The organism is Betaproteobacteria bacterium (assembly GCA_016713305.1).
Taxonomy (GTDB): Bacteria; Pseudomonadota; Gammaproteobacteria; order Burkholderiales.
In genome coordinates, this window is record JADJPK010000022.1 from 1 (window position 1) to 86,687 (window position 86,687).

Annotated in this window: 73 protein-coding genes, 1 tRNA gene and 13 pseudogenes; 68 read left to right on the forward strand and 19 right to left on the reverse strand. The window is 62.0% G+C overall.

Features of this window, described 5'->3' with window-relative positions; genetic code table 11:
- On the forward strand, window positions 1-413 hold a 413-nt coding region (locus tag IPK20_20750), incomplete at its 5' end, for a retroviral-like aspartic protease family protein (GenBank protein MBK8018891.1).
- A 62-nt stretch (window positions 414-475) separates the two neighbouring features.
- On the opposite strand, the gene IPK20_20755 is transcribed toward IPK20_20750, so the two are convergent.
- From IPK20_20755 to IPK20_20765, 3 genes are all read right to left on the reverse strand, one after another.
- On the reverse strand, window positions 476-2,554 hold the full coding sequence (locus tag IPK20_20755) for an acetate--CoA ligase family protein (protein ID MBK8018892.1): 2,079 nt from the start codon (window positions 2,552-2,554) through the stop codon (window positions 476-478).
- Between the two features lie 171 nt (window positions 2,555-2,725).
- Window positions 2,726-3,085, reverse strand: coding sequence for an OB-fold domain-containing protein (locus tag IPK20_20760; GenBank protein MBK8018893.1), 360 nt, complete (start codon window positions 3,083-3,085; stop codon window positions 2,726-2,728).
- Window positions 3,082-4,218, reverse strand: coding sequence for a thiolase family protein (locus tag IPK20_20765; GenBank protein MBK8018894.1), 1,137 nt, complete (start codon window positions 4,216-4,218; stop codon window positions 3,082-3,084). Before IPK20_20765 ends, IPK20_20760 begins: the two co-directional genes overlap by 4 nt.
- Window positions 4,219-4,510: 292 nt before the next feature.
- On the opposite strand from IPK20_20765, the pseudogene IPK20_20770 reads away from it, so the two are divergent.
- The 3 genes and pseudogenes from IPK20_20770 to IPK20_20780 all read left to right on the forward strand — a co-directional run bounded on the left by IPK20_20770 (window position 4,511) and on the right by IPK20_20780 (window position 7,521).
- A pseudogene (locus tag IPK20_20770) lies at window positions 4,511-6,182 on the forward strand (2-oxoacid:acceptor oxidoreductase subunit alpha).
- Window positions 6,167-7,009, forward strand: a complete 843-nt coding sequence (locus IPK20_20775) for a 2-oxoacid:ferredoxin oxidoreductase subunit beta (protein MBK8018895.1) — start codon at window positions 6,167-6,169, stop codon at window positions 7,007-7,009. Before IPK20_20770 ends, IPK20_20775 begins: the two are co-directional and overlap by 16 nt.
- Window positions 7,006-7,521 carry a ferritin family protein gene (locus IPK20_20780; protein MBK8018896.1) on the forward strand — a complete coding sequence of 172 codons (516 nt, stop codon included), beginning with the start codon at window positions 7,006-7,008 and terminating at the stop codon, window positions 7,519-7,521. Before IPK20_20775 ends, IPK20_20780 begins: the two co-directional genes overlap by 4 nt.
- Window positions 7,522-7,530: 9 nt before the next feature.
- Here the strand turns inward: IPK20_20780 and IPK20_20785 are convergent, their stop codons facing one another.
- The gene (locus tag IPK20_20785; protein ID MBK8018897.1) at window positions 7,531-7,980 is read right to left on the reverse strand and encodes a D-tyrosyl-tRNA(Tyr) deacylase; all 450 of its coding nucleotides are present in this window, start codon (window positions 7,978-7,980) and stop codon (window positions 7,531-7,533) included.
- A 233-nt stretch (window positions 7,981-8,213) separates the two neighbouring features.
- On the opposite strand from IPK20_20785, the gene msrA reads away from it, so the two are divergent.
- A complete protein-coding gene (gene msrA, locus IPK20_20790) occupies window positions 8,214-8,780 on the forward strand; it encodes a peptide-methionine (S)-S-oxide reductase MsrA (protein MBK8018898.1) in 567 nt (188 codons plus the stop codon).
- Between the two features lie 50 nt (window positions 8,781-8,830).
- Here the strand turns inward: msrA and IPK20_20795 are convergent, their stop codons facing one another.
- Complete coding sequence (locus IPK20_20795; GenBank protein MBK8018899.1) at window positions 8,831-9,304, reverse strand: hypothetical protein; 474 nt, start codon at window positions 9,302-9,304, stop codon at window positions 8,831-8,833.
- A gap of 258 nt (window positions 9,305-9,562) precedes the next feature.
- On the opposite strand from IPK20_20795, the gene IPK20_20800 reads away from it, so the two are divergent.
- Complete coding sequence (locus tag IPK20_20800) at window positions 9,563-10,006, forward strand: hypothetical protein (protein MBK8018900.1); 444 nt, start codon at window positions 9,563-9,565, stop codon at window positions 10,004-10,006.
- A gap of 205 nt (window positions 10,007-10,211) precedes the next feature.
- On the opposite strand, the gene IPK20_20805 is transcribed toward IPK20_20800, so the two are convergent.
- From IPK20_20805 to IPK20_20815, 3 genes are all read right to left on the reverse strand, one after another.
- Window positions 10,212-11,210, reverse strand: a complete 999-nt coding sequence (locus tag IPK20_20805) for a class 1 fructose-bisphosphatase (GenBank protein ID MBK8018901.1) — start codon at window positions 11,208-11,210, stop codon at window positions 10,212-10,214.
- Window positions 11,211-11,303: 93 nt separating this feature from the next.
- Window positions 11,304-12,080, reverse strand: coding sequence for a PD-(D/E)XK nuclease-like domain-containing protein (locus tag IPK20_20810; protein MBK8018902.1), 777 nt, complete (start codon window positions 12,078-12,080; stop codon window positions 11,304-11,306).
- 263 nt (window positions 12,081-12,343) lie between these two features.
- On the reverse strand, window positions 12,344-12,874 hold the full coding sequence (locus IPK20_20815) for a hypothetical protein (GenBank protein MBK8018903.1): 531 nt from the start codon (window positions 12,872-12,874) through the stop codon (window positions 12,344-12,346).
- A 197-nt stretch (window positions 12,875-13,071) separates the two neighbouring features.
- Here IPK20_20815 and IPK20_20820 point away from each other — a divergent pair, with 197 nt between their 5' ends.
- Window positions 13,072-13,575 (forward strand): DNA starvation/stationary phase protection protein, encoded by a 504-nt coding sequence (locus IPK20_20820; protein ID MBK8018904.1) that lies wholly within the window; start codon window positions 13,072-13,074, stop codon window positions 13,573-13,575.
- A 188-nt stretch (window positions 13,576-13,763) separates the two neighbouring features.
- Window positions 13,764-14,174: an energy transducer TonB gene (locus IPK20_20825; protein MBK8018905.1), complete on the forward strand. Its 411-nt coding sequence runs from the start codon at window positions 13,764-13,766 to the stop codon at window positions 14,172-14,174.
- 17 nt (window positions 14,175-14,191) lie between these two features.
- Here IPK20_20825 and IPK20_20830 read toward each other — a convergent pair whose 3' ends face one another.
- Complete coding sequence (locus IPK20_20830; protein ID MBK8018906.1) at window positions 14,192-14,689, reverse strand: DoxX family protein; 498 nt, start codon at window positions 14,687-14,689, stop codon at window positions 14,192-14,194.
- A 759-nt stretch (window positions 14,690-15,448) separates the two neighbouring features.
- On the opposite strand from IPK20_20830, the gene IPK20_20835 reads away from it, so the two are divergent.
- Window positions 15,449-16,096 carry a PEP-CTERM sorting domain-containing protein gene (locus IPK20_20835; GenBank protein MBK8018907.1) on the forward strand — a complete coding sequence of 216 codons (648 nt, stop codon included), beginning with the start codon at window positions 15,449-15,451 and terminating at the stop codon, window positions 16,094-16,096.
- Window positions 16,097-16,166: 70 nt separating this feature from the next.
- Here IPK20_20835 and IPK20_20840 read toward each other — a convergent pair whose 3' ends face one another.
- On the reverse strand, window positions 16,167-16,535 hold the full coding sequence (locus IPK20_20840; protein MBK8018908.1) for a cupin domain-containing protein: 369 nt from the start codon (window positions 16,533-16,535) through the stop codon (window positions 16,167-16,169).
- A gap of 147 nt (window positions 16,536-16,682) precedes the next feature.
- Between IPK20_20840 and plsY the strand changes: the two genes are divergently transcribed.
- Window positions 16,683-17,282: a glycerol-3-phosphate 1-O-acyltransferase PlsY gene (gene plsY / locus IPK20_20845; GenBank protein MBK8018909.1), complete on the forward strand. Its 600-nt coding sequence runs from the start codon at window positions 16,683-16,685 to the stop codon at window positions 17,280-17,282.
- 4 nt (window positions 17,283-17,286) lie between these two features.
- On the opposite strand, the gene tsaD is transcribed toward plsY, so the two are convergent.
- On the reverse strand, window positions 17,287-18,297 hold the full coding sequence (gene tsaD, locus IPK20_20850) for a tRNA (adenosine(37)-N6)-threonylcarbamoyltransferase complex transferase subunit TsaD (GenBank protein MBK8018910.1): 1,011 nt from the start codon (window positions 18,295-18,297) through the stop codon (window positions 17,287-17,289).
- Between the two features lie 243 nt (window positions 18,298-18,540).
- Here tsaD and IPK20_20855 point away from each other — a divergent pair, with 243 nt between their 5' ends.
- From IPK20_20855 to IPK20_20875, 5 genes are all read left to right on the forward strand, one after another.
- Window positions 18,541-18,753 (forward strand): 30S ribosomal protein S21, encoded by a 213-nt coding sequence (locus IPK20_20855; protein MBK8018911.1) that lies wholly within the window; start codon window positions 18,541-18,543, stop codon window positions 18,751-18,753.
- A 71-nt stretch (window positions 18,754-18,824) separates the two neighbouring features.
- Window positions 18,825-19,277, forward strand: a complete 453-nt coding sequence (locus IPK20_20860) for a GatB/YqeY domain-containing protein (protein MBK8018912.1) — start codon at window positions 18,825-18,827, stop codon at window positions 19,275-19,277.
- Between the two features lie 103 nt (window positions 19,278-19,380).
- On the forward strand, window positions 19,381-21,105 hold the full coding sequence (locus IPK20_20865) for a DNA primase (protein MBK8018913.1): 1,725 nt from the start codon (window positions 19,381-19,383) through the stop codon (window positions 21,103-21,105).
- 86 nt (window positions 21,106-21,191) lie between these two features.
- Window positions 21,192-23,111: an RNA polymerase sigma factor RpoD gene (gene rpoD / locus IPK20_20870; GenBank protein MBK8018914.1), complete on the forward strand. Its 1,920-nt coding sequence runs from the start codon at window positions 21,192-21,194 to the stop codon at window positions 23,109-23,111.
- Between the two features lie 129 nt (window positions 23,112-23,240).
- Window positions 23,241-23,317: transfer RNA gene (locus tag IPK20_20875), tRNA-Ile, on the forward strand.
- Window positions 23,318-23,559: 242 nt separating this feature from the next.
- On the opposite strand, the gene IPK20_20880 is transcribed toward IPK20_20875, so the two are convergent.
- The gene (locus IPK20_20880; protein ID MBK8018915.1) at window positions 23,560-26,322 is read right to left on the reverse strand and encodes a benzoate-CoA ligase family protein; all 2,763 of its coding nucleotides are present in this window, start codon (window positions 26,320-26,322) and stop codon (window positions 23,560-23,562) included.
- A gap of 272 nt (window positions 26,323-26,594) precedes the next feature.
- On the opposite strand from IPK20_20880, the gene IPK20_20885 reads away from it, so the two are divergent.
- The 5 genes from IPK20_20885 to IPK20_20905 are packed head-to-tail and all read left to right on the forward strand — an operon-like array spanning window position 26,595 to window position 29,549.
- Window positions 26,595-26,972 carry a helix-turn-helix transcriptional regulator gene (locus IPK20_20885; GenBank protein MBK8018916.1) on the forward strand — a complete coding sequence of 126 codons (378 nt, stop codon included), beginning with the start codon at window positions 26,595-26,597 and terminating at the stop codon, window positions 26,970-26,972.
- A complete protein-coding gene (locus tag IPK20_20890) occupies window positions 26,969-27,460 on the forward strand; it encodes a VOC family protein (GenBank protein ID MBK8018917.1) in 492 nt (163 codons plus the stop codon). Before IPK20_20885 ends, IPK20_20890 begins: the two co-directional genes overlap by 4 nt.
- Before the next feature lie 10 nt (window positions 27,461-27,470).
- Entirely contained in the window at window positions 27,471-27,968 is a 498-nt protein-coding gene (locus IPK20_20895; GenBank protein MBK8018918.1) for an arsenate reductase ArsC, read from the forward strand.
- A gap of 1 nt (window position 27,969) precedes the next feature.
- Entirely contained in the window at window positions 27,970-29,034 is a 1,065-nt protein-coding gene (arsB, locus tag IPK20_20900; protein ID MBK8018919.1) for an ACR3 family arsenite efflux transporter, read from the forward strand.
- Between the two features lie 44 nt (window positions 29,035-29,078).
- On the forward strand, window positions 29,079-29,549 hold the full coding sequence (locus IPK20_20905; GenBank protein MBK8018920.1) for a GNAT family N-acetyltransferase: 471 nt from the start codon (window positions 29,079-29,081) through the stop codon (window positions 29,547-29,549).
- Window positions 29,550-29,685: 136 nt separating this feature from the next.
- Here the strand turns inward: IPK20_20905 and IPK20_20910 are convergent, their stop codons facing one another.
- Both IPK20_20910 and IPK20_20915 read right to left on the reverse strand, forming a co-directional pair.
- A complete protein-coding gene (locus IPK20_20910; GenBank protein MBK8018921.1) occupies window positions 29,686-30,390 on the reverse strand; it encodes a choice-of-anchor E domain-containing protein in 705 nt (234 codons plus the stop codon).
- A 193-nt stretch (window positions 30,391-30,583) separates the two neighbouring features.
- A complete protein-coding gene (locus IPK20_20915) occupies window positions 30,584-32,746 on the reverse strand; it encodes a hypothetical protein (GenBank protein ID MBK8018922.1) in 2,163 nt (720 codons plus the stop codon).
- Window positions 32,747-32,792: 46 nt separating this feature from the next.
- Here IPK20_20915 and IPK20_20920 point away from each other — a divergent pair, with 46 nt between their 5' ends.
- A complete protein-coding gene (locus tag IPK20_20920; protein MBK8018923.1) occupies window positions 32,793-34,238 on the forward strand; it encodes a lipopolysaccharide biosynthesis protein in 1,446 nt (481 codons plus the stop codon).
- A gap of 30 nt (window positions 34,239-34,268) precedes the next feature.
- Here IPK20_20920 and IPK20_20925 read toward each other — a convergent pair whose 3' ends face one another.
- Both IPK20_20925 and IPK20_20930 read right to left on the reverse strand, forming a co-directional pair.
- The gene (locus IPK20_20925) at window positions 34,269-35,516 is read right to left on the reverse strand and encodes a hypothetical protein (GenBank protein ID MBK8018924.1); all 1,248 of its coding nucleotides are present in this window, start codon (window positions 35,514-35,516) and stop codon (window positions 34,269-34,271) included.
- A gap of 207 nt (window positions 35,517-35,723) precedes the next feature.
- Window positions 35,724-36,338: a PEP-CTERM sorting domain-containing protein gene (locus IPK20_20930; GenBank protein MBK8018925.1), complete on the reverse strand. Its 615-nt coding sequence runs from the start codon at window positions 36,336-36,338 to the stop codon at window positions 35,724-35,726.
- A gap of 351 nt (window positions 36,339-36,689) precedes the next feature.
- Between IPK20_20930 and IPK20_20935 the strand changes: the two genes are divergently transcribed.
- The 3 genes from IPK20_20935 to IPK20_20945 all read left to right on the forward strand — a co-directional run bounded on the left by IPK20_20935 (window position 36,690) and on the right by IPK20_20945 (window position 39,386).
- On the forward strand, window positions 36,690-37,913 hold the full coding sequence (locus tag IPK20_20935) for an ergothioneine biosynthesis protein EgtB (protein MBK8018926.1): 1,224 nt from the start codon (window positions 36,690-36,692) through the stop codon (window positions 37,911-37,913).
- Window positions 37,910-38,938, forward strand: coding sequence for an L-histidine N(alpha)-methyltransferase (egtD, locus tag IPK20_20940; GenBank protein ID MBK8018927.1), 1,029 nt, complete (start codon window positions 37,910-37,912; stop codon window positions 38,936-38,938). Before IPK20_20935 ends, egtD begins: the two co-directional genes overlap by 4 nt.
- Window positions 38,939-39,107: 169 nt before the next feature.
- Window positions 39,108-39,386, forward strand: coding sequence for an HU family DNA-binding protein (locus IPK20_20945; protein MBK8018928.1), 279 nt, complete (start codon window positions 39,108-39,110; stop codon window positions 39,384-39,386).
- Window positions 39,387-39,490: 104 nt separating this feature from the next.
- Here the strand turns inward: IPK20_20945 and IPK20_20950 are convergent, their stop codons facing one another.
- The gene (locus IPK20_20950) at window positions 39,491-40,930 is read right to left on the reverse strand and encodes an esterase-like activity of phytase family protein (protein ID MBK8018929.1); all 1,440 of its coding nucleotides are present in this window, start codon (window positions 40,928-40,930) and stop codon (window positions 39,491-39,493) included.
- Window positions 40,931-41,237: 307 nt separating this feature from the next.
- On the opposite strand from IPK20_20950, the pseudogene IPK20_20955 reads away from it, so the two are divergent.
- The 7 genes and pseudogenes from IPK20_20955 (at window position 41,238) to IPK20_20985 (ending at window position 50,008) form a co-directional block, all read left to right on the forward strand.
- Window positions 41,238-42,113, forward strand: a pseudogene (locus IPK20_20955) (CHASE domain-containing protein).
- Window positions 42,114-42,374: 261 nt separating this feature from the next.
- Window positions 42,375-42,803, forward strand: a pseudogene (locus IPK20_20960) (PAS domain S-box protein).
- 333 nt (window positions 42,804-43,136) lie between these two features.
- Window positions 43,137-43,538 (forward strand): annotated as a pseudogene (locus tag IPK20_20965) (PAS domain-containing protein).
- Window positions 43,515-44,033: pseudogene (locus tag IPK20_20970) on the forward strand (GAF domain-containing protein). The pseudogenes IPK20_20965 and IPK20_20970 overlap by 24 nt, the downstream one beginning before the upstream one ends.
- Before the next feature lie 1,067 nt (window positions 44,034-45,100).
- A complete protein-coding gene (locus IPK20_20975; protein ID MBK8018930.1) occupies window positions 45,101-45,886 on the forward strand; it encodes a HAMP domain-containing histidine kinase in 786 nt (261 codons plus the stop codon).
- Window positions 45,887-46,133: 247 nt separating this feature from the next.
- A complete protein-coding gene (locus IPK20_20980; GenBank protein ID MBK8018931.1) occupies window positions 46,134-46,967 on the forward strand; it encodes a transporter substrate-binding domain-containing protein in 834 nt (277 codons plus the stop codon).
- Window positions 46,967-50,008: an EAL domain-containing protein gene (locus tag IPK20_20985; GenBank protein ID MBK8018932.1), complete on the forward strand. Its 3,042-nt coding sequence runs from the start codon at window positions 46,967-46,969 to the stop codon at window positions 50,006-50,008. Before IPK20_20980 ends, IPK20_20985 begins: the two co-directional genes overlap by 1 nt.
- Window positions 50,009-50,059: 51 nt before the next feature.
- On the opposite strand, the gene IPK20_20990 is transcribed toward IPK20_20985, so the two are convergent.
- Window positions 50,060-50,707, reverse strand: a complete 648-nt coding sequence (locus tag IPK20_20990; protein MBK8018933.1) for an outer membrane beta-barrel protein — start codon at window positions 50,705-50,707, stop codon at window positions 50,060-50,062.
- Window positions 50,708-50,965: 258 nt separating this feature from the next.
- Window positions 50,966-53,857 carry an adenosylcobalamin-dependent ribonucleoside-diphosphate reductase gene (locus IPK20_20995; GenBank protein MBK8018934.1) on the reverse strand — a complete coding sequence of 964 codons (2,892 nt, stop codon included), beginning with the start codon at window positions 53,855-53,857 and terminating at the stop codon, window positions 50,966-50,968.
- Window positions 53,858-53,987: 130 nt separating this feature from the next.
- Between IPK20_20995 and IPK20_21000 the strand changes: the two genes are divergently transcribed.
- The 37 genes and pseudogenes from IPK20_21000 to rfbD all read left to right on the forward strand — a co-directional run.
- Window positions 53,988-54,161 (forward strand): hypothetical protein, encoded by a 174-nt coding sequence (locus IPK20_21000; GenBank protein MBK8018935.1) that lies wholly within the window; start codon window positions 53,988-53,990, stop codon window positions 54,159-54,161.
- A 33-nt stretch (window positions 54,162-54,194) separates the two neighbouring features.
- Complete coding sequence (locus IPK20_21005; protein ID MBK8018936.1) at window positions 54,195-55,283, forward strand: hypothetical protein; 1,089 nt, start codon at window positions 54,195-54,197, stop codon at window positions 55,281-55,283.
- Window positions 55,276-56,286, forward strand: a complete 1,011-nt coding sequence (locus IPK20_21010) for a trypsin-like serine protease (protein ID MBK8018937.1) — start codon at window positions 55,276-55,278, stop codon at window positions 56,284-56,286. The genes IPK20_21005 and IPK20_21010 overlap by 8 nt, the downstream gene beginning before the upstream one ends.
- A gap of 142 nt (window positions 56,287-56,428) precedes the next feature.
- Window positions 56,429-56,944: a peptidyl-prolyl cis-trans isomerase, EpsD family gene (gene epsD / locus IPK20_21015; GenBank protein ID MBK8018938.1), complete on the forward strand. Its 516-nt coding sequence runs from the start codon at window positions 56,429-56,431 to the stop codon at window positions 56,942-56,944.
- Window positions 56,941-57,426 carry a peptidyl-prolyl cis-trans isomerase gene (locus IPK20_21020; protein ID MBK8018939.1) on the forward strand — a complete coding sequence of 162 codons (486 nt, stop codon included), beginning with the start codon at window positions 56,941-56,943 and terminating at the stop codon, window positions 57,424-57,426. The genes epsD and IPK20_21020 overlap by 4 nt, the downstream gene beginning before the upstream one ends.
- Before the next feature lie 423 nt (window positions 57,427-57,849).
- Window positions 57,850-59,235: an undecaprenyl-phosphate glucose phosphotransferase gene (locus IPK20_21025; GenBank protein ID MBK8018940.1), complete on the forward strand. Its 1,386-nt coding sequence runs from the start codon at window positions 57,850-57,852 to the stop codon at window positions 59,233-59,235.
- Window positions 59,236-59,538: 303 nt separating this feature from the next.
- Entirely contained in the window at window positions 59,539-60,336 is a 798-nt protein-coding gene (gene epsE, locus IPK20_21030) for a polysaccharide export protein EpsE (GenBank protein ID MBK8018941.1), read from the forward strand.
- Between the two features lie 15 nt (window positions 60,337-60,351).
- Window positions 60,352-61,784, forward strand: a pseudogene (gene epsF / locus IPK20_21035) (chain length determinant protein EpsF).
- 20 nt (window positions 61,785-61,804) lie between these two features.
- A pseudogene (epsG, locus tag IPK20_21040) lies at window positions 61,805-62,692 on the forward strand (chain length determinant protein tyrosine kinase EpsG).
- 4 nt (window positions 62,693-62,696) lie between these two features.
- Window positions 62,697-63,619: pseudogene (gene xrtB, locus IPK20_21045) on the forward strand (exosortase B).
- Window positions 63,616-64,299: pseudogene (gene epsI, locus IPK20_21050) on the forward strand (EpsI family protein). The pseudogenes xrtB and epsI overlap by 4 nt, the downstream one beginning before the upstream one ends.
- Window positions 64,300-65,253: 954 nt before the next feature.
- Complete coding sequence (locus tag IPK20_21055) at window positions 65,254-65,481, forward strand: hypothetical protein (protein MBK8018942.1); 228 nt, start codon at window positions 65,254-65,256, stop codon at window positions 65,479-65,481.
- Window positions 65,478-66,173, forward strand: a complete 696-nt coding sequence (locus IPK20_21060) for a hypothetical protein (protein ID MBK8018943.1) — start codon at window positions 65,478-65,480, stop codon at window positions 66,171-66,173. The genes IPK20_21055 and IPK20_21060 overlap by 4 nt, the downstream gene beginning before the upstream one ends.
- Window positions 66,174-66,708: 535 nt before the next feature.
- A complete protein-coding gene (locus tag IPK20_21065) occupies window positions 66,709-67,623 on the forward strand; it encodes a hypothetical protein (GenBank protein MBK8018944.1) in 915 nt (304 codons plus the stop codon).
- A gap of 309 nt (window positions 67,624-67,932) precedes the next feature.
- A complete protein-coding gene (locus IPK20_21070; protein MBK8018945.1) occupies window positions 67,933-68,361 on the forward strand; it encodes a Coenzyme F420 hydrogenase/dehydrogenase, beta subunit C-terminal domain in 429 nt (142 codons plus the stop codon).
- 85 nt (window positions 68,362-68,446) lie between these two features.
- Window positions 68,447-68,860: a Coenzyme F420 hydrogenase/dehydrogenase, beta subunit C-terminal domain gene (locus IPK20_21075; protein ID MBK8018946.1), complete on the forward strand. Its 414-nt coding sequence runs from the start codon at window positions 68,447-68,449 to the stop codon at window positions 68,858-68,860.
- A gap of 219 nt (window positions 68,861-69,079) precedes the next feature.
- Window positions 69,080-69,886 carry a polysaccharide pyruvyl transferase family protein gene (locus tag IPK20_21080; protein ID MBK8018947.1) on the forward strand — a complete coding sequence of 269 codons (807 nt, stop codon included), beginning with the start codon at window positions 69,080-69,082 and terminating at the stop codon, window positions 69,884-69,886.
- Window positions 69,822-69,953, forward strand: a complete 132-nt coding sequence (locus IPK20_21085) for a hypothetical protein (protein ID MBK8018948.1) — start codon at window positions 69,822-69,824, stop codon at window positions 69,951-69,953. The genes IPK20_21080 and IPK20_21085 overlap by 65 nt, the downstream gene beginning before the upstream one ends.
- A gap of 160 nt (window positions 69,954-70,113) precedes the next feature.
- Window positions 70,114-71,324: pseudogene (locus IPK20_21090) on the forward strand (glycosyltransferase family 4 protein).
- Window positions 71,317-71,589 carry a glycosyltransferase family 2 protein gene (locus IPK20_21095; GenBank protein ID MBK8018949.1) on the forward strand — a complete coding sequence of 91 codons (273 nt, stop codon included), beginning with the start codon at window positions 71,317-71,319 and terminating at the stop codon, window positions 71,587-71,589. The pseudogene IPK20_21090 and the gene IPK20_21095 overlap by 8 nt, the downstream one beginning before the upstream one ends.
- Window positions 71,564-71,806, forward strand: a complete 243-nt coding sequence (locus tag IPK20_21100) for a glycosyltransferase (protein ID MBK8018950.1) — start codon at window positions 71,564-71,566, stop codon at window positions 71,804-71,806. Before IPK20_21095 ends, IPK20_21100 begins: the two co-directional genes overlap by 26 nt.
- Before the next feature lie 546 nt (window positions 71,807-72,352).
- A complete protein-coding gene (locus tag IPK20_21105; GenBank protein ID MBK8018951.1) occupies window positions 72,353-72,964 on the forward strand; it encodes a cellulase family glycosylhydrolase in 612 nt (203 codons plus the stop codon).
- A 683-nt stretch (window positions 72,965-73,647) separates the two neighbouring features.
- Window positions 73,648-74,751, forward strand: a pseudogene (locus IPK20_21110) (DUF1972 domain-containing protein).
- A 96-nt stretch (window positions 74,752-74,847) separates the two neighbouring features.
- Window positions 74,848-75,771, forward strand: coding sequence for a Gfo/Idh/MocA family oxidoreductase (locus IPK20_21115; GenBank protein ID MBK8018952.1), 924 nt, complete (start codon window positions 74,848-74,850; stop codon window positions 75,769-75,771).
- Between the two features lie 214 nt (window positions 75,772-75,985).
- Window positions 75,986-76,847 (forward strand): annotated as a pseudogene (locus tag IPK20_21120) (hypothetical protein).
- Window positions 76,848-77,053: 206 nt separating this feature from the next.
- The gene (locus tag IPK20_21125; GenBank protein MBK8018953.1) at window positions 77,054-77,569 is read left to right on the forward strand and encodes a DUF2796 domain-containing protein; all 516 of its coding nucleotides are present in this window, start codon (window positions 77,054-77,056) and stop codon (window positions 77,567-77,569) included.
- A 197-nt stretch (window positions 77,570-77,766) separates the two neighbouring features.
- Window positions 77,767-78,864, forward strand: a complete 1,098-nt coding sequence (gene wecB / locus IPK20_21130; protein MBK8018954.1) for a UDP-N-acetylglucosamine 2-epimerase (non-hydrolyzing) — start codon at window positions 77,767-77,769, stop codon at window positions 78,862-78,864.
- 117 nt (window positions 78,865-78,981) lie between these two features.
- Window positions 78,982-79,176, forward strand: coding sequence for a hypothetical protein (locus tag IPK20_21135; protein ID MBK8018955.1), 195 nt, complete (start codon window positions 78,982-78,984; stop codon window positions 79,174-79,176).
- A complete protein-coding gene (locus IPK20_21140) occupies window positions 79,173-79,571 on the forward strand; it encodes a type II toxin-antitoxin system death-on-curing family toxin (protein MBK8018956.1) in 399 nt (132 codons plus the stop codon). Before IPK20_21135 ends, IPK20_21140 begins: the two co-directional genes overlap by 4 nt.
- A 55-nt stretch (window positions 79,572-79,626) precedes the next feature.
- On the forward strand, window positions 79,627-80,712 hold the full coding sequence (gmd, locus tag IPK20_21145) for a GDP-mannose 4,6-dehydratase (GenBank protein MBK8018957.1): 1,086 nt from the start codon (window positions 79,627-79,629) through the stop codon (window positions 80,710-80,712).
- 137 nt (window positions 80,713-80,849) lie between these two features.
- A complete protein-coding gene (locus IPK20_21150; GenBank protein MBK8018958.1) occupies window positions 80,850-81,089 on the forward strand; it encodes a CopG family transcriptional regulator in 240 nt (79 codons plus the stop codon).
- Between the two features lie 35 nt (window positions 81,090-81,124).
- Window positions 81,125-81,508: a PIN domain-containing protein gene (locus IPK20_21155; GenBank protein ID MBK8018959.1), complete on the forward strand. Its 384-nt coding sequence runs from the start codon at window positions 81,125-81,127 to the stop codon at window positions 81,506-81,508.
- A gap of 34 nt (window positions 81,509-81,542) precedes the next feature.
- Window positions 81,543-82,511, forward strand: coding sequence for a GDP-L-fucose synthase (locus tag IPK20_21160; GenBank protein ID MBK8018960.1), 969 nt, complete (start codon window positions 81,543-81,545; stop codon window positions 82,509-82,511).
- Between the two features lie 132 nt (window positions 82,512-82,643).
- Window positions 82,644-83,708 carry a dTDP-glucose 4,6-dehydratase gene (rfbB, locus tag IPK20_21165; GenBank protein MBK8018961.1) on the forward strand — a complete coding sequence of 355 codons (1,065 nt, stop codon included), beginning with the start codon at window positions 82,644-82,646 and terminating at the stop codon, window positions 83,706-83,708.
- Window positions 83,709-83,896: 188 nt separating this feature from the next.
- Window positions 83,897-84,793: a glucose-1-phosphate thymidylyltransferase RfbA gene (rfbA, locus tag IPK20_21170; protein MBK8018962.1), complete on the forward strand. Its 897-nt coding sequence runs from the start codon at window positions 83,897-83,899 to the stop codon at window positions 84,791-84,793.
- Between the two features lie 469 nt (window positions 84,794-85,262).
- A pseudogene (rfbC, locus tag IPK20_21175) lies at window positions 85,263-85,807 on the forward strand (dTDP-4-dehydrorhamnose 3,5-epimerase).
- Window positions 85,789-86,687, forward strand: an 899-nt coding sequence (rfbD, locus tag IPK20_21180; protein MBK8018963.1) for a dTDP-4-dehydrorhamnose reductase, incomplete at its 3' end; no start/stop codon positions are given. The pseudogene rfbC and the gene rfbD, both read left to right, overlap by 19 nt.

The following is an 86,687-nucleotide window of genomic DNA, read 5'->3' on the forward strand; positions in this document are numbered from 1 at the left end:
ACTATTTCGGCAGGACGTCGGATGCGGTCATGGGGTGCGAGGGTGGGGACGGGGCGAAGGAACTGGTGCTGCCGGCCGCCAGGGACGGGCACTTCTACCTCGACGGCGAGGTGAATGGAGCCCGGGTGCGGTTTCTCGTGGATACCGGGGCGAGCTACGTCACGATCAACGACTCGGCGGCGCAGGCGGCGGGAATCCCGGGCGGCACGCCCGCCTCGTTCGAGACGGCGGCAGGCCGGGTGACGGGTCATATCGCCCGGGGGCAGCGTCTGAAGCTCGCCTGTCTGGAAGTCTCCGATGTGAGCGTCGCCGTCAACCCGGCCCTGGGGCCGGTGGCCCTGCTCGGGCAGAACGTGCTGCGCCGCTTCGAGGTCGTCCAGACGCGGCAGCAACTCACGCTGAGGATCCGCTGACACGGCGGAGCCGGCACGGTCCGCTTCTCCTCGCTGCCGGAAAGATTGTCCCGGCCGGAATGTCAGGTCCTTTCGAAGACCACCGCGTCCAGCGCCCGGCAACCTTCGCCCGCGGCGCCCACGGCGACAGGATTCACGTCCAGGCTTTCGATTCTCGAGTCCGGCGCCGTCATCAGGTTTCCGACCGCGACGACCGCCCGGCAGTACGCCTCCACATCCAGGGCCGGATCGCCCCTTACACCGGCAAGCAGCGGCGCCACACGCAGACGGGACAATGCCTTCCGGACGTCGTCGGAATCGAACGGCGGCAGCAGGAGCGTGGAATCCGGCATCGCTTCGACGTACTTCCCGCCGTCCCCGATCACGATCACGGGACCGAAGACGGGGTCGACGTGCGCACCCACCACCAGTTCGCGCCGCGCCTTTTCCATGGCCGCCACGATCACGCCGTCGAATGCCGCCCCTTGCGACTGGAGCGTCCGCTGCATCCGATCGAACGCGCTGCGCACCTCATCCTTGTTCACGAGGCTCAGCGCCACGAGCCCGAGTTCCGACTTGTGGGCCACATCGCGCGAGCAGCCCTTGACGACGACGGAACCGCCCATCGACTCGAATGCCGCGACGGCTTCCTCCGCCGTCCGGCAAAGGCGGTGCGTCATGACCGGAACGCCGGCGCGCTGCAGCAGGGCCAGACTGTCCGCCTCGTTCAGCATTCTCGAGGCACCGGCCTCGCGGCGCCCGACGGGCCGCGTCGGCTTCGCGTCGCGCATCCGTTCGTGGTGACCCACGAATTGCGCCAGCGCCGCCACCGCTTCCGCCTCGGTCTGGAATACGGGAACGCCGCGCGCCTTGAACGGTGCTGCGACCTCGTCCTGCGTGATCGCAGCGATGGTGGGCTTGCCGGTCGCCTCGGCGAATGTCGCGGTGTCGCGGGCGAAGGCCTCCACGTCGTAGGCGGCGCCAGCGACAGGAATGCCGATGACGAAGGCGTCCGCGGCAGGGTCGCGTGCGACGACCGGCAGGATGGCGCCGAACAGGCCGCTGTTGGTGAGCAGCGCCGCCGTGATGTCGATCGGATTGGTGCTGGTGGCGAAGGTGGGGAGGATCGAGGCCAGCTCGGCCTTGGTCTGCGTCGCGAGCTGGGCGATGGGCATGGAGGCCCGCGTGGCCGCGTCGGCCGCCATCACGCACACGGCGCCCGAGTTGCTGATGGCGACCAGCCGGCGTCCCGCCGGCTTCCATCCCTTCAGATACAGATCGGTGGCGTGGGAGAGCTCGCGCAGATCGTTCGCCCGCCAGATGCCGTGGCGCTCGAGAAACGCATCGACCACCCGATCCTCGTTGGCCAGTGCCCCGGTGTGCGATTTCGCGGCCTGCTGGCCGGCGCTCGTGCGTCCGGACTTGAGCGCCACGATAGGCACGCCGCGCTCACGGGCGATCCGCGCCGCTTCGGCGAGCGGGGCCGCGTCGGGGATGCTCTCCAGGTACATGAGGATGAGGCGCATCTCCGGATCGCGGGCCATTTCCGCGGCCAGCTCCGCCACCGTCACGTCGCAGTCGTTCCCCGTGGCGTTCGCGTAACGCACGCCGATGCCCTTCCGGCGCAGCATGCAATAAGGCACGACACTCATCGCACCGCTCTGGCTCACCACGCCGACGGGGCCGTCCAGGGGCGGAATCTCGAGGAACATGGACGAGAACGACAGGACGGCGCCGTTGCCGAAATTCGCCAGGCCTTGCGAGTTGGGTCCGACCACCCGCATTCCCGCGGCCCGCGCGGTCTCGCGCATCTTCTGCTCACCCAGCCGCCCTTCCTCGCTGGAGGTCTCCCCGAAGCCGGAGGTCATCACGACGCAGAGCTTGACCCCCGCCGCCGCGCAAGTGGCCACGGCCTCCACTGCCGCATTGCCGGGGACCGCGATGATGGCGGCGTCGGGCGCCTCGGGCAGTGCGTCCAGCGATGCGAAGGTCGGAAAACCCTGTGTCTCGGTCCGCTTCGGATTGATGCCGTACACCCGGCCGCGGTACCCGTGCTTGCCCAGATAGTAGAGCGGGCGTCCGCCGATCTTGTCGGGGTTCTCGGAGGCGCCGATGACGACGATGGATTCGGGGGCGACGGCGGCGCGGAGGGGCGTGCTCATGAGTGCGATACGGGCGGGCGATTGAACGAACCCCGGAGAGTAGCGGCATTCACCGGTGTTGCGAAGCTGCACCGGGCTGGCGCTGCCCGAGGTGCCGCCGCCTGGCCGGAGGCCGGGAAAACGCCGGCGGACCTGCGTATTGCGGGCACCCGGTTCCTGCTCTCCCCCCGGTCACTCCTTGCAGAAGGAAGGGATCCGCCGGTCGCCAAAGGTCACGTATTCCGCGCGGACGCGATCGCCGATCCGCGCATCGTCCCGCACGTGCGCCGCGACGCGCACGCCCTCGTCGAGATCCACGAGGCCTATGCTGTAGGGCGCATGGACCCGCAAGGCTTCGCTTGGCGCACGGAACACGCGGGTAAGCGCATGCAGCACACCCGTTCCGGTCGATTGCAGTCGCGGCGGCGAGGATTCGCCGCACGACGGACAGAACTCCCGCCGGAAGTACCACACATGAGCGCAGTGGCCGCATCGCTGGTAGGTGATGCCGTCGCCGCCCTCTGTCCAGTCGAGCAGGGTGGGTGCGTTCATGCCGGTCTCTCCAGGACGAGGCTCACGTGGGACGACAGTACGCCGCCGTCTCCGTGCAACAGTGCGAGGTGCCGTTCGCCGGCCTGCCGGGCGCCGGCCCGGCCAGTCATCTGCAAGTGGGCTTCGACGAGGTGGGCCATCGCTCCGCCCACGCCGCAATGGCCGTAGGAAAGCAGGCCGCCGTGGGTGTTGAGCGGCGTCGGGCCGGAGCGAGAGAAATGTCCTTCGCGAGCCAGCCGCCCGGCGGCCCCCCGCGGTGCAAGCCCGATCTCTTCCAGAAGAATGGTGATGGTGATGGTGAAACTGTCGTAGATGGCGGCGTAGTCGACATCCGCGAGGCGTCGCTTCGCGGAATCGAGTGCGGCTCGCGTGGAGGCAGCCGCCCCGAACTGCGTCAGACTGGGCGCGGCACTCACATGCTGGTGGGTGTGGGCCTGTGCCGTTCCGAGCACGCGCACCGAATGCGGCGAGGTGGCATCGCGGCTGACCACGAACGCCGCGCCGCCATCCGAGACGGGACAGCAGTCGAGCAGCTTGAGGGGTGAGGCCACCGCCTTGGAGGCCAGAACGTCGGCTTCGGTGATGGGTTCCCGGAACTGTGCGCCGGGGTGGAGGCAGGCGTGCGATCGCATCAGCACGGCCAGCGCGGCGAAGTCCTGTTCCGTCGTCCCGAAATCGTGCATGTACCGGGAGGCGACGAGTCCGTAATAGGCAGGGATGGTGGCGCCGAGGGGCACCTCGTAGACCGGATGGCCCACCTGGGCCAGCGTCTGCACGGCGCTGTCCCGGCTCTGGCCCGTGAGCCGGTTCTCGCCCGCGACCACCAGCACGTTGCGGGCGAGACCGGACTCGACCACGTGGTGCGCCAGCATCGCCATCGCGAAGCCGGTGGCGCCTCCGAGCTGTATGGCGTGCCCGTACGAGGGGACGATGCCGAAGTGCTCCGCGAACAGCGTCGACAGCATGAGATGCGGGAACGTTGTCGAGTATCCGGTCAGCAGGCCGTCGATCTGCCCGCGCTCCAGATGAGCATCCAGCAGTGCCGACGAGGCGGCGTCGCTCATGAGATCGAGCGTGCTTCGGCCCGGATGCTTGCCGAAAGGTGTGAGCCCAATGCCTGTGATCCAGCTCAAGTCGAGATCCTCGAGGTCGTAACGGTTGGCTGCGGAACAGATCGAGTTTACTTGCTGCGGAAGTCTCCGTCTGTGCCCATGGTCACAGAGCGTCGGGTTCCGTTTCGCGACCATGCGGTCGAACACGGCGCAGGCTGCGCGGGACCTCTCCGGCAGCCCTTGCTGCGTTGATGTGAGTCAATGTCGCTGGCGGCCGCCTGCGGCAAGGTGCGAATCCGATCAGACGAAAGCCGAGGTGAGCATGCGCGAAACAGTTTCTCTTGCCCTGGTCGGCAGCGGAGGAGCAGGGGTCATGACCATTGGCGCCATGCTCCTGGACGCGGCAGCACGGCAAGGGTACTACGGTCTCTTCAGCCGATTGTCCGGGCCGCAGGTGCGTGGCGGAGAGGCGGCTGCCTTGTTGAGGCTCGGTGTGGCGCCGATCGGCGGGCCGCCGGACCACTACGACCTCCTGGTGGCCATCGACTGGGGACACGTCGAACGCTTCGCGGCCGAGATTCCCATGCAGGCGGGCAGTCTCATTGTCGGTGACCCGAAGATGGGCGAGGCGCCGGAAGCGATGACGCGCTCCGGCGCCTCGCGCGTCGCCATGCCGTTCGCCGAAATCGCGGGAACGATACCCGGGGGCAGGCCGAACATGGTGGCCCTGGGGAGCGTGGCTGCGATGCTGGGTCTCGACGTGGACATCGTGCAAGGCGTTCTGGCCGCCCGCATAGGTTCGAAGGGCGGCGCGGCCGTGGAAAGCAGCACGGCGGCCATGCTTGCCGGGCATGCGCTGCCCTTGCCGGAGGGAGACGGCCTGGTGCTCGGTGCGGCGAATGCCTCGAGCGTCAACCGCTGGATCGTCAGTGGCAACGAGGCATCCGCGCTGGGCCAGCTCCGCGGAGGGTGTGCGATTCGTGGCCGGCTATCCGATCACGCCCGCCACGGAGGTCGTGGAATGGCTGGCCCCGGTCTTGCCCAAGCTGGGGGGCACCATGGTCCAGGCCGAAGACGAACTGTCCGCGATCGGCATGACGCTTGGAGCATCCTTCGGGGGAACGCCCTCCATGACGGTGACGTCCGGTCCGGGTCTGTCGCTGATGATCGAGACGCTGGGCCTGGCAACCGCGGCGGAAATTCCGGCGGTGGTGATCGACGTGATGCGGGGCGGCCCTTCCACGGGTATCCCCACGAAGAGCGAGCAGTCCGATCTCGATCTTGCCGTCCATGGGGCGCACGGCGATGCGCCCAGGGTCGTGCTGGCGCCCCTGTCTGTTGGCGACTGCCTGCCCACGGTGCAGTGGGCGGTGGAACTGGCCGAGGCGCTGCAGGTGCCCGTCATCGTCCTGTCCGACCAGTCGATCGGCCAGACCCGCAGCATCATCGACGCCCCTCCGACCCGGGACTCTGCGCCCACCCGCAGCATTGCCAGCGGATTGAAGCCCGGCGGATACAAGCGCTACGCACTGACCGATTCCGGCGTCTCCCCGATGGCGATTCCGGGCGAGCCGCATGGGCAGTGGATCGGGGAAGGCCTCACGCACAGCGAGGCGGGAACGCCTTCTTCTGCCGCCAGGGACCACCTCGCCCAGATGGAGAAGCGGCTGCGCAAGCTGCACGCGCACGAGTTCGGCGACCATTGGGCGGACATTTCCGGTGAGGGCGAATGGGCGGTCATCACCTGGGGATCGACAGCGGGAGCGATGACCGAAGCCCTGGGTCGTCTGGGTGCCGATGGCAGCAGGTTCCGGCACATCGCGCTGCGGCTGTTGTCGCCGATCCCCATGCTGCGCATGGAGACGGCATTGCAGGGAGTGCAGCGAATCCTGGTGGTGGAACTGAATCAAGGCGGACAACTCGCCCGCCAGCTGCGTGGTTCGGACGTCACGCGGATTGCGGTGGAGAGCCACGCGCGTCCGGGACCGCTGCCTCTGCGTCCTCGCGAGCTCGCGGATGTCCTGACGAAATGGAGTGCGACGTGAACGAACCCGTGACCAAGGCTTTTCTGGCGAAGGACTTCAAGTCGGATGTCAAACCCATCTGGTGTCCGGGCTGCGGCGACTTCGGGGTCGTGGCCGCGCTCGAGCGGGCATTCGTGCACCTCGGCCGCCCGCCGGAGCAGATCGCGGTCGTGTCCGGCATCGGGTGTTCCTCCCGGCTTCCCGCCTATACGGCTGCGTACGGCTTCCACGGTGTGCACGGCCGGGCCCTTCCCTTCGCCATCGGGTTGAAGACATCACGACCTGATCTCGAAGTGATCGCGGTGGGCGGCGACGGCGATGGCTATTCCATCGGAGGCAACCATTTTCTCCACGCCTGCCGCCGCAACGTGGACCTTCTGTATATCGTGATGGACAACCACGTATATGGCATGACGAAGGGGCAGCCATCACCCACCACGGAGCCGGACTGGGTGACCGACATCGCCCCCGAGGGAAGCGGCCTGCATCCCATCAATCCGCTCGCTCTTGCCGTGGCGGCAGGGGCGACTTACATCGGCCGCGGTTTCGCGGGCGACCCCAATGGTCTTGCCAAGCTCATTGTGGATGGCATCGCCTGGCCGGGCTTCTCGTTCATCGAGGTGCTCAGTCCCTGTCTCACCTTCCGTCCCGAGCAGAAGGAATGGAAACGTCTCGTGCACCCCGCGGGAGAGGGACCCTTCGAGGACCGGGCTCGCGCCGCGGCGGCGTTGCTTTCCGACGACGGATTCGGGCTCGGCCTGTTCTTCCGAGGGGAGCCGCTGGTCACGCCTGCCAGACCGGCCGCCACCACCACGCTGGACGAAATCGAGAGGAGATTCGCCCTGTGAGCAAGACCATCGACTCCCTCGAAGTCTTCTACGCCCATGCGCTTGCAATCGAAACGGAGGCGGCGGAAAGGTACTCGCAGCTCGCCGATGTGATGGATGCCCACAACAATCGCGACGTCGCGGACCTGTTTCGCTGGCTGTGCTCCCTTGAATCGCAGCACGCCGGCGAGATTGCACGGCGGTCGCAGACCTTGCAGCTGCCGAGCATCCCGGCCTGGGAATATCGCTGGCAGGACGCCGAATCCCCCGAGAGCGTGCCGCACGAGGATACGCACTACAGGATGACCGCGTACCAGGCGCTCAGGATGGCCCTGGCGGGCGAGCAGGGGGCAGTCCGCTTCTTCGAGCATGTCGCAGGCACCTCCCCAGTGGCGGAAGTGCGCTCTCTCGCGGCCACGTACGCGGCGGAAGAACAGGAACATGTCGGACACGTCCTGGCGGCGCTTTCGCGCCATCTGCCGCCGTCCGATGACTGGGACGAAGACCTCGATCCGCCGGTGTCCGTGGAATAGCCGCTCGGATCAGCCCCGCCGCCCGACCGACAGCCAGAACGTGACGGGACCGTCGTTCACGAGGGCGACCTTCATGTCCGCGCCGAAGATACCTGCGCCGGTGGAAGGAAGACGGGTTCTCGCGTAGCCAAGCGCGTGATCGAACATTCGACGGCCCAGATCGGGAGGTGCGGCACCCGAGAAACCCGGCCGGTTGCCTGAGCGCGTGTCGGCGGCGAGAGTGAATTGGGGGACGAGCAACAGGCCTCCTCGCATCTGCATCAGGCTGAGATTCATCTTGCCCGCATCGTCCGCGAAAACCCTGTACGACAGGATCCGCTCCACGAGACGTTCGGCCTCCTTTTCCGTATCCTCGGGTTCCGCACAGAGGAGCGTCAGAAGACCCTGGCCGATTTCTCCGGTCACGTTTCCCTGGACCGTGACGCGCGCCTCGGCCACTCGCTGCAACAGCGCAATCATCACGGTCCTCCCGTCGTGAACCGGAGCGGCATCGGGCACGGGTGCGGGTGACCGCAGGCACCGAGACGCGATGGCGAAATGGGCGCCGGAACTCCGCCTTCGCAGCGGAGAGGCTGGAACTTGTGCGGCATGCGCGCCCTCAGAACGGCAATCCCTGCCCGCCGCGGCAATCCGGAGCCACACGCGGACGGAAAACGGTTACGTTGTCTTGCCTGCAACCCTGGAGATCGATCATGCAGTCCATCACACCCAGCGAATCGCGCCGTACCGAGATCGCCACCCTGGCGGGGGGCTGCTTCTGGTGCCTGGAAGCCGTCTTCCTGGATCTGGAAGGCGTCCTGTCGGTGCAATCGGGTTATGCAGGGGGGCATGTGGCACACCCGACCTACCGGGACGTGTGCGATGGCGAGACGGGTCACGCCGAAGTGGTGAGGATCGAGTTCGACCCTGCGCAAGTGAGCTATCGCGATCTCCTCGAGGTCTTCTTCACCATCCACGATCCCACCACGCCGGACCGGCAGGGCAATGACGTCGGGACGCAGTACCGATCGGCCATCCATTTCCACTCGGCCGCACAGGAGCGCACGGCTCGTGACCTGGTCGCGGAACTGGAGAAGGATCGGGTGTTTCCATCCCGTATCGTCACCGAGATCGTGCCGGCGCCGGAGTTCTATCCGGCAGAGGACTACCACGACGACTACTTCGCGCGGAATTCGCAGCAGCCCTACTGCCAGTTCGTCGTCGCCCCGAAACTGGCAAAGTTCCGGGCGAAGTTCGCGGCCCGATCCCGCCGCCGCTGACGGTCCTCACGGCATCCCGATCGGCATTGCGGGCTGCCGTCCACCGTTGTTCAGGAACGCTGGATCTCCCAGACGCCTCCCTGAGCCTGGCAGGCTGTCCCAAGAATGCGCTTTCCCTTGTACTGCAGCACAAAAGGCCGGCAGGGCAGGCCGCCGACGACCATGTCCCGCCCGGTCGTGAGTGCTGCACTGCCCTTGTCTGTCTTCCATCGGATCGTTCGGTGGTTCCGGGCCAGTTCCAGCGCATGGGCCGCGCATGCGCGGTCCGCATCGGGCAGATCCAGACCGGAAAGCACGGCCACCCCGGATCCTCCGGGTCCGGTCGCGGATGCCTCGGCCAGCGCGGCGGCTGCTGCGCTGCGGTCGCACGTGCCTCTGGTCACGCCGAAATCGTGCGACCAATGGCTGCCGGTGTAACCCACGTAGCCCGCGACGGCGTCCTTGCCCGACGGCTCGGCATGTGAGGTCGTCGTGCATGACAGGATCAAGGAGAGGGCGACGATTCCCGTCAGGATCGATTTCATCGTTCACGACTCCGGCAGAGAAGTAATGGTGCAAGCGTAGCACCGCAGCGCACCAATGCGGCGCTCTCGACGGGCTGTCGTTTGGTTCTCTGTTGCGCAGAGGGGAAAAAGGCGCTTTCCCAGAGGGAAAAGTGGCTCGAAGCTCTTGTCATGCTGGGGCGAATTGTGCATTCTCGCAGCCGCGCTAGCGCTCCTGACGCAGAGCCACCTAGACAACGTCACCATCGCATACTCATTCTGAGATTGGAGGCATCACAAATGGCCGTGAGCAAGAAACCCGCTGCGAAGAAACCCGCCGCCAAGCCTGCAGCCAAGAAGGCCGCAGCTCCCGCGAAGAAGCCCGCAGCGAAGAAAGCTGCGCCAGCCAAGAAAACCGCCGCAGCTCCTGCCAAGAAGGCCGCTGCAGCTCCTGCCAAGAAGGCCGCTCCTGCGAAGAAGCCCGCTGCAAAGCGGACACCCAACGCCGCGTTCATGAAGCCCATGACCCCGAGCGCCACGCTCGCCGCTGTCATCGGCGACAAGGCGGTGCCCCGCACCGAAGTCACGAAGAAGGTCTGGGACTACATCAAGAAGAACAACCTTCAGGACGCCAAGAACAAGCGCATGATCAATGCGGACGACAAGCTGAAGGCCGTTTTTGCGGGCAAGAAGCAGGTGTCGATGTTCGAGATGACCAAGCTGGTGAGCGCGCACCTGAGCTGATTCACCGCGTCGCTGTCGTGCGTCGGTTAGGAGGCCGGCGCAGGATGAGAAAAGCCGGACTTCGAGGTCCGGCTTTTTTTTGGCTTCAGGTTGCCTTGTGCGAACCCTCCTCAGTCTGCGGGGACTGCCGGACCGCCGTCGCGCATTGATACGGCAGGAGCCGGGCCGGCTTGCCGCCGCGCACGGAAGGAGGAAGGCGGAGTGACTACCGGTGATACCCGGTGACGTGCTCCACCTCGTTGCGAGACCCCAGGAAGACGGCCACTCTCTGGTGCAGCTTCTCCGGCTGGATGTCGAGTATGCGAGTCGCGCCGTCGGTGGCGGCGCCGCCCGCCTGCTCCACGATGAAGGCCATCGGATTGGCTTCGTACATGAGCCGCAGCTTGCCCGGCTTGCCGGGTTCCCGGGCGTCGCGGGGATACATGAAGATTCCTCCCCGCGTGAGCGTCCGGTGAACGTCGGCGACCATCGACGCCACCCAGCGCATGTTGAAGTCCTTGCCCCGCGGACCGGTCTTGCCGGCGAGCAGTTCGTCCACGTAGCGGCGTACCGGCGGTTCCCAGTGCCGCATGTTGGACATGTTGATGGAGAACTCCTTCGTATCGGCCGGAATCTGCATGTCGCGCTGCGTCAGCACGAAGCTTCCCAGTTCGCGGTCGAGAGTGAAGCAGTTCACCCCATCTCCGAGCGTGAGTACCAGCATCGTGTTCGGACCGTAGACGGCGTAGCCTGCGCACACCTGACGCGTTCCCGGCTGAAGGAAGTGCTGTTCCTGCGGCGTGCCTGCACCCTCGGGGCAGCGCAGCACGGAGAAGATGGTTCCCACGGAAACGTTCACGTCGATGTTGGACGATCCGTCCAGCGGATCGAACAACAGAAGATATTCACCTTTCGGATAGCGGTTGGGAATCGCGTAAGGCAGGTCCATTTCCTCCGATGCCATCGCAGCAAGATGGCCGCCCCACTCGTTGGCCTCCAGCAGGATCTCGTTGGAAATGACGTCCAGCTTCTTCTGCACCTCGCCCTGGACGTTCTCCGATTCCGCGCTCCCCAGCACTCCGGCGAGACTGCCCTTGCCGATGGCGATGCTGATCGCCTTGCATGCGCGCGCCACGACCTCGATGAGCAGGCGCAGATCCGCCTGTATGAGCTGCTTCTCGCGCTGCCGCTCGATGAGGAACTGTGTGAGGGTGATTCTTCTCATTGTCTTCTCGTGGTTGGGTTGATCACGCCGCTTTCGTAACGGCGGCATGGCGTCCGACTGTAGTGGTCGTCGCACCGGGGCTCTTGATGTGCATCATGACCTTGTGGATGCTCCCGCATCCGCGAGACTCGTGCACGCGGGGTCGAATGCATCGACGAATCGATCTTTCAGCGCCTGCAGCGCGTCGCGCGCCCGGCTCAATTCATCCGTGGAGAGTTCGTATACCCACACCGTGTGGGGTTTGACCGATTCCACCGCCACGTACACGAAACGGGGCTGCCTGCCAGTGAGCTGAGCCACGGCTTCCACGTAGTGGGCGGCCTGAAGGTCATATCCATATCGCCGGCGCGACCGCGCGAACTGCGATATGCGGGGGTCCTGCGCGGTCTTCAATTCGAGGATGACGTCTGCCGAGAAGCAGTCTGGCCGGCCCTTCCAGCGGCCTCCGGAACGATCGGTCCAGTAGATCGACAGTTCCTTTTCGCCGTCCGCAAGCCATCGGGAAAGCGGCGCGCGCGAGTACTGCAGGATGCCGTTGCGCATCGCTTCGAGAGACGCGCAGGTATCGGCAGAAAGCCACGTACGCCCTGCAGGGTCGCTGCCGGTCGAGTCCCGGGGAGGCTCGCCGACGGTACCGGCCGCGAAATAGTGGTCGCCGAATCGGTCCGGTTCCAGCAGCAGGGCGTGCAAGGCATCGCCGATCGTCGCTTCCTTGGGTACCGGGGAAGGCGTCAGGACCGAGGGACTGGCGCCGGAACGCGCGAATCGCCGAAGCACGGAAGAAGAGACGTAGTCCAGCCGCTCCAGGTAGTTGGCCAGGGGTTCTCGCCTCGAGAAGCAGGCGGACTGGACTGCCGGAGCCGTGTTCACGTCTGCCGCAAGAGCAGATCGGGGGGGAAGGTCGCGGTCAAGGAACGGCTCCTGCAGAACGTGGTTGGCGGGCGGGTTGATCGCCCGGCGGGCTGCCCGCCGGTGGGCTCCATCGGAAGACATCCGGCCCGCGGGCGGCAACTGCCGGGCAGGTTCATCTGCCCGGGGGGACGAACATTCTATCCGTCTCCAGACGAACGGCGCGGCAGGCTTGTACGGCCTGGCGTGCCGGCTCGCGCGGGGAATCGCACGGGCATCCGTCGTCAATGCAGTTCCGCCAGACGTTGCCGGGCTTCGCCAAGATGGGGATGAATGCGCAGCGCGGTCTCAAAGGCGAAAGCCGCCGCCTCGCGCTCGCCCTGGGCCAGCAGAACTTCCGCTGCTGAGCACATGGCACCGAAGTGCCGCGGTTCGCGCAGCAGCACTTCGTACACGGTACGAAGGCACTCGTCGTCGCGCTCCTGCATGTAATAGAGCGTTGCCCGCTTGTTCCACGCTTCCGCGTACTCCGGTACTGCCCTGACCAGCAGTGACAGCCGCGTTTCGGCGATGTCGTGGCAGTGCGTCGCGATCTCGGTCACCGCACGGTCAAGATGTCTCGCTGCCCGGCAATGGGGGTGATGCATCCACAACGCCCAGATCTTCCGTTCCGCCTCATCCGCCCCGGCAGCCGAACTGCAGGCCGACAGCACGGTGAACAGCGGGTCGAGGGCGGAAGGAAGGCTTGATGCCGGTCTGCGTCTCCCGCTCGAGGCCACGAGTTCCAGGATGGACGATGCGCCGCCGTAGGACATGATTGCTCGCGCTCAACCGATGATGGCGGATGCCATGCAGGTCTCGGGCCAGGGCGGCACGCGCTCGAGGCGAGAATCCGCCCGAACGCGCAGCTGGAGAATCGCGCACGGGCGCGCGACTTGAACAATTCTTGCGGCGCCCCCATCGTTATGCCGGCCCGCACCCGATTCCAGGCCTCAACCCGAAGGAGAACATCATGGCCAAGAAAGACTCCCCCGCCTCAGCGCGGTCCATTGACATCGGCATCTCCACGAAGGATCGCGCCGCGATCGCGGAGGGACTCAGCAAAGTGCTGGCCGACACGTACACGCTCTATCTGACGACCCACAATTTTCACTGGAACGTGACGGGTCCCCAGTTCAACGCCCTGCACGCGATGTTCATGACCCAGTACACCGAGCTCTGGAATGCGGTCGACCCCATTGCCGAACGCATCCGGTCACTGGGTTTCGTTGCTCCGGGATCCTATGCAAGTTTCGGCAAACTGAGCGCGCTGCCCGATGCTCCTCAAACGCCTCCCAAGGCCACGAAGATGGTGGAGATCCTGGCAAAGGGACATGAAGCGGTGGCCAGAACCGCCCGGGAAGTCTTCGAGATTGCCGACAAGGCCAGTGATCAACCGACCGCAGACCTGCTGACCCAGCGCATGGACGTGCATGAGAAAACGGCCTGGATGCTGAGGGTGTTGCTGGAAGATTGACAGGCCCCGCGTACGAACCAGCGCCCATGATCCGCGCGGGATCCGCCCTTCCTTGCGCCGGGAGCGGACACGGGACGGGCGGTCGCAGCTCGTGATCGGAGCACCGGGATTGGAGTAAGCTCCGTTCGATCCGTGGGCCGCCGTACAGAGCGGAACAAAGCCCCACGCAGCCAGTCAAGGAGACCTCCATGATCCGGTTGCTCGTTGCTGTTGGTCTTGCGCTATGGGCCGTTTCCTCGGGCGCGACGCACGTGGGGCTGCTGGCCGGCACCATGCCCCGGCTCCTCTCCCCGGAGGAGTTCAACAAGCGCGAAGTTGAGGCCTACGCCGGGGCGGTCGCGCGAAGACTGGTCCAGGATCAGCGTTACCCCAGCGAAGCGCTCCGGCGCGCATTGCAGGGAACCGTCCGGATCGATCTCACCATCGGCAGGGACGGCCGCGTTCGTGCCGTTCGCGTGACGGGTTCCAGCGGTCACCCGGTCCTGGACGAGGCCGCCATCTACAGGGGGCGCACGGTCGAAGGATTGCCGCCGCCGCCCCCGTTGCTGAGGGGCCGGGAATTCCATCTCGCCCTCCCGGTCACATTCAGGCTCGAATAGCGGATCCCGCCCGCCGGTCACACGCCGGAGCGCGTTCGGCGCGCGCCCAGATGGTCGATGCTCCGCCTGCCCGCACCCCGGCGGATCAGCGGTATGAGCATGGCCACGTAGATCAGCGGCAGGTTCCAGCCGTTGTCGCATACGTTGTATCCGTGGCCCGCATGCACCGCGGACCAGGCGACAGCGGTGACGATGATCAGGCTCACGGCCCAGAATCGGGTTGCCAGGCCGATGGCGAGGCACAACGCCCCGAGGAGTTCGCTCCATGTGGCGAGCTGCCAACTCAGCTCCGAAGGAAGCAGCGAAAACGGTGGCGGGAAGTCCTCGCGAATCTCGTGAAACCAGTTTGAGCCGGTGAATTTTTCCACGCCGGACTCCCAGAACTCCCAGGCAAGCAGCAAGCGAAGACTCGAGTGTGCGATCCAGTCTCCAGCCTCGTTCAGACCTCGAAGCACCGGTTCGAACAGTCTCGACAAGGAAAGGAATACCGGGTGGTCGGCTGCGTTCGTGTTCATTGGTTGGCTCCTGGCTGCGATGGCGCGTTGTACGAAGCGGGTCGTCCGTTGGATGCGGTCCGGACCTTGCCGCGGGTTGCCACGACGTGTCGCCGCCTGGTCACGGCGACTGAGCCGATATCGATGACCTGACGGGATGAACCGGGGAGAGACAGGCGGGCCGTGGGCAAACGGTCTGTCCTGTGCAAGACGGAAAAAAACCCCGTCATCTTTCGATGGCGGGGTTCCTTGCGGCGGCTTGCGCGCTTACTGAGGTGCGCCTTGAGCCTTCCAGCGCTCCGCATTGACCCGCTCCTGCTCCTTGGAGAAGGAAAGGACCCAGTAGAGGCATCCGAGTACGACGGCCAGCGGCGCGCCGAGAAGAATGATCGGTGTCATGTTCAGGAAACTCCAGATGGTTTTGTTCGGAACAGCTGCTTCGGCCACGCGCGTTCAGGAGGGCATTCGAAGCGGGGTCGAGGGTAGCACAGCGGACGCCGCTTCCGGTGCTTCCGAACCATGCCTGCCTCGGAAAGCGGTCGATGGCGTGGGAGCCCGAAAAAGGAGAGGCCGGGAGAGGCTTTGACGGTGTCAAAAAACGAAACGAATCAAGGCCTCGCGATAGCGTCGAAAGGCCTTACACGAAGTTGCCGAGACTGCTGGCAATTGGTGTTTTATTAATACAAATCAATAAATTAACGCGTTGGCTCAAGAACTGCTTCTCGCTCGGAAAACTCGGCGCTGCGCTTGTGGCTGGCTGAGCAGACCCAGGAGTGATTCATGAAGAAGACGCTGTTTGCCGCTGCCCTCGCCGCGGCTCTGTCCGCGGGAACCGGTCTCGCGGGCGCAACGACGACGGTGGTTATCGACGACTTTTCTGTCGATCAGGGTCCGGTTCAGGACCTGTCCGTGGATGGTTTGGCGGTCGTCGACCTGATCCCCGGAGTGCGTTCGATCAGCACCAATCTGTCGGCACGGCAGGGGGGGGTGTTCAACGCAGTGGAAGTCGCGGAGGGACTGCTCGAGGTCGCCAACGGGGCAGGCGAGAACAGCGAAGTCCGGATCACCTACGATCTCACCTCCGACCTGGTTCCGGTCAACGCCACGAACATCGTCTTCACCTACGGCATCGCCCGCGCCGATGCCAATCTCATCACCATCCGGTTCCTCCTGAACGATCAGGAGATCGCCAAGTCGCTGGTCCCGGCAAATTCCGAGAACCTCGAACTGGACTTCGTGTCCACGGTGCCGGTGCTCAAGAACGACAGGTTCGAGATGGTGCTGGCGGGTGCGGCCGGCTGGGATGTGGCGCTGGACCGCGTTGCGGTCAGCTACGATCCTGCACCGGTACCCGAACCTGCGACGGTGGGTATGCTCGGCCTGGGTCTCGCTGCACTGGGGCTCTGGTCGAGACGCCGCGCGGTCTGAACCCAGAGAATCCGCGAAACGAAAATGCCCGGCTTGCCGGGCATTTTCGTTTCTGGCGACGGCGCGCTCTTCAGGCCGGTCTGGTCTCGAAATCCGCTGGCATCACGATCTCGATGAGTTCGAGATCGTCCGAATGACCCAGTTCGGTGTGCTTGATGCCGGGTGCCTGATGCACGCACGACCCGGCGGTGAGCGTGACCTCGCCGACGCCCTCGTAGTCGAACTTGATCCAGCCCTTCAAAACGTAAACCATCTGGAACTGCACCACGTGCATGTGCCGGCTCGGTTGTGCCTCGGTACCTGGCTTGGCCCGGATGACATGCGCAACCACCTTGCCGTCTGTCGATGCGCGAATGCCAAGGTCCCGGTACTGGAAGAAAGGCCGGAGCCCGTCGTCGCAGAATTCGCTCGTGTCGAGGTGGCTGACCGAGAATCGCATGCTTCCTCCGTGGGCTATCCTTTGAATGACCGAAGCAATGATAGACCGGGATCGCGCGAGGCTGCGGCGACAGCTGCGAGGCGCGCCTGCCGGCAATGACGGTCAGGTCTCGATGCGGATCGACTTCATCTTCCTTGACATAGACTCATGCAAATCCTCCTGCTGCTCGTCGCCGGCTATCTCGTCGGGTCTCTCTCGTTCGCGGTGATCGTCAGTCGCCTCATGGGGCTGCCTGATCCGCATACCTACGGATCAGGCAATCCGGGTGCGACGAACGTGCTTCGCTCAGGGAGCAAGAAGGCCGCGATCCTCACATTGCTGGGCGATGCCCTGAAGGGCCTGGCGGTGGTCCTCTTCGCGTCTGCCTGGGGCAAGGATTCCGGATCTCAGGAATGGGTGCCGGCTCTGGCGGGGCTCGCCGCCTTCATCGGGCATCTGTTCCCGGTCTACTTCGGCTTCAAGGGGGGGAAAGGGGTTGCGACGGCCGCCGGAGTGCTGTTTGGCGTGTCAGCATGGACCGGTCTGTCCGTGCTGGCAGTCTGGGGAATCACGTTTGCGGCCACACGGATTTCTTCGGTAGGCGCTCTCGCCGCAGCTGCCGCCGCCCCCGTGGCCACTTGGATCTTCGGCCGCTCGCCGGCCATCACCGCCTGCCCGTTGGTCATGGCGGTGCTGCTCATCTGGCGCCACCGCGAAAACATCATGCGGTTGCGGTCCGGCAACGAGCGGAAGACCGCGTCTCGCTGACACCTCATCCCGGGTTGCCGATGGACGAAAGGTCCCAGCGCGGCCGTACGCCGAAAGCGCCGGCCGGATGTCGTGCGGCGAGGCGCATGGCTCCGGCAAAGGCAATCATGGCCCCGTTGTCCGTGCAGAACTCGAGTTCGGGATAGAACACCTCGAGTCCCCGCGTTCTGCACGCTCCGTCCAGGCGTTCCCGCAGTCTCCGGTTGGCACCGACTCCGCCCGCGACGACGAGGCGCCGTGCTCCGCATCGCTCGAGTGCCGCCATGGACTTTGCGCAGAGCACATCCACCGCGGCCTCCTGGAATTCCGCCGCGAGGTCGGCACGGCCTTGATCATCCAGCGCCGCCTGGCGAGATGCGGTCAATACGGCCGTCTTGAGGCCGCTGAAGCTGAAATCGAGATCCTCGGACGTGAGCTTGGGCCGCGGCAAACGGAAGCGACCCGGGTGTCCCGATCCGGCGAGACGGCTCAGCGCCGGTCCTCCCGGGTATCCGAGTCCCAGGATCTTCGCGGACTTGTCGAACGCTTCTCCGGCCGCATCGTCCACCGTTTCGCCCAGCAGGCGATAGCGGCCCACGCCTTCGACCTCCATCAGCTGTGTGTGGCCACCCGACACGAGGAGGGCGACGAACGGAAACGCGGGCGCAGGAGTAGAAAGCAGCGGCGACAGCAGGTGGCCTTCGAGGTGGTGCACGCCGACTGTCGGAATGCCCAGCGCGAAGGCCAAGCCATGGGCGAGTCCGGTTCCGACGAGCAGGGCGCCGGCGAGGCCCGGACCCTCCGTGTAAGCGACGGCATTCAGTTCGGCGATCGGTGTTCCGGATCTGGCAAGAACCTCACGGGTGAGCGGGAGGATCCGGCGTATGTGGTCCCGCGAGGCGAGTTCGGGCACCACCCCGCCATAGGCGGCATGCATGTCGACCTGGGAGTGCAGCGCGTGAGAGAGGAGGCCTCGCGTTGTCGAATACAGGGCGACGCCCGTCTCGTCGCAACTGGATTCGATCCCCAGGACCAGGGATTCCGGGGCCGAAGAGGGAATCGGACTTGCGGGTGGCGAGACGAAGACGGACACGGTGCGGATCGTTCTGGTGGAGCGCGATTGTCGCCGTTCCCGCGCGAGAAGGCACGGGCCGGCACCCCCGAAGGCACAAAAAGTACGTGATCCAGGTTCATTGGCGAACTCTTTTCTGCTATCCTCCCGCCCCTTGTTTTCGGATATCTCCGCCACGACCTGCCGATCCAGAGGAACCTGAACCACATGCCGACCGTACGCGTCAAAGAGAACGAGCCCTTCGAGGTGGCGCTGCGCCGCTTCAAGCGCACCGTGGAAAAGACTGGGCTGCTCACCGAGCTGCGTGCCCGCGAGTTCTACGAGAAGCCCACCGCGGAGCGCAAGCGCAAGCTGGCTGCCGCCATCAAGCGCCATCACAAGCGTCTGCGCAGCCAGGTTCTGCCTCCGAAGCTCTATTGATTCGCGGATTCGTACCGGCCATACAGCCCCGCGCGCACCAGCCGCGGGGTTTTTCGTTTTCAGGAGATCCCATGTCCGAATTGAAGGCTCGCATCACTGAAGACATGAAGAACGCCATGCGCGCGAAGGAAGCCGCGCGCTTGTCGGCCATCCGGCTGCTGCTCGCAGCCATCAAGCAGAGGGAAGTGGACGAGCGAAAGGAACTCACGGACGCGGACATCGTCGCAGTCGTCGACAAGATGATGAAGCAGCGGCGCGACTCCATCGCGCAGTACGAGGTGGCGAAGCGGCAAGACCTCGTCGATGCCGAGCGGTTCGAGCTGACTCTGCTGCAGGACTACATGCCGCAAGGCCTGTCCGACGCCGAGATCGTGAAGGCGATTGCCGATGCGATCGCGGAAACCGGTGCGAGTGGCCCTCAGGACATGGGGAAGGTCATGGGCCTCTTGAAGCCCCGGCTTGCGGGCCGTGCCGACATGAGCGCGGTGTCGCAACAGGTGAAGGCAAAGCTGGCAGGCGCTTGAGCGGCAGGGGGCGCCGGGTGCGGCCCCCTATAATCGGTGCGCAAGGCGGCCATCGCAGCCGCCCCAGCCCTGAAACGAATGACCGGGGAGGCAGCGATCCGCAATGATTCCGCAGTCCTTCATTCAGGACCTGTTGGGTCGCGTCGACATCGTCGACGTCATTGGATCGTCCGTGCAACTCAAACGCGCCGGCGCCAATCTGGCCGCGTGCTGCCCGTTCCACTCCGAGAAATCACCTTCCTTCACGGTCAGTCCGACCAAGCAGTTCTATCACTGCTTCGGGTGCGGAGCGCACGGCACGGCGATCAGTTTCATGATGGAGTACCACGGCATGGGATTCATCGATGCCGTGAAGGACCTGGCTGCGCGTGCCGGCATGGAAGTCCCGGAACAGCAGCGCTCCGACGCCCAGCGCAAGGAAGAGCATCGCGCCGCGGATCTCACGGACGTGATGGCCAAGGCGGCCCGCTTCTACAAGGACCAGCTCAAACGCACGCCCCATGCAGTGGACTACCTCAAGGGGCGCGGACTCACGGGCGAAGTGGCTGCCCGGTACGGGATCGGTTATGCGCCTGATGGATGGCAAGGCCTTGGGGCTGTCTTTGGTGATTACAACGCGCCGGAACTCCTCGAAGGCGGCCTGGTCATCCAGAACGACGAAGGCCGCCGTTACGACCGGTTCCGCGACCGCATCATGTTCCCGATCGTGAACCCGCGTGGCGACATCATCGGTTTCGGCGGGAGGGTGCTGGGCCAGGGCGAACCCAAGTACCTGAACTCTCCGGAAACCCCCATTTTCGAGAAGGGGCGGGAGCTTTACGGGCTGTTCCAGGCCCGGAGGGCCATTCGCCAGGAGAACCTCGTCATCGTCGTAGAGGGTTACATGGACGTCGTCGCGCTTGCTCAGCACGGTGTGGAGAATGCCGTGGCGACGCTCGGTACCGCGACCACGCCGGTGCACGTGCAGAAGCTTCTTCGACAGGCTGACCGGATCGTCTTCTGTTTCGATGGCGATTCCGCAGGGAGAAGGGCCGCGTGGAGGGCGCTCGAGGTGTGTCTTCCTGTGCTGGCCGATGGCAAACAGGCCGGATTCCTGTTTCTTCCGGATCCGGAGGACCCCGACTCCTTTGTGCGGAAGTTCGGCAAACCGGCCTTCGATGCGTTGGTCGGCGACGCGGAGCCTCTCTCGCGCTATCTCATCCGCGAGCTGCGCGGCCGGGTGGACATGGAGACCGCGGAGGGGAAGGCGGCATTCCTCAAGGAGGCAGACGCGCTTGTCAGGCAGATCAGCGCGCCCAATCTCGGTCGGACGATGCGGATTGCCGTGGCCAAAGAAGCGGGCATGCCGATTCCCGAACAGGCGGCTGCTCCCGGCAGGCCGAGACCGTCCGGCAACGGCTCCGCCCCTGTTCCTCGCAGAACTGCCAGTGTCGGACTGGCAGACGGTGTTCTGCTTGCGATCGCCGGCAAGCCGGGGTTGCACGAGATGGCCCGCCAGGCCGGCGACCTGGCGCCTAGAAGCGGGCAGTGGCTCCTGGTGCATGAATTGACCGAGCGAATCGCGGCGGGCGAACTTCTGCCTTCATCCCAGGCGATCTTCCAGTATCTCGAGGACTCCGGGCGTGGAGACTTGGCTGCGTCCCTCCAGCGTACGCTCCTGGAACTGGGCGAAGAGCACGATTTCGAGGCGGAGCTCGCGGGAGTTCTGCAAAGGTTGGAGCAGAAGTTGCGGCGTTCGCGATGGGAGGAGATCGCAAAGACCGCCAAGTCGGTGGGAGAGCTCCCGCCGGAGGCCAGGGACCTCATTTCGGGTGCCGGCCGGTCGTGAAACGGGCTCGAAAGCGCTGAATTCGTCCCCAATTTGGTTATACTTCGAAGCTTTTTCCCCGAAGCACTTATTTTCGGAAGCAGGTCATGGCAAAAGACAAAGAGCGAGATCGGAAGGCTGCAGCGGCTGCCGCAATTGCGGCGACTGTGGAAGCCCAGATGCAGGGCAACGATGCCGAAGCCAGGCGCACCCGGCTCAAGAACCTCATCGTTCTTGGCAAGGAACGGGGGTTTCTGACCTACGCCGAGGTCAACGACCACCTGCCGGACGACATGCTGGACGCCGAACAGATCGAAGGCGTCATCAGCATGATCAACGACATGGGCATCCAGGTGTACGACGAGGCGCCGGACGCCGAGACGTTGCTCATGTCCGAAAGCACCCCGACGACTCCGGACGAAGACGTGGCGGAGGAAGCCGAAGCCGCGGTCTCCACGCTCGATTCGGAATTCGGACGTACCACCGACCCGGTCCGCATGTACATGCGCGAGATGGGTTCGGTCGAGCTGCTCACCCGTGAGGGCGAGATCGAGATCGCCAAGCGGATCGAGGACGGCCTCAAGCACATGATCCAGGCCATCTCGGCTTGTCCGACCACCATCGCGGAGATCCTCAATTTCGCCGAGAAGATCGAAAAGGACGAGCTGCGCGTCGACGAGGTGATCGACGGCCTGCACGATCCGACCGCGGAAGAGCCCATCGCCGAAGAGGCCATGAGCGACGAAGCGCTCGACGAAGAACTGGGCGATGGCGAGGAAGACGAAGAGGGCAGCGCCGTCCAGAGTGCCACCCTGCTGCATCTGCGTACCCAGGCGCTGGAACGTTTCGACCGCATTCGCACGCAGTACAAGAAGATGATGTCCACGCTGCAGCGCCAGGGCTCCAAGAGCAAGCCCTATCTCAAGGCGCAATCGGACATCTCGGCGGAGCTCATGAACATCCGCTTCTCGGCGAAGCAGATCGAAGCGCTCTGCGACAACGTCCGCAGGATGGTGGAAGACGTTCGCAGCTACGAGCGCTCCATCATGGATCTTTGCGTGGACAAGGTTGGCATGCCCCGGCAGTACTTCATCAAGACTTTCCCCGGAAACGAGGAAGACCTGGAATGGGTGCGACGGGAAACGACCGGCAAGAAGAGTTACAGCGAGTCGCTGATCCGTCACGCACCGGCCATCGTCGAGCAGCAGCAGAAGCTCATCGACCTCCAGCGCCGGGTGGGAATCCCGATCAAGGACCTCAAGGACATCGCCAAGCAGATGTCCACGGGCGAAGCCAAGGCACGCCGTGCGAAACGCGAGATGACCGAGGCGAACCTGCGTCTCGTGATCTCCATCGCCAAGAAGTACACGAACCGCGGCCTTCAATTCCTGGACCTCATCCAGGAAGGCAATATCGGTCTGATGAAGGCCGTGGACAAGTTCGAGTACCGCCGTGGCTACAAGTTTTCGACGTACGCCACCTGGTGGATCCGGCAGGCCATCACCCGTTCGATCGCCGATCAGGCGCGCACCATCCGCATCCCGGTGCACATGATCGAGACGATCAACAAGATGAACCGCATCTCGCGGCAGATTCTCCAGGAAACCGGTCTCGAGCCGGATCCGGCGACCTTGGCCGTGAAGATGGAGATGCCCGAGGACAAGATCCGCAAGATCCTGAAGATTTCCAAGGAGCCTATCTCCATGGAAACGCCCATCGGCGATGACGACGATTCGCATCTGGGCGATTTCATCGAAGACCAGGCGACCCTGGCTCCCGTGGAAGCGGCTGTCTATACGAGCCTGCAGGAAGCGACCAAGGAAGTCCTGGACACGCTCACGCCGCGCGAGGCCAAGGTTCTGCGCATGCGCTTCGGCATCGAAATGAACACCGACCACACGCTGGAAGAAGTCGGCAAGCAGTTCGATGTCACGCGGGAGCGCATCCGGCAAATAGAAGCCAAAGCGCTGCGCAAGCTGCGCCATCCCTCGCGATCCGAGCGTCTCCGCAGCTTCCTGGACGGCTGACACTCCCGGTGTGGGTTTCGTGAAGCGAAGCGGCCGGAATGTTCCGGCCGCTTGCTATCGAGTGCTGTGCCTGCGGCGGACTTCGCAAGATGCCCGCCGTCGATGTGTGTGCCGATTCGTCGGCAGGTAGGGCCTGTAGCTCAGTCGGTTAGAGCAGAGGACTCATAATCCTTTGGTCGTGGGTTCGAGTCCCACCGGGCCCACCAATGAAATCCGGAGGTTGTCGGATAGCCTCGGATGCGCTCTCCCCAAGACCTCTCCATCAGGTCCCGATTGCGGTCCCGATTTGTCCGTGGGTCGGTCGTGCCACGCCGCGCCATCGAGATCGTTCTCCTCTCATCTCATTCGGATCGTCAGGCCCTGCCTTCCGGTTCATCGCTTCAGTCCAGTGTCGGCATCGTGCGCTCGCGAACTCGATGGCCGACGATGCATTCACCGGAATCCTTGGTCAATCCGACCATCGCTTCTTCAGCGCCTGCCGGTCGATCTTGCCTGTCCCTGTCTTGGGCAGCTCCGGGAGATAGACGATGCTGCGGGGGTACTTGAACGGAACCAGCCGGGACTTCACGAACGCCTGCAGTTCCGATGTCGTGGTCTCGTCGCCGGGACGATCCCCGCCCAGCACCACCCACGCCGCGAGTGTCATGAGGCGGTTGCCGTCCTCGACTGCGAGCACGGCGCATTCGCGCACGTCGGGATGTTCGGCGAGGCAGCGTTCCACCTCCACGGGCGTGACCCATTGGCCGCTGACCTTCACGAAGTCGTCCGCGCGTCCTTCGAACGTATAGAAGCCGTCGCCATCGACGCTGAAACGATCGCCGGTCCAGATCCAGTCACCGCGCATCGTGTCGGCGGTCTTGTCCGGACGACGCCAGTAGCAGGGGGCCTGCGAGTCGCCACGAACCCAGAGGATCCCGGACTCGCCAGCCGGAACGGGATCTCCCGTCGTGTCGGTGAGTTTGAGCTCATAGCCGGGAACGCGAGCCCCGCTTGCGCCGAGGACCTGCCGCTCCTGCGTATTCGAAAGATAGATATGCAGCACCTCGGTCGAACCGAGCCCCTCGATGATCGCCAGCCCGGTTCGCCGCTGCCATTCGCGGAACATGTCCGCGGACAGCACTTCCGCGGCCGAGATGCACAGCCGCAGGGATCGAACATCACGCGCTTCTCCTCCCGGATGCCCGATCAGCGCGTTGTACAGCGTCGGCAGTCCGAACAGGATCGTCGGCCGGTGGCGCTCCATGACCTGGTATACCGATTCCGCATCCGGACGTCCGGGGTGCAGCACTGCGGTCGCCCCGACGGAGAACGGAAACGTGCATGAATTGCCGAAGCCGTACGCGAAGAAGATCTTCGGGGGAGAGAAGACGACGTCGTCTGCACGGATGCCCAGGACGTGACGCCCGTAGCTCCTATACGTGTACGGAAGATCGTGCTGCAGATGCACCACGCCCTTGGGGCGTCCGGTGGAGCCGGACGAATACATCCACAGAGCCATCTCGTCCCGGTGCGTGTCGCACGCCGCCAGCTCGTCCGGAAAACTGCCTGCCCAGCCGTCGAAGCGATGTACCGTGGTCAGGCCCGGCGCGGGGAGGGCACCATCGCCGACCACGACGACATGCCGCAAGCGTGTCGCGGCCAGGGACGGATCGGCCAGCAGTTCCGCATAGTCGGAATGGACCAGAACCACTTCGGCCTGGCTGTCTGCGACGAAGTAGGCGACCAGATCGGGCGTCGAGAGCGTATTGAGCAGCACCGGCACGAAGCCCGCGCGGATCGCGCCGAAAATGGCCGCCGGGTACTCCGGCGTGTCGGGCAGCAGGCAGATCACCCGGCCGCCCCGGGCGAGCCCGAAGGACGCCAGCCCATTGCCGATTCTCGAGGCGAGCGAGCACAACTGCGCGTACGAGACAGTGCGGTCACCACACAGGATGGCGGTCTTGTCGCCCCGGCCTGCCGCAAGGTTGTCAAAGAGGATCGCGGACGCGTTGTATCGTTCGCCCGTCGTGAATCCGATCTCGACGGCTCCTGCCGTGTCACGTGCCACCGGGTCGGTCACGCCGCGGGACAGCTCGGACGTCGTCAGGGAACGCTTCTCCTCCACGAACGCCATGAACTTCGGCGCCATCCGCGCGAGCCGTGCGTCGTCTATGCGGCCACTGCGGGTCATATAGCTGTACGCCAGTTGCCACGGTTCCCCACGCATCTCGTCCGCGAAACGCTCGTACCAGAACGAGCTTCTGTTCGCAGCCGCCTGCAGCTTTTCCACGACCGGACGCCGATTCCGCTCGTATTCGGCGAGCGCCGCAGGAACATCGTCGCCGGCCACGCCGAACGCCTGGTCGAGCGCGATGGCGTCTTCGAAGGCGAGGCGTGTCCCGGATCCGATGGAGAAGTGCATGGTTCGCAACGCGTCGCCGATGAGCACGGCGTTGCCCGCCGTCCAGCGATCGTTGCGCACGATCGGAAAGTTGCGCCATACCGACTTGTTCGAGACAAGTCGCTGTCCCCCCAGGTCGGCCGCGAACACCTGCGTACAGTAGGCGCGCGACTGCTCGTCGGTCATGCGGTCGAATCCCGCGGCGTGCCAGGTGGCCGCGTCGCACTCCACGAGGAATGTGCTCATTGAGGGGCTGTACCGGTAGTGATGGGCGACGAAGTGCCCATGATCGTTCTCGCGGAACGTCAGCGAGAGGCACTCGTAGGGGTGGCCCACGCCGTACCAGGCGAACTTGTTCGACAGCCAGTCGATCCTGGGTCCGAAGACGTCTGCGTACGTCCTGCGCACGAGCGAATTGAGCCCGTCCGCGCCCACCACGACGTCCGCCGGGCCAAGCTGGTCGAGCGATGCGATCGTGACTCCATACCGGATACGGACTCCGACGCGTTCTGCGAGCGTCTTGAGGAACGTGTTGAGTTCGAGCCGCGCGATGGCAGAAAAGCCGCTGCCGTCGATGTCCACCCGTTCACCCCGGTGGACGATACGCTGCATGGGCCAGCATTCCAGCCTGGGCAGCAGGGCTTCGTGAACCTGTGGCGCGTCGCGTTCGAGAAACGCCAGTCCACCCTCGGAGAACACCACGCCGAACCCGAAAGTCGCATCGGGAAGATTCTGCTCGAACACCTCCACCTGCCACCGGGGATTCCGCTTCTGCGCGAGGTAGGCGAACAACAGGCCGGCAGGACCGGCACCGAGAACGACGGTACGCATGCGGAGCGCTCCGGGAAAGTGGGGTAGCGCGCGAATGCTGCACAACCCTCGTGGGGACGTCCAGTCTCCCCGGTTTCGGTAGCGCCGGACCGTGCCGGGGCACGACCTCCCGATCGCTGTGGCGCTCCTGCCGCAAGCGACCTGCGACCGGCCATTTGCGTCTGACCGGATGGGCGCCGGCAATCGCGGGAGAGATGCCTCTGCGTCCGATTCGACGGTGGCCCTGCAAACGAACCGTTGACACATCCCTATATTTCGATAAATATGGAATCATGGAAACGACACAAGCCGTTGAGGCGCTAGCCGCCCTCGCTCAGGAAACCCGTCTGTCGGTCTTCCGGCTGCTCGTGCAGGCCGGACCCGAAGGAATCGCCGCGGGTGCGATCGGGGAAGCTCTGAGGGCTTCCCCGGCCACACTGTCCTTTCATCTCAAGGAACTTCTGCACGCCGGGCTCGTGGCTTCCCGGCAGGAAGGGCGGTTCGTCTTCTATAGCGCCAACTACGAGCAGATGGCAGCGCTGATGACCTACCTCACGCAGAACTGCTGCAAGGGAATGCCCGGCGAGTGTCTGTCCGTGATGGAAACGGCCATAGGCCAGTGTTGTGCCCCGTCGTCCCGAACCATGACCAAGTCGCGGAGAAAATCATGAAGCGCTTTCACGTTCACGTCGTCGTCGACGATCTCGCCTCCAACGTCCGCTTCTATTCGACCGTGTTCGGAATGCCGCCCACCGTCGAGAAGCCGGACTACGCGAAGTGGATGGTCGAAGACCCGCGCATCAACTTCGCCATCTCGAGCCGCGGCGGCAAGCCCGGTCTCGATCACCTCGGTTTGCAGGTGGACTCCGACGGTGAACTGAAGGAACTCCGCGACCAGGTGGCCCAGGCCGAGATCGCCGCCTTCGATCAGCCACAGGCCCAGTGCTGCTATGCGAGGTCGGACAAGTACTGGATCACGGATCCTCAAGGCATCGCGTGGGAGACCTATCACACGCTGGACCAGGTCGAAGTGTTCGGAAAGGACACGGAAAGGGCGGTGGAATCTGCCGAGTCGGCGGAAAGCCAGGCCTGCTGCGCTCCACGCCCTCAGGTGGTGGCGATGCCGTCGTCCAAGAAGAGCTCCAACTCCTGTTGCTGAGGACGGCGCCATGGCGGAACGCAGATACAACGTGCTCTTTCTCTGCACAGGGAACTCCGCTCGCAGCATTCTGGCGGAGGCCTATCTTCGGTCTGTAGGTGCGGCACGCTTCGAGAGCTTCAGCGCCGGAAGCATGCCCGCAGGACGCGTGAATCCGTTCGCATTGGAACTCCTGGAGAAGAAGGGGCTGCCTACCGGCGATCTTCGAAGCAAGTCGTGGGACGAATTCGCCGCTCCGGGAGCACCTGTGATGGATCTCATCATCACCGTCTGCGACAACGCTGCGGGCGAGGTCTGTCCGGTGTGGCCGGGGCAGCCGATCACGGCGCATTGGGGTGTGGCCGATCCCGCAGCGGTGGAAGGCGACGACCCGGCACGCCGGGCTGCCTTCCTGCAGGCGTATACCGTGTTGGCCCGCCGTATCGACATCCTGACGGGCCTGCGTCTGGAAGCCCTCGATCGCATGGCCGTCGAAAGAAGCGTCAGGCAGATCGCGTCCCAGGTCTGACATGAATTCCCTGGCTCGTCCCGCCGTTTCGGCTCCCGCTCCCATGAACCTGTTCGAGCGCTATCTTTCCGCGTGGGTGGCCCTCTGCATCGTCGCTGGCATTCTGCTCGGACAGGCTTTTCCCGCGATGTTCCAGCTGATCGGCCGCATCGAAGTCGCCCAGGTCAATCTGCCGGTGGGACTCCTCATCTGGGTGATGATCATCCCGATGCTGGCCAGAGTGGACTTCGGTGCGTTGAGTCAGGTCCGCAGGCAATGGCGCGGCATCGGCGTCACCTTGTTCGTGAACTGGGCCATCAAGCCCTTTTCCATGGCGTTGCTCGCGTGGCTGTTCGTTCGCCACGTATTCGCAGCTCAATTGCCGGCAGATCAGATGGACAGCTACGTCGCCGGTCTGATCCTCCTTGCGGCCGCGCCGTGCACGGCCATGGTCTTCGTGTGGAGCCGGCTCACCAACGGAGACCCCATCTTCACGTTGTCGCAGGTCGCTCTGAACGACACGATCATGGTGTTGGGCTTTGCTCCGCTCGTGGGCATGCTCCTGGGCCTTTCGTCCATCACCGTGCCTTGGGAGACGCTCATCGCCTCCGTGGTGCTCTACATCGTGATTCCGGTCGTGGTCGCGCAGATCTGGAGGTACTCCCTCTTGCGTACCGGTGCGGGAAGCTTCGATTCCGCCATGAAGAAGGCAGGGTCCGCATCGATCATGGCCTTGCTGGCCACGCTGGTGCTGCTCTTCGGATTCCAAGGCGAGGCACTGATCCGCCAGCCCGTGGTCATCGCCATCCTGGCCGTTCCCATTCTGCTGCAGGTGGCCTTCACGTCGACGATGGCCTACCTTCTGAATCGCCGGCTCGGCGAGGTCCACAGCATCGCGTGCCCGTCTGCGCTCATCGGGGCCAGCAACTTCTTCGAACTTGCGGTGGCCACGGCGATCAGCCTGTTCGGATTCGAATCCGGCGCGGCGTTGGCCACTGTGGTGGGCGTGCTCATCGAAGTCCCGGTGATGCTTCTTGTCGTGCGCATCGTGAATGCAACGAAGCCGTGGTACGAGGCACGCACTTGATGGGTGAATCGCAGACCTCTGCCATCGACTCGGAGATACATTCCATGAACGGGAACGGTTCGGTTCAACCGGTCGCGAGTCGTCCCGCGACTCCGGCGGACCTTCTCGAAATCCGGCGCCTTCTCTCAGACAGCGATCTGCCCGTGGAGGACATCGAGCAGCACATCGGGAATTTCATCGTCGCGACGCAGGGCGACGTCCTCGTCGGCTGCATCGCGATAGAACCGCTGGGTACCGTGGCGCTGCTGCGATCCCTGTGCGTGCGGCCGGAGTGCCGGAATCGCGGTGTGGCCGCGGAACTGGGAGCGAGGATCGCCGAGCGCGCGGCCCGGGCCGGTGTTCGCCGTCTCTACCTCATGACCACGACGGCCAGTGAGTACTTCGAGCGCGCGGGATTTTCCATCTGTTCCCGAGACGAGATGCCTGCCGAGATCCAAGGCACGCTGCAGTTCAGGGCGCTGTGTCCGGCCACGGCCGTCTGCATGAGAAGGGACCTTCCCGGGTCGAACTCGTAAGGGGGCCGTTGCACGCTGCCGCGGAATTCGCGGCAGCCGATGTCTATCCGGATCGGCCTCGAGCGCGAGTGTTCCGACGCCAACAACGAAAAAGGCACGCCGTGGCGTGCCTTTCGAGGATCTCGTCCCGACAGGTTCAGTGCGGCGTCTTGCGCTTGCGGCGCGCCGTCAATCCGAACGCGAGCGCTGCCACCGATCCCAGCAGGAGCACTCCGGGTTCCGGGATCTGGCCAGTCACGGGCCGGTCGTAGACGTACTCGACCGTCAGCCGGCCCAGGTTCGTCGATTGGCCCCAATTGGCGTGCATCGTGGAAGAGTTGTTGTCGGGCGTGTTGAACACGGACAGGGTAAGCAGAGTGTCGAACGTTCCTGTTCCGATGAAGTGCGCGAGATCGCCCGAAGCGGAGTACACACGGCTGCCGTCGACCGCCTGCGAAACGCTGGCCGTCAGATTTCCGGGGGGGGATGCCGATGCCGAGAACGGACTGCTGAAGAGGTCTCCCAATCCCACCAGGTCGGCCTCCGCTGTACCGTTGATGGTCGCAGTCTCATCGTCGAACTCGCCCGTGTTGCTGGCCAACAAGGTGGATCGCCACCGGAAGATGACCTGCTGGAGAGTCCCGAGTCCGGCGTCGAACTCGTTGAAGGAGTGCAAGGTGGTCGCGGTGTAAGGCTGGACGGCGAACGGATCGACCTGGTTCGTCTGGGCGAGGGAGAAATCGAAGACCTGAGGCGTCGTGGTGATAGGCGCTGCGGTGGCCGACGTGGCCGCGCCGAGAGCGATCAGGACAGTGGCCAGGACCTTGGCCTGCCATTGCATCGAACGGGCTGCATTCAACATGAATACTCCTTCCTTGTTCTCGTTGTTGCTTCGGCGGGACCTGGAATCAGGCCGTTCAAGTCGATCGCGTCGAGACTGCAAGAATCGCACGCACGCGGCCAAGTCATGGATGTGTCGGGGGTTTTTTCATCGACGTTCGAGGACACCGGGCGCGGTGTAAGTGGCCTCGACACTTTGGGGACTGTCGAACCGGCTATTCGGTGGTGGCGCCGGGCAAACGCCGGTACACACGCAGCGTCGGCACCTCCTGATAGACCTCCTCGAACAGCGTGTGGTCGTACTCGCCGAGGAGGAACATCCGGTTGAGGTTGGATTCGTACAACTCGGACGGAAGGACGAATACCCGGATCTTCCGGTCAGATCCGATCACGACCTCCAGCACGAGATCGGAATCGTGAGGAAAGTCGACCCGTTTGACCACGGCTCCATCGTCGATCACGTCGAGCCGACGTATCGTTCGGCCCTGGCTGAACCGGCCGGCGTCCAGATCCACGTTCCCGCCGTCGCAGTCCAGCTGGTGGTTCCTGAAAGCGGAACAGAGCATCGGGAGATACGCCTGCGGGATGCCGGCGCGATTCCGGAGGGAGCGTCCGGCCACGTGGCGGATCGCGTCGGCGGAGCGGAGCATGTCGGAGGAGAACACGACGAACTGATCGGCGCGCGCAGGCTGACCGGGATCGGGTGTCGCCAACGCGTCCAGCAGGTCTTCCCTCGTGGAGAATCGGGTGGCCCGCGCAACGATGCCCTTGTTCCCGATCTTGTCCACCGTCGCCATGACCCTATGCAGCCTGTCCTGGCGGGGCGCTGTCAGAGAGTCCGCAATGAAGTGGGTCTGCGGCGTGTACTGCGCCGAGCCGTCGTGATAGACCGTCCAGCCCGCCACGTGGGAGTAGGCGAATCCTCTGTCCCACCACGTCCAGACACGGGCGCCGGGCGGCATGCGCCCCGCCGCCCGTTTGATCGCGAGAAGGTCCTGGGCCGGTATTGCCGGCACGCTCTGCGGTGTGGCGCGTGCCATCGAGGGCTGCAGCCACAGGAAGAACGCGAGGATTCCCAAGGCCAGGGAAGCCAGGAATTCGGCTGTACCGGGGGTGGCGCTGCCACGCACGCTGGACGCCGAGCCAGTTCCCTTCGCCAGGCGACCGACGAGCGGGCGGACGGCGACCGTGATCAGGTGGCCGAGCCCGAACCCGGCCAGTGGCGCCAGATACATCGAAAAGCGCGCACCGCTCACGAACGTGAAGGCACCCATGGCGAGGATGGGCAACAGTGGAACGCTGTCGCGCCATCGCCTCGTTGCCCACACGGCGAAACCCACAAGGCCGAGGGTTCCCGGGAACCCATGGCCCAGGACCATTTCCATCGCCGCCAAGCCCCGTGCACCACGCTGCTCGCCGACGGTCTCCATTACGTTGGGGAAAAGGGCATCCACCATGGATGCGCCGTCGGGTGTGGCACTTCGGCTGAAGTACCGGCCGAGCAGGTTGGCAGCGTTGTCAACGCACAGGGCCAGCTGCACCGGATGGCTGAATGCCACGCACAAGAGCACCGCCAAGGCAGTTTCCCGCCAGCCCCGGCGCTGCAACAGCAGCCACGAAACCAGCGCGGTCCAGTACAAGGCCGATATCGCGGCCTTCTCGTACCAGCGGAAATACAGATAGAGGACAAGGCCCAGTACGGCAGAAGTGAGCCATACCCGCGAAGAGCGCGCAGACCGGTCGATGCTCAGGATCGCGAGTGAGGCAAGCCACGGAAAGAAGAGATTGAGGCAGTCCGTATCGACGAACCCCAGCTGCGTGCGGGACAGATAGACCGGGGCGAAAGCACCCGTGAGTGCGGCCAGCAGGCCGGCGGCGGGCTCTCCGATCTTCCACGCGTAGACAAACAGCGGAAGCACGAACAGGCTCGCAAGCACCGGTGTGAGCAGAAGACCGGCCCGTTCGGTGCTGCCCGCGAACGGAATGGCTGCGACGATCAGGCCCGCCAGCAAGGGCATTTGTCGTGGAGTTCTCTGCGGTTCCCAGTCCAACGGGGCGGCGGCCGGAAGATACTCCGATGCGTCGCGCGGCCGTTGCAGTCTCTGGTAGTGCCGAAGCGGATCATCGGCATGCGGCACGAACGTCCCGTCGTGCGTGCTCCTGGCAAGACGCAAGGAGTAGTACGCGTCCGGTGTCGTCATCACGGGGACGCCGTGCGCGAAGTACGCTTCGGGCTCCGCCCGCCAGCGGTCGAGCGATTCGAAGCGTTCATGAACGGCGTAGCCGGCGGCCAGTATTGCCAGCGCGAGACCGAAAAGGAATAGTAGAGACCACGGGCGCTCGCTCCCCGCCGTTGCCTTGCGGTCGTCTCGTGTCATCACTGCGTCCTCGTCAGCCGTACTTTGATCAGACCTTTCCTGGCTCATGCCGAACGGAATTCCCCACGAACCCCGGTTCTTCCGCCACGTCGGTCTGCTCGCCGGCGCATCGGCCATCGGTCCGCTGGTAGCGTTCGCGGCCTATCCCTTTCTCACCCGTATCTTCGACCCGGGCCAGTTCGGTGTCCTCGGCCTCTTCGAGGCCGTGTTGGCCATCTCGCTTTCTTTCTGCACCTTGCGCTATCACCTTGCGATTCCGGTTGCCGACGACGATCTCGATGCCGCATCCCTGGTGGCGGTGTCGATTGCTTCCTCCGGAGCAGTCGCGGTGCTGCTCGCGATCGTACTGCACTGGACGCAGGACTTCGCGGTTTCGAATCTTCGGCTCTCGTCCATCCGCCATCTGACCTGGCTCCTGCCCGTCGCCACGTTCGCCAGCGGCTCTGCGCTCGCGCTTGCCGGGTGGCACACGCGCCGCCGCGCATTTGCACGCATTGCCGCGAGCCGGATCTGCCAGGGCCTGGTCCAGGTGTCGGTTCAGACGGCAGTGGGCCTGATGGGCATGTTGCAGTCGGGCCTCGCACTTGGGTTGGTGGCTGCACGCGTGGCCGCAGGACTGGTTCTTTGCGGGCGAACGGATCTCGGACCGCCGATGCGCCGGGTGTCGTGGCCGAATCTCGTCGCTGCGACGAAGAGACACCGGCGGCTGCCGCTGATCTCTTCCTGGTCGGCCATCATCAACATCCTCGGTCAGCAACTGTCCGTGCTTATCGTCGGCGCGTCGTTCGGGGTCGATGCCGTCGGCTTCTACAGTCTTGCCTTCCTCGTGACCGTGGGCCCGGCGCATCTCGTGTCGCAGGCCATCGAGCAGTCGTTCGTCGCACGAATGCGCGATGCAGAGCGTGAGGGCCGCACTGCCGCCCTGGCGTATTCCGTGTACCGATCGCTCGTGCGCATGGGGACGGTTCCTGCCATCGTGTTCGCCGCCCTTGCCCCCGACTTGTTTTCAGTGGCATTCGGTCAAACGTGGTCCCTCGCAGGCGAGTTCGCACGCTGGCTCGTTCCCTCCGTCCTCGCGGCGATCGTCGGATCGCATCTCCCGTCGCTTGTCGTGCTTCGGCACTGGCAGCGTGCCGAGCTTGTCTTCAACGTGGCGCTGGCCTCCTCGCGGTGTGTCGCGCTTCTATGGGCGGGAAACGCGGTCGGCCCGTTCGCGGGCGTGCTCGCCTACGGCGTTACGGGAGCCATCCTGACATTGGGTTACTCGGCATCGCTGATCGTCGCCGAAGGGGCACGCATTCGAGACGTCGCGGTTCCGCTCTTGAAGGAGACCGTCTCGGGTCTGGCGATCGGGGGGGGTTTGCTGGGCGTCCGTGCGGTGCTGGGAGACGCGGGCTCATCGACGGCATGCGCCATCGGTCTCGTCGTGGTCGCGCTGCATCTTGCGCTGGCCATTCCGAGAAGGGCCTCCGTGGCAGCGATGCCTGGTTGAGGCCGAGTTCCGTCCGCCGCAACCCTCCCTTCAGTCCACCGCGAACAGATCGTCCCACTTGCCGGTCGCCAGCTCGGCGTCGACGCTCTCCCCGATCTTCCGCAGCGAATCCTGGCACCGCACCCATGGCGGCGTCTTGGGTTGTGGAGAGAACAGACCCACGTGATCCCCCTGCACCGAGAGCGCGATGACGTGATCGCACCCGGGCAAGGTGAACGTGTCTCCGCTGGTCTTCCGCGGATCTATCCAGTCGGGTGCGACCTTCGCGCCCATCCTTTCCATCAGGTGATTCCGCAGCGCTTCGCCCAGTTCGGGGCGGCTTTGCGGCACGCGGTACTCGATCCGGTCGCCAAAGTTCACGAAGCGGCCTTTCCAGGGCAGCTGTTTCACCGCCTTTCTCGGCACGAGCTTCTCGTGTCCGTCGGACTCCCGGCGCCATTCGAAATAGTGGGCGATCCACGCGGCATCGATGTCCTGGTGGTCCGCGTAGCGGCTCGTCCGTCGATGGATGGGCACCGCGTAGGCATTGCCCGTCGGAATGTCCACCACCACGAGCGCGTCGTAGGGGGCGCCGGCACCATCATCGTCGCGGCCCGTGGCCGGTGCCACGAACTGGGTCTGGCCCGGCGAGAACGCGCGAGCCTGGATGCCCCCGGCGTTGAGTTCCGCCGGCCGGTTCGGATTGTCCGAGACCCAGGGCCGGACCGGATATGCGGTGAGCGTCTTGATGTCCAGAACGGTATGGTAGGAAAGCCTGAGCCACCGTCCCCCCTGAAGCACCGTGCCATCGTCAGCCCCCACCTTCTCGATCCCATAGGCGCGGACCGGTCCCGGCTGCCCGCCCGCGGCATCGAGCCACTGCATCTCCGCCATGTTGGTGCTGGGAGTGCCGAACGAGCGCACCGAAAGATCGTTGCCCGTGGCGGTCAGCAGATGAAAGTCGGTGGTGGAAACGATCAGGGACGGCTCCGGTGCGTCCATCACCCGCAGCACGCGCCAGAACCTCGATCCCACGCCCGGTACCGAAACTTCCTTGCCACCGAAGCGCACGCCGAACGCAGTGACTTCCATGGTGGTGAAGGGATTGCCGCTGTTGTTGGGGAACGCACCGGAAGAAATGCGTTTTCCGGTGGCGACGATCTCGAAGGGACCGTGCGCGAACGTCTCGGTGGTGAGCGGCTCGGACCGCTGTCCGACACCGCATCCGGAGACGAGGGCAACGACTGCTGACAGTGCCCAGCGCAGAAGGGAGGGCACGCGGTGCCGGAGGCTGGTCATGGCTGGCGGCATTGGAACGAGTTTTGGGAAGCGCAGCCCGCATCGTAGTGCAAGCTCCGCTTCACGCCACTTGTCGGACTCCTGCCTGACTCCCGGTTGTCGCGGCACGAGTGACCGCCCGGGTGGACCCGGGCAGGGAAGTCAGATGCTCTTGCAGCGACTGCCGGTCTCGCGCCCCGGGGGCGCTGCCGGCAGCGGAACTGGAACTCAGCGGCGGGCGGAGCGCTTCGACACGCCGAAGCCTGCAAGCACGGCGGCAGCAAGAAGCGCGAGGGGACCTGGCTCGGGCACGCGCTGTGGCACGTCGCCGGTGATCGTCAGCAGCAGCCGGGAAGGTGCGTTCAATGTGAGGTCCGTGCTGTACCCCGCGCTGGCGAAGTTGGTGAAGGCGCCGATGCTCACCGTCAGCGAACCGTCCATCAGCCAGCCTCGGACCGACTGCGAATCCGGCAGACCGAGGTTGAGCGCGAGGTCGGGCGCGGCCGCGTTGATCGATGCGAGCGCGAGCCTTCCGGGACCGTCTTCACGTATCACCCCGATTTCCAGTCCGGGAATTCCGCCGCCGTCGTTGGTGGGAAACAGGGCCGCGTTGGTGAAGTCTTCGTCGTCTGTCGAGAAAGTGAACTTGATGCCGGTGATCTGACTTGCATTCGTGAAGGGAAACGCGGGTGCCCAGGCCGGTGCCGTGTACGTCCCCTGGCTGAACGTGCCGAACGGCTGCACCGACTGGAAGTCGAGGGTTTGCGTGACGGTGACGGGAACTGCGGCGGCAGGCAGGGCGATTGCAAGACCGAGAAGGGCGGTGAAGGCGATGGATCGCATGAAGGCTCCTGGATTCTTCTTTTCCGATCAGAGCGGCCGTCCTTGGGCGGCGGCCGTGGGCGCGTCAAGTCCCTGCAAGATCCGGGCGAATTCCGCGATGCACTGATTCGTCGAGCTTTTTGTACATTGAGCCGATCGGATGTAAACCCGCTCGACGGTTTCGAGTGCTTTTGAGCCCAGGCCGACGAACCCTCGACCGCCGGCAGCGTCACAGCATTCGGGTTGTGTTCCCCGCATGCAGATCGGACGCAGCCGCCCATTGGCCGGCCGCAGACGCAGTCCCGGCGCCATGCCGGCACACCGACTGCCCCTGGCCGACCTCCACCGCGCCAAGACCGAAAGGGTTGGGTCATGAACGCACCACATTTTCGTCGTCCGTCCCTTCTCGAGCGTTACCGCACCGTGCGCAAACGCACCGAGTCGCTCTGCGCACCGCTAGCGACGGAAGATCATGTCCCGCAGCCTGTGCCCGACGTCAGTCCGCCCAAATGGCATCTGGGCCACGTCACCTGGTTCTTCGAGACGTTCGTGCTCTGTCCCCATCTACAGGGGTACGAGGTGTTCGACGAACGCTATGGTTTTCTCTTCAACAGCTACTACGACACGGTGGGCGACCGCGTTCCGCGGGCGCGTCGCGGCACGTTGAGCCGCCCGACCGTGACGGAGATCATGAACTATCGTGCTCACGTGGACGCCGCCATGGAAGTGCTCCTGGGCCATCCGTGCGAAGAATCCGCCGCCACGTTGTGCGAACTGGGTCTGCAGCACGAACAGCAGCATCAGGAACTGCTTGTCACGGACATCAAGGCCATTCTCGCGTGCAATCCCCTCGCCCCTTCCTACGATCCCGATTCCCTGGGAGAACTGGACGTGGAAGGGGAACACGCGGTCGAGTCCGGCGAGTCCCGCTGGGTCGCCTGGCCGGGAGGGACGTGCGCCATCGGCGACAACGGCGCCTCCTTTGCCTTCGACAACGAACGTCCGCGGCACGAGACCATCGTTCCGCCGGTCGAACTGCGAACAGCGCTCGTGACCAACGGGGAGTACCTCGAGTTCATCGCGGACGGCGGCTACCAGCGCTTCGAGTTCTGGCATGCGGAAGGGTGGGACTGGGTGAGAACCAATGGCGTGCGAGCGCCGGACTACTGGGTGATCGACACTTCCGGAGCGTCGCGCCGGGATCACTACACGCTGGCAGGCATCCGACTCGTGGATCCGCTCGCGCCGTTGACTCACGTGAACTACTACGAAGCGAGTGCTTTCTGCCAATGGGCAGGGTGGCGCCTGCCCACCGAGTTCGAATGGGAGGCGCTCGCATCCCTCCTGCCTTGGGGAAGACGGTGGGAATGGACCGCAAGCGCGTATCTGCCCTATCCCGGTTTCTCCAAGGCCCCGGGGGCCGTGGGCGAGTACAACGGAAAATTCATGGTGAATCAGATGACGCTGCGGGGAGCCTCCTTCGCCACCCCTCCCGGTCACGCGAGAAGCACCTACCGGAATTTCTTCCATCCCCACTTGCGTTGGCAGTACACGGGCATTCGCCCTGCCCGCGATCCCGGAGCGGCAAGCCGATGAACGCGCCCGACGGACGCGACGAACTGTTCTCCGTCGCTACGGGTCAGGCTTCCGGCCCCGCATGCGACGAATCGCTTGCACGGCACGTGGCCGAAGGATTGAGCGCCCGGCAGAAATGGCTGTCCTCGGTGTACTTCTACGACGATCAGGGATCGCGCCTGTTCCAGCGCATCTCCACGTTGCCCGAGTACTACCTCACGCGAGTGGAGCGCGAAATTCTCGAGACCCAGGCCAGCCGGATCGCGCAGGTTCTGGCGGAAGGCAACGCGCCTGTCGACCTGGTGGAACTCGGCAGCGGCGATGGCGCCAAGACATTGCTGCTATGCCGTGCTCTCATGGCATGCGCGCCGGATCTCGAGTTTCATCCGATCGACGTGTCGCAACTGGCGCTGACCGAGCTGCAACTGCGCTTCGCGGCTGAACTGCCGGGCCTTGCCGTGGTGCCTCTTTGCGCAGACTACTTCGCGCAGTGGCCTGCGTTGCGCACCGGCCATCGTGCGGTCGTGGCGCTGCTGGGCAGCAACATGGGAAATATGACAGATGACCGCGCCGTGGCATTGCTGCGGCGGATTCGTTCGAAGCTCTCCCGCGGTGACTTGCTGATGCTGGGACTGGATCTGCAGAAGGACCCTCGCATCGTCCACGCCGCGTATGCCGACAGCGCCGGCGTGACCGCGCGATTCAATCTCAATCTGCTCGCCCGGCTGAATCGTGAACTGGACATGGACTTCGATCTCGCGCAGTTCGATCACTACGCGACCTACTCGCCGCTCGACGGCGCAGCGCGCAGCTTTCTCGTGAGCGCGAGACGGCAGACGGTCGCGAGCGCACGGCTGAGAACAGAGTTTCGCTTCGAGGCGGGGGAGTCGATCTACACGGAGCAATCGCAAAAATACACCGTCGAGATGATCGACGACCTCGCCGGACGCGCCGGCTTTCGGCTGCACGAGACGTTCACCGATCATCGCGACTGGTACTGCATCGCCGTTCTCGATGCGGGGGCGGGCAACCCGTCACGGCCTTGAGACACGAACGCTTGCGGATCACTTCGAATCGGTGTCCTGACCGTTTGCGAAGCGAAGGTGGCGTTCCGGGCCATGCAATCCGGGTATGTTGCCGTTTCAGCCCTTTATTTCACTCGTTGTTTTGGGTAGCCTTCAAACTTTGTCGGCAACAAAAGAAGGAGCTACAGAGTTGAACAAGGGTGAATTGATCGAAGCGCTGGCCACGGAAAACGATATGTCCGTGAGTCAATCCCGTCGTTATCTCGAATCGATGCTGGATCTGATCGAGAAGAAGATCAAGAAAGGCGAGGACGTCAACATCACCGGCTTCGGCAAGTTCGAAGTCGTGAAGCGCGCCGGCCGCAAGGGCCGCAATCCCGCCACCGGTGAAGCCATCAAGGTCCCTGCCCGCAAGGTGCCGAAGTTCACGGCTGGTGTCGCTCTCAAGCGCTCCATCAGCGGCAAGTAATCGACCCGATCCCATCGGGCACGAAGTCTCCGGCGTGGCAGCGCCGGAGATGAAGAAAAGGCCGCGCAAGGCGGCCTTTCGACAAGCGGTTCTGCCGTTCCGGATCAATTGCGCGAACGGCGTTTCGACCAGACTCCCAGCAGCCCGAGCCCGGCCAGGAAGAGCGCGTACGTCTCCGGTTCGGGCACCGGTGCGGTGTACATGGCGAGATCTGCAGCACTTGCCTTGTAGGCATGCAGCACACCCGGCAGAAGCTTGTAGGTTCCGTCGCCCGGAACGCTCGAAGCTGCTCCCGTGCATCCCGTCGTCTCTCCGAGAGGGCACTGGATCGACGAGTCAAACGGATCGTCGTCACCGAAGCGGAAGTAAACGTCGAACTGGTCGTTCGTACTGAGGTCCTGGGTGACGCTGTAGTCGTTGTCCGTTCCGGCCAGGATGAGGTAGCTGCCATCGGCCAGCTTGGGACCGATCGCCAGGCCTTCCCATTTCTCGGGAGACTTGCCCCCCAGTTCCGCCAACGTGTTCGCGTCAAGGTCGATGAACTTCGAGACCTTGGTCACCGCATCCACTCCGGCTGGCAGGGTCGTGCCGGAAGCAGGAAGGGCAATCGACGTGACGTCGTCTGCATTGGCAATGTCGATCAGATAGACCGCCTTGTCCGCCGTTGCCAGGGCGGCACCCACGCCGACGCCGCGGTTGTTGCGTTCCAGGACCAGGAACTGCGTGTCGTCGAGCGCCACCAGCGACGAGATGCCCTGACCCTGTCCCGTCCTGTCCATCTGGTAGGCGTATTGCGCCACCGCCTCGCCCGAGTCCGAAGCCGTGTCGAACTTGACGATGCGTGCGAACGAACCCGTCTGAGCAGCACCGCCTTCGTCCAGCGTGGGGCTCTGCAGCATGGCATAGACGTACTTGCCGTCGGCGCTCACCGGAAGGCCCTCGAATCCGCGGTTGGTTCTCTTGCCGGCGTTGTTGCCCGCATCGGAAGCATAGTTCGCCGTCCCCGTCCCGGAGTTTCTCGGAACCAGATTGGACGGCGTCGTGTACTTCTTGACCAGTGCTCCGGCACGGTCGAATTCGTACAACGACGGACCGTACTCGTCGGACACGAAGAAGTTGCCATTCAACGGATTGACCACGAATCCCTCGGGATCGAACGCGTTGCCCAGCACGTTGGTCGGCGACGGTGCGATCCCGTTCATGGAACTGCCGCCAGCGCTGAAGACGATGGTCTGCGTGATGCGAAAGTTGGAAATCGCGCCCGTCGCGTGATCGATGTCGATCGCAAACTTCTGGACACGCGTGTCGTAGTTCAGCGTGCCGCCGCCGGGGCCGCGGTCGGAAAGACCCCACCACTCGTTCCGGTTCGGGTCGTAGTAGATGTCGGAAAAGAAGCCGACCCGGCCGTCGTTGACCGACGTGCCGCCGCTCAAGTCGAGCGAATTTCCAGGGATCGTGATGCCATTGACGAAGGTCGGTGCGGCATGGGCCGTCGAAACGGCCAGAGCGCAGAGCGTGGCTGCGACCAGGGGGTGGACTTTCATGGGATCTCCTTCGATGTTGTTTCAGAGGCGGCTCGCGCTCGCGGACTGTCCATCGAAGCAGGTGCCAGGCGCGCGGAGGTCGAGCGGATGCCGGGCAGATAGCCAAGCCTCGGAGGCAGGCACGAGAACTGTGCCGTCTTCCGGCCGGGAATTGCCCGACCCCCGACGGTATTCCGGCCTTGTGACCGGAACATGACGCCGCCGGGGTCTTGCGCTCGCTTGGCAAGCGCAGCCCTGGCACATCGGGCGGGTCGACGATGGGACCCTTCTCGCCCCGGCCGCAACGACGGACTCCCGTGGCGCATGCATGCGAACGGAACGTCATGCTCAAGACGGGCATGGCGCTGCCGTTACGTCCGCTGTCTTCCTTCGCGTCGGCCACGAGCCGGCCATGACCTTGCCCGCTCCCGCCACATCCCAGAGTGCCGACCCCCTTTCCGGAAAGGGCAAGCGGATTCCCGTCCTGCTCCTGGCCTCATGCCTCGGGCTGCTGGTCTGGTGGTGGCACACGTCCAACGAAAGCTTCGAGCGCGCCGTGGGCGCCCGTCTGGAGGAACGTGCCGACGAAGCCGTGCGTCGCGTGGAAGAACGTGCACGGGCATACGAAGCATTCCTCACCAGCGTCGCGGAATTCATCGCGCTGTCACCCGAGGTCACGGTCGCCGATTGGCGCCACTACGTCAGCCGGTTCGACATGCACAAGCACTACCCCGGCACGGACATCGTCGGGCTGCTGCGTGCCGTGCGGCCCGGTGAAGAGGATTCGCACATCGCCTGGATGCGCGCCCAGGGTCATCTGGACTATCACATCGAACCGCGCGGCCGGCGGGAACTGTACGGTCCGGTCGTGCTCACGGAGCCCATGGAGTCGGTGCCCGAATCATTGTTCGGCCGCGACCTCCTCGCGATCGAGACGAGGCGGCGGGCGCTGATCGAGGCCATGCGGCAAGGCGATGTCAGGGCCACCGTGCCGGTCGCTCTTCTCACCGATTCGAATCCACGCACCGATCCCGGCCATCTCATCGTGGCCCCGGTGTACCGGAAGGGCCAGCCCATCGACACGGTGGCCGAGCGAGAATCCGCGATCGTCGGCTGGGTGTACCTGGCGCATCACATCGACGACGTGCTGGAAGCCGTTCTGGGCAAACCGCAGGAAGGTCTCAAGGTCGTGGTTCGCGACGCGAAGGGCTGGCCGAAGAGCCCGCTTTTCGTCAACGACGGGCTGCGCAATGATCGCATCGTGGCCAAGGCCGCCCGCGAAGTCCGGATTGGCGGCCAGTCCTGGACGATCGAATTGCAGGCCGGTTCGTCGATCGTGGCCGGCAATGCGAGTCTGGAGCGCAACGCGGCACTGATCGTCGGGATCATCGCCAGTTTCGGACTCTTCGGTTTCCTTCTGTCTCTGGCACGGCGCAACGAGTGGGCGGTACAACTAGCGCAGACCATGACGGAAGACCTGCGCGACCGGTCCGAACAGCTCCAGCGGGCCGCGGTGGAAAGCGAGCGGGCGCGCGAATTTCTCAACGCCATTCTCGACGCCCTGCCGGTCAACGTCTTCGTCAAGGACGAACACAGCCGCTTCGTCACGGTCAACAAGGCGACCGTCGGCTACACGGGTTACAGCCGGGAAGAGATACTTGGCAAGGGTGACGTCGAGGTCTTCGGGCCGGACCTTGCTGCCAAGTTCCGCCACGAGGATGCTGTCTTGCTCTCGGGACAGCCATTCGAGCCCGAGGAACTGCCCGTTCCCACGATTCGCGGAAGCGATGCGTGGATCCGAAATAGCAAGCATCTGATCGCCTTGTCCGACGGCAGCCGCTATGTGGTGTCGTTCGCCTTCGACATCACCGACCGGAAGAACGCCGAGACGGCCGTGTTGAGGTCACGTCAGTTCTTCGAGAAGATCCTCGACCGTCTGCCGAACCCGGTATTCGTGAGAGATTCGGAGAACCGCTGGTATCTCATGAATCGTGCTTTCTGCGAGTTCACGGGGTTGGATCGCTCCCGGGTCGTCGGCACGCCGACCGACGTGGGTGCCGGCTCGCAGTTGCCGGAGCGGGATCTGGCGGAGGACAGGGCCTGCCTGGCAGGCGAGGACATCTACCTGGAAGACAAGCTGCAGGACAGACAGGGAAATACCTGCTGGGTCCTCAAGAGCAAGCTGCGCGTCGATCTTCCCGACGGAAGCCCCGCAGTCCTGGGCGTGATGACGGACGTCACACGCATGAAGCAAGCGGAACGGGAAGCATCGCGGCAGAAGGAATTCCTGCACGCCATCGTCGAGGCGATCCCGAACCCGCTGTTCGTGAAGGACCGGCAGCACCGGTTCGTCCTGAGCAACTCGGCATCCAACGCACTCATCGGAATGGACGGCGAGGAACCGATCGGAACCATCGGCCGCTATCTCGAGGAGAACCCCGAACAGCGCTCCGCGCACTTCGCCGAAGACGACCTCGTCTTCGCCAGCGGCGCGGCCCATCATTTCGAGGATCGCCGTGTCCTTCCCGGAGGACAGGAAGTCACCTGGTACAAGAGCAAGCGGGCGGTGACCTTACCCGACGGAAGTCGGTATCTCGTCAGCCTCATGACGGATGTCAGCCGGCTGAAGGAGGTGCAGAAGGCGCTTGCCACCAACGAGAGCAGGCTCCAGCTGGTGAATGCGATCGCCGGAGCGATTGCCAGGGACGACTCCCTCGACACCGTGCTGCAGACGACTGTCGATCAGCTCTGCAGAACGTTCCCCTTCGGCCAGGCCACCTTCGTGTGGCTGGACGACTCGGGCGACAAGCCGGTATTCGCGGCGCCGGCCGGGCGTCCGGCGGCAACGGACAAGGCTTACGCCGCGGCATGGAACCAGCCCGACCCCCTGTCTGTCGTGACGGGCAGCGACTGTTTCGCTTCCGACGATCTGGCGAACGCCTCTGCGAACGTGACGCTGCCGCCCGAGACTTTCTTCGATTCGCGGTCGCTCGTCGTGGTGCCGGTGAGACACAACGGCGATCCGATCGGGCTGCTCATCATCGAAGCGCCTGTTCCCCATGGCTGGACGCGGCAGGAGAAGCAGGCCATAGGCGAAGTCGGCGACTACCTGACTCTGGCGATCCGCCAGACGCATACCGAAGAGGAACGCCAGCGCACGGAGCAGGCGCTCAAGGACAGGGAATTGCGGCTGCAGATGGTCAACACGGTGTCAGGGCGGATCACCGCGGGCGATCATGTGTACAACGTCATCGAGAAGACCGTCGACGACCTCCAGACCCTCTATCCGGCCAGCAGGATCACCTACTGGACGGGCTCCAACAATCTGCTGACGGCCACCGTTTGCAGTGCGCCCCCCAACATGGACAACATCGTGGGGCACGCCTTCGATGCGGACGAGGTTCTGCGGGATGCCGACGGTGCCGACCGCGCCATCGTCATCAACGACGTCGCGCGGACCGACCAGCGGGAGGCCGTCTCCGTTCTCATGAAGGACCGGCAGGTCTCGAGTCTCGTGCTGCTGCCCCTCGTGCAGTCCGGCAAGCGGCTCGGTGCGCTGAGCGTGGCGGTGCCCATGGTCTACCACTGGTCGGAGGCGGAAGTTCGCATGCTGGCGGACGTCAGCGACGTGCTCGCCCTGGCCGTCCAGAGCGCAAACCTGAACGACGAGCGCAGCGTGGCCGAGGAATCCATGCGGCGCAGCGAAGCCAGGTTCCGCCAACTTGCGGCACTGTCGTCCGACTGGTTCTGGGAACAGGATGCGGAGTTCCGCTTCACCCTGGTGTCGGATGGCGCCACCGGCAATGCGGTGGACGCTCTGGAACAGACGCTTGGCAAGCGCCGCTGGGAATGCGGCAATGTCATGCCGCCCGAAGACGATCCGGACTGGTCCAGGCACAAGGCCCTCGTTTCGCGACACGAACCGTTCCGCGATCTTGTCTGCCGCTTCACGACGAGCCGGGGCATTCGCGTGGTGAGCATTTCGGGGGAGCCGATATTCGACTCCGTGAAACAGTTCGTCGGGTATCGCGGCGTGGGCCGCGACATCACCGACGAGGTGCGCATCCATGATGAATTGCGCGGGCACGGGACAATCTGCAGCAGCTCGTGTCCGAGCGGACATGGGAACTGGTCCACGCCAAGGAAAGCGCGGAGGCGGCCAACCGGGCGAAGTCCGAATTCCTGGCGAACATGTCGCACGAGCTGCGCACGCCCATGCACGCCATCCTCTCCTTCTCCAAGCTGGGGCTCGACAAGATGGCGAGCGGCAAGGCGATGCCGGACAAGATCGAAGGCTATCTGTCGCGCATCGACCAGAGCGGGCGGCGTCTCCTCGGTCTGCTCAACGACCTGCTCGATCTCGCCAAGCTCGAATCGGGCAAGATGAACTACGAATTCATGCAGGCCGATCTGGGTACCGTCATCAATGGCGTGCTGCTGGAAATGGAGATGGTCTTCTCCAAGGCCGGGCTCGTGGTCGAACAGGACTACCGGACCAAGGACCTCACGGCATGGTGCGACCCGATGCGCATGGGCCAGGTCATGCGAAACCTGCTTTCCAATGCGCTGAAGTTCACGCCCGCCGGCAAGAAGATCCGCATCCGCATCACTGAGCACGCGCTCCCTGCCGGCCGCAGGTCGGACGACACCGGGGTCGTGAATGCGCTCGCCGTGCAGGTGATCGACCAGGGCATCGGCATTCCGTCCGGCGAGCTTGACGAGATCTTCGACAAGTTCGTCCAGAGCAGCAAGACGAAAAGCGGTGCAGGGGGCACCGGGCTGGGCCTTGCCATCACCAAGGAGATCATCTCTCAACATGGCGGTACGATCCGTGCGGAGAACTCGCCGGAGGGCGGGGCCGTCCTCACGTTCACCCTGCGGCGAGACCCCATGCCTTCCCTCGAAGACGCGGTGTCGACGCGGCCCGGCGAAAGCGACCGGAGCGTTCACGCACCCTCCGCCTCCATGATCCACTGAGCACGCGCCAGGACAGGGCGCGCGTATCGGTTCGCCGGCAATTGCAGTACAGTCGCCGGGTCGTGATTCACCGTGGGTCGGGGCATGGAACTCCCTAGCCGCGTCCGGCTTCCCGTTACAGCGGTGCCGGCATTCCAGAGTCGATTGCATGGAGCCCCGGGGCAGCGCTGCACGAGTCACGGCTGGATTCCTTCCTTTTTTTACAGTGCTCTGCTCTGTCTCGCCCTGAGCGCATCCACGCGCTTCGCTGCCGCAGAGACTTCCCCCGAACTTCGCGACTGGATCCGGACACACCCCTGCGGTCCGTTTTGCACCCGAGCAGGACTACGGCCCCTTCATCTTCACCGGCGCGGACGGTTCGATCGGGGGTCTTTCCTGGGAATTCCTGGAGCTGGTGGTCAAGCGCAGCGGCCTCGACATCCGCGTGCTGCCGACGGCCCCCTTGCAGGATATCCTGGTCCTTGCGCGCCAGCGCGAAGCCGATCTCGTGTCGTCGCTCCGGCCCACGCCGGAGCGAGCCCAATACTTGTCCTTCACCCCGCCGTATGTGAGCGTTCCTGCCGTTCTGGTCGTGCGCGATGGCGGCGGGGATCCGGAATCGCTCGTCCGGTTGGTGGGCAGGCGTGTCGCCGTGGGCACTGGCTACGCCGTGGAATCGTTCGTCCGCGAACGGCATCCCGGCGTTTCCTGGGTCGGCGTGGCCAACGATGCCGCCGGGATTCGGCAACTCGTATCCGGAAGCGTGGATGGCGTGGTCGCCGACGCCGCGAGTGTGCGGTTCGCCATGGCGCGGGAGCAGTTGACCGGGCTCAGGATCGCCGGACCGGTGGGTTTCGACTACCAGTTGTGCTTCGCGTATCGCAGCGACTGGCCTGCACTCGGCAAGATTCTCGAAGCGGGGCTTCTGAACATCTCGGCCCAGGAGCGGCGCGGTCTTTATGAGAGATGGGTCGCACCCTACGATCCGTCCTCGCGCGACACGCGGCATGTCTGGACAGAGCGCATTGCATTCGCTGCGCTGTTCATGGCCGCCCTGCTGGCTGCAGCGGGCGCGATGGCGCGAAGCCGGCGGGGAGCGTGATGAGTTCCCGCGCTGCAGGATCGGCAAGCGAGATCGCATCGCTTCCGGACATCGGTCCGGAACACCGGCCGATGCGGCTCCCCTCTCTCGTCGTTGCAATGGCTGCGCTGTATTTCGTCCTGGCCGTGGCCGGCATCGTCTTGTCGAGAGAGCCCGGCAGCATCGCCGTGCTGTGGTACGCGAACGCCGTGGCGATCGTGGTGGTGGTGTCGCAGTCCGTCGGACGCTGGCCCGTGCTGCTCGGCGCGACGGCCCTGGCCTGCGTGGCGGCCAACGTCGCGTACGGCGATTCCCTGCGGATCGCGGCCCAACTCGCCTCGGCCAACGTGGTCGAGGTGTGGTCCGGAGCAGCTCTGCTGCGCATCACACGCGCGCATCGCCGCATGATTGCCGACCCCAGCCGTTTCTTCCGCTTTCTCGCGGTGGGTTCGCTGGTTCCGCCGATGGCCGGGGCCACCGTGGCGGCGCTCATGTTCTGGACGCAGGATCAGGAACCGCTCATCCGCGTGTGGCTGTCGTGGTACGAGGGTTCCGTCCTCGGAAGCTGCTCGCTGCTGCCGCTGGGCTTCGCGCTCCAATCGGCCCCCTGGCACGTCTCCCGTCGCATCCTGTTCAAGGCGGAGTCCATCGCGTTCTGCCTGCTCGCAGCCGGTGTCGCGCTTCTCGCACTGCTCCGCATGCCGTTCCCCTTTGTCTACCTGTCGCTGCCCCTGGTGTTGGCAGCCGTGCACACGCGCTTCATCGTCGTGTGCGCGATGGTGCTGTTCACTTCTCTCGCGGCCGGAGTGCTGACGTCCCAGGGGCTCTTCGTTCCTCCGCCCACGACGGCCGACTGGCACGAGGTGCTGTTCTACCTGCCGCTGCTCGCCGCGGTGGTACCGCCGATGCTGCTTTCCGTCGCCATGGAGCAGTCGCGCGGGGTGAACGAGGCCCGGTACCGGCAGCTCTATCGCAAGACCCCGGCGATGCTCCACTCCCTCGATCTGGATGGGCACCTGCTGAGCGTCAGCGAGATGTGGCTTTCCAAGCTCGGGTTCCGCGAAGAAGAAGTCCTGGGGCGGCGAATCGTGGACTTCATGACGCCGGATTCGCGCCGGTACGCCATCGAGACCGTCCTGCCGGAACTCAAGCGCACTGGCCAGTGCAAGGACCAGGAATTCCAGTTCGTCGCGCGGGGAGGCGTGGTCCTGGATGTGCTCTTCTCTGCCACGCGAAAACGCGGCGAATCGGGAAAGGTCATCCGGCTCCTCGCCGTGGCGGAGGATGTCACGGACAAGAAGCGTCTCGCTGCGCAATTGGCCGCCGAACACGAACTGCTTCAGGTGACCCTGCATTCGATCGGTGATGCGGTGATCACCACCGACCGCCTCGGACGGGTGAAGTACCTGAACCCGGTGGCGCAGAAGCTTGCCGGATGGACGCGTACGGAGGCGGAGGACAAGCCCGTCGGCGAGGTCTTCAGGGCCATCGACGAGGCAACGCGAACTCCCCTGGCCGATCCGGTCCAGCGGCTGCTGGAGGAAGACAAGGGCCAGGACGGTCCGATGCCGATGCTGCTCGTCAACCGGGCGGGCGATGAGTTGCCCATCGAAGCATTCGTGTCGCCGATCCGCGCCGCGGATGGCACCCTGCTCGGTGCCGTCATCGTGTTCCATGACGTGAGCCAGTCGCGCGCCGTGGCGATACGCATGGCTCACCTCGCTCAGCACGATGCATTGACGGATCTGCCCAACCGGCTTCTGCTGCAGGATCGCCTGGTGCAGGCCATCCACAGCGCACAACGCAAGCAGTCACGCTTCGCCCTGATGTTTCTCGACCTCGATCACTTCAAGCACATCAACGATTCGCTCGGCCACGCCGTCGGTGACGGACTGCTGCGAGCAGTCGCGCAACGGCTGGTGGGTTTGCTGCGGGAGTCCGACACCGTCTGCCGTCTCGGCGGAGACGAGTTCGTGGTGCTGCTCGGAAATATCGATGCACCCCCGGATGCGGCGGAGGTCGCCGAGAAGATCCTGCGCGTGGTGGCCGAACCGATCGATGTCGCCACGCACCGCATCGAGGTCTCGCTGAGCATCGGCATCGCCGTGTATCCGGAGGACGGCGAAGACGACGACACCCTCATGCGTCATGCCGATGTCGCGATGTACCGCTCCAAGAAGGAAGGCCGGAATCGCTACCGGTTCTTCTCCCGTTCCATCGGCGCAGAGGCGCTCACCCGGCATGTGATCGAGCGCGACATGCGGCGCGACCTCGCCACGGGCCGGTTCACCGTTCACTATCAGCCGCAGGTCGACGTGGCGACGGGCCGGATCGAAGGCGTCGAAGCCCTCGTCCGCTGGCCGCGGGTGTCGGACGACTTGATGCTGCCGGCGGAATTCCTGGCCGTGGCGGAAGACAGCGGACTCATCGTTGCGCTGGGCCGACAGGTGCTCCGGGAGGCTTGCGGGCAGATGAGACGTTGGCGCGAATCGGGAAGCCACCCGCCACGGCTCGCAGTGAATCTATCCAGTGCTCAGTTCGCCGATGGGGGTCTCGTGTCCATGGTCACCGAGGTGGTGGAGGAGTTCGGACTCGCACCCGGCATGCTGTCCCTCGAACTCACCGAGAGCACACTGCTGCAGAACGCCGAGCACGCACGGGGTGTCATCGGGCAACTGAAGGCGGCGGGCGTGCGGCTGGTGATCGACGACTTCGGCGCGGGTTACTCGAGCCTCGGCTATCTCAAACGCTTCGAAGCCGACGAACTCAAGATCGACGAAAGCCTGACGCGCGGCATCGAGAACGACGCCGACGATCTGGAGATCGTCTCGGCGATCGTCTCGCTTGCTCGCAGCCTTCGCCTGGCGGTGGTGGCGGAAGGCGTCGAGACTCCGCGACAACTGCGGCTGCTCGAGCACGCGGGCTGCCATCTGATGCAAGGCAACCTCATTGCGCCTCCCGCTCCCGCGAACCAGATTCAAGCATTGCTGGCCGGTGGCCGGCTACCCGTACCGGACGCGGACGACATTGCGGTCGGATCTTCCGCGTCGCACGAAGGCTGAGCGGGTTTCCTGACGGCCGTCGCAGCGTGCGGCGACCGTCAGCCGTTCGCGCTACTGGAACAGGTAACCCACGCCTGCGGCGTAGTGGTTGTAAGCGCCCTGACCGCTGTAGGTCGAACCGAGGTTGTTGAAGCGCGTGTACTCGAGCCGTCCGAACAGATTCGGCGTGAGGTGGACTTGCAGGCCAAGCCCCCAGTACGAGCGCGTGGTGGACGTGCTCGCCTCGAAGGGCTCCCCGGTTTCGTACTTGTTGCGGGCCCACACGAAGCCGAACTTGCCGTAGACGGACGCCGTGTCGCTGACAGGCAGGTAACCCACCAGGGCGGCCAGGGGACCGCGAATCTTCGTCACCGAAGTGAAGTTGCCCCCTGCACCCGAGGCGCGGAGCGTGATCCGGCCGAGATCGCCGTAACCGCCTTCGATGCCGAAGTACTGATTGAACCGGTAGCCGACGAGAGCCATGCCGTTGTACCGCTTGGCCTCGACCGTTTGCGCCGTGAGCGGCGCTCCGACCACACTCTCTGCCCGCGCGAGGCTGGCGCTGCTGTCGTTGCCCTGAGACACGCCCAGGCTGCCGAACACGTAAAGACCGGTGTTGTCGGGCGCCTTGGGACGGCTGACCGTGGGCGCTTTTTCCTGGGCTACGGCAGAGGTTCCCGCCGCCGCGGCGAGAAGGGCGACGAGGATCTTCATCCGCATGATCATTCGCTCCGTTGATATTGGTGTGGATGCCCGGCAAGCATGCAAATGGGATAGTCCGGACGATCAGGGTACTTATAACGGATGCATGAAGTCAAAACTTAGGAGTGCGATGCGCGATCGATGGAGACCCACCCTCATCCTGTCCTTCTCCCTGAAGGAGAAGGGACCTGCTGCCGGAGAGGAAAGGTGAGGATGGGCAGCGGCAGCGAGTCCGGCCCGGACTCACGACCGGGCCGACCCCCGCCGCCGCTCAGTTCACCCGCAGCTCCCCACCGCCCCGCACGCGGTGCAGAAATCGCAACCATCCTTCTTGATCACCGTCTGGTTGCCGCACTCGCTGCACAGGCCGCCCGCCTGGACCCTGGGTGCGCCGGCGTCGCAGGGTGTTTCGAGGATGCCCATTTCCCTGCGCGGGTAGCCGTCCTCGTCCAGCACGCCCAGCATCGCGTACCGGTGCACGATCAGCCGCGCGAGATAGGCAACCGTGGACGGATACGTCTGCTGGCGGCGCTCGCCGGGCACGAACGCCATGAAATCCCCCAGCGGCTCGGACCAGTTGAGCAGCTTGCGCAGCTTCATGCCGATCCACGCCGGATCGATCACGCGCATGTCCAGCGACAGCAGCCGCGCGAGGCCATCCAATGCGCGCGGGTAATGCCCCGCCAGGAACATCGCATACGGCCGGGTCACGCCGTCGGGCAGCGTGATCTCCTTCACGCCCAGAACGAAGTCCTCGCCGGACGCCGGGTTCTGGATGTCCACCGTCCAGGAAAGGGTCCCGTCCGTGCCGGTCTTGGGTTCATCCACCGCGAACATCGCATCGAGCACGGGGTGGGGGCGGCCCACCGGCGACAGCAGGTCCGGCGCCTTGTCGTCCAGCGCCCCCAGCTTGTCGCAACGCCAGCGGATGACGTGCGCGAGACCCGCCACGACGCTCGGCACCAGCTTGCGTTCGCCCGAAGGCGGCATCGGCATCATGAAAGAGTGCTCGCCGGGCGTCATCGCCAGCACGTCGAGCTTGAGCTTGAGCCACGCCCGGTCGTTGGCCCGCATGTCCATCGACAACGACTTCGCCACGGCACCGAGACCCCGCGGCTGCTCGGCCCCGTTCACCCAGACCTCGAACGGGAACGCCCGGCCTTCTTCTTCCACGTGCCCCACGAACAGGGCGAACTCGCCGCCCGGGTGCGGGATCATGAAGGTCCATGCGGGATTGCCGCCGGGCAGCTCCGGCCGGCCCGGCCACACCAGCGACGCCAGCACCGGCATCGGCAGCGACTGGATCGACAGCCGGCGGTTGGCTTCGTCGATGTGCACGTCGCTCGGGGCGCTCTTCGAATCGGACTTGTTCTCCGTGTTCACCGACAAGACGGCGCCCAGAACCGAATTGGGCCGGTACGTGGCGAGGCCCTTGAGACCTGCCTTCCACGCGGCCATGTACAGATCCTCGAAGTCCGCGTACGGATAGTCCTCGGGAACGTTGACCGTCTTGGAGATGCTGGTGTCGATGTACGGGGCGACGGCCGCGACCATGTCCTTGTGGGCGGTCGCGGAGATCTCCAGCGCCGTCACGAAGTACGGCGGCAGTTCCTTCATGTTGCCGCCCAGGTGCTTGTACAGACGCCAGGCGTAGTCCTCGACCTGATACTCGCGCCACGTGCCGTCCGCCATCAGCTTGCGCCGGGTGTAGGTCCACGAGAAGGGCGGCTCGATGCCGTTCGACGCGTTGTCGGCGAAGGCGAGGCTGATGGTTCCCGTGGGCGCGATCGACAGCAGATGCGAGTTGCGCAGCCCGTGCTGCCGGATCACCTGCTTGATCTCGGCCGGCAGGCGGGAGGCGAAGCTGCCGCCCGACAGATACATGTCTGCATTGAAGAGCGGGAAGTTGCCGCGTTCGCGTCCCAGCGCGATCGACGCCATGTACGCCTGATCGCGCATGGCTTCCGCGATGCGCGCCGCCATGGCCCGGGCTTCCGCCGTGTCGTAGCGCAGCCGGAGCATGATCAGCGCGTCGCCCAGCCCCGTGAAGCCCAGGCCCACCCGGCGCTTCGCTTCCGCCTCCGCTTTCTGCTGCGGCAACGGCCAGTTGGTGACATCCAGCACGTTGTCCAGCATGCGCACCGCCACGCCCACGTCCTCGCCGAAGCCCTGGAAATCGAAGCTCGCCGCCTCCGTGAATGGCTCGCGCACGTACTGGGTCAGGTTGATCGAGCCCAGATCGCAGCAGCCGTAGGGCGGCAGGGGTTCTTCCGCGCAGGGGTTGGTGCTCTCGATGGTCTCGCAGTAGTACAGGTTGTTGTCGCGGTTGATCCTGTCCAGGAACAGGACACCCGGTTCGGCGTGATCGTAGGTGGAGCGCATGATCTGGTCCCACAGCGTCCGTGCCCTGATCTTGCGATACACCCACATGCCGTCTTCGCGGCAGTACGCGCCCGCGGCCTTCTCGTCGGCCGAAGGTTCCGCCCGGTGCACCAGTTCGACTTCGCCGTCGGAATCCACGGCCGTCATGAACGTGTCCGTCACGCCCACGGAGACATTGAAGTTGGTGAGATCCCCGCGGTCCTTGGCGTGGATGAATTCCTCCACGTCGGGGTGGTCGCAGCGAAGCACGCCCATCTGCGCGCCGCGCCGCGAACCGGCGGACTCGACCGTTTCGCACGACCGGTCGAACACGCGCATGTACGACACCGGTCCGCTGGCCCGGGACATCGTGCCGCGCACCAGCGCTCCGGTGGGGCGGATCGACGAAAAGTCGTAGCCCACGCCTCCGCCACGGCGCATGGTCTCCGCCGCTTCCGCCAGCGCGGTGTAGATGCCCGGACGTCCGTCCGAGACTTCCGTGATCGAGTCACCGACCGGCTGCACGAAGCAGTTGATGAGCGTTGCGGCGAGCGAAGTACCCGCGGCGGAATTGATCCGGCCTGCCGGCACGAAGCCGCGTTCCAGCGTTTGCAGGAATTTTTGCTCCCACACGGCACGTTCTTCCGGCAATTCGGCCTGTGCCAGCGCGCGGGCGACCCGGCGACGGACATCGGTTGCGGTCTTTTCGTTTCCCTTCGCGTATTTTTCTTCGAGAACTTCTCCGGAGATTTCCTGCGGTGCGAGCGTCTTCACGCTTGCTGCCGTCACCACACCCGTCTTGCCCATTCGACTTTTCTCCTGCGCATGGCGCCCGCCAGCGGGCCCATCGCCATCAACATGTCATCCATCGGTCCGATACTTGCCTCAGGACTGCACACGCAGCAGTCGAGACAGAACTTCGAATACGGTCGTCGTCATGAAACTCTTCCAGTGGACCCCAGGTCCGGAAACGAACGGTGAGCCCGCTGCTCACGAGTGGGCCGAATACAACCTGCCGGCGGATTTCCAGAGTCCGGCTCTCGCACTGCCCGAATCCGAGCGGTACCCGGAATCGGCTGCGGTTTCGTCTCCGATCAGCGACGACTACTGACGCCTTCGCCGCCGGAACCCAAGCCAGAGCCGATTGGCTTCACCTCAGCACATCGTCGTAGACATCTCGGCGCACGGATTCGGTCACATCGCCGTGACCGCACCGGTGTTGAATTGTCTCACCGAGCGCCTCCCAACGCTCGAAATCACCGTGCGTTCCGCGGCATCAAGTGCCAAGTTGCGCGAACACATTCGTGCACCGTTCCGCCACATCGATGCATCGTTCGACATCGGCATGGCGATGTCCGATGCACTGACCGTCGATGCCGCCAGGAGTCTTTCCTACTACCGCGAGATCCACACTGATTGGGATCAAACAGTCGATCGTGCGAGCCGCGACCTCGCGGCCCTCTCGCCTTCGATCGTGCTGTCCAACGTGCCCTACGTCACGCTGGCCGCCGCCCAACGCGCGCGCATTCCGGCTGCGGCGCTGTGCTGCCTTCACTGGGCCGCCAGCTTCCAGCACTACTGCGGACGCGAACCCCGGGCCGCCGCCATCGACGCCCGGATCCACGCCGCCTACGATTCCGCCCGGCCGTTCATCTGCCCCGTGCCGCGCATGCCGATGCCGGGCCTGACGAACCTCGCGCAGATCCCGCCCATCGGCCGCATCGCCACGGTCCGCCGCGCCGAACTGCGCGACCGTCTGGGACTGCCCGCCGACGCCAGGCTGGCACTGATGTCCCTGGGGGGATTCGGTTTCGATCTGGACGTGAGCCGCTGGCCCGGGCTCGGGGGCTGGAAGATCCTGAGTGGCATGGCGCTCACGGGCCGGCACCCCGACGTGATCTCCGTGGATGGCCTGCCCATGTCGTATATCGACGTTTTCGGGTCGGTGGATGGCGTCATCACCAAGCTGGGCTACGGGACAGTCGCCGAAGCCGGCATCAACGGCATCCCTGTTCTCTATGTGCCCCGCGACGGCTGGCCGGAGGAACCCTGCCTCGCCCAGTGGCTCGAAGACAATGGCCGTTGCCGCCGGATAGCCACGGACGCCCTCTTGGACGGGGCTTTCGTACGGGACCTGGACCGCCTCCTGCTCCACCCTGCCCCGGCGCGGCCCGCGCCTGCCGGTGCCGCCGCGGCCGCTTCTATATTGGAACGAATGCTCCTGGATGCGTAACTCCCTGACCTTCCACCTCCTGCGATTCCTGACCGCGGCCGCCCTGCAGCTCTGCATGGCCACGGCCTTCGCCGTCGTCGATGGCGAACTGGACCCGAACACGGTGGAATCCACCTGGGCGGGCGTCGGCAGCATCACCGTGGGCGAGGGCACCTATTCCGGCACCCTCATCGCCCCCAATTACGTACTGACGGCGGCCCACGTGGTGGGTAATCGCCGGCCCGAAGAGATCACCTTCAATCTGAACTACGGCGGCGATCTCACCCACCGGATCAAGGCCGAAGCCATCTATCTGCGCCCGGGATTCCTCGGCGCCGTGGGTTTCAAGCCCGGAGGGGAGAAGGACCTCGCCGTCATCCGGCTTGCCGAACCCGCCCCAGCCGGGGTGCCCATCTACGAACTGTATGAAGACGACCTCCCGCAGGGTTCCATCGTCACCTTCGTGGGCTACGGCGGCAGCGGCATGGGTGCCCTGGGCGCCACGGAAAAGGGCCAGCCCCAGTCCAAGCGGTGGGGGTCCAACGTGGCGGACTGCTTCGCCTTCACGCCCGGCCCGGAAAACTGCGACATGATCGACCTCCTGGGCAACGGGCCCAAGGCGATCTACCTCTTCGACTTCGACCCGCCTTCCCGCCCCGGCCAGAAACCCAACGGCCGGCTCCCCTTCAACGAGGCGACCCTGGCGGGCGGGGATTCCGGCAGTCCGGCATTTGTCTACGTACAGGGGCAGTGGCGCGTTGCCGCGGTCAACACCTTCGTGACACGCGACGGGCCCAATGGCCGCACCAGTGTTTTCGGCACGGCGGGTGGCGGCGTGCTCGTTTCGGGAGAGAACGGGCACTGGATCCGGAGCATAATCGCCCCTGCCGAACATGGGCTTGCGCCGCAATCACTGCCCAGCGGCCACCTGCCCGAACCGCAAACATGGTTCTTGCTTGGGTTCGGCCTGCTGAACGTGGCGGTTGCCGTCTGGCGACAGGTTCGCAGTTTCACGAACCCGTAATGCCCGGCGCGCGCAACCCGGTACAAGTGGCGAACCGAAATGGCGGCGATGTGACACATCGCCGCAACCAAGCACGGTTAGCCTGCCGCGTCCGGCCGGTGGCCGTCACACCCTAATCCCCATAAATCAATCGAGGATCCCAATGCGTTTCGTTCGTTCCGCGCCTTTCGCCTTGGCAATTGCTGCCGTTCTGGTCTTGTCCGCTTGCGGGGGAGGCGGCGAGGGGGGCGATGACAAGAAGGCCACACAGGTCGCCGCCAAGGTCAACAACGACGAAATCACCGTTCATCAGATCAATTCGGCGCTGCCCCGGATGAACAACCCGTCCGAAGCGCAGGTCAAGGCCGCCACCAAGCAGTCCCTCGAGCGCCTGATCGACCAGCAGTTGCTCATCCAGAAGGCGATGGAAGGCAAGCTGGATCGCGACCCGCAGGTGATGACCGCCATCGAGAACGCCCGCCGCGAAATCCTCGCCCGGGCATACGTCGAGCGCGTGATGGCCAATGCCGCGCAGGCAGAGCCCGCCAAGATCAAGGAGTTCTACGACCAGCACCCCGAGCTCTTCTCCCAACGCCGGGTCTACCGGCTGCAGGGAAGTCGCGCTCCAGGTGAAAGGGCCCCGAGCTGGACAAACTCAAGCAGGCCCTGCCGCCGATGAAGTCCCTGCAGGAAGTGGTGGAGTACGCCAAGGCCAACAATATCCGCGCGACCACCAATGCCTCCGTCCGGGCCGCCGAGCAACTGCCCATGGAGTTTGCCAAGCGCATCTCCACGCTCAAGGATGGCGAAGTGGTGGCCGTCCCGGGTGCCAACGGCGTGGCGGTCATCCAGATCGCGGCCTCGCAAGTGCAGCCCCTGGACGAGGAAAAGGCCAAGCCGTTCATCCAGCAGTTCATGCAGAACAAGGCACGGATGGAGCTGGCCCAGGCCGAACTCAAGAACCTCCGCGGTGCGGCCAAGATCGAGTACGTGGGCGACTTCGCCTCTGCCTCGGCCGAGCCCGCCGCAGCCGAACCGGCTGCCGGCAGCCAGTCTCTGGAGCAGCAGGCGACCCAGCAGCCCGTGCCGGCCACGGGAACGGGTACCACCGACGACCATCAGGACGCCCTGGAAAAGGGTTTGAGCGGTCTGAAGAAGTAAGCGACTGCTCGCAGGAAGACAGAGGCACCGTCACCGCGGTGCCTCTGTTGTTTGATGTGAGTCGGGAATCGGGGCGTCGATGGCGGCCCGCTGGGCAGGCCACTCTGAAGAGAGAGATGCCAAGCCCGCCCCGGCGGAATGCGGCACTTTCGCAACGCGTCGCCGAATCGGTGGCGTGGTACAGGTCCACTCGGCCTGTCTCTTGCTAAAGACTCCCCTTCATTTGTCCCCGAGTTTCACGCCGTCGCCATGGGCGACCGCTACACTGGCCCAATCAGCTTCAAAGAAAACCACAGGATGCTTCAGCCGATCCAAAAACCCGGCGAAGTCGAGCCACCGCGCATCGGGTTCGAGACCCCCGCTGCGCCGACCAAACCGGGCATGAACAAGGCGCCGTTCTCCCGCAGCCTTGGCGACCGCAGCATGTTCAGCGGCGATCTGCCATTGGTGGCGTTTCTACGCAGTCTGCTCAACCCGACCATCATCCTCGCGTCCCTGGGCGCCTGCCTGGCCTGGTACGAAGTCCGGCTGGATGGCCACTATCTGATGCTGGCGGTGCTGACCTTCTTCGTGTCGTCCCAGCTCTTCGAGCGGGTGGATCTCTTCCATCTGCGGCCCAGCCAGCTGATCGTCCGCGCCTTCCGCGACATCGTCTTCGCCTGGCCCGTGACCGTGGGGATCATCTCGTTCCTGATCTGGGCCACGCACTACGACCGGATCTACAACACCCAGGCGCTCATCACGTGGTTCATCGTGACCCCGGCGCCCCTGGTGCTGGCGCACCTGACGGCCCACTGGGTGCTGCGGGCGATGTCCCGCAGCGAGTCCGCCCAGAAACGCGTGATCATCATCGGCGCCAGCGAACTCAGCCTGCGGCTGGCCAACACCATCAGCGTCGATCCGCTCCTTGGCGTGCAGGTTCTGGGGTTCTTCGACGACCGCCACCCGCGCCGCCTGCCCAACCTGGGCAAGTACCATCTGATGGGCGACGTGACGAACATTGCCAAGTTCGTGCGGGACAACAAGGTCAACCTCGTCTTCGTCTCCCTGCCGCTTGCCGCCCAGCCCCGCATCGTCAAGCTGCTGGACAGCCTGCGCGACAGCACGGCCTCCATCTACTTCCTGCCCGACATCTTTGCCTTCGACCTCATCCAGGCGCGCTTCGACGAAATCGACGGTATGCCCGTGGTGGCTGTGTGCGAGACCCCCTATTCGGGCGTGAACGCGCTGCTCAAGCGCTGGTTCGACATTGTCGTGACAGTCGCCGGCTTGTTCGTGGTCTGGCCGATCCTCCTGTTCGCGGCCATCGGCGTCAAACTGTCATCTCCCGGCCCCATCATCTTCAAGCAGCGCCGCTACGGATTCGACGGCCGCGAGATTCCGGTCTACAAGTTCCGCTCCATGCGGGTGCAGGACGACGGCCCGGTGGTGAAGCAGGCCACCAAGGACGACCCGCGCATCACGCCTTTCGGGCGCTTTCTGCGCAAGTCGTCCATCGACGAACTCCCGCAGCTGTTCAATGTCCTGGCAGGGAGCATGAGCCTCGTCGGCCCCCGGCCGCACGCCGTGGCGCACAACGAACAATATAGAAAGCTCATCAAGGGCTACATGCTGCGCCACAAGGTCCAACCCGGCATCACCGGCTGGGCACAGGTGAGCGGCTACCGCGGCGAGACGGAAACACTGGAAAAAATGAAGGCGCGGGTCGAACACGACCTGTACTACCTGCGCAACTGGTCGCTGTCCCTGGACCTCTGGATCATCGTGAAGACCTTCCTCGTGCTGTTCCGGGACAAGAATGCGTACTGAGATGCGAAACCCAGCGCGAAACCCGGTGCGGACCTCCATCAGCAGGTCCAGCAACAGGTTCTCCGTCCTTCGCAGCAGGTCCCTTCCCCTTCAAGGGGAAGGACAGGATGGGGATGGGTTAACAAGAACGTCATCGCCCCTCAGCAGGTCCCTTCCCCTTCAGTCCGGGGCCCCCGGAAAGTCAGAGACTTTCCGGGGTGGATCGGAAGGACAGGATGGGGATGGGTCAATCAGCCTCTCTCCCCAATAAACGGATCTCCCCCCACCAATAACCCACCAACCCACCGAGCCCACATGCGAACACTGTCCCGCTTTCTTGCCCTCGTGCTGCTCTACTTCGCGGCCAATGTCGGTGCAGCCGCAGCTCAACAAGGCCGCGCATACCTCCTCGGCCCCGGCGACGTCGTCCGCGTGACCGTGTTCCAGAACGTGGACATGACCACCGACACGCGCGTGAGCGACCAGGGGATGATCACGTTCCCCCTAATCGGATCCATCCAGGTGGGCGGCAGCACGACAACGCAAGCGGAACAGAAGATCGCCGCAGCATTGAAGAACGGCGGTTTCGTCAAGCAACCCCAGGTCAACGTCGTCGTCCAGCAGTTCCGCTACCGCCAGGTCTCGGTGCTCGGCTACGTTTCCCGTCCTGGGCGCTACCCCATGGAAGATCAGACCCTCCGTCTCGCGGACGTACTTTCGCTGGCGGGTGGCGCAACACTCGCAGCAGCAGACCAGCTCTACGTGATCCGCTCCGTGGATGGCAAGGAACAGCGCTTCATCGTCGACCTGGAAGCCGCTATCGCCTACAACGACCTCGACAAGAACTTCGAGATCTTCGCGGGCGACACGATCTACGTGCCGAAGCAGTCGTACATCTACATCTATGGTCAGGTGAACCGGCCGGGGCAGTACCGTTTGGAGCGGAACATGACGGTGATGCAGGGCCTTGCGGTGGGCGGAGGCGTGACCTTGCGGGGTACGGAAAAAGGGCTGACCGTCCGACGTCGTGAATCGGGTGGGAAGGTCGAGACACTGAATGCCGGTCTGCAGGACAAGCTGCAGGCGGACGACGTTATTTACGTAAAAGAAAGCGTGTTCTGACCTTGAGGTATCGCCATGTCACTTTCTCAATTCTTGGGTATTGTCAGAGCTCGAAAATGGGCGTTTCTGGCGGTGTTGCTGTCGACAATCGCAGTCGCCACTGGTGTTTCGTTCCTACTTCCGAAGCAGTACACGGCATCCACGACCCTGGTTGTTGATGCCAAGGGTGTTGATCCAGTGCTCGGGGTGATGATGCCCGCGCAGATGATGCCTGGCTATCTGGCGACTCAAGTTGACATCATTCAGAGTCACAAGGTCGCTGTAGACGTCGTAAAGAAGCTTCGGTTAACCGGAAACGCGCTTGTCAGACAACAGTGGTTAGAAGAGACTGAAGGTAAGGGAACGATTGAGGATTACTTCGCAGACATTCTCCAAAAGAAGCTAGACGTAAAGCCTTCGAGAGAAAGCAGTGTCATCGAAATTGAGTTCACGGGAACAGACCCTCGATTCGCCGCTGTAGTCGCGAACGCCTTTGCAGAGGCGTATCAACAGACCAATCTAGAACTCAGGGTTGAGCCGGCTCGACAGTCCTCGGCATGGTTTGATGAGAGGCTGAAGCAGTTGAAAAGAATCTGGAGCAAGCCCAGTCCAGTCTCAACGAATATCAGAGAGCGAAGGGCTTTACCGCCCAAGACGAGCGCCTTGACGTTGAGTCGGCCCGGCTCAGTGAACTGTCTGCACAGTACACTGCGGCCCAAGCACAGGCCGCCGATGCTCTGTCTCGGCAACGCCAACTCAACGAGTTTCTCGCACGTGGGGCATCCGGAGAAACGATCCCAGATGTACTGGCGAATCCACTCGTACAGAATCTCAAGTCCACCCTAGCTTCAATAGAAGGGCGACTACAACAAACCGCATCTCAACTCGGCGCGAATCACCCCGAAGTAAAGCGACTGGAAGCAGAGATTGCTGCTCAAAAGTCAAAGCTCAAGTCCGAGATCAGTCAAGCGTCAGCAAGCTTGGGAAACGCAGCCAAGATTGCGCAGAAGCGCGAAGCTGAACTCCGCGCCGCTCTTGGCGCGCAGAAGGCGAAGTTCCTGCAGTTCAATGAAGGCAGGGATCAGATGCAAGTGCTGATGAAGGAGGTGGAATCCGCTCAGAGAGCTTACGAAACTGCCGCCCAGAGATATCAACAGACCAATCTCGAAAGTCAGGCGAGCCAGACAAACGTGTCCGTGCTGACCAGGGCATTTCCACCTGTTGAACACTCATTCCCGAAGATTGTACTCAACGTTGTCTTGTCGATTCTCTTGGGATCGGTGCTGGGCGTTTGTCTCGTCCTAGTTTTGGAGATGTTTGATAGGCGAATTCGTTCGGGACAGGAACTGGCGGATGCGGTCGGCGCCCCTTTGCTCGGCCGCATTTCGCGCGAGTTCGATCAGCAACGAAAAGGCGCGGCTCGAAAGAAGCTTGATTCTCAGCGGCGGAAAGCTTCCGTTGCAGCTTAATAGGTAAACGAGGGCAGGCCATGAGTACTAACAAGGAAGCAGCGAAGATCATCCCGGGTCCCGGCGCGGCTATACCACCGGATCGATCCATCGGAGCGATGTTGATCGATAGAGGACTTATCGGGATAGACGACGGTGAAAAGATCCTGCGCTATGCGAAAGAGAAGGGCCTAAGGTTCGGCGACGCTGCGATAGCCTTGAAACTGGTGGATCCAGAAGACGTTCGCCAAGTACTGGCAAGGCAATTCGACTATCCGTATTTGCGGCCCGGTGAAAGTAAGGTTGCTTCTAGCGTTTGTGCTGCGTGGTCTCCCTTTAGTGATCAAGTGGAGACGTTGCGAGCACTGCGTAGCCAACTTCTTCTCAGATGGTTTACTGGGAACCTGAGAGGTCGTGCTTAAGTATCGAAGTGCAGGATCTAAGGAAGGGAGATCTTACTTAGCCGCCAATTTGGCCGTCGTGTTCTCGCAGCTCGGTGAGCACACTCTTCTAATTGATGCGGACCTTAGGGCTCCAACTCAACACTCGCTTTTCGGCCTCGGAAACGAGTTGGGGTTGTCGACTATTTTGGCGGACAGGGCTGGGCCTGAGTCCATTCAGAGAGTGCCCGCGTTTGTGGATCTCTCGGTCCTTACTGCGGGCGCCTTACCGCCGAACCCCCTTGAGCTGTTAGCAAGAGCAGGTTTCAACCAGTTGCTTGAAACCCCTCGGGCGTGAGTACGACGTCATCATTCTAGACAGTCCAGCGGCTTCGAGGGGAAGTGACTTCTTGTTGATCGCGCAGAGGGCGCGAGGTTCGCTAGTGCTTGCGCGAAGGAACCGCTCGAGCCTTAACGAGTGCCGCGTTGTCGCAAGAATTGAGATCTGCGAATTCGACAATCGTAGGTTGCGTTCTGAATGAAGACTAGTTCGATGCTCCAGGGCATACAGAACGCGAGCAAGAACGAGAGTTCAGTCTTGGTTCGGAACTCCTGGCGAGATGAGCAGGGAAGGCCCCTATTGATTGGATGGCTTCTGCTAGGAGTCGGGTTGCTTGCTCTCTATGTTCCAACCTACGTTGATCTAGCAAACGGGCTATGGAATACAGAAGAGCAAGGCCACGGTCCGCTCATCGCTATGGTCTCAGCGTGGCTGATTTGGCGCTGTCGGAGCGAACTAGCATCAATCTCCAGTACTTCTAGTTGGGTCGGCGGTTTCTCGCTTTTGGGGCTTGGACTGATTCTTTACGTGTTTGGAAGATCCCAAGACATTCTCTTGTTCGAAGTGGGATCGCAAATTCCTGTATTGCTGGGTTTGATACTTATTGCTAGCGGAAGGGCCGCGTTGCGCTTACTTGGTTTCCGGTGCTTTTTCTAGTCTTTATGATTCCCCTGCCCGGTGCTTTCATTGATGCACTTACCAACCCACTAAAGAGAAATGTTTCTGCAATTGCCGAGCATCTGCTCTACGCGGCGGGATTTCCCGTAGCGAGGAGTGGTGTGACTCTAACGATCGGTCAGTATCAGCTCTTGGTCGCTGATGCGTGCTCGGGCTTGCACTCGCTTTACTCGCTATCTGCATTAGGTTTGCTCTATCTGTACTTAATGAAGCACAAGAGCTTCATTAGGAACAGCATCCTCGCCGGCGCAGTATTGCCAATTGCCTTTGGTGCAAACGTGTTGAGAGTCATATTTCTTGTATTGGTGACCTACTATCTTGGCGATGAAGCTGGGCAAGGATTTTTGCATGGCTTCGCTGGAATGGTTCTGTTCGTGGCCGCGCTCATAGCCATCTTCGCGCTGGACACGTTGATTGGTGCTATCTCTTCGTCTCGCAGACGACTGGAGTCCACATGATCAGACTGCCACTTCGAAGCGCAATCGCGTGTGTTCTCATGGTTTGCGCGTCGGTACTCGCCGTTGCTGCAAAGCCCACAGCGAGGATCGCGGACTCTGGGCCCAAGGTCAACCTAGAGTCAATGGTTCCAAAGCAATTTGGCGACTGGACACTTGATACCGCTGTGGTTCCTGTTCTTCCTTCCCCTGAAGCTCAGGCTCTGCTTAGCAAGATCTACAACCAAACACTAGCGAGGACGTACGTCAATCGCGCTGGTGACAGAGTGATGCTCTCAATTGCCTACGGTGGCGATCAGAGTGACTCCCTCCAGCTACACAGGCCGGAAGTATGTTATGCGGCGCAGGGTTTTCAGGTTGCCGATGAGGTCAAGGAGTTCTCAAGACCACGTTCGGTAACCTGCCAGTAAAAAAGGCTCAAAGCTACTCTTGGGAGACGAAGCGAACCGATCACGTACTGGGTGACCGTAGGCGACGAAGTGATATACGCTGGTTTTAAACAAAAGCTGGTACAGATCTCTTATGGCCTTACTGGTCGAATTCCAGACGGCATGCTGGTACGGGTGTCATCAATAGATGCTGACAGCAGTCGTGCGTTCTCTATCCAGTCTCAGTTTGCTGAAGAGTTGGTGTTGTCACTTAACGAATCGTCCCGAGAGCGCTTTATCGGAAAGCAGTTGTGACAACAACTGGCCTGTCGTTTCTCCCAATGAACTCTTATAGCCGATACCGACAGGCATGATGGACACGAACGCCACATCCAGTTAGTCCAACGGACTCCCGCGCGCCTCCTGCCAGAGCCATGAGCGCCGAAGCATGTCTGAGAGCAAATCTTTGATACTTCAATCCCAAGCGACCAACAGATTCACTGGCAACAGCGTGCAAGCGTCGTTGCTAACCCTTGGTGCGCTCTTCACGGCGACCATACTTGCAGTTCTTCTCGGGCTGTTTGGCGTGGGAGGTGCAGCCTTAACCCTCGGTCTATCCTGCGCCATTCTCTTCGTTCTGGTAATGCAGTTTGTAGCCATTCAAGCGTTAAGTGTTTGGCTACTGGGTGTGGTGACGTTTGGCCCAATGGTGTTGTCGATCTTAATGAAGACAACGAGCGTCAATTTGCTCGGGCTGTGGCAGCTGGTCCCGCTATTGATATCAGTTCTGGGACTTAGGGCGTACTTTGATGCAGTCAGAGGACTCAATCTTGAGGACCTTCATGGTCCTCTACGTGGGCTTCCTCGTCCTCGTAGTCCTGTCGACGTTTGCTGGTCGTAGTCGTCCTTTCGCGGCCACGTATCAGTTTTTATCCGATCTAAAGCCCTTGCTCATTTTGGTTCTCGGCTTTGCAATTGCCTGGACTCCGGCAGTCGACCGCCTGTTGCGGCTCACGGCGTTTTGGTTCTGGCTGCCATCCGCAGTGCTAGTAACACTTGGAGTGGTTCAGCCCGTCTGCATACTTCTCGATATTTCCTGGCACCCACGCGCTAAGAGGTACTCTTGACCCCACAGGGATATTTCCTTCAAGAGCGGTCGGACCATATGAGCATCCATCTTTTCTCGCCAACACAGCCGCCTTTCTCGCATTGTTCACAGCTGGCCTGTTGCTGTTGGAGCGACAGTTCATTTGGCGACGAGCGCTCCTGGTGATCGTTTACCTCGCCCTGATTGTGTGCTCGGTTCAGCGTCAAGAGATGGTTGCCTGTTTCACGTCCATCATGTTCTTGTACTTTATCTCGGCACGGTCAAACGTTGCCCTGAGACTGGGTGTATTGATGTTACTTGGCGTTGCTGTTCTTGGCGCGCTGTGGGTTGTGTTTGAAGAGAACATAGCCCATGAAGCAGCAATGTGGGGATCGGAAATGCGCGCATGATGGAGCATCCCAGAGCGCAGATCATCACCGGTGCGTGGGGCATTGCCCAACACTATGCGCCACTAGGATCCGGGCTTGGAACATTCGGTGGAGCAGGCGCAGCGAAGTTTGACCAGTCGCTATACGAAGACCTCGGCTTCGGGAGGTACTGGTGGTTTGGGAAGCGCGACTACCTGCTGGATACTTATTGGCCAAGCGCATTAGCTGAATCAGGGTTTATAGGAGCCGCACTCCTTTTCCTTGCTTACCTTGCGATGGTTATGTACGCGACACATCGATTTCGACAGTCGATGGACAAGGCGCGAACCTACTGGGCGATCGCGGCCGCTGGCATGCTGTACATGCTGCTTACCTCGGCTACATCTCCTGCCTTTCAGGATCCGAGGCTCTTCCTGCTCCCAGCGTTGATGATTGGTCTGGCCCATGGTGTTTCTCGGTCCGTAAGCAAGAAAGATCAGGGCGTTTCGAACTCGGACGTTTCGCCACATCGTGGTTCCAAGCTAAGCGGCAACGGTCGGTGGAAGCCCTGCGCGAATAGATGCGGACGCGTGATGACGTTTTTCGTATCGAAGCAATTCAACTACGGTCATTGCATACCGTCGGAAGGTGAGGCCATCCTTGTACTACTCAGGCTCACAGTTAAGGCGGAGCGATTCGTCACTTTGCGGTTGGGAAAGGGGTTGGTGCAGTAATCGGCTTGAGTTGGTTGCTATTGACTGTTCGAGCATTCTCCTTTGACGAGTACGCCGCATATGTCGTTCTAACTGGATATCTTGAACTTGCGGTCTTCGCCACATCCTTTGGTCTGATTTCTGGTCTGGAACGATATGTCCCAGTGCTTCGAGTAACGGCATCGGGCGAAAAACTCTATGCATTTGTAGTCAGTACTCTTCTACTGCGAGTGTTGACCATTGCGGTTCTCGCGGCCGCAGCTGCATACGCGTCTCCGAGTCTAATGCGTATGTTTAACCTACACGTTCCCGTACAGATCGTTCAGGTTTTTCAGATTACGCTGGTCGCGGAAGCCATTGCACGCCAAATTGACACCGGATTCGATGCACTTCTTCAGCAGAAGCTATCGCAACTTTCGGCGATTCTTCGGAAATGGATTGAGGTTGTTCGCCTTGGTGGCAATGCTTGGCCTTGGCGAGGGGCACGTGAGGTTAGGTGATTGGGTCCAAGGAGGCAGCGACGACTACCACTGGACTGTGTGCATCTGTTCTACTTATGCTGGCCTCAGCTAGAGGTCACTTCCATGCGGGCGCGCTTCGCTCTCAGTCGATTGACCTGCGCCGATATGCGACCTATGCACTTCCGGTCTATGTGGCACAACTGATCGCGATGCTCGGCGGAATCGAGGCTGCCAAGATAATCGTGTCAAGGCAGTTTTCCATAGAGACCGTCGCCCAGTTCGGATTCTGCGCCATGGTGACCATGACCGTTCAACGATACTTGCCGACTGTTCTTCTGATGGGACTGTTGAGACCGCTCTTCGCTACCGTAATGCACTCAGAGAACCCGCGCCAACGCCTAGATTTCCTCTTTAGTGTGGTCGTAAAGTTGAACATCTTTGTGTTGGTGCCAATGATAGGCGTCGCTTTTGCTGACGGAAACGATCTCATCTCATTGGCATCATCAGGAAAGATCCTCGATAGAAGTGGGATCTTGGCTAGCCTGCTTGTATATGTGGCGATACAGTCAATTCGTACCGCAAACAACTTGGTCATGGTCTCAATTGAGGACGGAGTCAGGACCTTGTTTTCTCTTGGGACCGGAACTGCGGCCTTCCTGGTCTGCGCTTTAAGTATGGAAATGGGTGGCACGACGGGATTGATCGCTATCCTTATCGGATCTGACTTGATATCCATTTCGATCATGCGTCAGCGCATTCGACGATCAGGTCAAACCGTTCAATTTCCCTTGACCGCCATAGGCAAGTTAGTTGCGTCTGGCATCATTGGAACGGTAGCAGCGATTGGGGCATACGGCATGATTTCCAGCCAATGGATGCTGCACCCTTTCGCTGGTCCCATCATCGTAGGGTGCATCTACCTGACGTGTGCTTGGGCACTCAAGCCCTTCACGGCCAATGAAAGAAACGCAATAAACAGGTTACTGCCCGTTCCCCTGTTTGTTTGGTGATTTAAACATTTTAGGCACATCTGTGACTTCGATACTAAACGTCATCAAGAGCGAGTGCTGCATTGGGTGTGGAGCCTGTTCGGTTGCGACAAAGGGCGCCGTCCGAATCGAGGTTTCCGAAACGGGTATGTATCGCCCCCTCTTGGCGAACGCGTCAGAAGAGACCTTGTCGTTGGCGTCGAAGGTCTGCCCATTTGCAGACGAAGCGAGATCAGAGGATCAGATCGCTAGTGCGATTCCGGGGCCTCCACGATGCATCATGACCCGAGAATCGGCGCTATCTACTGATGCGCGCCGGAAGAATACTTGATGACGACAAAGGTCGTGAAATCTAGTTCAGGCGGACTTACGACCTGGCTTCTTGAGGCGCTACTTGAGAGAGGCGACATTGACGGCGTCGTCCATGTGAGCGCCTCCGACAGTCCGCTATTTATGTATACAGTATCAACGACAAGGGACGGGTTAGGCGCGAGAGGTAAGTCAAGATACTACGCAGTGGAGGTTTCGGAAGTTCTCAATGCGGTTCGTGGAAACGGGCGTAGATACGCATTCGTGGGGGTACCCTGCTTCGTGAAGGCTGCGAGGCTGATAGCAGAACAAGATGAACAGCTGGGGCGCCAGCTTGTTTACTTCATAGGACTGGTATGCGGTCATTTAAAAAGTTTCGCTTACGCGGAGCTAATGGCGTGGCAACAGGGAGTAACGCCAGACAAGCTGGAGCGCTTCGACTTTAGGTAAAGGTACCGAGTACCAGATCGAACGCCATTGGATTTCATCTCTAGGTAAGGGGGAAATCGAAGAACGTGTAAGTCCGTCCGTGGAGATGTTCGGGAACAACTGGGGGCACGCATTTTTCCAACCTCGTGCATGCGACTTCTGTGACGACATCATGGCTGAGACGGCCGATATCGCGTTCGGTGATGCCTGGTTGCCACAGTACGAGTCGATCTGGCAAGGAACCAACCTTGTCGTCGTTCGAAATCGCCACTTACAGGATCTTTTGAACGACGGTGTGTCGCAGAGATCAATCGTTCTGGAGGATCTGTCGACCGATGCAGCGGCGACATCGCAGGACGGAAACTATCGACATCGGTGGGATGGGTTGTCAGTACGACTGCGCGACGAAATTCGGCGCGGAGGATGGGTGCCCAGAAAGAGAATTCAGCCAGGATCACGCCGTGTACCGTGGTGGCGAAGGCGAATAGTTCGGCTAAGAGAAAAAATCTGCTGCGCTTAGCCATAGCGCGTTCCTGGAGGCGAAACGGCGGGAGATCTCAATTGGTTCATCGAGTGTATGACGCCAGTGGTCCAAAGCATTGAGAGACAGTACAAGCTAGGAAGTTGGTCAATGGAACGTACATTCGTAAATTCTGAAAAATCCAAAATGGCTTGTGGTCCGGCTCAATGAGCTGCGTCGAGGCCGCAGTACGTAAAGTAGGCGCAGGAGACAACCCAAGTGAAAGTCGGAATCGTGACACTCTACAACGCCTTCAACTACGGCGCCTATCTGCAAGCGTTCGCGACATCGACATTGCTGAAGGAATGGGGCCACACACCGGTCGTGTCCAGTCTGGAAGATGCGCGCGGACTCTACCTAAGATACAGAACACTTGTTTCAAAAAGACCATCCACCCTGGTGTTCAACGCAAGAAAGTACTTTGCATTCCGCACGGGATGGTCGGCATTTCAGAGGGTATCAGCCACCCATCTGAAAAGTTGTGACGCAATTGTCATCGGGAGCGATGAGATGTGGAACGTACGGAATCCCACATTTCGAAGTCGTCCGGAATACTTCGGATTTGGATTTGAACACGTTCCAACAATAGCAAATGCTGTCAGTGCGAGCGAGTCAACCGCTGCGGATCTGGCGAACAATGACAAGATTCGCTTAGGACTCGCCAGACTAACCAGCGTCTCTGTGAGAGATAGGCACACCCAATCTTTGTACACGGCTCTCACGGGCAAGGATGCGCCTATCGTGCTTGATCCAACGTTCCTAGTGGACTTTAGAGGATTGAGTACTCCTCGGGGTGAGGGGGCGCTTTGTCTTGGTCTATACGTATGTTTTCGAGCCTCGGAGGCAGCAGGAGGTCATGAAGTTTGCAAGGAGGGTCGGGGCTCGGGTCATTTCGGTGGGATTCAACAATTCTTGGTGCGACGAAAACATTCCCGCGACCCCAATGGAATTCTTGGGATACTTGCAGACGGCCACCTGGGTGGTGACCGATACATTTCACGGAACAATTTTCTCCATACTGTTTAGGAAGAACTTCGCATCCTTCGCTTCCAAGAAGATGAAGGTGATGAGCTTACTAAGTCAACGGCCTTGAGTCGCGAGGACAGAAGGAAGGCGCAGATCTTCATGAGACATTGGAACGGGACATTGAGTATGGCCCCGTGTTCGAGTTGATCGGCGTTCAGGCGGCGGAATCCAAACGCTACCTGAGAGAGAGCCTTGGCCGCGCCAGCAAAGCCTAAGTACGAGCGCCAATGCGGATTCTTAACGTAAACCAGAACTACTACGTGAGGGGTGGCTCCGGATCGTACTTTTTCGAGTTGGCGAGGGCTTCATGAGTTGGCCGGTCATGAAGTCGTTCCATTCGCCTCAGCGCAGCGGGAGAACGAGGCTTCCCCATGGAGCAGTTACTTTCCCACAGCTACGCGATTCGAGAATCCGTCTATCCGAGATCTCGCTCAGTTTGTTTTTTTCTGGGTCGGCCAAACGCTGCATTGGACGACTGCTGGAAGAACGGAGATTTGATGTCGCGCATCTTCACATTTACTACGGTCAGATCACTGCATCGGTCATTGGAGTATTGAAAGCTGCACAAGTGCCGCTGGTGCAGACATTGCACGAGTACAAGATCGTGTGCCCGACCTCTCATCTGAGAGCGGGTGACCGGATTTGCAAAGCGTGCCACGGTACTGACTTTTGGCAAGCAGTGCTGCATCGCTGCAATAGAGGATCCATCGCAAGATCGGCGCTGAGTGCGGTAGAAAGCTACATTGCGAGAGGGCTTGGTTCTTTGAGTAAGATTGATCACTTCATCGCGGTCAGTCACTTCCAAAGACGGAAGGTCATTGAATTGGGGAGTCCACAGGACAAAATCTCAACGGTGCACAACTTCATCGACGCCTCGCAGTACGCCCCAGGAACAGGCCGGGGTAGTTACATTCTGTACTTTGGTCGTTTGGAGCGGATGAAAGGAGTTTTCACTCTACTCGAGGCAATGAAGGCGCTCCCCGGATCCTCTCTCTACATTGTTGGTAAGGGCAATGATGAGGCCGACGTTCGGGCGTTTATCGGCCGACATGCGATGAAGAATGTGACGATGCTAGGCTTCAAAAGAGGCGATGAACTGAAGAACTTGGTTCGAGGGGCGATTTGCACTGTGTGCCCGTCCGAATGGTATGAGACGTTTGGTCTGACGATCGTGGAGTCCTTCGCTTTGGGCCGTCCCGTAATCTGTACTGACATGGGCGGTATGCCTGAGATCGTAGACGATGGAGTCGATGGATTTGTCATTCAGCGGGGAAACTCCGCGATGCTCGCGGACAAGCTCGATTGGATGATGCTAAACGCAGACAAGGCCGTCGAGATGGGGATGCGGGGTCGGGTCAAGGTGGAGAGGGAGTTCTCGGCGGAACGACACTATGATCGGATTACTGATGTTTATCGCCGGGTGGGCGTGAATGTCTGACCAGGCGAAGGCGACAGATCGTTCCCCATTGGTTTCGGTGGTAATCGCTTGCTATAACTGCGAGCGATACATCGCGAAAGCAATCGATTCTATCCTTCATCAGTCAATGTCCGACTTCGAGATCATCGTAGTTGATGACTGCTCAAGCGACGCATCACGGGCAGTGGTGGCGGCCTACGAGGATTCACGCGTGTCATTGGTCGCACTATCTCAGAACTCGGGACCGAGTAAGGCAAGGAATGAAGGGGTCCGACGCGCGTGGTAAGTGGATCGCTGTTCTAGACGGGGATGACTGGTTCTCGCCAACTCGGCTTGAACGGCTTCTTCGAGAAGCTGATAGAACCAGTGCAGATGTAATCGCTGACGATTTATTCATCATCTATGACGGGGAGCCTTTGCCCCGGACCAGTTGGTTCCATCAGTACGAGTTCACTGTTCCCGGAGTCAGGCGTTCTAAGCGCGACCGATTTGGTGGCGAATGAGATTGGAGTAGTTAAAGCCTAATACGCCGGACATCGTTAGACGGGGGTTAAAGGCCCTATGATGAAAGCGTTCGATACGGGAAGACTTCCTTCTATACCTTGATCTTATTCTTGCGTGGATGCAAGTTTGTGATTCTCGATGAGCCACTGTACTTTCTTCGTAGAGGAAACACTGGGTCACTGACTACTAATCACATTCAGTTGGTGAGTAAGGTGCTAGATCTAAATCTCAGTATCCGTTTACGGAAGGACGTGCAAAGCGATCGGAATCTAGTTGCCGTACTCGAAAAGAGAATTGGAGAGCTACGGGCACTACTTCGCTATCACAAAGTGGCCTATCCGCTAAGAAGGAAAGAATGGAAGAACGCATTACGGATGATCTTTCAAGATCCGGGCGCACTAATGCTAGTTAGTGGAGAACGATCAATGCGGTGAGGCGGGCAATTAGAGGCGTGGGTGGGCGCTGAAGTCGGATGGGTATTGGGCGCAATACTATGAGCGCGGCGCCTGTTTTCACTCAGTATTGTGTGAGGCGAGGTGACTGCAATGAAATCTAAGCTTGTGGTTGTTAACTGGTTGTTCTTCCTCACAGCTGTAATCCATTTCGCCGCTGTTGCGGACGCGGCGTATGCAGCGAAGGAACACCCGGCCTCGGCTGGTGGGTACGCAATACTTCTCAACACGGAAGGGGAAGGGACGGAATGGGTTGGAACTGACGAAATGCGTGTTGCCCAAGTGTCTACTCCTTCTGAACGCCGCCAGGCTGTCGACGAAGGATACTTCAGTGTCCAGAGGAAGGGCCTCACGGTTGGTGGTTGGGGGGACAGGATCTCGCGGGACGACATACAAGCTTTGGCACAGACGGGGGCGACGTTGACAAGGGTTTTCATTCGGACGAAGAACTGTGACAAATGCACACAGTTCAATCTCGTTCCGTCCGAATTGCCGAAAGTGGACCTAGTGCTCCAAGAGGCCTCGAAACTAGGAGTGCGCGTCGTTATCGCGTTGCAGCTGTCCACGAAGCGATATTGGGATGACCCCATGCTGCAAAAGAGTGTGAGTCTGATCTGGGCTGACGTGGCAAGGAGGTACAAAGGCAACGAAAGCATCGTCGGCTTCGATCTAATAAATGAACCTAATCCTCCCCGCTCCGCATGAGCGACGAAGAGCGGCGCCAGAAGTGGGAAGTGCTCGCCCTGCAGATCGTAGAAGCCATCAGAGCCGAGGATCCGGAACGCACGATCGTCTATGAGCCAATAGATGATGCAAACGCAAAGTCGTTTTGACAGCTTAGGCCACTTGGTGTGCCGAATGTCGTATATGAAGTACATGTATGGGACCCCGGCGCATTTACTCATCAAGGAGTCTTCGGCTTTAAGACGGGTGTGCCCTACCCGACTGGTCCACAGTTTGGGATTGGCGTTTGGAATAAGCAGGCGCTGGACGCCCTGTTAGAACCCGTGAGGCAGTTTGAGCGCACTCACAAAGTGCCAATTTACATCGGTGAGTTTGGGTGCAGTCGTCATGCGCCGAGAGAGTCTAGATATCAGTGGATTCGCGACACAATAGATTTGTTCAATAAGGAGCAGTGGTCATGGACATTTCATGCGTTCCGGGAGTTTCATTCTTGGGATCCGGAGATAGAAGCAGAAGACCCGGGAGACAGGAGACGAGAGGCGTCCGGGCGTCTTATGGAGATGCTGAGATCTGAGCTTCGGAACGCACGGTAGGGTCGGGAGTGGTCGCCTGGTACTGCAATTCCAATGGGGCAAGTGCAGTGCAACTTTGGCCTAAGGCGTAGTAGGTGCACCTGACTTTGCACCCAATAAGTAGGAACAGCAATGGTGAGAACGGTTCGCATACTGGGAACACACGGTGTTCCGGCGGCCTATGGCGGATTCGAAACAGCTGCGGAAAACATTGCGCTGTTTCTTCGTAGAAACGGTTGGCGTGTGATTGTTTACTGTCAGACGAAGGGCACCGGGCCGGTTACCGAGGATGAGTGGCAAGGGATTGAACGAGTCAATGTGCCCATAGATATCCCTGGATGGAAGGGCACGTCTCGATTCGATTGGATTTCGATTCGTCACGCGTGTCGATACAAGGATGTTTGCTTGACGTTTGGATATAACACAGCAGTGTTCAATGTCTTGCAGCGGATTAAAGGCATTCCAAACGTCATTAACATGGATGGTATCGAATGGTCTCGTGCCGTTGGGGACTCGCAAAGCAGACAATCTTGTATGTAAATGAACGTATCGCATGCCATGTCGGAAGCCATCTCATTGCAGATCATCCCGAGATAGAGAAGTATTTGTTGAGTCGGGCGCCCCAAAGAAAGTTGACTACGATTACGTATGGGGCAGATCCGATCAAGTTGGCTCCCGAGGAGCCGGTTCGGGCGTTCGGAATAGCACCGGGTAAGTACGGCACTCTAATTGCGCGTTCGATACCAGAGAACTCGATTCTTGAGATCGTCCAGGGGTTCTCAAGAAGGACGAGAGGCATCAAGTTGGTGGTGCTCGGAAAGTACGAGCCGAACTTGGATGTCTATCACAGAGCAGTGATGAATGCGGCAGGACCAGAAGTCGTATTTCTAGGCCCTGTCTACGACAAAGCAACTGTGCAGTCATTGCGATTCCATGGCGTTGTGTATCTGCATGGACATACCGTTGGGGGGACGAATCCCTCTTTGGTGGAGGCAATGGCGGCGGGGAACCCCGTGATTGCTCATGACAATGCATACAATCGATGGGTGGCGAAAGATGCAGCTGTCTACTTTCGAGATGCAACTGCAATCGATGCCTGCCTAAGCGATGTCTTAGAGAACGAAAAGACTAGTGGATATGAAGGCGGCAGCCCTTCGACGCTTCAGTGAAGAGTTCACTTGGGACCATGTCGCAGGCCAGTACGAGCAGCTTCTTCTTAGGTATGCCGCTGGTTGAGTCCCACACTGCACGACTGTTCGGCAACGCGGAGCTTGCCGTTTCAATGCGACACTCCGAGACCGCCCATTTTGATAACTTGTGAGAGGTGCTGGAATGATTCGGCTGGCCGTTGTTGGCCTTGGAAAGATGGGGCTTTCGCATCTGGGAATGATCAGAGCCCATCCAGACGTATCAGTGGATGCGGTGTGCGATTCAACTGGATACTTGCTAGACGTTCTGGAGAAGTATACGGGGCTCCGTACTTATTCGGACTTCGACCGGATGCTCAGCGAGGTGCCGTTGGACGCGGTGATCATCGCAACGCCGTCTCGAATGCACGCACCCATGGTTACCAAGGCGCTTGAGCACAATATTCACGTGTTCTGTGAGAAACCCTTCTGTTTGGACGCAAAGGAGGGTGAGGAGGCGACCAGAATCGCGCGAGACCGGAAACTCGTCAATCAAGTGGGTTACCACTACCGTTTTGTCGGTGCCTTTCAAGAGGTCAAGAGACTCCTGGATCTTGGAGCCATCGGAGACGTAACTCACGTGCTCGCTGAGGCGTATGGCCCGGTAGTGCTGAGACCGAAAGGGTCAACTTGGCGAACGCAAAGGCAAGAAGGAGGCGGGTGCCTCTATGACTATGCCGCTCATCCAATCAATTTGGTTAATTGGTATCTCGGAATGCCAGTCGGCGTGGGGGGGACGGCATTACACAGCGTCTTCTCTAGAGATACTGACGACGAAGTATTTAGTACGCTGTACTTCGAAAATGGGGTTACCGCGCAGTTGTCTGTGAACTGGAGTGATGAGTCATACAGAAAGATGAGCACGAAGATGACCATCTGGGGCACCAGTGGGCGGATATATGCGGACCGGCAAGAGTGTCAAGTGTATCTGAGAGATACGGTGGAACCTCCTCCTGGCTACCACACTGGTTGGAACATGCGGTACACGACCGATCTGACCGATCCAGTGTGGTTCTACGTGAGAGGTGAAGAGTATTCCGCACAACTGGACTACTTCGTAAAGGAGTAATCGCGCGTGCTGAAGAGAATGTTAATTCGTTCGAAAGTGCATCAATGACTGACAAGATCATTGGCATGATGGTAATGGACATGGAAAAGGGGCCATCCGTACGGAGTACGGACGCTACCCCCGCCACAGTGAAAAAGCGGCGGTTCCTTTTCGGTTGATCAGGTCTATGTATGAGTAGCACAACCAAACATTCTTCGTGGGTATAGCTAAAGCGATGGATCGCCTACTGTTCGGTGACAATCAGTTTTTTGGTGTGAATCACATGTCCGAGGAAAAGGCGCGAGCCCAGTTGATGCGTTTCCAGGACAACCAAGCTGTCATAGATGTCCTCGATATTGCTCATGCGGAGGGGATCAACACCTTCATGTGCACGACACATGACCGCATCTCGGACATATGCGGACACATGAGAAGCAATCAGGAGAAGTACAAAGATTTCATTTTCTACCCTTGTATGCCTTACGCCCATAAGTATGCGAACGCCGTTACCGAGTATGGGATGCTAGGAGCGCTAAAGAGATTTCTTCCCCAAGAAGGTCTATTCGACGCAATGGTAAGGGGAGGCGCATCCCTGGCCAAGAAGGACATCGAAGGAATCCACACACTTCTGGTCGATGCGGAGATGAAGATGTTTCAAGGCTCCAAACGCCAGTAGTTTTCCTCCCAAAACGTAGTTGTAGATTTGTTACTTGGTCTCGCTTCAAGGACGCATTCAAGATATTCGCGGAACACGTCCCGGAGCCGCTAGCAACGTAGAGCCAGGGTTTATAACAATGAACTTGCCGATGTTGCTTCGAGTGTTGGACGACTTGGGCATCGACAATCCAATTGTTTGCGCAAACATAAACAAGATTGGTTTTCGCATGTGCGGCGGATTCGAGGCGTACGAGCAAGCTCTCAAAGAACACAAGTGCCGTGCAATAGCGATGTCCGTGTTCGCCTCCGGTGCAATACCCCCAAAGGAGGCCATTTCCTGGCTTTGCTCTCAGCCGAACATAGAATCCATCGTGTTTGGTGCCTCGAGCCGCACCAACATTCGGAATACAAAGGAACTCGTAGATGCACATTGGGGGTAAAGCATGAGACGTATTGAGCTATTGCTCCCGACTTCGCGCCGTTTCATGTTCAATGCTGAAGACGCTTTCTGAGAGGCTCAATTGCAAGCCTTCATAGGGATTGGTTTTCACACGTGATCGCCCACGCGAGTATTTCTTCTTCAACGAAAGCGACGTCTGTGTCGCTGTAGACTCAGTAGTCTTTACCACAGACTTGGAGCCCGAAAGTGATCCGCCAGTACCTCCCCATCGCCGCGACGCTCGTCTCTACCCTCGCGTTCTCTTTGCCCGCCGCCGCTGACGGCACGGCTACCGCCCAATATCTGAGTGGCCGGCTTACGGTGGAGGTTTCCGGCAGCGGTGATGTGAGCATGCAGTTGCGGTTGCCCATGACCCGCGCCACAGTGGAAACGAAGGACAAGCAGGACTTCACTCAGGAAGAAGTCCTGAGCCGGTTGAAGGCTGCTGACAAGCTGTTCGTCTTCCCTGTAGGGGCCAAGTGTCAGGTCGAGAGCGCCAACGCATTCGCGGTGGACACCCAGGGCAAGATCACCAAGGGTGATGGCAACGTGCAGGCGATGTATCGATTCGCTTGTGCGGGTGGGGCGGCGGCGGTCAACAAGATCAAGTTCGCGGTGTTCGAAGGTCTGCCGGGGCTGGAGGCGCTCAAGGTTCAGATTTCCACCGATAAGGGGGAGAAGAGTCTGGACATGACGGCGGCGAACAGTGATGTGACGTTGTAGGGGCCACCTAAGGGTTGGGCGCCCGCCTCAGGGCCTCTCTTGACCCACCCCCATCCTGTCCTTCCCCCTGAAGGGGAAGGGACCTGCTGCTGGAAAGGGGACTTCTTAAGGAGATGGGGCCCTCTGTTGGGTTGGGGCCCGGCGAGCCTCTTGCTTGAGGGGGCGGAGTTCACGACTCCGTCTCTCCCATCCCCCTCATGCAGCCAGTCCATCTCATCGCCGGTGCCCGTCCCAATTTCATGAAAATCGCCCCCATCGTGCGGGCGATGCAGCGGCAGGCGATGCCGTTCCGGATCATCCACACCGGTCAGCACTACGACCGGGACATGAACGAGGTCTTCTTCGAAGAGCTGGGCATTCCCCAGCCTGACGTCTTCATGGGCGCGGGCGGAGGTTCGCACGCGGAGCAGACCGCGCGGATCATGGTGGCGTACGAGAAGTGCATTGCCGAGGATCGTCCGTCCATGACCCTGGTGGTGGGGGACGTGAACTCCACCCTGGCCTGCGCCATCGTGGCCAAGAAGGCCAATCTGCCGGTGGCGCACGTGGAGGCCGGGTTGCGCAGCGGCGACATGGCCATGCCGGAAGAGATCAACCGGCTGGTGACGGACTCGATTTCCGACCTGTACTTCGCCACTGAACCCAGCGGGGTGGATCACCTGCTGCGGGAAGGCAAGGACAAGGGCGCGGTGCACTACGTCGGCCACGTGATGGTCGACAACCTGCTGTACCAGGTGGAGCAACTGCGCAAGGCGGACGCCAGCAAGCTCGAAGGCGCGGAGCTGAAGGCCAAGTACAAGCGCTACGGCGCGGTCACCATGCACCGGCCGTCCAACGTGGACGACAAGGACACGTTCGGCGGCATCGTCGGAGCACTGCGCGAGATCTCGCAGGACCTCCCCCTCATCTTCCCGGTGCATCCGCGCACCCGCGGCAATCTGGAAAAGTTCGGCCTGGATCTGGGGCCGAACGTGATCCTCACCAAGCCGCTTTCGTACATGGCGTTTCTCAACCTGTGGCGGGATGCCGCCGTGGTGCTCACGGACAGCGGCGGGTTGCAGGAAGAGACCACCGCTCTTGGTGTGCCCTGCATCACCATGCGGGAGAACACCGAGCGGCCGGTCACGGTGGATGAAGGCACCAACGTGCTGGCAGGGACCGATCCGGCGGCGATCCTTCGCGAAGCCAAACGAGCGCTGAGCGCGGGTGGCAAGTCCGGGCGCGTGCCGGCGCTGTGGGACGGCAAGGCGGCCGAGCGCATCGTGGAGATTCTCGAAGGGTTCTTCGGGAAGTAGCCAAGGTTTGACTGCCGATTGGCGCCGTGGACGGATGGGCTCGCCATTCGAATCCCGGCATCCGTACTCCCATAGACAGGCTTTGCGGTGTCACCTGACCGATGGGATAATTTCGCGATGAAGATCGCAATCGAGTTGAATCAGGCTCAGTCGGAGCGTTTGCAGGCGATCGCCACGTCCCTTGGCGTGAATGCGGAAGAGCTTGCTCAAGCGGCCGTCGCCGACTTGGTGGGGGCTGGTGCTGATGACTATGAATCCGCAGTCTCTCGGGTGCTCCTGAAGAACCGTGAACTGTATAAGCGCCTTGCTTGATGCGCCTTCTTTCTCTCGGAGAGGTTCTTGCGCTTCAGCGGCGCATCCTCGCCGAAAGCGGAGGCAGACCAGGCGTGCGCGATCTCGGCGCTATTGCCTCGGCTGTTTTTCAGCCCAAAGTGTCCGTGGGTGGACAAGATGCCTACCCCACTCTCATAGATAAGACCGCTGCATTGGGCCATTCCATGATTCGCAATCATGGGTTTCTTGACGGCAACAAGCGTATCGCCCACGCCGTAATGGAAGTGTTTCTGGTCATGAATGGCGTCGAGATCACCGCCGACGTGGACGAGCAGGAACGCTTCATATTGTCCTTGGCGAGCGGTGAACGATCCCGTGAAGATCTCGCCGCATGGCTCTCTTCGAACACCGCTTCTCTGGGGCGGGAGAACTGATGCCAATCGCTGCGTCAGCCGGACCTCGAATGTCTCCAACCACTGACCATCGAACATGACCAAGAAAGCCATCCTCACGGGCGTCACCGGGCAGGACGGCGCGTACCTCGCCGAGTACCTGCTGCACAAGGGCTACGAGGTGCACGGCATCAAGCGCCGCACCTCCCTGTTCAACACCGACCGCATCGATCACCTCTATCAGGGTCCGCAGGAACGCAACCGGCGGTTCGTCCTGCACTACGGCGACATGACCGATTCGTCGAGCCTGGTGCGGATCATCCAGCAGGTCCAACCGGACGAGATCTACAACCTCGCGGCGCAGAGCCACGTGGCGGTGTCGTTCGAGGAACCCGAGTACACAGCCAACGCCGACGGCGTGGGCGTGCTGAGATTGCTCGAGGCCATCCGCATTCTTGGCCTGGAGAAGAAGACACGGTTCTACCAGGCGTCCACCTCCGAGCTGTACGGTCTGGTACAGGAAGTCCCGCAGAAGGAAACCACGCCGTTCTATCCGCGCAGCCCCTATGCGGTCGCCAAGATGTACGGGTACTGGATCACCGTGAACTATCGCGAGGCCTATGGCATGTTCGCGTGCAACGGGATCCTCTTCAATCACGAATCGCCGATTCGTGGCGAAACATTCGTCACGCGCAAGATCACCCGGGCACTGGCGCGCATCAAGCTGGGCCTGCAGGATTGCCTGTATCTGGGCAACCTGGATTCACTGCGGGACTGGGGTCACGCGCGGGACTACATCGAAGCCATGTGGCTCATCCTGCAGCAGGACAAGCCCGAGGACTACGTGGTGGCCACGGGCGAGCAGCACAGCGTGCGGGAGTTCGTGGATGCGGCGGCGACGGAGCTGGGCATTCGTGTCACCTGGCGGGGCAAGGGGGTGGACGAGAAGGGTTACGACGCCGAGGGCAAGATGATCGTGGCGGTGGACCCGAGGTACTTCCGGCCGGCGGAAGTCGATACGTTGCTGGGTGATCCGGCCAAGGCGAAGGCGAAGCTGGGTTGGCAGCCGAAAGTGACTTTCCGCGAACTGGTGGCCGAGATGGTGCGGGAAGATCTGAAGGCGGCAGAGCGCGACGAACTGGTGAAGAAGCACGGGTATTCGGCGTACGACTACAACGAGTGATCGGGGCGTTTCCTGTGTGGGACAGCCCGGCGGCGGCTCGTATTGATCCGCAGATCCCGCCAAGGCTCGAGAACATGGACAGGCAGTCACTTTGGTGGGGTAACATACTGGTGCGTTAACACCAATGTGAGAGGTCCATGAGCCGACTGACGATCACTTTGTCCGAATCCCGCTATCGGGCTCTAAAGGAAGCATCCGCGCAGCGCAACAAGACCATCGGTCAACTGATCGACGAAAGCCTGGAGCTGTATGGCATCAGGTCTCGCGAAGACGCCGCCGAACTGGTTCGACGCGCTCGGGCTCGAAGCAGCTTGACGGAGAAGGATGCCTTGGCCGTGGCGGAAAAAGAGGTACGCGCATATCGCCACAAGCCATGAAGTCGACGCCGGTCGTCGTCGACACGAATGTCGTCGTGGCGGGGCTGCTGACGGCCAGCGAGGGATCGCCAGTGGCGCGCATTCTCGACGGAATGTTGAGTGCGGCCTTTCCATTCGTCGTTTCGGAAGTCTTGCTTCTGGAGTATCGCTCCGTGTTGCTTCGCCCGGCCATCCGGCGGCGTCACGGAATGACAGTGGATGAGATCGACTCGATGTTGACGTCGCTCGTTCATCCGGCGATTGTTCTGCAGCCCGCGCCCGGGGCGGTCGCGCCAGACGCGGGCGATCAGTTGCTGTGGGACATTCTGAACGCGGATCAGCGCCTGTACTTGGTCACCGGTGACCGAGTGTTGCTGAACGACGATTCGATGCGCGGGCGGGTCCTTTCGGCGGCTGAGTTCGTGGCCGCCTGGGCATGAGTCGCAGCGCGCCGCATAGGAGAACCAAGACCCGATGAAACCTGATTCGAAAATCTTCGTCGCTGGGCACCGCGGCTTGGTGGGTTCGGCGCTGGTGCGCCGGCTCGAGCATGCGGGGTACCGCAACCTGGTGCTGCGCACGCATGCGGAACTGGACCTCGAAGATCAAGGCGCGGTGAAGGCGTTCTTCGCGCAGGAGAAGCCCGAGTATGTCGTGCTGGCTGCGGCCAAGGTGGGCGGCATCCACGCCAACAACACCTACCCCGCGCAGTTCGTCTACCGCAACCTGGCCATCCAGAACAACGTGATCCACGAGTCTTACCGCAACGGCGTGGACCGGCTGCTGTTCCTCGGCTCGTCGTGCATCTACCCGCGCGAGTGCCCGCAGCCGATGAAGGAAGAGCACCTGCTCACCGGCCCGCTGGAACCCACGAACAGGCCGTACGCGATTGCCAAGATCGCCGGCATCGAGATGTGCTGGTCGTACAACCGGGAATACGGCACGCGCTATTTCGCGGTGATGCCCACCAATCTCTACGGACCCAACGACAGCTACGATCTGCAGAACTCCCACGTGCTGCCCGCGCTGATCCGCAAGATGCTGGAAGCCAAGGAGCGCGGCGAAGCTGAAGTGGTGGTGTGGGGCACGGGCACACCCAAGCGCGAGTTCCTCTACAGCGACGACATGGCCGATGCGTGCGTGGCGCTGCTGTCACTGAGCGATGCGCAGTACGGCGACCTGCTGGACAAGTACAAGCCGCCGCTCATCAACGTGGGCTGCGAGGCCGAGGTCACCATCCGGGAGCTCGCGGAGACGGCTGCCAAGGTGGTGGGGTATGCAGGCAAGCTGACCTTCGACACGTCCAAACCGGACGGCACGCCGAGAAAGCTGATGGATTCGGCCCGCATGTTTGCGCTGGGCTGGAAGCCGAAGGTAGGGCTGGAGGAGGGGATCCGGCGGTCGTTGGAAGACTATTTGCGTATGCGTGGTGGTGACGCCTGAGGCGTGGCTGTTGGGTGGTCCGTTTTCAGATTTGATGAGGGTTATCCAGGGATCAAGATAGTCGCCGGACCGTTTCCGAGAGCCTTGTCTAGCCGCGTCGCTTGAACATCTCCTACACTTCAAGGACATGAAATGACGGTTTTGGTCACCGGCGGTGCCGGTTTCATTGGCTCCAACTTCGTTCTGGACTGGATTCGGGAAGTCGGCGAGCCGGTCGTGAACCTCGACAAGCTCACCTATGCCGGCAACGTGGCCAACCTCGCGTCGCTCAAGGGCGACACGCGCCACACCCTGGTGCAGGGCGATATCGGGGACCAGGCCCTCATCGAAAAGCTGCTGGCGGAGCACCGTCCGCGTGCGGTGATCAACTTCGCGGCTGAAAGCCACGTCGACCGCTCGATTCACGGGGCAGGGGATTTCATCCAGACCAACGTGGTCGGCACCTTCCATCTGCTGCAAGGGGTGCTCGGGTACTGGCGCGACACGCTGCAGAAGGACGCCGGCTTCCGCTTCCTGCACGTTTCCACCGACGAGGTGTACGGGTCGCTGAGCGAGACCGATCCGGCCTTCACCGAAACCACCCAGTACGCCCCCAACAGCCCCTATTCGGCGTCGAAGGCGTCGTCCGATCATCTGGTCCGTGCCTGGCATCACACCTACGGCATGCCCGTGCTGACGACCAATTGCTCGAACAACTACGGTCCGCTGCAGTTCCCGGAAAAGCTCATCCCGCTGATCATCAGCAACGCGGTGGAAGGCAAGACGCTCCCGATCTACGGCGACGGCAAGAACGTCCGCGACTGGCTGTACGTGTCCGACCACTGCTCCGCGATCCGGGCCGTGCTGGCGAAGGGGCGCGTGGGCGAGGTCTACAACGTGGGCGGCAAGAGCGAGATGCAGAACATCGAGGTGGTGAAGACCATCTGCGGCATTCTGGACGAGTTGATCGAGAACGGGGCGAACAAACCGCACGAGAACCTCATCAAGTACGTCACGGACAGACCGGGTCACGACCGCCGATATGCCATCGATACGACCAAGATCGAGCGGGAACTGGGATGGACTCCATCGGTGGGCTTTACCGAAGGCATCCGCCGCACGGTGAAGTGGTACCTGGACAACCAAGCGTGGGTGTCGACGGTGAAGTCCGGCGAATACCGCAAGTGGGTGGATCTGAACTACGCGGGGCGTGCGTAGCGGGGTTTGGGGGCAGGGCGGATGGTGTGCGGTGAACGGTACCACGTTGCCAGTATTCAGCAGGTCCCTTCTCCTTCAGGGAGAAGGACAGGATGAGGGTGGGGTGAACAGTCGTTCGATTCGTGAAGCGACTCGCCCGCCCACGCATTGCAAGCCGAACAGACAAGCAACACCAACGAGAACTCACGATGACTGACCAGATTCCCAACCGCAAGGGCATCATCCTCGCCGGCGGTTCCGGCACCCGCCTGTATCCCGCCACGCAAGTGGTGTCCAAGCAGCTGCTGCCGGTGTACGACAAGCCGATGATCTACTACCCGCTCAGCACGCTGATGCTCGCGGGGATGCGAGACATCCTGATCATCTCCACCCCGCAGGACACGCCGCGGTTCCGCGAATTGCTGGGCGACGGTTCGCGCTGGGGTATCTCGCTTTCGTATGCCGTGCAACCGTCGCCGGACGGCCTCGCGCAGGCGTTCATCATCGGAGAATCGTTCATCGGCAACGCGCATTCGGCGCTGGTGCTGGGGGACAACATCTTCTACGGACACGACCTCGTGTTGCCGCTGCGCAGCGCGGCAAAGCGTGATGCCGGAGCGACCGTCTTCGCCTATCCGGTCACGGACCCTGAACGCTATGGCGTGGTGGAGTTCGACGACGGCGGCAAGGCCGTGAGCATCGAAGAAAAGCCGCCCAAGCCCAAGTCGCGCTACGCCGTGACGGGCCTGTACTTCTACGACGAGCGGGTCGTGGACGTCGCCAAGAACCTCAAGCCGTCTCCGCGCGGCGAACTGGAGATCACGGACGTCAATCGCAAGTACCTGGAGTGGGGCGATCTCAACGTGGTGACCATGGGCCGCGGCTATGCGTGGCTAGACACGCGCACGCACGAGTCGCTGGTGGAGGCATCGCTCTTCGTCCAGACGGTGGAGAAGCGCCAGGGCCTCAAGATTGCCTGTCCGGAAGAGATTGCGTTCCGCATGGGCTATATCGATGCCGGCCAGCTGGAGAAGCTGGCGGGCCCGCTGGCGAAATCGGGATATGGCCAGTATCTGATGCAGGTGCTCCGCGAGAAGGTGTTCTGACCGCGAGGTGGGCGGCGGGCGAGAGGTGTGGCGACAAGTCCATGCAGAAGGTCCCTTCTCCTTCAAGGAGAAGGACAGGATGAGGATGGGTTGACGTTGTTGTCACGTGTCCGTCCGGTAAGAATGTAAGAAGAGCCTGACCACTCGGTTCCATACAGAAGGTCCCTTCTCCTTCAAGGAGAAGGACAGGATGAGGATGGGTTGACATTGTTGTCACGTGTCCGTTCGGTACGAATGAAGAAGAGCCTGACCACTCCGGTTCCATGCAGAAGGTCCCTTCTCCTTCAGGAGAAGGACAGAATGATGGGCCGATGGTGTTGTCAGTGTCCGTCCGGTGCGAATGTAAGAAGAGCCTGACCACTCGGTTCCATGCAGAAGGTCCCTTCTCCTTCAAGGAGAAGGACAGGATGAGGATGGGTTGACGTTGTTGTCACGTGTCCGTTCGGTACGAATGTAAGAAGAGCCTCACATGAAAGTCATCGAATCGGTACTGAATGGCGTGTTCCTGATGGAACCCCGGGTGTTTGGAGACGCCCGTGGATTCTTCCTCGAGAGCTTCAACGCCAAGGTATTCAAGGAACTCACCGGAGTGACGGCGGAGTTCGTGCAGGACAACCACTCGCGCTCGATGCGCGGGGTGCTGCGCGGTTTGCACTACCAGATCAAGCAGCCGCAGGGAAAGCTCGTTCGCGTGGTCGTGGGCAGCGTCTACGACGTGGCGGTAGATCTGCGCAGAAGCTCGCCGACCTTCGGCCAATGGTTCGGGGCGGAGCTGTCCGCGGACAACAAGCGGGTGATGTGGATCCCGCCGGGATTCGCGCACGGATTCATTGTGACGAGCGAGGTCGCGGAGTTTCTCTCAAGACCACCGACTACTGGGCGCCCGAGCACGAGCGCAGCCTGATGTGGAACGATCCGGAACTCGGTGTGGCCTGGCCGCTGCAGGGCGAACCGATGCTGTCGGACAAGGACCGCAAGGGCAAGCCGCTGGCTGAATGCGAGGTCTACGAATGAAGTTCCTGATCATCGGCGCGAACGGGCAGGTCGGCTACGAGCTGCAGCGCAGCCTGACTCCGCTGGGCAGCGTGACGGCCATCGACTACCCGGAGATCAACATCGCCGATGCCGATGCGCTGCGGCAGTACGTGCGCAGCCAGGCGCCCGACGTGCTGGTGAACGCCGCGGCGTACACGGCGGTGGACAAGGCGGAGGCCGAGGAAGCGGTTGCCCTGGCGGTGAACGGCACCGCGCCGGGCATCATGGCCGAGGAGATGGCGCGGTCCGGCGGGCTGATGGTGCATTACTCCACGGACTACGTGTTCGACGGCAAGACGCCGGGCGCGCGGGTGGAAACGGACGCTCCCCACCCTTTGAGTGCCTACGGCCGGACCAAACTCGTGGGCGAGCAGGCAGTGGCCGCCGCGGGTGGCGCACATCTGATCTTCCGGACGGCGTGGGTGTATGGGCGCCGCGGTGGGAACTTCATGCTGACGATGATCCGGCTGATGAAAGAGCGCGACGAGCTGCGCGTGGTGGCGGACCAGCATGGAACGCCCACATGGTGCAGGACGCTTGCCGAGATTCCCACGCAGATCATCCGCAGTCACTGGGTGAACGAAGGCGGGCGGGATGCTTTGCGCGGGGCGTCGGGAGGGCTGTATCACCTCACGAATTCGGGCGAGACGACGTGGTACGAGTACGCGTGCGCGATCCGGGATCTGGCGCCCGAGCTGTCCGAGCGGCGGCACGTGAAGGTGCATCCGATCACGACGGCGGAGTATCCCCTGCCAGCGCCACGGCCGGCGTTCTCGGTGCTGGACAACGGCAAGCTGGAGCGGACGTTCGGGATTCGTGCGGTGGATTGGCGGGAGGCGTTGGGGAGTGTTTGGGGTAG

What these genes read in the sequence shown, in the direction of transcription:
- IPK20_20755 (MBK8018892.1), bottom strand. Translation starts at nt 2,554, where the DNA reads ATGAGCACGCCCCTCCGCGCCGCCGTCGCCCCCGAATCCATCGTCGTC.
- IPK20_20760 (MBK8018893.1), bottom strand. Translation starts at nt 3,085, where the DNA reads ATGAACGCACCCACCCTGCTCGACTGGACAGAGGGCGGCGACGGCATC.
- IPK20_20775 (MBK8018895.1), top strand. Translation starts at nt 6,167, where the DNA reads ATGGAGTGCGACGTGAACGAACCCGTGACCAAGGCTTTTCTGGCGAAG.
- IPK20_20785 (MBK8018897.1), bottom strand. Translation starts at nt 7,980, where the DNA reads ATGATTGCGCTGTTGCAGCGAGTGGCCGAGGCGCGCGTCACGGTCCAG.
- msrA (MBK8018898.1), top strand. Translation starts at nt 8,214, where the DNA reads ATGCAGTCCATCACACCCAGCGAATCGCGCCGTACCGAGATCGCCACC.
- IPK20_20795 (MBK8018899.1), bottom strand. Translation starts at nt 9,304, where the DNA reads ATGAAATCGATCCTGACGGGAATCGTCGCCCTCTCCTTGATCCTGTCA.
- IPK20_20800 (MBK8018900.1), top strand. Translation starts at nt 9,563, where the DNA reads ATGGCCGTGAGCAAGAAACCCGCTGCGAAGAAACCCGCCGCCAAGCCT.
- IPK20_20805 (MBK8018901.1), bottom strand. Translation starts at nt 11,210, where the DNA reads ATGAGAAGAATCACCCTCACACAGTTCCTCATCGAGCGGCAGCGCGAG.
- IPK20_20815 (MBK8018903.1), bottom strand. Translation starts at nt 12,874, where the DNA reads ATGTCCTACGGCGGCGCATCGTCCATCCTGGAACTCGTGGCCTCGAGC.
- IPK20_20820 (MBK8018904.1), top strand. Translation starts at nt 13,072, where the DNA reads ATGGCCAAGAAAGACTCCCCCGCCTCAGCGCGGTCCATTGACATCGGC.
- IPK20_20825 (MBK8018905.1), top strand. Translation starts at nt 13,764, where the DNA reads ATGATCCGGTTGCTCGTTGCTGTTGGTCTTGCGCTATGGGCCGTTTCC.
- IPK20_20830 (MBK8018906.1), bottom strand. Translation starts at nt 14,689, where the DNA reads ATGAACACGAACGCAGCCGACCACCCGGTATTCCTTTCCTTGTCGAGA.
- IPK20_20835 (MBK8018907.1), top strand. Translation starts at nt 15,449, where the DNA reads ATGAAGAAGACGCTGTTTGCCGCTGCCCTCGCCGCGGCTCTGTCCGCG.
- IPK20_20840 (MBK8018908.1), bottom strand. Translation starts at nt 16,535, where the DNA reads ATGCGATTCTCGGTCAGCCACCTCGACACGAGCGAATTCTGCGACGAC.
- plsY (MBK8018909.1), top strand. Translation starts at nt 16,683, where the DNA reads ATGCAAATCCTCCTGCTGCTCGTCGCCGGCTATCTCGTCGGGTCTCTC.
- IPK20_20855 (MBK8018911.1), top strand. Translation starts at nt 18,541, where the DNA reads ATGCCGACCGTACGCGTCAAAGAGAACGAGCCCTTCGAGGTGGCGCTG.
- IPK20_20860 (MBK8018912.1), top strand. Translation starts at nt 18,825, where the DNA reads ATGTCCGAATTGAAGGCTCGCATCACTGAAGACATGAAGAACGCCATG.
- IPK20_20865 (MBK8018913.1), top strand. Translation starts at nt 19,381, where the DNA reads ATGATTCCGCAGTCCTTCATTCAGGACCTGTTGGGTCGCGTCGACATC.
- rpoD (MBK8018914.1), top strand. Translation starts at nt 21,192, where the DNA reads ATGGCAAAAGACAAAGAGCGAGATCGGAAGGCTGCAGCGGCTGCCGCA.
- IPK20_20880 (MBK8018915.1), bottom strand. Translation starts at nt 26,322, where the DNA reads ATGCGTACCGTCGTTCTCGGTGCCGGTCCTGCCGGCCTGTTGTTCGCC.
- IPK20_20885 (MBK8018916.1), top strand. Translation starts at nt 26,595, where the DNA reads ATGGAAACGACACAAGCCGTTGAGGCGCTAGCCGCCCTCGCTCAGGAA.
- IPK20_20890 (MBK8018917.1), top strand. Translation starts at nt 26,969, where the DNA reads ATGAAGCGCTTTCACGTTCACGTCGTCGTCGACGATCTCGCCTCCAAC.
- IPK20_20895 (MBK8018918.1), top strand. Translation starts at nt 27,471, where the DNA reads ATGGCGGAACGCAGATACAACGTGCTCTTTCTCTGCACAGGGAACTCC.
- arsB (MBK8018919.1), top strand. Translation starts at nt 27,970, where the DNA reads ATGAATTCCCTGGCTCGTCCCGCCGTTTCGGCTCCCGCTCCCATGAAC.
- IPK20_20905 (MBK8018920.1), top strand. Translation starts at nt 29,079, where the DNA reads ATGAACGGGAACGGTTCGGTTCAACCGGTCGCGAGTCGTCCCGCGACT.
- IPK20_20910 (MBK8018921.1), bottom strand. Translation starts at nt 30,390, where the DNA reads ATGTTGAATGCAGCCCGTTCGATGCAATGGCAGGCCAAGGTCCTGGCC.
- IPK20_20915 (MBK8018922.1), bottom strand. Translation starts at nt 32,746, where the DNA reads ATGACACGAGACGACCGCAAGGCAACGGCGGGGAGCGAGCGCCCGTGG.
- IPK20_20920 (MBK8018923.1), top strand. Translation starts at nt 32,793, where the DNA reads ATGCCGAACGGAATTCCCCACGAACCCCGGTTCTTCCGCCACGTCGGT.
- IPK20_20925 (MBK8018924.1), bottom strand. Translation starts at nt 35,516, where the DNA reads ATGACCAGCCTCCGGCACCGCGTGCCCTCCCTTCTGCGCTGGGCACTG.
- IPK20_20930 (MBK8018925.1), bottom strand. Translation starts at nt 36,338, where the DNA reads ATGCGATCCATCGCCTTCACCGCCCTTCTCGGTCTTGCAATCGCCCTG.
- IPK20_20935 (MBK8018926.1), top strand. Translation starts at nt 36,690, where the DNA reads ATGAACGCACCACATTTTCGTCGTCCGTCCCTTCTCGAGCGTTACCGC.
- egtD (MBK8018927.1), top strand. Translation starts at nt 37,910, where the DNA reads ATGAACGCGCCCGACGGACGCGACGAACTGTTCTCCGTCGCTACGGGT.
- IPK20_20950 (MBK8018929.1), bottom strand. Translation starts at nt 40,930, where the DNA reads ATGAAAGTCCACCCCCTGGTCGCAGCCACGCTCTGCGCTCTGGCCGTT.
- IPK20_20975 (MBK8018930.1), top strand. Translation starts at nt 45,101, where the DNA reads ATGTCGCACGAGCTGCGCACGCCCATGCACGCCATCCTCTCCTTCTCC.
- IPK20_20985 (MBK8018932.1), top strand. Translation starts at nt 46,967, where the DNA reads ATGAGTTCCCGCGCTGCAGGATCGGCAAGCGAGATCGCATCGCTTCCG.
- IPK20_20990 (MBK8018933.1), bottom strand. Translation starts at nt 50,707, where the DNA reads ATGCGGATGAAGATCCTCGTCGCCCTTCTCGCCGCGGCGGCGGGAACC.
- IPK20_20995 (MBK8018934.1), bottom strand. Translation starts at nt 53,857, where the DNA reads ATGGGCAAGACGGGTGTGGTGACGGCAGCAAGCGTGAAGACGCTCGCA.
- IPK20_21000 (MBK8018935.1), top strand. Translation starts at nt 53,988, where the DNA reads ATGAAACTCTTCCAGTGGACCCCAGGTCCGGAAACGAACGGTGAGCCC.
- IPK20_21010 (MBK8018937.1), top strand. Translation starts at nt 55,276, where the DNA reads ATGCGTAACTCCCTGACCTTCCACCTCCTGCGATTCCTGACCGCGGCC.
- epsD (MBK8018938.1), top strand. Translation starts at nt 56,429, where the DNA reads ATGCGTTTCGTTCGTTCCGCGCCTTTCGCCTTGGCAATTGCTGCCGTT.
- IPK20_21020 (MBK8018939.1), top strand. Translation starts at nt 56,941, where the DNA reads ATGAAGTCCCTGCAGGAAGTGGTGGAGTACGCCAAGGCCAACAATATC.
- IPK20_21025 (MBK8018940.1), top strand. Translation starts at nt 57,850, where the DNA reads ATGTTCAGCGGCGATCTGCCATTGGTGGCGTTTCTACGCAGTCTGCTC.
- IPK20_21060 (MBK8018943.1), top strand. Translation starts at nt 65,478, where the DNA reads ATGATGGAGCATCCCAGAGCGCAGATCATCACCGGTGCGTGGGGCATT.
- IPK20_21065 (MBK8018944.1), top strand. Translation starts at nt 66,709, where the DNA reads ATGCTGGCCTCAGCTAGAGGTCACTTCCATGCGGGCGCGCTTCGCTCT.
- IPK20_21070 (MBK8018945.1), top strand. Translation starts at nt 67,933, where the DNA reads ATGACGACAAAGGTCGTGAAATCTAGTTCAGGCGGACTTACGACCTGG.
- IPK20_21075 (MBK8018946.1), top strand. Translation starts at nt 68,447, where the DNA reads ATGTTCGGGAACAACTGGGGGCACGCATTTTTCCAACCTCGTGCATGC.
- IPK20_21095 (MBK8018949.1), top strand. Translation starts at nt 71,317, where the DNA reads ATGTCTGACCAGGCGAAGGCGACAGATCGTTCCCCATTGGTTTCGGTG.
- IPK20_21100 (MBK8018950.1), top strand. Translation starts at nt 71,564, where the DNA reads ATGAAGGGGTCCGACGCGCGTGGTAAGTGGATCGCTGTTCTAGACGGG.
- IPK20_21105 (MBK8018951.1), top strand. Translation starts at nt 72,353, where the DNA reads ATGAAATCTAAGCTTGTGGTTGTTAACTGGTTGTTCTTCCTCACAGCT.
- IPK20_21115 (MBK8018952.1), top strand. Translation starts at nt 74,848, where the DNA reads ATGATTCGGCTGGCCGTTGTTGGCCTTGGAAAGATGGGGCTTTCGCAT.
- wecB (MBK8018954.1), top strand. Translation starts at nt 77,767, where the DNA reads ATGCAGCCAGTCCATCTCATCGCCGGTGCCCGTCCCAATTTCATGAAA.
- IPK20_21135 (MBK8018955.1), top strand. Translation starts at nt 78,982, where the DNA reads ATGAAGATCGCAATCGAGTTGAATCAGGCTCAGTCGGAGCGTTTGCAG.
- gmd (MBK8018957.1), top strand. Translation starts at nt 79,627, where the DNA reads ATGACCAAGAAAGCCATCCTCACGGGCGTCACCGGGCAGGACGGCGCG.
- IPK20_21150 (MBK8018958.1), top strand. Translation starts at nt 80,850, where the DNA reads ATGAGCCGACTGACGATCACTTTGTCCGAATCCCGCTATCGGGCTCTA.
- IPK20_21160 (MBK8018960.1), top strand. Translation starts at nt 81,543, where the DNA reads ATGAAACCTGATTCGAAAATCTTCGTCGCTGGGCACCGCGGCTTGGTG.
- rfbB (MBK8018961.1), top strand. Translation starts at nt 82,644, where the DNA reads ATGACGGTTTTGGTCACCGGCGGTGCCGGTTTCATTGGCTCCAACTTC.
- rfbA (MBK8018962.1), top strand. Translation starts at nt 83,897, where the DNA reads ATGACTGACCAGATTCCCAACCGCAAGGGCATCATCCTCGCCGGCGGT.